Raw genomic sequence first — 110164 nt, 5'->3', positions numbered from 1 at the left:
GAGAGGCCACGCAGGAGGCACGGGCACTTCGGAGATGTGCGAGATGAAATGTTCATCGGACACGGCGCGCAGCGACTGCGCCATTGGCAGCGCCTGCATGCGATCAGGCGCCGAGGGCAGGTGCTGCGCCTGGCCCAGATGGCAGACGGCGCAATCGCCGAGCACGGCGTTGGGCTGGGTGCCGGGGCTCTTCTGTGCGTCGTCGGTGCGGGAGCTGCCCGCGCTGCGGTCCGGCTCATGCTCGTGATGACCCCAGTGGCTCGGCTGCGCATCGCGCTCGTGCTGGCAATAGGCGGCCGATGCCGCCCAGCTGAACTGGAACGGGAGCAGAAGCAGCAGGAAGATGAGGAGCCAGCGGCGCATGGACCAAAAAGTATATCGACGGCATGTGGCACGCTGGCCTGCAATGCCCCTGCGGTCTGCAGGTTGCGGCGCAATGTAAGTCAGGCGTGCGGGATCTTGCCCCTCGCCGTGATTACGAATTCGTAACCTCCGGCGCCCCCACCCCATCGTTAACATCCGTCGATGCGAATTCTGGTCATTGAAGACGAACCCAAGCTGGGCGACTACCTGAAGAAGGGCCTGGAGGAGAACGGCTATGTGGTCGACATCGCGCGCGACGGCATCGAAGGCCGCTACCTCGCCACCGAGGGCGACTACGCGCTGATCCTGCTCGACGTGATGCTTCCCGGCATCGACGGCTTCGCGGTGCTGCAAGCGATACGGCGCACCAGCAACGTGCCCGTGCTGGTGCTCACCGCCCGCGACAAGGTCGAAGACCGGGTCAACGGCCTGCAGCAAGGCGCCGACGACTACCTGGTCAAGCCCTTCTCCTTTTCCGAACTGCTGGCGCGTGTGCAGGCGCTGCTGCGCCGCGGCAAGCCGCAGGAGTCCACCATGCTCCGGCTGGCCGACCTGGAGCTCGACCTGGCCAGCCGCAAGTGCTTTCGCGACCGCAAGCGCCTGGACCTCACGGCCAAGGAGTTCACGTTGCTGGTGGTGCTGCTGCGCCGCCGCGGGCAGATACTTTCGCGCAGCACGCTCGCCGAGCAGGTGTGGGAGATGAACTTCGACAGCGACACCAACGTGGTCGAGGTGGCCATCCGCAGGCTGCGCAGCAAGATCGACGATCCATTCGACGTCAAGCTGCTGCACACGGTGCGCGGCATGGGCTACGTGCTCGAGGATCGTTCCTGGTCGTGAGCCCGACACGGCCGCATTCGATACGCAACCGGCTCACCTCCTGGTTCGCCGCGCAGGCCTTCTTCTGCCTCAGCGTGGCCTGCCTCGCGGTGTACCTGGTCACGGCATGGAGCTTCGGCGAGAAGCAGGACGGCGAACTCGACAACAAGGCGCAGCTGGTGCGGCACCTGCTGGAGGAAGGCGAGAAGGACGGCGATCTTTCCTTCCTGCGCCACAAGCTAGAAGACTTCTTCTCGCTGCAGGACGACGTGAGCCTGTCGATCGCGCGGCAGTCCGACGGCAGCGTTTTCTTTCGCTCGGCACCGGCCGCGGGCGGGCGCTGGGTCCAGCGCGACTTCGTGCACACGTGGGGCCGGGCAGGCGGCGGCACGCCGCTTTCGATCCGCATCGGCATCGACGTGGCAAGGGATGTGGTGCTGCTGCGCCGCCTTGCATGGACACTGCTGGCGGCCACCGTGCTGGGCACGCTGCTGGTGTCGCTGACCGGCGCGCAGCTGGTGCGGCGCGGGCTGCGGCCGCTGCAGGCACTGGCCGAGCGCACCGCCGCACTGACGCCGGACCACATCAACCAGCCCATCGACGCATCGGCGTTCGCGCGCGAACTGCATCCGTGGATCACGCAGTTCAATGCCCTGCTGCTGCGCGTGCAGAAGGCCTATGTGCAACTCGAATCGTTCAATGCCGACGTCGCGCACGAGCTGCGCACGCCGCTCGCCAACCTGATCGGCTCCACCGAACTTGCGCTGTCGCGCCCGCGGCCGAACGAAGAGCTGCAAGCCGTTCTGGCCTCCAACCTCGAAGAGGTCGGCAGGCTCTCTGGCATCGTCACCGACATGCTCTTTCTGTCGCAGGCCGAGCGCGGCGCACCGCTGCGCGTGAAGGCCGGTACCAGCCTGGCGGCGCAGGCGCGCGATGTGGTCGACTTTCACGACGCCATGCTCGAGGAAGCCGGGCTCGCGGCCACGCTCACCGGCGACGCCGTGGCCGATGTCGATGCTTCGCTTGTGCGGCGCGCGCTTTCCAACCTGCTGGGCAATGCCATCCGCTTCGCAGCGCCGGCATCCCGCATCGGCATAGAGATTTGCACGGGCCCGAACGAAGCCACGCTCACTGTCGTGAACCGCGGCGAACCGATCGCGGCCGAGACGCTGCCGCGCCTGTTCGAGCGTTTCTATCGCGCCGACGCCGCAAGGGACAGGTCGGCGCGCCACCACGGCCTGGGGCTCTCGATCGTCGAGGCCATTGCGCGCATGCATGGCGGCCGCGTGTTCGCCTCCAGCGCAGATGGCGAGACCCGCATCGGGTTCGCAGTGCCGCTCGCGCGCTGAGGTCCTACGGCTTGGCGCGCGCCTGCGCTTCGGCTTCGGCCTTCTCGGCTGCGGTGGAAACCTTTGCGCGCCCCATCACCAGGTTGATCAGCGGCCCCGTCATCGCGGTGGTGGCGAGCGCCATCACCAGCAGCATGGTGAACAGTTCGGGGCCGATCAGCCCGACGTCAAGCCCGATCTTGATCACGATCAGCTCCATGAGCCCGCGCGCATTCATCAGCGAACCGGTGGCCAGGCTGTCGCGCCAGCCGTAGCCGGCGATGCGTGCGCCGGCCGCGCCGCCGGCGATCTTGCCGACGGTGGCAACGCCCACGATCAGCAGCATCGCGCCCAGGCTCGCACTGGAGAAGGCATTCGCCGTGGTGCCCAGTCCGGCCAGCGCAAAGAACAGCGGCATCAGCACGACGATGGAGATCGGCTCGATGCGTTCGCTCAGCGAGCGCAGCAGCCGGTCGTCGCGCGGCAGGCAGGCGCCGAACAGGAAAGCGCCGAACACCGCGTGCAGGTGCAGCCATTCGGTCAACAGCGCGGTGACCAGCAGGCCGATCATGAGCGAGGCCATCACCGTGGTCGAAGGTTCGCCGTCGGGCGCCTTCACGCGCAGCAGCCAGGCAAAGGCCGGCTTCAGGCCGAAAAACAGCACCGCGAGCATCACGACCACGCCAACCGTGATCTTTATGAGGCCCGCGTAGCCCTCGCCCGCGCCCACCAGGGCCACCACGAAGGCCAGCAGGATCCAGGCGAACACGTCGACCACCGCGGCGGCGCTGAGCGAGAGCTGGCCGAAGGAGGTGCGCGTCATGCCGCGGTCCTTGAGGATGCGCGCCATGACCGGAAAGGCCGTGATGGAGAGCGCCGCCGCCATGAACAGCGCAAAGGGCCAGAAAGCGACGCCGGCCGGCGCCAGCGTGGGATACAGCGCCGGCGAGATCGCGAGGCCCAGCGCCAGCGGCACGACCACGCTGAGCACGCCTACCGCGCCGGCGGCCTTCAGCTGCGACCGCATGTTCCGCGAAGCCCGCAGTTCCAGGCCGACAACGAACATGAACAGCACCAGCCCCACCGTCGACAGCGACGAAAGGCCCTGCAGCTGGTCCCTGGAGAACAGCTGCGCGTGCAGCGACGGAAAGAGCGCGCCCATGACCGCCGGCCCGAGCATGAGCCCCGCGGCCATTTCGCCCACCACGCTGGGCTGGCCCACATGGCGAAGCACCCAGCCGCAGAGACGCGCGGTGGTGAGGATGACGACGAGCTGCAGCAGCAGTGAGGTGACGGACATGGACGAGACGGCGGTGACGGGTATCGCTCGATCTTAGTTTGCCCCGCCCGCGTCGAACCAGCGGGCGGCCCATTGATTCCTCAGCCGGCCTTCGGCGTGCGCATCAGCCGCAGCCCGTTGGCCACCACCAGCAGGCTCGCACCCATGTCGGCAAACACGGCCATCCACATGGTGGCGCTGCCGAACACCGCGAGCACGAAGAACACCGCCTTGATGCCGAGCGCCAGCGTGATGTTCTGCCACAGCACCGCGTGCGCGCGGCGCGACAGGCGGATGGTTTCGGGCAGGCGCCGCAGGTCGTCGTTCATGATGACCACGTCGGCCGCTTCCATGGCCGTGTCGGTGCCGGCGCCGCCCATCGCAAAGCCGATGTCGGCCTGCGCGAGCGCCGGCGCATCGTTGATGCCGTCGCCCGCCATGCCGGCCATGCCATGGCGCTGTTGCAGCGCCTTGATGGCAGCCAGCTTCTCCTCGGGCAGCAGGTTGCCGCGCACGTCGTCGATGCCCGCGTGCATGCCGATCGCCCGGGCCGTGGCGGCGTTGTCGCCGGTCAGCATCACGGGCGTGACGCCCAGCGCGCGCAGCTCGGCCATGGCCGCCTGCGACGAAGGCTTGATGGTGTCGGCCACCGCGAACAGCGCCAGCACGGACCGGCCGGAAGCCAGCAGCGTGACGGTGCGCCCGGCCTCTTCATGCTGCTTCAGCTGGGCTTCGAGCGCCGGACTGCAGAGGCCCTGCTCTTCGATCAGGCGGTGGTTACCAAGCACATAGCTGCGGCCTTCGTGCGTGGCCTGCACGCCGCGTCCGGGCAAGGCCCTGAAGTTGTCGACCGGCTGGGGCTGGCGCTTCAGGCCATCGGCAATGGCCTTCGACACGGGGTGGTCCGACCGGCCCGCAATGCTCGCTGCAATGGCAAAGACCGCATTCTCATCCGCCGCGCGGTCGAGCAGGCTCGATGCGACCAGCTTCGGCTTGCCTTCGGTGATGGTGCCGGTCTTGTCGAGCGCCACGGCCTTGAGCTTGCGCGCCTCTTCGAGGTAGGTGCCGCCCTTGATCAGGATGCCGCGCCGCGCGGCCGAGGCCAGCGCGCTCACCACCGTGACCGGCGTCGAGATGACGAGCGCGCACGGGCAGGCAATGACCAGCAGCACCAGCGCCTTGTAGAGGGCCTCGATCCATCCCCAGCCCATGAGCCAGGGCGTGAGCAGCGCCACGGCAATGGCCAGCACGAAGACCGCGGGCGTGTAGACGGCTGCGAACCGGTCGACGAAGCGCTGCGTGGGCGCGCGCGTGCCCTGCGCTTCTTCGACCGCATGAATGATGCGGGCGAGCGTGGTGTTGGCCGCCACGGCGGTGACGCGGAATTCGAGCGCAGCCGTCTGGTTGATGGTGCCCGCGAACACCGGGTCCCCGACCGATTTGTCGACCGGGATGCTCTCGCCCGTGACCGGTGCCTGGTCGATGGCGCTCGCCCCTTCGGTCACCACGCCGTCCAATGGCACGCGCTCGCCGGGCCGGATGCGCACGACGGCATCGAGTGCCACCGCATCGGCCTTGGCCGTCTTCCAGGTGCCGTCGGGCTGCCTGACCTCCGCCAGTTCGGGCGCCAGCGCCAGCAGGCCCTGGATGGCGTTGCGGGCGCGATCGACGGCGCGCGCCTCGATCAGCTCGGCAATCGCATAGAGCGCCATCACCATCGCGGCCTCGGGCCAGTGCCCGATCAGGAAGGCACCCGTGACCGCCACGGCCATCAGGGCGTTGATGTTGAGGCGCCCGCGCAGCAGCGCGGCAAAACCCTTCTTGTAGGTGTCGAGCCCGGCCAATGCGATGGCCGCAAGCGCGAGCCCCATTTCCGCCGCCATGGACCCGGCGCCGTCAGACGCGAGGAAGGAGACCGCCTCGGCCGCGATGGCCAGCACCAGCGCGGCCATGAGGCGCGCGAAGCCGGTGCTCATGCCCGCGATGCTCCCGGGAGCGGCCGCAGCCTGCGCGCCGGCAGCCGGGCTGCTTGCCGAATCGTTCAGCGCTTCGGGCTTGAAGCCGGCCTTGCGGATGGCATCGAGCGCGCCGGACAAGGCGCCTTCATCGGCCGTGATGGCCATCGTTCGTTCGCCGAGGCGAAAGCGCAGTCCCCGCACACCCGCGACCGGTTCGAGCGCGCGCCGGATCTCGGACTCTTCGACCGCGCAATCCATCGTCGGAATGCGGAACAGCAAGGCGCCCTTTGGGATGTCGGCAGTGTGGATGGAGGCCGCCGGCGATCCGCAGGCCGGGCTGCCGCAGCAGCTTGTTTCGGCCGCGGCTTGCGCATGCGGATGAAGGTGCGGCGCCACCGGTTTCAGGACATTCTGGTTCGTCATGAAGCCATTGGAAACCCTGAAGCAGGTGTAGAGTCAAACGCTGTAATTCCTCCACTTCAGCCCTGCCGCATCATGAAAATCGGAGAACTGGCCAAGGTCGCGAACACGCCGGTCGAAACCATCCGGTACTACGAGCGCGAGCAGCTGCTGCCCGAGCCGGCGCGCACCGAAGGCAACTACCGCATCTACGACGACGAGCATGCGCAGCGCCTGGGCTTCATCCGCCGCTGCCGCTCGCTGGACATGACGCTCGACGAAATCCGCAGCCTGCTCAGGTTCCGCGATGCGCCCGGAGAAGACTGCGGCGAGGTCAACCAGCTGCTGGACGACCACATCGGCCACGTGGCCGCGCGCATCCGCGAACTCAAGACACTGGAAAAGCAGCTGAAGGCGCTGCGCCAGCAATGCTGCGGGCCCGAATCAGCGCAGAACTGCGGCATCCTGCAGGAGCTCGACACGGCCGCACTCGCGACCGAACCCTTCGGGCAACACGCGGGGCATGTGCATGGGTCGCTGCACAACACGTCTGCGAAGCGTTCTACCTGAGGGTGAGTTATTCAGGGCGCGCTCCCGCCGACGGGAGCGTTGTTCAGAGCGGTTGTTGATCGCAAGATCAATGGCAGCGTGCCCAGGTGCACAGGGCATCGGGTGCTCCCCGCAGCGAAATCAAGGGGGAGGCCGAAGGCCGGAGGACATTCGCGGAGGGGAGTACCCGGTGGCCTGTGCACGCACCCTGAACAAGAGCACCCTGAACGTCACTTGCCGATCAGCTGCGTCAGCTTCTCCGCCTCGAAGCTCTCGTCGCGCGCCGCGTCGCAGGGCACGCAGTCCTTGGTGCCCGGTTGCGACGACAGCTTCTCGATGGCCTGCCACAGCAGCGCGATCTGATGCTCCTGGCTCGCGGCGTTGTCGACCAGGCCGCGCATCGCCTGGCTCAGCGGGTCGTCGTCCTGCGTGATGCCGTAGGCGGAGAACTTCTGCGGCGCGGCCACATCGGCGCTCTCGCCCGCCTTCGACGGGATGATGCGCGCGGGAATGCCCACCGCGGTCGCTCCTGCCGGCACCGGCTTGATGACCACCGCGTTGCTGCCGATCTTGGCGCCGTCGCCCACGAGAAATCCGCCCAGCACCTTGGCCCCCGCGCTCACCACCACATTGCGCCCCAGCGTCGGATGCCGCTTGGTGCCCTTGTAGAGCGAGGTGCCGCCCAGCGTCACGCCCTGGTAGATGGTGCAGCCGTCGCCGATCTCGGCGGTCTCGCCCACCACCACGCCCATGGCATGGTCGAAGAACACCCGCTCGCCGATCTTGGCGGCCGGGTGGATCTCGATGCCCGTGAGCCCGCGCGCCACGTGCGCGATGAAGCGGGCCGGCCACTTGAAGCCGTGCGTCCAACAGGCGTGCGCCCAGCGGTGCAGCACCACGGCATGGAAGCCGGGGTAGACCGTGATCACTTCCCAGGCGCTACGCGCGGCCGGGTCGCGTTCGAGGATGCACCGGATGTCGGCGCGCAGTCGAGGGAACATCGCTGCCTTTTGTCGTTATATCGTTATAGGAAGGGCAGTCTAAAGCCCGGCTTCTTCGCGTACGAACGTTGGGGTTTTAGTGGCTCTTGGGCGCCCGGGCCGCATCGGCCATCGCCTTGGCGATGCCGCGCAGGATGTGGATTTCTTCCGGCGTGGGCTGGGCGCGGTTGAACAGCTGCTGCAGCCGCGGCATCAGCTTCTTGGGTGCCGCCGGGTCGAGAAAGCCGATCTCCACCAGCGAACGCTCCCAGTGGTCGAGCATGCCGGCCACCGCCTTGGCATCGGCCGCCTCGATGGGCGCCGTGGCGTCGCGCACCTCGTAGCCGCCCAGCGCAAGCCGCCATTCGTAGGCCACCACCTGAATGGCGGCCCCGAGGTTGAGCGAGCCGAACTTCGGATCGGTCGGAATGCTCAGCGCCACGTTGCAGCGGTAGACGTCTTCGTTGCGCATGCCGAAGCGTTCGGAGCCGAACAGGAAGGCCACGTGCTGGTCGCCCTGCTTTGCGAGCGGCTCCAGGTGCTCGCGCGGGGTGCGCGTGGGCGGGCCGAAGTCGCGCGGGATCATGGCGGTGGCGCACAGATGCGTCACGCCGTCGAGCGCCTCGTCGAGCGTTTCGACGATGCGGGCGTTGGTCAGCACGTCGAGGGCGCCGCTCGCGCGCTGGATGGTTTCCTCGCGCCGCAGCACGTTGGCCCAGCGCGGCGCGACCAGTACCAGGTCGTCGAAACCCATGGTTTTCATGGCGCGGGCGGCGGCGCCCACATTGCCGGCGTGGCTGGTCTGGATCAGGATGAAACGGGTGCGCATGGCGGGTTGGGAGACACAAACGGGCGGAGCCGGTAAAATGCCTGATTCTCGCCGCCCGCATCGCCGGACCGCAGGGTCGCCTTCAGGGGACCTACCCCACCGTTCTTCTCACAATCCAGAATGTCGTCCCCCAACCTGCATCCCATGCTCAATGTGGCCGTCAAGGCCGCACGCGCCGCCGGCGCCATCATCAACCGCGCCGCCCTCGACGTCGAGGCCGTGCGCATCTCGCAAAAGCAGGTCAACGACTTCGTCACCGAAGTCGACCACGCCAGCGAGCAGGTCATCATCGAAACGCTGCTTGGCGCGTATCCGGGGCACGGCATCCTGGCCGAGGAATCGGGCACCGAGCACGGCGCCAAGGATTCGGACTACGTCTGGATCATCGATCCGCTCGACGGCACCACCAACTTCATCCATGGGTTCCCGGTCTACTGCGTGTCCATCGCGCTGTCGGTGCGCGGCAAGATCGAGCAGGCGGTCATCTACGACCCGAGCCGCAACGACCTGTTCACAGCCACCAAGGGCCGCGGCGCCTACATGAACGAGCGCCGCATCCGCGTGTCCAAGCGGGTCAAGCTCAGCGAGTGCCTGGTGTCCACGGGCTTTCCGTTCCGCAGCGGCGACAACTTCAAGCAGTACCTGGCCATCATGGCCGACATGATGCCCCGCATGGCGGGCCTGCGCCGCCCCGGCGCCGCGGCGCTCGACCTGGCCTATGTGGCGGCCGGCTTCACCGACGGCTTCTTCGAGACCGGATTGAATCCTTGGGACGTGGCCGCGGGTTCGCTGCTGGTCACCGAGGCCGGCGGCCTGATCGGCAACTTCACGGGCGAGCCCGACTTCCTGGAACAGCGCGAATGCCTGGCCGGCGCACCGCGCATCTACGGCCAGCTGGTGCCGCTGCTCGCCAAATACTCCAAGTTCGCGGGCATCGACGACAAGATGCGCGCCAGCGACCGCGTGCGCGCCGTGTCGGCCGCCGCGCGGCCCGGTGCCGACGAATCGGTGGACCTGTACGCCCGCAGCACCGTCACCGACCTGACGGCTGCGCCGCTCGACGGCGAGGCGCCCGCTCCCGCGGCTGCACCGGCAGCCCCCGTGCAGCGCAAGCTCACGCGCATCCGCCGCGACGCGCCCGCCAGCGGCGGCTCCTCCGAAGGCGACGCTTCCGCCAAGTGATGCAGGGGCCAGGTGCCGCCCTCCGGTTCCGTGCTGCGCTGCGCATTGCGCTGAGCCAGTACGTCGCCAGCGGCCTCACCGTCGCTCTCGGCCTGCTCGTCATCTCGGCCGGCGCGCACCTGTGGCTCGGCGCCATCGCGGCATCGGCAGCCGCGGTGGGCGTGATCGTCACGGCCCCGCCCGACCTGCCCGGCCCGCGCCGCGGCAAGTTCTTCCAGATGCTGCCGGCCCCGCTGATCGGGCTGCCGCTGTTCTTCTTCGTGCAGTTGCTGCACACCGCGCCGATCCGCCTGGGCCTGGTGCTGGTGCCCGCCACCTTCGTCGCCTTTTTGGCCATGGCCTGGGGCAAGCGGGGCATTCCCATTGCCATCGCGGTGATGTTCTCGATGATTTTCTCGATGGCCACGCCCGCGCCGAGCGGCATGGCCGAGGCGCTCGAGCGTACCTGGCACTTCGGGCTTGGCGCCGGGCTCTACGTGATCTGGGCCACGCTCGCCAACCATGCGCTGAATTGGCGCTTTCGCGTGCAGTCGGTCTCGGACGTGCTGTATTCGCTGGCCGCGCTGATGCGCACCGAGGCCAGCCAGTTCACGCCGCGCGACGACACCAGCGACATCCGCGAAACCCCCGCGCCTTTGCTGGGCCGGCTGCTGCGCGAACAGGCCGCGCTGGCCGACCAGCTGCAGGCCACGCGCGACATCGTGCTCGAATCGCCGCGCACGCCGCGCCGGCAGCGGCTGGCCGCCATGCTGGTGATCGTGCTCGAAATGCGCGACCAGCTGCTCGCAAGCGAGCTCGACCTGGACGCGCTCAAGAGCCATCCCGCGCATGCCGAGGCATTGATCGAAATGCGCCGCGTGCTCGAAGAACTGGCCGACGACACCACCGCGCTCGGCGACGCGCTGCTGATGGGCCGCCAGCCCGAGGCGGTGGCCGACCGGCGGCCGCGGCTCGCGTCGATTCATCTGTCGGGCGAAGACCATATAGCGAGCCACGGCCTGCCGGGCCCGAATGCCGCCATGCTCGCACGCGGCCTGGCCAGCCGCATCGGCCACATCAACGACGAGGTGCTGCGCCTGTCGGCCATGGCGCGCGGCGATGCCGAGCCCAATCTTGCGGTGGTGCGCGCCAACTGGCAGATGTTCGTGAGCCCGACCGACTGGTCGCTGCTGCCCTTCCTCACGCTGTGGCGCTGGGACGCGCCGCCCTTGCGCCACGCCATTCGCGCGGCGCTGGCCATTGCGGCCGGCTACACCATTGCGGTGTCGCTGCCCTGGGGCTCGCACGACTACTGGATCCTGCTGACCATCGTGGTGGTGCTGCGCGGGAGCCTTTCGCAGACGCTCGAGCGGCGCAACAGCCGCGTCGCCGGCACGCTGTTGGGCAGCGTGCTCGCGGTGGGCCTGCTCTCGGCGCATCCTTCGCCGCTCATGCTGCTGATCATCCTCACGGTGGCGCAGGCCATCGCGCACAGCTTCGCGGTGCGGCGCTACCTGATCACCGCCGTGGCGGCCACCGTGCTCGGCCTGGTGCAGGCGCACATGCTCAACGTGGGCGCCGCGCCCCTCTTCGCGCTGTTCGAGCGCATCGCCGACACGCTGATCGGCGCCGCGCTGGCCTGGGGCTTCTGCTACGTGCTGCCCTCCTGGGAGCGCGGGCAGATTCCGGCGCTGGTGGCGCGCACGCTCACCGCGCAGGCCCGCCATGCACGCCTGGCGCTCGGCCTGGGCCAGCTGCAGGCCGTCGACAGCAGTCCCGAGCTCGAATGGCGGCTCGCGCGCCGCGAGGCCTACGACAGCCTCTCGGCCCTGGTGCAGGCCACGCAGCGCTCGCTGTCGGAGCCGCGCGCGGTGCAGCCGCCGCTGGAGCCGCTCGAACACCTGCAGGCGCACAGCTACCAGCTGCTGGCGCAGCTCAGCGCCGTCAAATCGATGCTCGTACTGCGGCGCGACCGGCTCACGGCCGCCGAGATCGAAGGCCCGCTCGCGCGCACCGCGCAGCGCATCGAGGCCGCCATCGGCAGCGCACCGACCACCGGCCCGTCGCTGCCCGAAAGCCCCGGTTCCACCACCGTGGGGGGCCCGATTCCCCTGCCCGACCCGTTCGACAACGACATCAGCCCCTGGCTGCTGCGCCGGCTCGACCTGGCCACGGCACTTTCGACGCAGCTGCGCGACGACGCGGCGCGCATTCTTCAACATCTGAACGAGACAACAGAAGCAACGCCCACCACTGCCTGATGAACCAAGAGCTCCTTGCCCACCCCTGGTTCGGTACCTGGCTCGCAGCCCTGATCGCCGTTCCGCTCGCGCTGCTGATCCACCGCATCGGCGGCGTCGTGCTGAAACGGATCACCCGTCCCGCGCCTGCATTGCACGCGATGGTGCTCAACTGCAACGCACCGGCGCGGCTCGTGCTGCCGCTGGTGGCGCTGCTGCTCATCTTCCAGGCCGCGCCCGAGGATCTGCGCTTCCTCGGCAGCGTGCGGCATTTCAACGGCCTGCTGCTGATCGCCGCGACCACCTGGCTCGCGGTGCGGGCCATCAGCGGCTTTGCCGACGGCGTGCTCGCGCAGCATCCGTCCGACGTTGCCGACAACCTGCAGGCGCGCCGCGTGCTCACGCAGACGCGCGTGCTCGCGCGCACGGCCATGTCGGTGGTGCTGGTGGCCGGCGGCGCGATGATGCTCATGACCTTTCCGGGTGCGCGCCAGGTCGGCGCCAGCCTGCTGGCCTCCGCGGGCGTGATCGGCATCGTGGCCGGCCTGGCGGCCAAGCCGGTGTTCAGCAACCTGATCGCCGGGCTGCAGATTGCGCTGGCGCAGCCGATCCGCATCGACGACGTGCTGGTGGTCGAGGGCGAATGGGGCCGCGTCGAGGAGATCACGGGCACCTTCGTGGTGTTGAAGATCTGGGACGACCGGCGCCTGATCCTGCCGCTCAGCTACTTCATCGAGAAGCCGTTCCAGAACTGGACGCGCCACTCATCGCAACTGCTCGGCTCGGTCTTCGTCCATGCCGACTACGGCATGCCAATGGGGCCGCTGCGCGAAGAGGTCGAACGCATCGTGAAGGCGGCCCCCGAGTGGGACGGCCGCTTCTTCAACCTTCAGGTGACCGATGCCACCGAGCGAACCATGCAGGTTCGCGTGCTCTGCACCGCGGCCACGTCGAGCCTTGCGTTCGACCTGCGCTGCAAGGTGCGCGAAGGGCTCATCGGCTTCATGCGGCGGGAGTATCCGCAGTTCCTGCCGAGGATGCGCATCGAGAGCGAGGGCATGCAGGCTGCCCGCGCGGAAGGCCCGATGGTTCAGGAAGCCGCGCCACCGCACTGATCCGCGGGGCGGCGGCGCAGCGGCGGACGCTGGAGCTTGGTGAAGGCGCGCAGCAGCCACTCCGCCGGACCGTAGGCAAAGCGGCGCATCCACCACCGGCTCAGTACCACGTTGCCCGCGAAGATCGCGAACGCAACCGCAAATGTGGCTAGCGGCCCGATCATTCCGATCCACCGCAGCCTATAAGCGAGAAAGATCCACGCGCAGGCCAGCGATTGCAGCAGGTAGTTCGACAGTGCCATGCGGCCCGCCGGCGCCAGCAGCTGCACCAGCACGCGGCCCCGCGCGCTCTGGAACACGAGCAGCATGCCGGCCGCGTAGGCGGCAGACAAGAACGGCGCCGTCAGCAGGGTGATCGCAAGGCCCTGGATATCGCGCACCGCGTCGTTCAGCCGAAGGGTTGGAAGGGCATCGGCCAGCGCCCCGGGCAAGCCGATGGCGAGGCCCCACAGGAGCACCCGCCGCAACAGGGTGCGATGCACCTCGACATGCGCGAGGAGCCCGCGCCTGCCGGCAATGAACCCCGCAAAGAACATGGCCAGCGCCTCCGGCGCCTGCACCAGCCCGGTGATCCACCAGGTCTGTGAGATGTCGCGCAAGTGCTGCACGACCACCATGGCGGGCGTGGCGCGGTAGGCGGCCAGCGCCGCGGCGGCCTCGGCGTATGCCGCCTGCGTTGCCATCAGCATGTCCGCATGCGTGTACATCTGGCCGACGGCAGCCCACAGCAGCGAAGTGAGCAGCACCAGCGCGATCGCCGCACACGCCATGAACACGTCCCCGCGCCGCCGCAGCACGAGCAGCACCGCGCCCAGCACCGCATAGGTGGTGAGGATGTCGCCGTAGTAGAGCAGCGCGGCATGCACCACGCCGATGACCCACAGTCCCACGAGCCGCCGTGCCATGCGCGGCGCAAAGGCATTGCCCTCGCGCTCGGCCGCCCGCATCTGCAGCGTGAAGCTGTAGCCGAACAGGAACGAGAACAGCAGGTAGAACTTGTTCTCGAACACGAAGGCCCGGACGAACGAGGCACAGCGGTCGGCCAGCGAGACGCCCATTGGATCGGGAATGCCGATGCCGTAGTAAGTCGACGCGAAGCTCGCGATATTGACCACCAGGATGCCCAGCAGCGCGAAGCCGCGCAGCGCATCGACCATCTGCTGGCGTTCGTTCGAGGCGCCGTCCGGGTTCTGCGCGGAAGGGTTGGGGGGCGCCATGTCTTTTGGAGTACTGGTCATGCGGTATTCCCGAGTCTGGCACCGGCCAGGCCCCCGCGCGCCGTGGCCGCGACGATCCCGCGGATCACCTCGACCAGCAACCGCACGCCCTCGCCCACCTCGCCTGCCTCGCCGCCGCGGCGCACCGTGAAGCCCACCGGCCCTTCGGTGCTCGAAGTGTCGATGGCCAGGCGCTTCAACATGCCCTGTGCAATGAAGCCCTCCACAGCCCCCTGCGGCGCAAACCAGACCGCATCGGAGCGCTGCAGCAGCCCGACCACGAAGCTCGTGTCCGTTGCCTCGACCAGGCGGTTGGGCAGCGCCATGCCCCGCGCGATCAGGAAGGCATCGGCCGTGTGGCGGATCAGGGTGCCCGACACGGGCAGCACCAGCGGATGGGCGGCCAAAGCATCGAGCGTGGGCCTGCGGCGCGCGGCGAGCGGATGGCCGGGACGCACAACCAGCAGCAGCGGCTCGCTGTAGAGCTGCTCGAACGCCAGGTCGGCCATGGCCGAGGCCTGCGCCAGGCGGCCGAGCACGAGGTCGATCTCGCCCTGGCGCAGCTGCGTCATCAGCTGCGCATTGGTGCCGCTCACCACCCGCACGCGCAGCGCCGGGTGCAATGCGTTCAGCCGCGCGACGGCCTCGGGCAGCAGGTTGGCCGCCATGTTGGGCAAGGCGCCCACGGCCACGCGCAGCTGGTCGGCTTCAGGCTGGTCCATCGCCAGGCCCATGCCTTCGCGCAGTCCGCGCAGCGCGGAGACGGCATGGCGCACCAGCACCTCTGCCGCCGGCGTGAGCTCGACGCCACGGCGGCGGCGCAGCAGCAACTGGCGCCCGACGATCTCTTCCAGCTCGGCAATGGTCTTGGACACCGCGGGCTGGGTGAGCGACAGGGCCTTGCCCGCGCGCACGAGGTTGCGCTCTTGCGCCACCATCACGAGGCATTGCAGATGGCGCAGCTTGAGGCGCGCAAAGTTCATGGCTGACATGCTGGTCTTCCCTGTAGGGCGGCCGTTCAAATATAACCAGATGGAATAGCTGGCAGAAGAGCTTTCAGTTGTGCGGGCGTGGTCTCCCTTCTAGAGTGGCCCTCGATACGGAGACAAACAAAGACATGACCACCGGTTTCTTGAAAAAGAAGAACGCCCCGGGCGCATCGCGCCGCCTGGCCCTTGCCACCGCCGCCTGCGCCGCGCTTTCCCTCGCGCTCGGCAGCCCGGCCGCGCGGGCCGACGCGGCCTACCCCGCCAAGCCGGTGAAATTCATCACCAACTTCCCGGCCGGCGGCCCGCTCGACATCCTGGGCCGCGCACTCGGCGACGTGCTCCAGAAGGAGCTCAAGCAGCCCTTCGTGGTCGACAACCGGCCCGGCGCTGGCGGCAACATCGGCGCCGACCTCGTGGCCAAGAGCCCGGCCGACGGCTACACGGTGCTGCTGAGCATCGACAGCACCTTCACCATCAATCCGCACCTGTATGCGTCGATGCCCTTCGCGGCAAACGCCCTGAAGCCGCTGATGATCTTCAGCTCGTCGGGCCTGAGCTTCGGCGTGGCGCCGTCCGTGAAGGCCACGACGCTGCCGGATTTCATCGCGCAGGCCAAGACCGAGGCCGCCACCTTCAGTTCCGCCGGCAATGGCAGCCCGGGGCATCTTGCGGCCGGTATCTTCTCGACCGCGACCGGCGCGAAGATCACGCACGTGCCCTACAAGGGCAATGCGCCGGCCGTGATGGCGCTGATGAGCGGCGAGGTGCAGGCCGGCATCCTCGCCACGCCGGGCCTGTTGCCGCAGGTGCAGGCCGGCAAGCTGCGTGCACTGGCCGTGACCGGCCGCCAGCGCTCGCCGCTGCTGCCCGAGGTGCCCACGGTGGGCGAACTCGGCCTCAAGGATCTGGAGTTCGAGGTGCTCTACCTCGCAATGGTGCCGGCCGCCACGCCCGAGCCGGTGATGCAGACGCTGCGCCAGTCGCTGCAGAAGACGCTGGCGCTGCCCGAGCTCAAGTCGCGCCTGGCCTCGCTCGACATGGTGGCGCTCGGCGAGACCGGCGGCCCCGCGGTGGAGCACCTGGCAATCAACCAGGCGCGCTACGGCCGCATCGTCAAGGCCGACCGGGATGAAGGTGGACTGATGCCGCCCGCGCCGCGGCGCCCCCGGTCCGCCTTGGGCAGCACGGCCTCTTCCCTGCGCGCAGCAAGGCTTTGGCCTTGCAAGCGCGGGCAACGCCGCAGACGGCCCCTTGGCGAAGCAACCCGCAGGGAAGCTCGCCACAGCCCGCCCCTCGGCGTTGCGCTCCTTGTGCGTGCGGACGCACGCACGGCGTCACGCGCCTTGATGGGCGGGCTGTGGCGAGCTTCGCGACCCCTTGTATAGCGTTAACAGGCCCTGGTCCGGGGGATGGTTGATTAGATCAATCGACTGTAGCGTCTCTAAAGTCGTTCGACATCGAACGCCAACCCGACACCGACAAGATCCCGGAGACACCGCCCCATGCCCACACCCGCTCCCAGCTTCGACCGCCGCCGCGCACTCGCCGCCCTGGGCGGGCTGGCACTGGCGCCGCTCGCCCTCGATGTGCAGGCGCAGGCCTTCACGCCAGGCCAGCCCATCAAGGTGCTGATCGGCGTGCCCGCCGGCGGCACGCAGGACGTGCTGACGCGCGCCATCGCGCAGCAGGTGCGCGACTCGCTGGGCCCGCTCATCATCGACAACCGCGCGGGTGCGGCGGGCCGCATTGCGGCGGAAACCGTCAAGACGGCCGCGCCCGATGGCCACACGCTGCTGCTGGGCACGGCCAGCATGATGACCATGTTCCCGAGCGCGTACCGCAGCCTCCCGTACGACCCGGTCAAGGATTTCGTGCCGATCATCAACGCGGCGCGCTTCGAGCTGGCGCTTACCGTGCACAAGGACGTGCCCGCCAACACGCTGGCCGAGTTCATTGCCTGGGCCAGGGCGCAGGGCGACAAGCTGAGCTTCGGTTCCTACGGCGCGGGCACGCCATCGCACTTTCTGGGCGAGATGCTCAACCGCACGGCCGGGCTGAAGATGGTGCACGTGCCCTACCGCGGCTCCACGCCCGCGCGGCAGGACCTGATGGGCGGCACCGTGCCTGTCTACTTCGACACTGTCGGCGGCGCGCAGCAGATGCTGCCCACGGGCCGCGTGAAGGTGCTGGCCACCAGCGGCGAGAAGCGCTCGCCGCTCATGCCCAACCTGCCGTGCTTCGTCGAAGCCGGCTACAAGGACGTGGTGGCCACCGCATGGTTCGCCTACTATGCGCCGCTCAAGACGCCGCAGCCCGTCATCGACAAGCTGCGTGCCGAATTCACCCGGGCCGTCAATGCGCGCGAGGTGCGCCAGCTGCTGCTGCAGAACGGCATGTACCCGGTCGGCGACGGCAGCGAGGCGCTGCTGAAGACCATGCGCGAGGACACCGCACGCTGGGCGGGCATCATGAAGGCCGTGAATTTCCAGGCCAACGACTGAACAACCGAACGAACGAACGAACAACCGAACGAGGAGGAACCCCGACATGCCGACAACCACCCCCATCACCCGCCGCCTTGCCACGCTGCTTGCCGCAGCCGGCTTCATGGCATCCATCGCCGCCACGTCCACCATGGCGGGCGCGCAGGCGCTCGACAGCCCGCTGCACATCGTCGTCGGCTACGCCCCCGGCGGCGCCACCGACCGCGTGGCACGCATCGTCGGCGACAAGCTCAGCGCACGCCTGGGCGTGCCGGTCGTCGTCGACAACAAGCCCGGCGCGGGCGGCCGCCTTGCCGCGCAGCAGGTCAAGAACACGCCCGCCAGCCAGAACGTGCTGATGCTCGCCAATCCGGCCGTGATGGTGGTGGCGCCGCTCGTCTTCAAGGACAACAACTACGACGCCGAGCGCGACTTCGTGCCCGTGTCGCACGTCAACAGCTACGACTTCGCGCTGTCGGTGTCGCCCACGCTGCCGGTACGCGAACTGAACCACCTGCTGGCATGGATGCGCGCCAACCCCAACCAGGCCAACGTGGGCGTGCCGGCGACCGGCAGCCTGCCGCACTTCTTCGGCCTGATGGTGGGCGAGAAGGCCAAGGTGCAGACGCAGGTGATCGGCTACCGCGGCTCGGCCCCGCTGCTCAACGACCTGATCGGTGGCCAGGTGCCCATTTCCGTCGACACCGAAGACGTGGTGCTGCCGCAGCACAACGCCGGCAAGCTGCGCATCCTGGCGCTGTCGGGCGAAAAGCGCTCGCCCTTCGCGCCGAACATCCCGACCTTCAAGGAAGCCGGCCTCGACCTGGCCGCCACTGGCTGGAACACCTTCTTCGCGCCCGCGAGCATGCCCAAGGCCAAGGCCGAGCGCCTGGCCGCCACCATCCGCGAAGTCATGCAGGACCCGGATACGCAGCGCAAGTTCAAGGACGCCGGCATGACGCCGGTGGTGAGCACGCAGGCGCAGACGATGGCGATGCTCAAGGCCTACCGCGCGCAGTGGGCTCCGGTTGTCCAGAAGTCCGGCTACCAGCCCTGAACCTCCAAAGAGACATGACCAGACCCAACATCATCTTCATCGTGGCCGACGACCTCGGCTATGCCGACCTCGGCTGCTATGGCGGCCGAGATGCCGCATTCGGCCCCGTGTCGCTCGTGCTCGACGGCCTGGCGGCCAATGGCCTGAAGCTCACGCAGGGCTATTCGAATTCGCCCGTGTGCTCGCCCACGCGCTTCGCGATGATCACCGCGCGCTACCAATACCGGCTGCGCGGCGCGGCCGAGGAGCCCATCAACAGCAAGAGCCGCGGCAGCACCACGCTCGGCCTGCCGACCGACCACCCCACGCTGCCCTCGCTGCTGAAGGCCGGCGGCTACCAGACCGCGCTCATCGGCAAGTGGCACCTGGGCTACCCGCCCACCTTCGGGCCGCTGCGCTCGGGGTATGACGAATTCTTCGGGCCGATGTCGGGCGGCGTCGACTACTTCACCCACTGCGACTCCACCGGCCGCCACGACCTGTGGTCCGGCGAGGAAGACAAGAAGGAAGAGGGCTACCTCACCGACATCCTCTCGAAGCGCGCCGTGGACTACGTAGAGCGCATGTCCAAGCAGGACGCGCCCTTCTTCCTGAGCCTGCACTACACCGCGCCGCACTGGCCGTGGGAAACGCGCGACGACGCCGAGAAGGCGCCCACCGTGAAGGACAACCTGTTCGACCTGGCCGGCGGCAACATCCACGTGTACCGCCGCATGATCCATCACATGGACGAAGGCATCGGCTGGATCATGGCCGCGCTCGAGAAGCACGGCATGGCCGACAACACGCTGGTGGTGTTCACCAGCGACAACGGCGGCGAGCGCTTCTCCGACAACTGGCCGCTGGTGGGCGGCAAGATGGACCTGACCGAAGGCGGCATCCGCGTGCCATGGATCGCGCACTGGCCCGCGGTGATTGCCAAGGGCGGCGAGAGCAGGCAGTTGTGCATGACCATGGACTGGTCCGCCACCATGCTCGACGCGGCCGGCGTGAAGGCCGATGCGGCCTACCCGCTCGACGGCGTCTCGCTGATGCCCGTGCTGAAGGACGCGAAGCACAGCTTCCGCCGTCCGCTGCACTGGCGCATGAACCACCGCGGGCAGCAGGCCATGCGCGACGGCGACTGGAAGTACCTGAAGGTCGACGGCAACGAGTACCTGTTCAACATTCCGGCGGACGAGCGGGAGCGGGCGAACCTCGGGAAGAAGGAGCCGCAGCGGCTGGCGACCATGCGGGAAGACTGGCTGGCGTGGAATGCGACGATGCCGGCGATTCCGGAGGATGCGACTGTGAGCCTGGGGTATTCGGTCAAGGACATGCCGCAGCGCTGAGGGTTCGTAGGATTCTTGGTAGCTACTAAGGCCCTATCTCAGTTTTGCGGCCGGTAGCGCACAGACCAGCGAAATGGCCAGCAAAAAGACAAACGCCAGAATGAATCCCGCTTGTTCTGAATTGACTGTGCTGGTCTGCTTCCCGTATTGAAGCACTGCCAACACACCGGCAGTGCCGACCGACGCCCCAAGATTCGTCAATATCCGTGTGGCAGCGCTGGCGTCCGCAATACGTGAGCGATCGACATCACGATAAGCAGTTGACAACGCCAGGATCGTAAGCAGGCCGAGGCCTGCACCTCGCATCACCACGGATGCAGCCAATAGGACAATATGTGCCGCACCAGATGGCCAAAGGAAGGGAATGGTTCCTACGATCGCCACTGCAGCCGAGGCCACTGCCAATCCGCCTGTTCCAAATCGTTGAGGCAGCGCAGCCAAGTAGCGGCGCGACGCCATCGCACCGATTCCTTGAAACGCAAGCAGCACGCTCGTTTCGATCGTTCCGAACCCGCATCTCTGTAAAAAATACAGTGGCAATATCAGCAGCCCACCGTAAAACACCATGCTCGACAGAAACAGCAGCCATGCGGACGACCGGAACGACGGCATGCTGAACAAGCTGAGATCGATCAACGGGTGAGTCGCAAACTTCTTCACATAGAGAACGAAACCTGCGATCAAGGCGATGCCCGGGACCCCCAACATCCAGGCTGCTGCCAAGGCGCCGCCGCTGGCTTCCCCTAAAGCGGAAAATCCGTAAACGGTCAGAGCGATGCCCGGACACAAGAGCAGAAAACCGATGCCATCAAAGGGCGATTCTGTGTAGTCTTCGTCTGCTCGAAGATTGCGGAGTGCCAAGCAAATGCCGACAAGGCACAACGGAATATTGAGCAGGAATATATAGCGCCAACCACCAAAGTGCAGGGCAAGCCCACCCAACAGCGGACCAAGGATCGGGGCAATGACCGATGGAATGGCCATCGTGGCCAGCGCGATCTTGGCATTCTGTTGCCCGACCGATCTCACAAGGACGGTCTGCATGATTGGCATCAACAACCCTGCACCAATCCCTTGGAGTATCCGAAACGCCACGAGGCTGCTTGCGCTCCATGCAAGCGCGGACGAGATCGATCCAGCCAAAAAGATGCCCAAGCCAGCAATCCACATCCGCTTGGCGCCCAATCGATTTGCAGCCCAAGCTGACAAAGGAACAACTCCAGCCGCAGCAAGCGTGTAAGCCGTAGCTACCCACTGGAGCGATGCCAAAGAAGCGGCCAGTTCGATGCTAATTTGACCCAGCGCAATGTTTACGGCCGTGGCGTCCAGGAGCGGCAAGAAGACACCCACGATCAGAACAAGAATCACCCGCCGGTGTTCTTTGCCAAGTGCAGCGCCCGCGTGTCCTTCTTGAGATGCGACTGTCCTTTGGCCGTGGTCAGCTTGTATTTTCAGATTCACTCCCTGACTCCTTCTTTGTGTGTCCTGCAGTCCCGCAGGACCGCAAAGGATTTGTTGAGGCGCAGGGAGACTTTATTGACAAGTCCCGTGATGTAATTGCGATAGAAATTCAATTTCTATCGAATTTATGGCACGCCCTCGGACGCACCTTCAAGTCATTCAGCCGCTGGACTCGCAGCCGTTCACGCCCACCGCCCGGCAGCCTGTGCGGGTGAAGTCAAGGCTTTTGCGCGCCAACACCCACGTGCTTCCCCACCAGCATCACTGGGCGCAGATGGTCTTTTCGAGCGCGGGCGTTGCACGGGTCATGACTTCGGGTGCGGCTTTTGTGCTCCCACCGAAGCGAGCCGTCTGGATCCCCAGCAATGTGGAGCACGCTGCCACGGTTCTTGAGGATGCCGATTTGCACTCGGTGTATGTTCACCAACCGCGGGGAATCTCTGGCCCCACGACGTCGCGATCCACTGTGCATCCCATATGGAGTAGCTGCCGCGTGATCGAGGTGCGTCCGCTGCTCTTGGAACTCGTACGTCAGTTGGCGACCGAGGATTCCCAATCGACCGACCTCGAGCGCTATCGAAGCATGTGCGCGTTGGTGCTGAGCGAGATGCGCGCTGCGCAAACCTTGCCCTTGGGCATCGTCCTGCCCCTGGACAGGCGCTTGCGAGCATTTTGCGAATCGTTCTTGGCCGATCCAACTCGTGATCAATCGCTTGATCTGTTGGCGCGCGAAGCCGGCGCCAGCGCCAGCACGATCGCGCGACTGTTTCGCAGGGAAATCGGTACGAGCTTCGCCAGCTGGCGCCAGCAAGTCATGCTGGCTCGGGCTTTGACGCTGTCCGCCCAACGCATGCCCATGTCGCGCATCGCAACTGAACTTGGCTACTCAAGCGCGAGTGCGTTCTCCGGGATGGTCACACGCTTGGTGGGAATGCCTCCCAGCAAATTGTTGTCACTCTACGAAGTTGACGCTCGCCGGTAGGCCCACCAGTCCATCGGGCATAGACATAGCCCAGTTCCTGCTTGGCTGTTGCTGAAAGTCTGCAATCGGAACATAGCAACGGGCTCGATCCCCGAAGACATCAACATGTAACACTAAGGTTGCAGGACAATCCCGGCAGCGAAAAACTACAGCCCGAGATCACCATGACCCTGGACGAACTGTTTACCGACAGCCATTTGCTTCCCACGGTGCCCAAGGTGGTGTTCGATCTCATCGAGCTCCTTCGCAACGAAGACGCCGCGATTTCCGTGGTGGCACGCAAGATCGAGCTCGACCAGGTGCTGACCGCCCGGGTGCTGCGCATGGCCAATTCGCCGTATTTTGGGCTGCGCCGCAAGATCCTGTCGATCCAGGACGCAATCCAGCTGCTGGGTTTCTCCTCGATCCGCTCCCTGGTGGTGAGCTCGGGCCTGACCGGCACGTTCCGCAAGGTCGACGGCGTGCACCTGCCGGCCTTCTGGTCGCACAGCCTGCGCGTGGCCGCGGTGGCCCGCTACCTCGCAGGCAAGACCCGCCGCGTGGACCAGAGCCTGGCATTCACCGTCGGCAGCATGCACGCCATCGGCCACCTGATCATGGCCGGCGCAATGAAGCCGCAAATGGCGCTGCTCAACGCCGCGCATCCCTTCGACCGCATGGGGCGGCTCGAGGTCGAACGGCAGAAGTTCGGTTTCCACTACGGCGAGGTCGGCGCCCGGCTGGCTGCCCGCTGGGAATTCGCGCCCGAGTTCGTCAGCGCCCTCTCCTCGTTCGCCAACCCGATGGAGGCCGAGCAGGTCGACCCCCTGGCCAACGTGCTGCACCTCGCGGTCTGGCGCGTCGCGCTGGAGCGCGAAGGGCTGCGCATTGGTAACGCACAGCACGTCTGGCCAGCCCAGTCGGCGGACGCGATCGGCCTTTCCGAAGATGTGATGCAGGAAATGCCCACGCCGCGCGAGCTGGCATCCGACCTGGAATCGATGATCGCCTGATCGCCGGACGGGCGCCGGCCGCCCGTTTGCCCAGGCCTCGTCCAACTCGCCTTACCCGCAGAGGATGCGCCGCAGTGATGCGGCAGGCAGAGTCGTTTGACTTTTTTAGATATATCGAAAATAATTTCGATATACCTCGAGAGGACACCGATATGCGACATTTCCACTTCAGCCACCACCATCCCCACTGCCACGCCCCCCGTGGCGAGCACGAAGACGGCCTCTCGGGCGGCCACGGCGGCGAAGAGCGCATGCATGGAGGCCGCGGCGGACGCGGCGGCGGGCGAGTGTTCGGCCACGGTGGCCTGCGCTTCGTGCTGCTGCAGCTCATCGCCGACAAGCCGGCCCACGGCTACGAGCTCATCAAGGCCATCGAAGACCGCCTCGGCGGCAGCTACGCGCCAAGCCCCGGGGTGGTCTACCCCACCCTCACGCTGCTCGAAGAAATGGGCTACCTGAGCGTGGAAACGGCCGACACCGGCGGGCGCAAGCGCTACAGCATCACCGCGAGCGGCCAGGAATTCCTGGCTGCCAACCGCGACACGGCCGACGCCATGATGGCCCGCATGAACGGCGGCGTCGACGGCGCCGGCCCGCGCGGCGGGCGCCCGCCGCAGGTCACGCGCGCCATCGAAAACCTGAAGCTCGCGATGCGCATGCGCCTCTCGGGCGCTCCCCTCACCGAACAACAAGCCCACGATTTCGCCGCGGTGCTCGACAGCGCCGCACAACAGCTGGAACGCATCTGAACTTCCTCTTTTGAAATGACCGACTTCACAACCACTGCTTCCTCGAATACGCCGGACCGCACGCCCGCGCCGCGTGCGCCACGAGCTTCGCTTTCGCCAGCTCACGGTCAAGACCGTGCAGCGCGTGACGCCGCACATGATCCGCATCACGCTCACGGGCGACGACCTCGAAGGCTTCGCGAGCCCGGGCTTCGACGACCACGCAAAGATCTTTTTCCCCGATGCCACGACGGGCAAGCTCACGCTACCAACCGTGGGGTCCGACGGCCCGGTGTGGCCCGCGAGCGGCCGGCCGACCATGCGCGACTACACGCCGCGCCGCCATGACGCCAGCGTCAACACGCTGGAACTCGACTTCGCGCTGCACGACGCCGGCCCCGCCACGCAATGGGCCGAGCAGGCCAAGCCCGGCGACGTGCTTGGCGTGGGCGGCCCGCGCGGCTCGTTCATCGTGCCTACGGCGTTCGACTGGCACCTGCTGATCGGCGACGACACCGCCCTGCCCGCCATCGCGCGCCGCCTGGCCGAGTTGCCGGCTGGTGCGCGCGTGGTGGTGCTGGCCGAGGTCGACAGCGAAGCCGACCAGGTTCCGTTCGAGACGCAGGCGGAGCTCACGCTGCACTGGGTGCACCGCAACGGCGCGGAGCCAGGCCTGAGCCCGGTGCTGCTCGATGCGCTCAAGGCGATGAAGCTGCCGGCCGGCGACTTCCACGCATGGGTGGGTTGCGAATCGGCGATTGCGAAGGCGCTGCGCGCGCACCTCGTGGGCGAGCGCGGCGCCAACCCGAAGTGGATTCGCGCCTCGGGCTACTGGCGGCGCGGCGCCGCGGCCACGCACGACACGCACGACGAGTGACCCCGCTTTGCTCCTTCCCCTTCCGGGGGAAGGTTGGGATGGGGGCACGCGGCATTTGCAAGGCCGCTGGTGCTCGATGCGCCGCGAGCCCCCACCCCTGCCCTCCCCCGGGAGGGGAGGGAGAAAGAAAAACTCAGAGCCAGCCCGCGCGCCTGAACCGGTAGTAGAGATAGCCGCAGCTGGCCGCAATCAGCCCCAGCGCCACCGCATAGCCATAGCGGAATTTCAGCTCCGGCATGTGCTCGAAGTTCATGCCCCAGATGCCCGCGAACGCGGTGCACACCGCAAAGATGCTGGCCCAGGCCGCCAGCCGCTTGGTGACTTCGCTCTCCTCGATGGTGACCATCGAGAGGTTCACCGAAATGGCCGTGCCGATGGTGTCGCGCATGGCGTCGATGGAGCCGTTGATGCGGCCCAGGTGGTCGGCCACGTCGCGAAAGTATTCCTGCGAGGTCACGCAGATCTGCGGCACCCGCCCGCCGTGCAGCTTGCCCGCCGCCTCGACCAGCGGCGCCACGGCGCGCTTGAGGACCATGCTGCGCCGCTTCAGGTCATAGAGCTGCTTGATCTTGTCGCGCGCCGCGCCGCCCTGCGTGAAGATCTGCTGCTCGATGGATTCGAGCTCCACCTCGAGCGCATCGATGACGGGAAAATAGCGGTCGACCACCGCATCCATCAGCGCATACAGCACAAAGCCCGCGCCGTTGCGCAGCAGTTCGGGCTCGCGCTCGCAGCGCTCGCGCACACCCAGGAAGCCCTGCTGGCTGCGGTTGCGCACCGAGAGCACGTAGTTGCGGCCGACGAACACGTCGACCTCGCCCACGTTCACGCAATGCTCGCCCTCGGGCGAGGGCTCGACGAGATGCATCACCACAAAGAGTGAATCGCCGTATTCCTCGACCTTGGGACGCTGGTGGCCGTGGTGGGCGTCTTCCACCGCCAGCGGGTGCAGGTTGAATTCGTCCTGCATCTGGGCCAGCTCTTCCGGCGTGGCGTCGCTCAGCGCCACCCAGACGAAGCACCCGGGCCGGGAGATGTACTCGCTGATGTCCTCGACCGGAATGTCGGCGAGCTTGGCGCCGTTCTCGTAGGCCACGCAGTTGATCAGCATCGGTGCTCGTCCCTGTTCGAACTTGCAGGAGGCGGGTCAGCCCGCCGCATCCGGACTCGAAGCCGCGGCCAATTGGGCGGTCTCGGCCAGCGCGGCCTCGATGGCCTGCGTCTCGCTCCTGAGCAGGGCGAGGCCTCTTTCAGCGAACGCAGAGTGGCTTGCAACATCGGCCCACAGGCTTGCGGCGGCTTCGGCGCATGTCAGTGACGTGAAGCGGATGCGGCCCTTCGCCAACTCCTTGAAGCGTTTCTCGCGCAGGGGGTCCGCCCGATCCCAGGCGCCGCCGATGAGCACGCGCTTGCCGCGCTTGATGCGGGGTTCGCGCTCGGCAAAGAACGGCAGCTTGGCGGACACCCAGCCTGGCATGCCGGAGTTCAGCGCGCCGTCGAAGGCGGAGGGAGCGGCGTGCGCCTTCGCAAACTCGCGCAGGGTGCCGAGCTTGTAGAGCACCGGGTCCTTGGGGCCCGCCGGGCCGCCTTCCACGGGTTTGATGATGGAGGGGCCGTTGCCCGCGCGCCCCTCGGGCCGTTTCGACTTGCGCAGGTCGGCGAGCTGGGCCGGCGAGATGCAGAGGTACAGCGCGGCGAGTTCCGCGGGCAAGGTGGCGGTGTCGGGCAGCGCGTCCGCTTCAGGGCCTTTGATTTCGTCCGGATGGGCCATGGGCGCCTTGTTTGTTCTTCACGCTGGGTTCGCGCTGGCGGATTTTAAAGCGGCGGGCTGTCCGCCGGCCGAGCCGTCCGCCGTCCCCGATAATCGTCCGAGTGAATACGACGACTGCGCAACCCTCCCCCTCGATCAGCGACTTCTCCGGGCACACGCCCATGATGTCGCAGTACCTGGGCCTCAAGGCGAACCATCCGGACACCCTGCTGTTCTACCGGATGGGCGATTTCTACGAGCTGTTCTGGGCCGACGCCGAAAAGGCCGCGCGCCTGCTCGACATCACGCTCACGCAGCGCGGCCAGTCGGCCGGCCAGCCGGTGGTGATGTGCGGCGTGCCCTTCCACGCGGTCGACACCTATTTGGCGCGGCTCATCAAGCTGGGCGAATCGGTGGCCATCTGCGAGCAGGTGGGCGAAGTCGGTGCCAGCAAGGGACCGGTCGAACGCAAGGTGGTGCGGGTGGTCACGCCCGGCACGCTGACCGACTCCGAACTGCTCAACGACAAGAGCGAATCGCTGCTGCTCGCGGTGCATGCGGGCACGCGCAACTTCTGCGGACTGGCCTGGCTCAGCGTGACCGGCGCCGAGCTGCGGCTGGCCGAATGCCCGGCCGACGCACTCGAAGCCTGGATCGCGCGCATCGCGCCGAGCGAGCTGCTCTACAGCGCCGAGGTGACGCCGGCCTTCGAGCAACGCCTGAAGGCCGCGCGCGCGGCCACGCCTTTCACGCTCTCGATCCGCCCTGCGTGGCAGTTCGATGGCGGCCTGGGCGAGCGCAAGCTCAGCGAGCAGATGGGCAGCAACAGCCTGGCCGCCTGGAACGCCGAATCGCTCGCCAACGCGCATGCCGCCGCGGCTGCGCTGCTGGGCTACGCCGAGCACACGCAGGGCCGCGCGCTCTCGCACGTGCAGCGCCTTTCGGTGGAGCGCGACGGCGACCTGATCGAGCTGCCGCCCACCACGCGGCGCAATCTCGAACTGGTGCAGACGCTGCGCGGCGAAGATTCGCCCACCCTGTTCTCGCTGCTCGACACCTGCATGACGGGCATGGGCAGCCGCCTCGTGAAGCGCTGGTTGCTGTCGCCGCGGCGCGACCGCAGCGAGGCGCAGGCCCGGCTCGAAGCCATTGCCGGGCTCCAGTCCACGGTGCTGGGCGGCACGGCTGCGCCCTGGCGCACCTTGCGCGAGCAGCTCAAGAACACCAGCGACGTGGAACGCATCGCGGCGCGCATCGCGCTCAGGCAAGTGCGCCCGCGCGAGCTGCTGGCACTGCGCCTCGCGCTCGCAAAGGCCGAGCAGCTGGCGCCGGCGCTTCCGGCGTCCGGCGAGCTGCTGGGCCGCATCATCGAACGGCTCGCGCCGCCCCCGGGCTGCGCCGATCTGCTGGTGAGCGCGATCAAGCCCGACCCCGCGGCGCTGGTGCGCGACGGCGGCGTGATTGCCACCGGCCACGACGCCGAGCTCGACGAACTGCGCGCCATCAGCGACAACTGCGACGACTTCCTGCTGAAACTCGAAGTCAGCGAACGCGAGCGCACCGGCATCAGCAATCTGCGCGTGCAGTTCAATCGCGTGCACGGCTTCTACATCGAGGTGACGCAAAGCGCGCTCTCGAAGGTGCCCGACAACTACCGCCGCCGCCAGACGCTGAAGAACGCCGAGCGCTTCATCACGCCGGAACTGAAAGCCTTCGAGGACAAGGCGCTGAGTGCGCAAGACCGGGCCCTCGCACGCGAGAAGTGGCTCTACGAGCAATTGCTCGACGCGCTGCAGCCCTCGGTGCCCGCGCTCACGCAGCTGGCCGGCGCCATTGCCACGCTCGACGCGCTGTGCGCGCTGGCCGAGCGCTCGCACACGCTGCACTGGCGCGCGCCGAGCTTCGTCTCGCACCCCTGCATCGAGATCCAGCAGGGCCGCCATCCGGTGGTGGAAGCGCGGCTGGCCGAAAAGTCATCGGGCGGCTTCATCGCCAACGACACGCAGCTGGGGCCGCAGCAGCGCATGCAGGTGATCACCGGCCCCAACATGGGCGGCAAGTCGACCTACATGCGGCAGGTGGCGATCATCGTGCTGCTGGCCTCCGTCGGCTCGCACGTGCCGGCGGCGGCCTGCCGGCTCGGGCCGATCGACGCGATTCACACCCGCATCGGCGCCGCGGACGACCTGGCCAACGCGCAGTCGACCTTCATGCTCGAGATGACCGAGGCCGCGCAAATTTTGCACAGCGCCACCGCCCAGTCGCTGGTGCTGATGGACGAAATCGGCCGCGGCACCAGCACCTTCGACGGGTTGGCGCTGGCCGCCGGCATCGCGGCCCAGCTGCACGACCGCAGCAAGGCCTTCACGCTGTTTGCCACCCACTACTTCGAGCTGACCGAATTCCCGGCCACGCACCACTGCGCCGTGAACATGCACGTGAGCGCCACCGAAGCAGGCCGCGACATCGTGTTCCTGCACGAAATGCAGCCCGGCCCGGCCAGCAAGAGCTACGGCATCCAGGTGGCGCGGCTCGCCGGCATGCCGGCCGCGGTGGTCAACCATGCGCGGCAGGCGCTCGAGGCGCTGGAGTCGCAGCACGCCCAGACGCGTGCGCAGGTCGACCTGTTCGCCCCGCCGCCGGTGGCCGAAACGCCCATGGCCAGCGCCGTAGAATCCGCCCTGGCCGCGCTCGACCCCGATGCGATGACGCCACGGGAGGCGCTCGACGCGCTCTATGCCTTACAAAAACTGAACACACGCGAACGCGGCGCCGCGTAGCAGGCATCCTTCGTGCGAGATGAAAAAATGACTTATTGCGTAGGCATCAAACTCAACGCCGGCCTGGTGTTTCTTTCCGACTCGCGCACCAATGCGGGCGTGGACCACATCAGCACCTTCCGCAAGATGATCGTCTATGAGCAGCCGGGCGACCGCGTCATGGTGCTGCTGTCCTCGGGCAACCTGAGCATCTCGCAGTCGGTGCGTGAAATCCTGCAGATCGAGGAACTGCGCGAAACGCGCGAAGACGGATCGCAGGGCGACCCCATCACCATCTGGAACGCCAAGAGCATGTTCGATGCCGCGCGCGTGCTCGGCTCCGCCGTGCGCCACGTGTACGACCGCGATGCCGAGGCGCTCAAGCACGCGGGGCTGGACTTCAACGTGTCCTTCATCTTCGGCGGGCAGGTCAAGGGCGAAGGCATGCGCCTGTTCCTGGTCTACGCGGCCGGCAACTTCATCGAGGCCACCACCGAGACGCCCTACTTCCAGGTCGGCGAATCGAAGTACGGCAAGCCGGTGCTCGACCGCGTGCTCACGCCCGAAACCCCGCTCGACGAAGCCGCCAAGTGCGCGCTGGTGTCGATGGACTCGACCATGAAGTCGAACCTCTCGGTGGGCCTGCCGCTCGACCTGGTGGTGTACGAGGCCAACAAGCTCGAGACCGACCGCGTGATCTGCATCGACGCCGACAACCCCTACTACCGCATGATGCACAACAGCTGGGGCCAGAAGCTGCGCGAGGTGTTCGACAGCATCGAGGACCCGGTGTGGGACGACTCCGCCACCGAGCACCCGCTGAAGATGCCGGCCACGCGGCACAGCGCGCTGCGCAAGATCTCGACACCCGACGAAAAGCTCATCTGAAGCCGACCGCGGCCATGCCGATGCCCCCGGTCGTCTTCTCGCACGGCAACAGCTTTCCTGCGAGCACCTACCGCGTCGTTCTCGACAGCCTGCGCAACCGCGGCTTCGAGGTCGATGCGATCGAGAAATTCGGGCACGACCCGAAGTACCCCGTCACCGACAACTGGCCGCACCTGGTGCAGCAGCTGGCCGACTTCGCGCAGCAGCAGGCCGATCGCGCGGGCGGCCCGGTGTTCCTGGTCGGCCATTCGCTTGGCGGATTCCTGAGCCTGATGTGCGCCGCGCTGCATCCGGCGCTCGCACGCGGCGTGGTGCTGCTCGATTCGCCGATCCTCGGCGGTTGGCGCGCGAACACGCTGAACATCGTGAAGCGCACTCCGTTGATGAAGACCGTGTCGCCCGGCGCCATCAGCCGCAAGCGCAAGAACAGCTGGGCGCACCGGGAAGCGGTGTTCGAGCACTTCCGCAGCAAGAAGGCCTTTGCCAGGTGGGACGAGCAGGTGCTGCACGACTACATCGACCACGGCACCTTCGCGAGCGAAGACACGCGCGCGCTGAGTTTCGACCGCGACGTGGAAACGGCCATCTACAACACCCTGCCCCACAACCTGGGCGCCCTGCTGCGCCGCCATCCGCTCAAGTGCAAGGCGGCCTTCATTGGCGGGCGGCAGTCCGCGGAGATGAAGCAGGTGGGCATGGCAATGACCGAGCAGGTCACCAAGGGCCGCATCGCCATGCTCGACGGCACGCACCTGTTTCCCATGGAAAAGCCGCTGGCCACCGCGGCGGCCGTCGAGGCGGCGCTGCGCAACCTGATGGGCTGAATCGGCAAAACAACCTGCCGGCCCTGCCTCCGATCAGAATGAGAATGCCGACCACATGTCCATTTCTCCATCCGAAGCCATCGAAGCCGTTTTCCTGAATCCCTCGCTGGTGGTCGAAGACGACCCGGCGATGCGCGAGCGCCTGGGCCGCGTGCTGTCCACGCTCGGCGGCGGCGAGCCGCAGATCGCCTGGGCCGACAGCATTGCCACGGCCAAGGAGCTGCTCGACGCTCGGAGCTTTGGCATCGCACTGGTCGACATCGGCCTGCCGGACGGCAGCGGGGTCGAGCTGATCGACTGGATGCAGACACTGCATCCCAAGGTGCCCGCGGTGGTGATCTCGGCCTGGCGGACCGAGGAAACCATCTTCGCGGCGCTGCGCGCCGGCGCCATCGGCTACCTGCTGAAGGAACGCGACGATCTCGAACTGGGCATTGCGCTGCGCAGCATCGAGCAAGGGGGCTCGCCGATCGATCCGGCCATCGCGCGCCACATCCTTGGTTGGCTTGCAGCGCAGCGGCCGTTGCTACCCGCAGTGTCGGTGGCCGATGCACCCGCCCCGCTGCCCGTCGCCCTCACCCCGCGAGAGCGCAAGATCCTCGAGCTCGTGGCGCAGGGGCTGAGCAACCGCGACATGGCCGAATCGCTGTCGATCTCCAGGCTGACCGTGGAATGCCACACCAAGAACATCTACCGCAAGCTGGCCGTCAGCTCTCGCACCGAGGCCGTCTATCAGGCCCGGAGGCACGGCTTGCTGCACTGATCGGCGACTGCCCGCGTTCTTTCTGCGCGCCTCACCATGCATAGCCCGCCTGCAGGCGAGCGGCAATGCGGTTGCTGCTGCCGCTGCTGGTTGCAGTGGAGACACCCAGGCCCAGGTTCAGGTTGTCGTTGACCTGGTAGCCGAAAGCGAAGCCGATGGCCGATGCGCCGGCGTAGTTGCCCACGGCGGCACCCATCCATTTCCTGCCCGCCGGCAGGGCCGGCATCGACGGCATGGCCAGTGCCGCTGCCACGCCTTTTGCGGCAAAGGCGTTTGCCTGGCTGGTCGCGTTGCTCACCGCCTGCTGCAGTTGGTTGACGTTGACGGCATCGGTGCCCAGCAGGCCCGGAGCGACATTCGCAATGCCGCGCAACTGCCCGGTGGCCGCGTTGCCCACCGACACGGTGTTGTCGCGATCCGCCACCGAACCCTGGCCCAGCGCGACCGCATTGCTGCCCGTGGCCAGCGTGTTGGCACCCAGCGCCACGGCGTTGTTGCCGGTGGCCACCGCGTTGTTGCCCACGGCGGTGGTGGGATCGGCCAGGGCCTTGGCGCCTGCGCCGATGGCCACCGAGCCGGCATGGCGGGCCTCGGCGCCGCTGCCCACGGCGGTGGTGCCCTCCCCGTCGGCAATGGCATTGGTACCCATCGCCGTGGCACCCGCACCGGTGGCCTTGCTGCCCGTGCCGCAGGTCACGCTGCCCCCGCTGAAGCTGCACAGGCCGTTGGCAAGGGCCTGGTTCATGACGCTCTGCAGTGCGGTCACTTGCTGCATCGTGAAGCTGTTGGAGGCCGTGACAGCGCCCTGTTCCGCCTGCCGGACCTGCCCGACGTTGGCGGCATCCGTCGCGGCCGTGCCGGCACGCACGTTGTTGAGCGTGGTTCCCGCGCCGTCGTTGGCATTCAGGCTGACGCTCGTACCGCCCGGACCATACTGAACCGAATTGTTCGCCACGCCCAGGGCGGTGTTCGCCGTGCCCTGGGCTGCCACCGCCGCCGTCTGGGCAAGAACCGCCGTGCCCGTTGCGGCGCTGGCAGTTGCTTGAGCCACGTCTGCAGCGTTGGACGCAGCGTTGGCGGCTTGTTGCACGGAGTACAACTGGCCGCCGTTGACGGCGTCGGTGCTCGTGGCCGTCACCGATCCGGCACTGACGTTGACCAGGCCACGCGTCTGTCCGACGGAGCCGAAGGAAACCGTGTTGGCTGCCGTGGCGACGGAATTTCCGCCGATGGCCACGCTGCCGCTCGCGCCGCTCGCGACCTGGCTGCCGGACCCGATCGCCACGCTGCCGGTCGCCAGCGCAGCCGCTCCCGAAGCACCGTTGCCTGCGCCGCCGATCGCGGTGCTGCCATTCCCGGATGCCACGGCGCCGGCCCTGGTGCCGGAGGCGCTCCCGATAGCGATCGCGGCCTCCCCCGTGGCCTGCGCGCCGTTGCCACCTTGCTGCTGGACGCTCCCACAGCAGCCCTCACCGCCCGTGCCACCTGCACCGAGGGCGATGGCGCCTCCAGCCGAAGCCTGGGCGCCGCGCCCTCCGGCACCACCCGTGCCGCCCGCACTACCCTCGCCACCGCCACCTCCGCTGCCAATGGCTGTGGCGCCTGCTGCGGTTGCGCCTGCCCCGGTACCGCCCGCGCCCCCTATGCCACTTGCAAGACCTGCCCCGCCGCTGCCGCCACCGCCAATGCCTGTCGCGCCGCCTGCGGTTGCGCGGGCTCCTGCCCCGCCCGCGCCGCCGGTGCCGCCAGCAGCGCCCCCGCCGCCATCACCGCCCGCACCGAGTGCGGCAGCCCCGTCTCCCGAGACAACGGCCGCGGCGCCGCCGGCCCCTCCGGTCCCACCGGAATTCGCCGGGCCGACGCCGCCCGCGACACCATCGGCAAACCCCGCCGCGTAAGCGCTTCCCCCGACCAGCAGCGCAACCACCGGCAGATGCCGGAAGGCGCGCGCCAGCCGCTCTTTTCTGGTGGATGCCTTGTGCGCACTTCCGCGGACGCCGTGCGCATGGATTCGTGGGGGCATGGACTTCTTTCTTGAAAGCAAATAAAACAAGTAAGACTAAGTGTGTCTTTCCCGTCCCGACCAAGCCATCCCCGAAAGCTGGTAAATGCCATACGAAGAATCTCCGCCGCAGGCTGGCCGCCGACTCGCGCGCCCTGGCCTCGCGGCATGGCTTGCTGCACGGATCGGCGCCTGCTTCCTCTTTCTTGCTCTGCTCGTCGCGGCCGGCATGGCGCAGGCGCAGCCCGCCCCTGAATTCCATGTCGAAGCCGTGCGCGGCACCGGCTGGGACGAGGCCACCCCGCCGGCCGATGGCTGGACGCCCGTCGCCCTGCCCGACAGCTGGGCCGCGCGCTGGCCCGGCTTCGACGGCGTGGTCTGGTACCGGCTGACCTGGGACCAGCCCGCGCAGGTCACCGAGGTCGGCTTGCTGCTGCACTACCTCAACATGGCCGGCGCGGTGTCGCTCAACGGCACCCCCATCTGGCGCGACGAGAGCCTGGTCGAACCGCTGACACGCGCCTGGAACAGCCCGCGCTACTGGCTGCTGGCGCCGCCGCTGCTGCAGGCGGGCCGCAACACGCTGCTGATACGCGTCGCGGGCCTGTCCGCCTACCAGGCCGGCCTCGGTCCGGTCAGCCTCGGCGCACCCGCGGCGATGCAGGCGGACTACGAGCAGGAGCGGCTCTTGCGCCGCGATCTTCAGATGCTTGGCCTCGCGGTGAGCGCCGCGGTTTCGGCTTTCTTCGCCGCGCTGTGGGCCATGCGCCGGCGCGAGACGGCGTATGGCTGGTTCGCGCTGATGTCGGTGCTGTGGCTCCTGTTCGGCTACAACCAGATCGCAACCAGCCCCTGGCCGTTTGCGAGCAACCACAGCTGGCAGGCATTGAACACCTCACTGCTGCTGCTCTTCAGCGTGTCCTACGTCGTCTTCGCGCTGCGCTTCTGCGAGCGGCGCATGCCGCGCCTGGAAGGCATTGCGCTGCTGATCGCGGTGGCCGGCGTGCTCGACCTGTGGCTCGCCGCCTCCGCGGACCTGCTCGCTCACCGCGCACTCTGGACGCTGGTGGGCGGCCTCACGATCATTGCCGTGAACAGCGCCGCGCTGATTCACGCCTTGCGCCATCGAAACAGCCCGATGCGTTCCCTTGCGCCCTTCATGGCCCTGTCGGCGGTGACCGGCGCGCACGACCTGCTGGTGTTCACCCAGGTGATCGACAGCAACATCTACTACACGACGATGTCATCGTACGGCTTGCTGCTCGGCATGGCGCTGACCCAGGCCGGACGCTTCGTGCAAAGCCTGAAACGCATCGAGAACTTCAACACCGAGCTGATCGAGGAAGTGAACGCCGCCAAGGCCGAACTGGCCGCCACGCTCGCGCAGCAGCATGCGCTCGAGCTCACGCATGCGCGCATCGCCGAGCGCGTCAACCTCGCAAGCGACCTGCACGACGGGTTGGGCGGCATGCTGGTCGGCAGCATCGCAACGCTCGAACGCAAGCCCGAGAACCTCTGCGCCCCCGAACTGCTTGCCATGCTCAAGCGCCTGCGCGACGACCTGCGGCTGATCATCGAGGCCACGGGCCGCCACGACGGCGTCCGGACATTCGGCGAACTGCTCGCGCCTCTGCGGCACCGCACCTCCCAGTTGCTCGACGCCAATGGCATCGACTGCCGCTGGCAGGTGTCGAACATCGAGACGCTCGAACTCACCGCCTCGCAGAGCCTGGACCTGCTGCGTTTTCTGCAGGAAGCACTGACCAATGTGCTCAAGCACAGCGCAAGCCGCCGCGTGGATGTGGCGGTGACGCGCGCCGGCGCCGAATTGCTGCTCAGCGTGCGCGACGACGGCCGCGGCTTTGCGGTGGATGGTGCCGACAAGGGTGCCGGCGCGGGCTTGCGCAGCCTGCGCGCGCGTGCGCGCCGCCTGGAGGCCGACCTGCAACTGCATTCGCGGCCCGGCCAGACACAACTGGCGCTGCGGATGCCGCTGGCATCCGCGGCCTGAGCGCCCGCCTCTTGGTCCTGGGGTTCGCCGGACCGGCGGCGCCACCCGCGCCAGGCCAGCGATGCAAGGCCCTGACCAAGGCATGGGCAAACCGGAGAACACGAATATGAATTGCGACAACATTCGTAGAAAATAAGTCGAAACGTCCCAGTATTTCGGCCACAGCCCCAGAATGCCATCCAAATGTTCTCTCCGGAACCCGTCGAAGCCGTCTGCCTGAGCCCGGCGCTCGTGGTCGAAAACGACACGGCGATACAGGAACGTTTGCGCTACATCCTGTCGACCCTCGGATGCGACGAGCCGCAAATCGCCTGGGCAGGCGATGGCGAGATGGCCATGCAATTGCTCGAGAGGCCGAGCTTCGGCGTCGTGCTGGTGGACATCGGCTTGCCTGGCGACAGCGGCATCGAGTTCATCGAGTGGCTGCAGTCGCATCACCCGCAGGTGCCGGCCGTGGCCATTTCCGCCTCCCGCAGCGAAGATGCGATTTTTTCAGCGCTTCGCGCAGGCGCGGTGGCCTATCTCCTGAAGGAGCGCGACGACCTCGAACTGAGCATCGGCCTGCGCAGCATCGAGCAGGGCGGCGCACCGATCGATCCGGCCATTGCACGGCGTGTGCTCGCATGGCATGCGGGGCACGCGGCCGATTCATCGTCGATTCCCGACGCGGCGCTGACGCCGCAAGAACGCAAGATGCTCGAACTCGTGGTGCAGGGGCTCGGCCACCGCGGCATCGCCGAAGCACTTGCCATGCCCCGGCTGGCGGTCGAATGCCGCATCAAGGGCATCTACAGAAAGCTGGCGCTCGGCTCGCGCAGCGAGGCGGCGCACATGGCCAGCGGGCCCATGTTGCTGCGCTGAAAGCCGGCGCCGGCCGAATCAAGTGCCTCGCGTGTTCGCAGCAGCGGCAGCCTGAACTGCCTGCCTGCCTGCCTGCCGTGCAGCTGCGCTTACTCCGCCCAGACCACCGTGCCGGTCCACGCCGTGGCCAGCACCACGATGCCGAAGGCGATGCGGTACCAGGCAAACGGAATGAAGTCATGCGTGCTGATGTACTTCAGCAGCCAGCGCACGCAGAGCCAGGCGCTGATGAAGGAAAACACCAGCCCCACGGAGAACAGCGGAATGTCGGCCACCGACAGCAGCGCGCGCTCCTTGTAGAGGCTGTAGGCACCGGCGCCGATCAGTGTCGGAATGGCCAGGAAGAACGAGAAGTCGGTGGCCGCCTGGCGCGACAGGCCCAGCAGCATGCCGCCGATGATGGTCGAGCCGCTGCGGCTGGTGCCCGGGATCATCGCGAAGCACTGCACCAGGCCGACCTTGAGGGCGTCCCACATCGTCATGTCGTCGACATGCTCGATGCGCACCGAGCCCGGCGGCCGCTTCTCGGCCCAGAGGATGATGAAGCCGCCGATGATGAAGGTGCTTGCCACGACCACCGGGGTGAACAGGTGCGCCTTGATCATCTTGCCGAACACGAGGCCCAGCACCACGGCGGGGATGAATCCGAGCACCACGTTGATGGCAAGGCGCCTTGCCTTGGGCTGCCTCGGCAGCGCCACCACGGTGGCGTGGATCTTCTGCCAATACACCAGGATCACCGCGAAGATCGCTCCTGTCTGGATGGCAATGTCGAACACCTTGGCCTTGTCGTCGTCGAAACCGAGCAGCGAGCCCGCAAGAATCAGATGCCCTGTCGACGAGATCGGCAGAAACTCGGTCAGCCCCTCGACGATGCCCATGACGGCGGCCTTCACCAGCAAAACGATGTCCACGCTTACTCCTTTAAAGAGCACCAATTATGGCGAGGCATCGAGTCAGGCCGGGTTCAGCTGTCCCCTGGCGTTCGCGGGCTTTATCGCGGCGCTTGATCCGTGCGCCTCCGCAACGCGCGCACCGCGCTGTCGACGGTGGTGAGAATCGGCAGGCCGCTGGCCGCTTCGCAGGCGGCGCGCGCGCGCGCCATGCTGAACTGCGCGAGCGCAATGCGCGTGCAGCCGCGCTCGCGCAGCGCCGCCGCCTGGGCGGCGATCAGCGCGTCGTGGCGCTGCGTGTCGCCGGCGTTCAGCGCGTCGAGCGCGCCTTCGGCCAGCACGGGTTCGAGCGCGATGCCGGGCGGAAACTCCGGCGGCATCGACACCAGCGTGGCCGCGAACGTTGCGATGAGCCCGAGCCGGCCCTGTCCTTGTGCCGCCTCGGCCACCATGGCCTCGTTGGGCTTGAGCACCGCAATGCCCGCATGCCGCCGCGCCACGGCCTCGATGCATGGGCCGAAGGCCGAGCAGGTGAAGAGGATGCCCTCTGCACCCGTGTCGACCGCGTACTGAGCGAGCCGCTGAAAGCGCTCGTGCATGGCCGCGTCGAGCCCGCGGCCGCCGCGCGCCAGGTCGGCCGAGAGGCTGTCGTCCAGCAGGTTCATGCGCACCGCCTCGGGCCAGTCGCGCTCGAAGGCGGCGTTGATGGGCGCGACCGAGTGCGAGAGCGCGTGGATCAATGCGATGCGGGTCATGCGGGAACGATGGTCAGATGCCCTTGGACGACGGGTTGGCAAAGGCCTCCTTCGTCTCGGCGTTGAGCGGATAGTTGATGTTGATGCCCTTGGGCGGAATCGGCGACATGAACCACTTGTTGTAGAGCTTCTCCATCTCGCCCGACTTCATCATGCCCGACACCACGCGGTCCACCAGCGCCTTGAAGGCCGGGTCGTCCTTGCGGAACATGAGCGACTGGTTCTCGGTGCGCAGGCTCTCGCCGGTGATGATGAAATCTTTCGGATTACGCGCGTTCGCGATCTGGCCGGCCAGCAGGATGTCGTCGAGCACAAAGGCCTGCGCACGGCCGCTTTCCACCAGCAGGAAGGAGTCGCTGTGGTCCTTGCCGCCCAGGTTGTTGACCTCGAGGTTGCGGCCCTTGTCGGCCTCGCGCAGCAGGCGGAACGAGGTGGTGCCGGTGGTGGTGACCACCGTCTTTCCCTGCAGGTCGGCAATGCTCCTGATGCCCGAATCGGCCTTCACCAGCATGCGCACGTTGTAGCGGAAGATGTCGGGCGAGAACGCCACCTGCTTCTGGCGCTCGACCAGGTTGGTGGTGGAGCCGCACTCGATGTCGACCGTGCCGTTCTGCACCAGCGGAATGCGGTTGGCCGAGGTCACGGCCTGGTACTTGATCTCGACCGCCGGCAGCTTGAGCTCGGTCTTCACCGCCTCGACGATGCGGTTGCAGATCTCGATGCTGTAGCCCACCGGCTTCAGGTTGCCGTCGAGGTAGGAGAAGCCGAACGACGACTCGCGGTAGCCGAAGGTGATGGCGCCGCTCGCCTTGATCTTGGCGAGTGTGTCGCTCTCCTGGGCCTGCGCAGCCACGTGCGGCAACAGGATGGCGAAGGCCACCGCGAGAGCGGCAGCACCGAAAGGGATCGGCAGACGAAGCTTGGGCATGAAGCGCTCCTCGGAACGGCGGTTGAAGAAAACAGCGAAAGAAAACTGAGAGCGGTCAGCGCGCGGCGGCGCTCGTCACCGCGTCGATGGAAGCCGCGAGGCGGGCCACGATTTCCTGCAAGTCCTGCCGCGTGGCAATGAAGGGGGGTGCGAGCAGCACGTGGTCGCCCTGCCGGCCATCGACCGTGCCGCCAAAGGGATAGCACAGCAGGCCGCGCGCCATGGCGTCCTTCTTGATGAGTGCGTTGACCTTCAGCGCGGGATCGAACGGCGCCTTGCTCGCGCGGTCGGCCACCAGCTCGATGCCCCAGAAGAATCCGCGGCCGCGGATGTCGCCCACATGCGCATGGCCGCCGAGCGCCTCGGCCAGCATGGCGCCAAAGGCGGCCCCGTCTTCGCGCACCTTGGAAACCAGGCCGTCGCGCCGGATCACCTGCTGCACCGCGAGTGCCGCCGCGCAGGCCATCGGATGGCCGAGGTAGGTGTGGCCATGCTGGAAGAAGCCGCTGCCTTTCGACATGGCCTCGACGACGCGGCCCTGCGCCAGCACCGCGCCGATCGGCTGGTAGCCGCCGCCCAGGCCCTTGGCGATGGTGATCAGGTCGGGCACCACGCCCTCCTGCTCGCAGGCGTGCAGCGTGCCGGTGCGGCCCATGCCGCACATCACCTCGTCGAGGATCAGCAGCACGCCGTACTTGTCGCACACCGCGCGCACCGCCTTGAAGTAGCCCGGCACCGGCGTGAGCACGCCGGCCGTGGCGCCGCCCACCGTTTCGGCCACGAAGGCGATCACTCGATCGGCACCCTGCGCGACGATGGCCGCTTCGAGCTCGGCCGCCAGGCGCAGGCCGTACTGCTCGGCGCTTTCATCAGCATGCTGCTCGCGGTACGGATAGCACGGCGCCACATGCGTGGCCGGCACCAGGATGGGCGCGAACGGCTCGCGCCGCCATGCGTTTCCGCCCACGGCCAGTGCACCCAGCGTGTTGCCGTGGTAGCTCTGGCGGCGCGCGATGAAGTGCGTGCGCTGCGGCTGGCCGATCTCGACGAAGTATTGCCGCGCCATCTTGAGCGCCGCCTCCACCGCCTCGGAGCCGCCGCTCACCAGGTACACATGGCTCATGCCCTCAGGCGCGGAAGCAATCAGCTCGTCGGCCAGCTGTTCGGCCGCTTCGCTGGTGAAGAAACTGGTGTGCGCATACGCCAGCCGGTCGAGCTGCGCATGCATGGCGGCCAGCACCTCGGGGTGCGCATGGCCGAGCGACGACACGGCGGCGCCGCCCGAGGCATCGAGGTATTCGCGCCCTTGCGCGTCGCGGATGAACATGCCCGCGGAGCCGGCGGCAACGGGCGGAGTCTGGCGAAGGTGGCGGTGGAAGACGTGCGTCATGGCGATCGGCGATGGAGACGGGTTTGGAACTAACGTTTCCGATGGATTATTATTTGGAACATTTGTTCCGTCAACTGTTCCACCGTTCCATGTCCGGTACATTCGTTCCAACGACCGCCAGAAGAGAGACCCCGCCATGGGCGCCAGAGACCAGATCCGCCAGCGTTTCAACGAACTGAGCCCCGCCCTGCAGCAGGTGGCGCGCTATGTGCTCGACCATCCCAACGAAGTGGTGACCGCGTCGATGCGCAACGTCGGCACGCGCGCACACAGCACGCCGGCCACGCTGGTGCGCTTTGCGCAGCAGCTGGGCTACGCGGGCTGGCCGCAGCTCAAGGAAGCCTTTGCCGGCGACATGGGCCTGGGCAGCGAAACCTACGGCGGACGTGCCAAGCAGCTCATCGGCCGCGCGCAGGACCGAAGCCTCACGGCCGAGATGTTCGAGGTGCAGCGCCGCAACCTTGAGGCCACGCACCAGCAAAGCGAGCAGGCGCTGCAAAAGGCCTGCGCGCTGATCGAGAAGGCGCCGGCCGTGCATGCGGCGGGTTTCAGGGCCTGCTTTCCGATCGCGTTCTCGTTCGTCTACGTGTACCGGCTCTTTCGCGCCAGCGTGCATCTGGTCGACGGCCAGGGCGGCTCGCTCGAGATGCAGCAGCGCGCCTTCGCCAAGGGCGACGCGCTGGTGGTGGCCAGCTTCATGCCCTACTCGCGCGAGGCGCTGCAGGTCGCGGAAGCCGCCAAGGCCGCCGGCTGCCGCATCGTGGCCATCACCGACAGCGTGGCCTCGCCGCTGTCACTGCTGGCGGACGAAACGCTGCTTTTCACGATCAACAGCCCCTCGTTCTTTCCGTCGGTGGCGGCCGGCGTGGCGGTGACCGAAGCGCTGGTCGAACTGCTCGCGAGCCGCGCGGGAAAACCGGTGATCCGGCGCATCGACCAGGCCGAGGCGCAATTGTTCGAGTCGGGCGCCTATCTGGTGGCGCCGGTGGCGCGCGGGGGCTAGGCGCAGATCGGATCCGATCTCATGCTGCAGTGCCGCATCGCGGAACCCTGCCGAATCGGCGCGGTCCAACCGCTGTCGCGGTTTTGTGTCGCGACAGGAGGTAATGACCATGAAGCAAGTGAAGCATTGGCAAGATCCGGTCAACGTCGCCCTGGGCGCGTGGCTGATCATCTCGCCTTGGGTCCTGGGCTTCCAGGGCGTCACAGCCGCAATGTGGAGCGCAGTGGCGACAGGTGTCTTGCTGGGCGCCGTGGCGCTGGGGGCGACCCTGGTACCGCGTGCATGGGAAGAATGGACCGAAGGCGCGCTCGCCATCTGGCTGGCCGTGTCGCCCTGGGTGCTCGGCTTTGCCACGGTCGAGAAGGCGATGGTCAACGCAGTGCTCGTGGCTGCGGCCATCCTGGTGCTCGCCCTGTGGGTACTCGTCACCGACAAGGACTACCTGGGCGGCAGCATGGACAGCCACGCGCATTGACCGCGCAGGCGACGATCGCGTCGTGAAAAGCGGCCCCGCGCGCAACACGCAGCGGGGCTGAGGGGATGGGCAGCCGCCCATTCCCGTATGGCAACGACTTCACTCCGCTTGGCGGAGGGAGACAGGCTGTGCCGTCGCTGGCGGCGTCTCACCTGCCCAGGCGGCTTGCCAACCGCCGCCCAGGGCCTGGATCAGCGCCACCGCGGCGCTTTGGCGATTCACCTGCAGCTGCACCAGCGTGCGTCGCGCGCTGAGGGCGGCGGCCTGCGCCGTGACCACCTCGGTATAGCTCACCTGGGCCGCGCGATAGCGGTTGAGCAACTGCTGCTCGGTCTTGTCGGCCGCCGCCGAGGCTTCGCGCCGCAGGCCCTCCTGCTGCGCCAGCGCGGCGCCGGCAGTGAGCTGGTCTTCCACCGCCTGGAAGGCGGTGAGCACGGTTTGCCGATAGCGCGCCACGCTGGCTTCGTGCGCCGCCTTGGCCGAGTCGACCGTGGCGCCGATGGCACCCGCATCGAACACCACCTGCGCGACCGACAGGCCCAGCGCCCAGAGCGTGTTGGACGCGTTGAACAGGTCTTTCACCCGGCTCGCGCTGCTGCCCACCGAAGCGCTGAGCCCGAAGTTGGGAAAGTACGCCGAACGCGCAATGCCGATCTGCGCATTGGCCGCGGCCACCGCGCGCTCGGCCGCCGCGATGTCGGGCCGGCGCTGCAGCAGCGTGGAAGGCACGCCCGTGGGAATGCCCGGCACCGTCGGCGTCCACTGGGCCGCGGGCAGGCTGAAGTCGGCGGGCGCCACGCCCACGAGCATGGCAATGGCATGCTCCAGCGTCGTTCGTGTGCGCTGCAGGCCCACGCGCTCCGCCTGCGCGTTCACGAGTTGGGTCTGCGCCTGCAGCACGTCGGTCTGGGCGGCGATGCCGGCCTTGTAGCGGTTGCTCGTGATCTCGAAGGCGCGCTGGTAGCCCTCGATGGTCTGGTCGAGCAGCACGATCTCGGCATCGGCTTCGCGCAGCGAAAAATAGTTGATCGCCAGGTCGCCGACAGCCGACAGGCGCGCCGACGCCAGGTCGGCCTCGCTGGCCTGCGCATTGGCCTGCGCGCTGCTCACGGCCTGCCGCAGGCGCCCCCACACATCGGGCGCCCAGTCGACGCCCAGCGTCGCCGAAAATGCATTGGCCGCATTGCTGGTGCCGCCGACGTTGCCGCTGCGCCGGCCGCTGCCGTCGAGCGAAACCGTGGGGAACAGCGCGGCGCGCTCGCCCCGCACCAGCGCCTGGGCCTGCGCATAGTTGGCCACGGCCGCGGCGATGTTCTGGTTCGACACCTGCACGCGGGCGGCCAGCTCGTCGAGCGTGGCGTCGCCGAAGAGCTTCCACCATTCGCCGCGGTCGAGCGCATCGGCCGGCGCCGCGGGCAGCCAGCCCTCGGCGGTCTTTTGTTCCTTCCATCCCGCGGGCATGGCCGCGGTGGGCACCTGGTAGGCAGGGCCCACGGCGCAGCCGGCCAGCACGGCGGCCAATGCCAGGGCGGACAGCCTGCCGGGCAGATGCGAAAGGATGCGTTGTCGTTGTGTCATGGCGGCTTCGTTCATTCTTCTGGGTCTTTCACCACGCTATCGCTTCGCCCACGGCGGCTGAAACCGCGCAGTTCCAGGCCAGGAACACCGCGGAACCGGCTTTGCCGGGCCGCCGGTGTTGCCCCTCGAGGGGGGAGTCGAGCTACACGAAGTGAGCGAGGGACGGGGGTGGGTCATATACTCGCGGCGCGGCTCAGGTGCCGCTCGTTGCCCGAGCGCCGGCGCAGCTTGTCGAGCAGCACGTAGACCACCGGCGTCGTCAGCAGCGTGAGCAGCTGGCTCGCCACCAGGCCGCCGATGATCGCCACGCCCAGCGGCTGGCGCAGCTCGGCGCCCTGGCCGAAGCCGATGGCCAGCGGCAGCGCGCCCAGCGCGGCGGCCAGCGTGGTCATGAGGATCGGACGGAAGCGCAGCATGCAGGCCTCGCGCACCGCTTCCACGGCCGAGATGCCGCGCGCGCGCTCGGCCTCGAGCGCAAAGTCGATGATCAGGATCGCATTCTTCTTCACGATGCCGATCAAGAGGAAGAGCCCGATCAGCGCAATGATCGAGAACTCCATGCGGAACAGCAGCAGCGCCAGCACCGCGCCCACGCCCGCCGAAGGCAGCGTGGTCAGCACCGTGATCGGATGGATCAGGCTTTCATAGAGCACGCCGAGCACGATGTAGATCACCACGATCGCCGCCAGGATGAGCGCCAGCTGCTGCCCCTGCGACTGCTGCGCCGCCAGCGCCGTGCCCTGGAAGCTGCCGCGCACGTTGACGGGCATCGCGATGTCGGCCTCGGCCTGCGCTACGACGCGGCGCGCGTCCTGCAGCGTCGCGCCCTCTGCCAGGTTGAAAGAGACGGTGCTTGCAAGCTCCGTGTCCTGGTGATCGATGGAGCTCGGCACCGCGCGCTCGCTCACCTTGGCAATGGCCGAGAGCGGCACCATGAGCGTGGTGTTGGCCGCCAGCGCCTGGCCGGTGGAAGCGGTGCGCAGGCCCGGGTTGGCCGACGTGGTGGTCGAGGTGCCGGTGCTCGCGTCGGTGGTGTTGGCCAGCGAACTCACGGTGGTGGCGCCGGTGGCGGTGGTGCTGGTGGTGAGCGTCGAAGGCACGTACAGGTCTTTCAGCACCACGGGCGCGCGCTGGTAGCGCGGGGCCCACTCCATGATCACGGAATACTGGTTGAGCTCGTCGTAGATGGTGGCGACCGAGCGCTGGCCGTAGGCGTTGTAGAGCGCGTTGTCGACCGCGCCCGAGGTCACGCCAAGGCGCGCGGCGCTTTCGCGGTCGACATCGACATAAGTCTCCACGCCGTTGTCGGCCTGGTCGCTGTCGACGTCGGTCAGCGCGGTTTCCTGCCGCAGCCGGTCGGCCAGCCTGGCGGTCCAGGTGCGCAGGTCGGCCAGGTTGTCGCCCTTGAGCGTGTACTGGTAGGTGGAGTTGCTCGAACGCCCGCCCATGCGCAGGTCCTGCACCGGGCTCAGGAACACGCGCAGGCCGGTGAGCTGGTTGAGCTGCGGCCGCAGCCGGTTGATGACGGCGGCGGTTTTCTCGGTGCGCTGAGACAGCGGCTTCAGGTTGACGAACATGAAGCCGCCGCCCGAGCGGCTGCCGCCCGCGAAGCCCACCACGGTATCGACCGCCGGGTCCTTGTGGATGATGTCGACCGCCTGGCGCAGCTTCTCGCTCAGCGCCACCGACGAAATGCTCTGGTCCGCGCGCAGGCCCGCGTTGAGCTGGCCGTTGTCCTGCTCGGGGAAGTAGCCCTTGGGAATGGCGGAGAACAGGTACACGTTGAGGCCCACCACCGCCAGCAGCACCACCATGACCACGGCCTTGCTCGCAAGCGCCCAGTCCAGGCTGTGGGCATAGGTGCGCAGGCTCCACTGGTACACGCTCTCCGACATGCGCGCCAGGCGCCCCGGCGGCTTGGCGCCGGGCTCCTCGGCCCGCAGCAGCACGGCGCACAGCATGGGCGTGGTGGTGAGCGAGATCACCAGCGAGATCAGCACCGCCACCGACAGCGTGACCGCGAATTCGCGGAACAGCCGGCCGATCTGCCCGTCCATGAACAGCAGCGGAATGAACACCGCCACCAGCGACAGGCTGATCGACATCACGGTGAAGCCCACCTCGCGCGCGCCGCGCAGGGCCGCCTCGATGCGGTCCATGCCGGCCTCGATGTGGCGGCTGGTGTTCTCGAGCACCACGATGGCGTCGTCCACCACGAAGCCCGTGGCCACCGTGAGCGCCATCAGGCTCAGGTTGTTGAGGCTGTAGCCCAGCAGGTGCATCGCGCCGAAGGTGCCGAGCAGCGACACCACCGTGGCCACCGCGGGAATGATGGTGGCGCGCGCTCGGCGCAGGAACAGGCCGACCACCAGCACCACCAGCGCAATCGAGATCATGAGCGTGGCCTCGATCTCGCGCAGCGACGCACGGATGGAGTTGGTGCGGTCGGAGGCCACCTGCACCTCGATGTCCTGCGGCAATTGCGCGCGCAGCTCGGGCAGCAGTTCGCGCACGCCGTCCACGGTCTCGATGATGTTGGCGCCCGGCTCCTGCGTGACCAGCACGACCACCGCGGGCTGGCCGTTGAAGAGGCCGAGGGTGCGCGTGTTCTCCACGCTGTCGATCACCCGCGCCACGTCGCCCAGCCGCACGGCCGCACCGTTGCGCCAGGCGATCACCATGTCGCGGTACTCCACGGCGTGGCGGCCCGGCGAGGGCGTGTAGATCTGCAGCCGGCGCTCGTCGTTCTCGATCGCGCCCTTGGGCCGGTTGGCGTTGTTGGCCTGGATGGCGGCGCGCACGTCCTCGCTGCTGATGCCGAAGCGGTTGAGCGAGAAAGGCTCCAGCTCCACCCGCACCGCCGGCAGCGAGCCGCCGCCGATCTCGACCTCGCCCACGCCCTCCACCTGCGAGAGCTTCTGGCTCACGATGTTGGACACGGCTTCGTAGATCTGGCCCGGCGTGCGCGTCTTGGAAGTGAGCGCCAGGATCGCAATGGGTGCCGCGGTCGGGTTGCGCTTGCGATAGATGGGGTTGCTGCGCAGCGTGGCCGGCAGGTCGGCCCGCGCCGCGTTGATGGCCGCCTGGACCTCGCGTGCGGCGCTGTCGATGTTGCGCTTGAGGTCGAACTGCAAGCTGATGCGGGTCGAGCCGTTGGAGCTGGTCGAGGTCAGTTCGTTGACGCCCGCGATCACCCCGAGCCGGCGCTCCAGCGGCGTTGCCACGCTCGACGCCATGGTGCTCGGGCTCGCACCCGAAAGGCTCGCGGTGACGGAGATGGCCGGATAGTCGACCTGCGGCAGCGGCGACACAGGCAGCACGAAGAACGCCGCAATCCCGGCCAGGGCAATGCCGATGGTCAACAGGACCGTCGCAATCGGGCGCTCGACGAAGGGCCTGGACAGGTTCATGCGGTTGCGGCCTCCCGCTTGGGCCCGAAGCGGCGGCCCAGTCGGTCGAACGCCAGGTAGACAACCGGTGTGGTGAACAGCGTGAGCACCTGGCTCACCACCAGCCCGCCGAAGATGGCCAGGCCCAGCGGCCGGCGCAGCTCGGCGCCTTCGCCCCAGCCGAACATCAGCGGCAGCGCCGCGAACAGCGCCGCCAGCGTGGTCATCAAAATGGGCCGGAAGCGCAGCAGCGCCGCCTGGTGGATGGCTTCCTGCGGCGACTTGCCCTCGCGCCGCTCGGCGTCGATGGCAAAGTCGATCATCATGATCGCGTTCTTCTTGACGATGCCGATCAGCAGGATGATGCCGATGATGCCGATCACGCCCAGGTCGTTGCCCGTGACCATCAAGGCCAGCAGCGCGCCCACGCCGGCCGAGGGCAGCGTCGAGAGAATCGTCAGCGGATGGATGTAGCTCTCATACAGCACGCCCAGCACGATATACACGCACACCACCGCCGCGAGGATGAGCCAGAGCTGGTTGGACAGCGACTTCTCGTAGGCTCCCGCCGCACCCAGGAAGCTCATGGTCATGCTCGCCGGCATGCCAATTTCCTTGGCCGCCGCGCGAATGGCCGCCACGGATTTACCGAGTGCCACGTTCTCGGCCGTATCGAAGCCCACCGTAGCGGCAGGGTACTGCGCCACGTGCGTCACCTGCAGTGGCGCGGCCTGCTCGCGCACGGTGGCAATCGACGACAGCGTGGTTGCGCTGCCGCCGCCGGTGCGCAATTGAAGGTTGCCCAGCAGCTGCGGCGAGGCCAGGGCCTCGCGCTGCGCCTCCAGGATCACGCGGTACTGGTTGGTCTCCGTGAAGATGGTCGAGACGATGCGCTGGCCGAATGCGCTGTAGAGCGTGTCGTCCACCGAACTGGCCGTGACCGAGAGGCGCGAGGCCGTGTTGCGGTCGATGTCCACGTACGCGGCCAGGCCCTTCGCGCCGGCGTTGGTGGTGGGGTTGCGCACCAGCGGCTCCGTGCGCAGGCGCTCCACCAGCTTCTGCGCCCAGGCATCGACGGTGTTGGTGTCCACCCCTTCGAGCGAGACGCGGAATTCGGTCGGGCCGGTTTCGGCGTCGATGGTCAGGTCCTGCGTGGGCTGCAGGTACAGCGTCACGCCGGCCACCGCACGCACCCGCTCGCGCAGGCGCTGCATCGTGTCTTCCTGGTTGCCGCGGTCGGCGCGCATGTTGATGAGCATGCTGCCGGTGTTCAGCGCCGTGTTGTTGGCCGCGTCCACGCCCACCACCGAGCTCACGCTCGCCACCTCGGGGTCGGCCAGGATCGCATTGGCGGCCTGCTGCTGCAGCTCGGCCATGCGCGTGTACGACACATCCTGCGCGGCCTCGATGCGCGCCTGCAGCTGCCCCGTGTCCTGCGTCGGGAACAGCCCCTTCGGAATCACCACGTAGAGCAGCACCGTGAGCGCCAGCGTCGCCACCGCCACGATGAGCGTCAGCGGCTGGTGGCGCAGCACCCATTGCAGCCACACGTCGTAGCGTGCGATCACGCGCTCGAAGAAGCGCTGCACGCTGGCACCGAAGCGCCCGCCCTCCTCGGCCTGCGGCTTGAGCCAGCGCGCCGACATCATCGGCACCAGCGTGAGCGAGACGATGGCGGAGATCAGGATGGTGATGGCCAGCGTCACGGCGAACTCGCGGAACAGCCGCCCCACCACATCGCCCATGAACAGCAGCGGAATCAGCACCGCGATGAGCGACACCGTCAGCGAGATGATGGTGAAGCCGATCTGCGTGGCTCCCTTGAGCGCGGCCTTGAACGGTGGATCGCCCTCCTCCAGGTAGCGCGCGATGTTCTCGATCATCACGATCGCGTCGTCCACCACGAAGCCGGTGGCAATGGTCAGCGCCATCAGGCTCAGGTTGTTGAGGCTGTAGCCCAGCAGGTACATCAGCCCGCAAGTGCCCACGAGCGAGATCGGCACCGCCAGGCTGGCAATGACCGTGGCGCGCACGCTGTGCAGGAAGAAGAAGATCACCAGCACCACCATCACCACGGCCAGGCCGAGCTCGAGCTGCACGTGCGAGACCGAGGCGCGGATGCCGGTGGTGCGGTCGCTCAGCACCTCCACCTTGAGCGAGCCCGGCAGCGAGGCCTGCAGCTCGGGCAGCTGCTTCCTGATGGCATCGACCGTGCCGATCACGTTGGCGCCCGGCTGCCGCTGCACGTTGAGGATGATCGCGGGATAGAGCGTGGCCGGCTGCTCGCCGGCGCGCAGCGCGGCCCAGGCGCCCAGCTGCGTGTTCTCGGCGCCGTCGACCACGCGCGCCACGTCGGTCATGCGCACCGGCGCGCCGTTCCTCCACGCGACGATCAGGTTCTTGTAGTCGTCCGCCGTCACGAGCTGGTCGTTGGCGTTGATGGTGTAGGCCCGCCGCGGTCCGTCGAAGCTGCCCTTGGCGCTGTTGGCGTTGGCCGCGGTGATGGCGCTGCGCAGCGTGTCCAGCCCGATGCCCACCGACGCGAGCGCGTTGGTGTCGGCCTGGATGCGCACGGCCGGCCGCTGCCCGCCCGAGAGCGACACCAGCCCCACGCCGCCGACCTGGCTGATCTTCTGCGCGAGCCGCGTGTTGACGAGGTTCTGCACCTCGGTGAGCGGCATGGTCTGGGAGCTCACGGCCAGCGTGAGGATGGGCGCATCGGCCGGGTTCACCTTGGCGTACACGGGCGGCGCCGGCAGGTCGGCCGGCAGCAGCGAACCGCCGGCGTTGATGGCGGCCTGCACCTGCTGCTCGGCCACGTCCAGGGTCTGGTCGAGCGCGAACTGCAGCGTGACGATCGACACGCCCGCCGAGCTCACCGAGCTCATGCGGTTCAGGCCCGCCATCTGGCCGAACTGGCGCTCGAGCGGGGCCGTGACGGTGCGGCTCATGACCTCGGGGCTGGCGCCGGGGTAGAGGGTCTGCACCTGGATGGTCGGGTAGTCGACCTGCGGCAGCGCGGCCAGCGGCAAGAGCCGCAGGCCCACCAGGCCGGCCAGCACGATGGCCACCATCAGCAGCGCCGTGGCCACCGGCCGTTCGATGAAGGGGCGGGAAGGGCTCATCGCGAACGCGCTCGCTGGTTCCGTGGGTTGTGGGTGGTGCTCGTCATTGCGGCGGGCGCTGGCGCCGCCGCTCTCCACCGCCTTCGCCGCGCTGCCCGCGCGGGCCCGAAGCCGCGCCGCGCGGCCCGGAAGCGCCGCCGCGCGGGCCTGCCGCGGGCCGGTCGCCCTGCAGCTGCACGACCGCGCCGTCCTTGATGCGGTCGCCGCCCTCGGTCACGACGTTCTCGCCGGCCCGCAGGCCCGAGGTGATGGCCACCACCTCGGCATTGGCCTCGCCGCGCTTCACCGCGCGCATCGACACCGTGCGGTCTTCGTTGATCACATACACGTAGTCGCCGTTGGGGCCGGTGCGCACCGCCGTCACCGGCACCACCACCGCGCGCACCTTGCGCAGCAGCATCTGCACATTGACGAACTGGCTCGGGAACAGCGTGGTCTGCGCATTGCCGAAGCGCGCCTTGGCCTTCACCGTGCCGGTGGTGGTGTCGACCACGTTGTCGAGCGTCGAGAAGGTGCCGGTGTCGAGCGTCGCCGCGCGGGTGCGGTCGAAGGCGGTAACGGGCAGCGGCTCGCCCTTGGCAAGCTGCGCCTGGATGTCGGGCACGCGGTCTTGCGGCACCGAGAACTGCACGTCGATCGGGTTCATCTGCGTGATGACCGCGATGCCCGTGGTCGCGTTGGCCGTCACGGTGTTGCCCGCATCCACGGCGCGCAGGCCGATGCGGCCGGCCACCGGCGAGGTGATGCGGGTGTAGTCGAGGTTCAGCTTGGCGGCGGCCTCGGCCGCCAGGTCGGTGGTGACCGTGCCTTCGAGCTGGCGGACCAGCGCGGCCTGGGTGTCGACGTCCTGCCGCGCGATGGAGTCCTGCCCCAGCAGCGTGCGGTAGCGCCCGAGCGTGACGCGCGCGGCCTCGAGCTGCGCCTCGTCGCGCTGGCGCGTGCCGCGGGCCTGCATCAGCGCCTGCTCGTAGGGCCGCGGGTCGATGCGCGCGAGCAACTGGTTCTTTGCCACCGTCTGTCCTTCGGTGAACAGCACCTCGGTCAGCACGCCGCCGACCTGCGCCTTGAGCGTGATGGTCGCGAGCGGCGTGACGGTGCCGAGCGCATCGATGGTCACCGGCAGCTCGATTTCGCGCGCCGCCGCATTGCCCACCGTGACGGTCGCGCCACCGAAGCCCGGCCCGCCGGCGGAGCTGCCCTTGCGGTTGATGAGATACCAGGCGCCCCCTCCCAGCACCAGCAGCAGCACCAGGGCAATCAGACTGCCGAGCCAGAGCCTGCGGCGCGAGGGCGGCCGCGCAGGCGGAGACGAAGAAGGAGGAGGGGTTGCCGGTCGGACAGCAGGCGAATCGCCGGGAGAAGGCTCGGAGTTCGGAGATTCCATGGGGTGTGGCAGTGCGCAAGTACAGCCGCTAGTGAAGCGCCGGATCGTAGCGCGCCTGTCTTATGAACCGTAAAGCGCCGGTAAAGCTGCGGGGAACGGCTGCATTTCGCGCCGGCTCGCTGCAGCTGGCGCCGCCGGCTTGCATTTCGTCGCAGGCCCGTGGCGGCGGCGCAGGGGCACCGGCACAGTCCGGCCCATCGAATCGTCTTTCAACCGGAGAAACGCCATGCTGCTGCAGATCATTCTTCACACCCCCAAGTGGGTCTTCGCCATTTTCGCCCTCCTGCTGTGGCTGGGCTGCAAGCAGCTGCTGTCCGGTAGCGTGAGCCTCGCCAAGGTCACGGTGATGCCGATTGCCATGACCGGCCTTTCGCTGGCCGGCGTGATCTCGGCCTTCGGCGATTCGCCCGGCGCCCTGCTCGGCTGGGCCGTGGCGGTGGCCGCGCTGGTGCTGCTGGTGCTCCAGAACCCCCTGCCCGCCAGCACGCGCTACGACCGTGCGGCGCGCGAGTTCCATGTGGCCGGCAGCGCAATGCCGCTGGTGCTGATGATGGGCATCTTCTTCACCAAGTACGTGGTGGGCGCGTCGCTCGCCATGCACCCCGAACTGCGCCAGCAGGCCGGCTTCGCGGTCGCGGTTCCGATGCTGTACGGGGCTTTCAGCGGCATCTTCGCGGCGCGCGCCGTGCGGCTGTGGAAGCTGGCCATTGCCACCGACGCCGTGGCCGCAGACGCCCGCGCGGCCTAAGATCGCCGGCTGTTTCATCGACTGCCTCCAACCATTCGTCCATCGGAAAACCGTCATGAACTCCACACAAGCCAACATCTCCGTTCCCGACATCGAAAAGCGCGCCCGCCGCCGCGCCGGCGCCAAGATGGGCTGGTACATCCATGCCTTCGTCTACGTGCTGGTCAACCTCGGGCTCGTGGTGCTCTCCGCATCGCGCGGCCATACCTGGGCCGTGTATCCGCTCATGGGCTGGGGCCTGGGCCTGCTGGTGCATGGCGCCGTGGTCTGGTTCATTGCGCCCGGCGGCAGTTTTTATGACCGGCTGGTGGAGCGCGAACGGCGGGCGCTGCGCTCCGGGGAGCGCGGATGAGTGTTGAAGCGCTCCCTCGTTTCCGCGCGGAGAACGTCCGCGGCATGCTCCGGCATGGCCTGGTCACCGTCGTGTTCTGCTGCTTCATTGCCGCGGCGCTGACGATCACGCAGCACGGGGAATGGGGCGCGCAGATGGTGTATTCGCTCTCGATCGGGCTGATCAGCTGGCTCTTCATCGACATGGGCCGGCTGCTGATCAGCGGCCACAAGGAGATTCTCTGGCCCTCCGGCCCCTGGGGCTACCTGCTGGTGGCGGGCGGCGTGACGGTCGGCTTCCTGGGAGGCAATGCCATCGGCGACGCCTGGACCCATCAGCCGGTACTCGACTTCCACAGCTTCACCGGGCCCAGGCTCGCGACCACCATCATCATCACGGTGACGGCCACCGTCTGCATGTGCTTCTTTTTCTACAGCCTGGGCCGGAGCAAGCACATGCGCAGCCAGATCGAACTGGCCCAGCGCAATGCGACCGAGGCGCGCCTCAAGCTGCTCGAAACCCAACTCGAACCGCACATGCTGTTCAACACGCTGGCCAACCTGCGCGCCCTGATCACGGCCGATCCGCCGCGCGCCGTGGCCATGCTCGACCGCCTCAACAACTATTTGCGCATGACGCTCAGCGGCTCGCGCGCCCTGGCGCATCCGCTGTCGGCCGAGTTCGAACGGCTGGCCGACTACCTCGAGCTGATGTCCGTGCGCATGGGCGAGCGCCTGTGCTACACGCTCGATCTGCCCGATGAATTGCGCAACACGCCGGTGCCGCCGCTGCTGCTGCAGCCGCTGGTGGAAAACAGCATCCGCCACGGGCTGGAGCCCAAGGTCGAGGGCGGCAGGATCGCGGTGCGCGCGCGGCAGCTCGACGGCCGACTCATCATCGAAGTGAGCGACACCGGCATCGGCCTCGACGCGGCGCCGCCTTCCGAAGGCAGCGGCTTCGGGCTCGAGCAGGTGCGCGAACGGCTTGCCACCGTGTATGGCGACCAGGGCCGCATGAGCCTGGCCGCCGAGCCTTCGGGCGGTACCCGGACCACACTCAGTTTTCCCTTGCCGCCACGCCCATGAATCCCACCGCCCTCATCGCCGAAGACGAGCCGCTGCTCGCGCAGGCCCTCAAGGCCGAACTCGCCGCCGCATGGCCCGAGCTGCAAGTGCTCGCCACCGCGGGCGATGGCCGCGGCGCCGTGCGCGAGGCGCTGCGCCTGCTGCCGCAGGTGCTGTTCTTCGACATCCGCATGCCGGGCCTCGACGGCCTGGGTGCGGCCGCCGAGCTGGCCGACAGCTGGCCGGTCGACGCGGCGCCCATGCCGCAGCTGGTCTTCGTGACCGCCTATGACGAATACGCCGCCCGCGCCTTCGAGGCCCAGGCCATCGACTACGTGCTCAAGCCAGTGCAGCCCGAGCGCCTGCGCAAGACCGTGCTGCGGCTGCAGCAGGTGCTGGGCGCGCGCCAGCAGCCGCCGAGATCGGCCCCGGCCGCAGCCGACGAGGCGCTCGAGCGAACCCTTGCGCAGTGGCGCCAGCTGCTGGCCGCCGCAGCCGGCAACGGCTCAGTGCCGCCGCCCGCCTCCACCGCGCCGCTGAAGATGATTGCCGCCAGCGAAGCCGGCGGCAGCACCGTGCGCATGGTCCCGATCGACGAGGTGCTGTATTTCGAAGCCGCCGACAAATACATCCGCGTCCTGACCGCCACGCACGAGTACCTCATCCGCACGCCGCTCAAGCAGCTGCTGGCCCAGCTCGACCCTGACACTTTCTGGCAGGTGCACCGCGCCGTGGTGGTGCGCAGTTCGGCCGTCGAGGCGGTGCACCGCGACGAGGCCGGCAAGCTGCACCTCGACTTGCGCGGCCGGCCGGAGAAGATCCCGGTCAGCCGGCTTTACGCGCATCTGTTTCGCGCCATGTGAAATCGACAGGCACAACGCCCATGAAAAAAGCCGATCCGTGGGGATCGGCTTTTCTGGTGGGCGGATGCCCCGCAGGGCACCGCTCAGCGCCAGTGGCGATGGCCGTGGTAGTAGCCGCGCGGGCCGTAGTAGCGCGGCGGGCCGTAGTAGGCAGGCGGCGCGTAGTACACCGGGGCCGGACGGTAGTAGACCGGCGGCGGCGGACGGTAGTACACCGGGGGCGGTGCGTCGTAGTACACCGGCGCAGGGGCCGCGTAGACCGGGGCCGGGTAGTAAGCCGGAGCACCCACGCCCACGGCAACACCTGGCAGACCCACCCCGACCGACCAGCTCACGTCGCCGCGGGCACTGGCCGAAGTGGCCGCAAACAATGCACCGGCTGCCACGACACCCGCGGCGGCCCATTTGAAGAAGGTTGAACGTGTGAGGCTCATGATCTTGGACTCCTTGTTGGGGCGTTTCCCGCCCATGTAGGTATTGAACGCGCCAAATGCAAAGCGGTTGCCCGCCGCAATGTGAAGAACGTTGCCAAAGGTAACCGGCAGGGGGTGCGCTCTAGAATGCCGCAATGACCTCCCCGACCGACAAAGACAGCGCAAAAACAGCCGCTGCACCGAGTAATTTCCTGCGCCACGTGATCGAAAACGACTTGGCGCAGGGTGCCTATTCTGGCCGCAAATGGGGCGGCTCGCCCGGCGATGCCGTCCATCACGCCCAGGGCATGGCCGACCCCGCCAAGGTGCGCATGCGCTTTCCGCCCGAACCCAACGGCTACCTGCACATCGGCCACGCCAAGAGCATCTGGCTGAATTTCGAGCTCGCCAGGGAATACGGCGGCGTGTGCCACCTGCGCTTCGACGACACCAACCCGGAGAAGGAAGAGCAGGAATACGTCGATTCCATCCGCGACGCCGTCCGGTGGCTCGGCTACGAAACCCGCCTGGCCGACCGCCCCAGCGCGCCGGGCACCCTGCAGCCGCACGAATACTTCGCGAGCGACTACTTCGACTTCATGTACCGCGCCGCCGAATACCTGATCGGCGCCGGCCTGGCCTACGTGGACGAGCAAAGCGCCGAGGAAATCCGCGCCAACCGCGGCGACTTCAACACGCCCGGCACCGACAGCCCGTTCCGCAGCCGCAGCCCGGAAGAAAACCTCGCCCGCTTTCGCGCCATGCGCGATGGCCAGCTGCCCGACGGCGCCGCCATCCTGCGCGCCAAGATCGACATGGCGAGCCCCAACATCAACATGCGCGACCCCGCGCTCTACCGCATCCGCCGGGCCACCCACCACAACACCGGCGACAAGTGGTGCATCTACCCGATGTACACCTTTGCGCACCCCATCGAAGACGCGCTCGAGCAGATCACCCATTCCATCTGCACGCTCGAATTCGAAGACCAGCGCCCCTTCTACGACTGGCTGCTCGACCGCCTGGCCGAAGGCGGCCTCGTCGCCAGCCCGCATCCGCGCCAGTATGAATTCGCGCGGCTCAACGTCACCCACGTGCTTACCAGCAAGCGCAAGCTGCGCCAGCTGGTCGAAGAAAAGCATGTCGACGGCTGGGACGACCCCCGCATGCCCACCCTGGCCGGCCTGCGCCGCCGCGGCTACACGCCCGAGGCGCTGCGCCTGTTCTGCGAGCGCAGCGGCACCACCAAGTCCGGCGGCTGGATCGACTACGCAAGCCTGGAAGCCGCGCTGCGCGACACCCTCGACCCGATTGCCCCCCGCGCCATGGCCGTGCTCGATCCGGTCAAGCTCGTCATCACCAACTGGGGCGAACTGATGGGCGGCGACGGCGTGCTCGACGACTGCTCCGCTCCCGTGCACCCGCACCACCCTGAAATGGGCAAGCGCGAATTCAAGCTCGGCCGCGAGGTATGGATCGAACGCACCGACTACGAGGAAGTGCAGCCCAAGGGCTTCTTCCGCCTGTTCCCGGGCAATAAGGTGCGGCTCAAGTACGGCCACGTCATCGAATGCACCGGCGGCACCAAGGACGCGGACGGCAAGCTCCTCGAAGTGCAGGCCACGCTGGTGCCCGACACCAAGAGCGGCACGCCCGGCGCCGACGCCATCAAGGTGAAGGGCAACATCACCTGGGTGGCCGCGGCCGATGCCGTGCAGGCCGAAGTGCGGCTGTACGAGCGGCTGTTCGCGGCGGCGAATCCGGGCAGCGGAGAACTGCTCGACGAGCTGAACAAGCAGAGCCTGGAGATTTGCTCGGCGTTCGTGGAACCTTCGCTGGCCAAGGCCGAAGGCGCAGCGGCGTTCCAGTTCGAGCGGCACGGGTACTTCGTGCTCGACGCGAAGGCGAGTGCTGCCGATGGCAAGCGCGTGTTCAATCGCGCGGCGGGCATGCGGGACAGCTGGGGCAAGTAGCCGCACGATATCCTGCGGGAGCCATGAATCCCCCGAGTTCCTCCCAGCTGATCCGCTTTAACAAACCCTACGGCGTGCTCAGCCAGTTCACGCCCGAGGGCCGCTGGCGCGGCCTGAAAGACTTCATCGACATTCCCGATGTCTACGTCGCCGGCCGGCTCGATGCCGACAGCGAGGGCCTGCTGCTGCTCACCAACGACGGCCAGCTCCAGGCGCGCATCGCCGATCCGCGCTTCAAGATGGAAAAGACCTATTGGGTGCAGGTGGAAGGCGTGCCCACCGACGCGGCGCTTGCCGCGTTGCGCGGCGGCGTGCAACTCAACGACGGCCTCACGCGCCCGGCCCGCGCGCGCCTGCTCGACCCGCCGCCCGAGGTGTGGGAGCGGCAACCGCCCATTCGCGAACGCAAGAGCATCCCCACCGCTTGGATCGAGCTCGCGATCAGCGAAGGCCGCAACCGCCAGGTCCGGCGCATGACCGCCGCCGTGGGGCTGCCCACCCTGCGCCTGATCCGCGCTGCCATCGGGCCGTACACGCTCGATGGATTGGCGCCCGGCGCCTGGCTGGAGTGACGCTGGCGCGCGGCCGCTTCATTTTTTTCGATCTCTGTATGCACACCCGATTTCGTTCCCCCGACGACCTTCCCTTGCCCGCCCTGAGCCGCCGCTGCGCATTGCTGCTCGGCACACTGAGCATGCTGGCGCTCCCCGCAACCCGGGCCAGCGCCGCGCGCCCGGCGAAGCCGAAGCGGCAACACCCCGATGTCTGGCCGCACGCCTCCCAGGTGCCGGGCGGCGTCGCACGCCTGTCGCTCGGCCCTGGCGCCAAGCGCCCGGAAGCCTTTGCAGGCGACCTGCCCTTGCTCGTGCCGGGCGACGCCATCGAGTGGACGGCGCTGGTCGGCATTCCGCTCGCAGCCACGCCAGGCGAGGCCAGCATTGCGGTGCGCACCGGGAGCGGCAGCGAAAGACAGATCGCCTACACGATCGCGCCCAAGCAGTACCGCGAGCAGCGCCTCTCGGTGCCGCCGCGCACCGTCGATCTGTCGCCCGAAGACGAGGCGCGCTATGAGCGCGAACGCGCGCATCTGGCCACCGTGATGGCCACGTTCACCGACCTGCGGCCCGACGCCTCGCTGCAGATGCGCGTCCCCGTGCCGGGCCGCCGCTCCAGTTCGTTCGGCCTGCGCCGCGTGTTCAACGGGCAGTCGCGCAATCCGCACAGCGGCATGGACATCGCCGCCGGCACCGGCACGCCCGTGCTGGCGCCGCTGCCGGGACGGGTGATCGACACCGGCGACTACTTCTTCAACGGCGGCACCGTGTGGCTCGACCATGGAGGCGGACTGCTGACGATGTATTGCCACCTGAGCCGGGTCGATGTGAAGGTCGGTGATGTGCTGAAGACCGGCGAGCAGCTGGCAGCCGTGGGCGCCACCGGGCGCGTGACCGGGCCGCATCTGCATTGGTCCGTGATGCTCAATCGGGCGATGGTGGATCCGGCGTTGTTCATTGCAGCTTGAGACGGGCCCGACGCCGGCGTCGCATCGAGCCATCAAGATCGTCGCCCCCGGATTTTCCTCTGCGGCAGCCTGCCGATCTGATGGCCGACCTCAAATCGGCTTCGTCAAATACACCGCCTCGCGCCCCACGATCACCCGCTGCGCGGGCATGAAGATCGTGCACTCGTCGCACGGCGCGCGGATCTCGTCCGGGCCGTTGGTGGCGATGAGCTCGCCCTTGGCAAAGGTCTCGAAGCCGATCAGCGGGCGCACGAAGGCAAAGTCTTCCGACTTGATGACGTGCGTCTGCAGCAGCTCGAAGCGGCGCTGCGGACCGGGCACCGGCACGGCCGGGTCCTTGTCGATGAGCCCGAAATGCGCCAGGAAGTCGAGCGAGATGGCGGTGGCCAGCTCGGACGCGGAGCGCAGGAAGTGCTGGCCGCATTCGGCCACCAGCGCCACGCCCTTGCCATCGGGCAGGCCGTGGCGGCCATGCTGGATCAGCGGCGTGCCGGAGCCCAGGCCATCGGGCATCACCAGGTGCACCGACGGGCGGCCGATGGCCAGCGCCGCCTCCGCATTGCGGTCGAACGCGGGATACACCCAGAACGGGATCACCGGCTGGCTGGTGGAGTGGATGTCCAGGATGTGGTCGGCCGCGCTCACCACCGGCCGCAGCGCGCGGGCGCGGCGCAGCTCGGGGCTGTCTTCGGTGCCGTCGAGCCATTCGGGCGACCAGATGCGGTTGAGGTTGTGCACCAGCTGGCGGCTGTCGAAAGGCAGCGCCTGGTCGAAGGACTCGTAGGCCTCCACGTTGGCAAAGCTCACGGTGAGCGTGCCGATCTTCGGGCGCACCTGGGTGTCGAGCAGGTGCGTGGCGGCGGTCATGCCGCAGATTTCGTTGCCGTGCGTCAGCGCATTGATCAGCACATGCGGGCCGGGCTTGCCGGACTCGAAGCGGTGCACGTAGTCGATGCCGATGTTGCCCTTGCGGTAGGCAGAGAGGTCGCGGGGGAGGACTTCGAGGGCGGGTGGGGATTGCGTCATGGGGGCCGTTGGAATGGATCGGTGCGGTCGAGCGAGTTTGCTACAGGCCGGGCATTCGCGCTTTGCGCCGCGTTACCGGCCCATTCCACTCAGCCGTTCAGCGCACCTGCTGGTAATCCACCGGCACCCACACGTAGCCCTTGCCTTCGGCCCGCACGTGCCCCAGCCCCGGGAACGGCAGATGCGCGCTGCCCACCAGGTAGCGGCCCTTGGCCGCATCGGCATAGGCCTTCTTGCGCTCCACCGCGGCGGGCTTCGAATCGACGTCGAACGAGATCGTCACCTGCGGCTGCTCGAACTGCACGGCCGCCACGTGCATCAGGTCGCCCCACAGCACGAGCTTCTGGCCCTTGGACTCGACCAGGTAGATGTTGTGGCCCGGCGTGTGGCCGTGGGCAGGCACGGCCTTGATGCCGGGCAGCAGGTCGGTGTTGCCCTTCAGAGGCTTGAACTTGCCGGCCTCGACGTAGGGGTTCATCGAAACCATCGCGCCCTGGAAAAAGCCCTTCATTTCGGCAGAGGCCTTCTCGAGGTTGGCCTTGCTGAGCCAGAAATCGGCGTCTTCCTGGCCGGCGTGGATCGTGGCGTTGGGAAAGGCCAGCTTGCCGTCGGCGACGAGGCCGCCAACGTGGTCGCCGTGCATGTGGGTGATGAGCACGTCATCGACCTGCTCCGGCTTGTAGCCGGCGGCCTGGAGGTTGGCGCGCAGGTTGCCGACGGTCGGACCGAAGAGCGCGCCCGCGCCGGTGTCGACGAGCACCAGCTTGTCGCCGGTGTTGATGAGGTAGCCGTTCACCGATGTCTGCACCATGTCCTTTTCGAAGGAGCGGTCGAGCAGCTTGCCGACCTGGGCCTGCGTGGTGTTGGTGAGCAGCTTCTTGGGCTCGAGGTCGATGGTGCCGTCGAACAGCGCGGTGACCTCGAAGTCGCCGAGCATCATGCGGTAGAAGCCCGGCGCCTGGGTCTTGACCTGCGGGGCGCCGGCGTGGGCTGCAAACGAAAGCATCAGCATGCTGCCGGCCATTGCGGCAAGGCTGCGGCGCAGCCAGCGGGTGGATGTTGTCATGGGCTCTTCTCCTCGGGCGGTTGTAAGGGGCGCCGAGAATAGCCCACGCGCGCGAATCGTGCAGGCGTGCGGCCGCCCGGGTTGCCTATCGGCCACCGTCGCGTCGCGCGACGCAGGCTGCCAGCGCCTCGACGCCGAGCTGGTAGCACCCTTGCTGTCGGTGCACCGCAAAGCCCAGTTGCCGATTGATCGCAAGGATCGGCGCGTTGACTTCTGCGTTGTACGTGACCACGGTGCGCAGTTCGGGATGTCGCATGCATACGCATTCGAGCATGGCCGCCTTCACCCCTTTCGCGAGCGACTGGCCGCGCCAGGCACGTGCCACGGCCGTCAGGCGCTGGTGCAGGCGATCGGAAAAACGCGGATCCCACTGGGCCTCGCACATCGCGACAAGCTCGTCGTTGCCATCGACCAGCAGCACCAGGAAATGCTCGCCTCCGCTGCGGTCGAGTTCAGCGTACCAGTCTGCGTAGCCCTCCAGTTCGTAGCGCGCGGGCGGCAGTTCCAGCGCGCCGAGCGGGATGTCGTTGAACAGCGCCGAGAAAGGCGCCATCAAGCTCGCGAGCCGCGCCATCGGCGTGCGGCCCGCGTGAATCTCCCAACGCAGGCCGCTGCGAGCAGCACCTTCGGTGGCCTGCGCCTTCCAGCGGGCGAGCGTGTCCCACTCGAGGTTGTCGATCCGCATGCGGTTCTCGACCACTCGATGCTTCAGCACCGCGCCTGTCGCGGCGAGAAAGGCATGGCCTTCCGCCAGATGCGTGTTCATCGTTGCAAGGGTCTTGCCGCGTTCGCGCATGAAGGACAAGAGCGACCGCAGCATTCGGCTCGCAATACCGCGGCGGCGGTACGCGGCCAATACGCCGAGCCAGACGTCGAGGTGCGGGGCGAAGTCTTCGCTGCCTGGCGTGCCCGGGCGCCGCGCCCAGACCATCAGGTTGCCCGCGAGTTCGCCGTCGTCGAGTGCAACGAAGCGCCAGGCATCATGAAAAGGCATGCGCCGGCGCGCGGCGTGCTCGAAGTCTGCGTCGTTGGCCTGGGGCTCCCCAGGGTGGAGTTCTTCGTCGCGAATGCGCCGGTAGCGCTGAAAGCGCGCCCATTCCGAAGCGCTGGCGGTGTGGACATCGAAGCCCTGGATTTCGATCATTGCAGCCTTCTCCCTGTGTCTCGCTTCCTCCACTACGGTCGAAAACGGAGCGCGATTGTGCGGGGCGAAAGCTTCGGCAATGCCAAAGGGCAAACCGGAAGCGCATGCGAGGAGGCCATTGGCTGCGGCCTCGCCCGCCTCACCAGTTCGCTTCGCGCTCCGGCGTCGCCGAAATGTGGTGAATCGACAGGTCGGCGCCGTCGTATTCCTCTTCCTGCGTGAGCCGCAGCCCCATCGTCGCCTTGAGCGCGCCGTACACCGCCGCTCCCGCCAGCGCAGCCCACACCACGCCGATCAAAGTGCCGATGAGTTGCGCCCACACGCTCACGCCGCCGATGCCGCCCAGTGCCTGCGTGCCGAAGATGCCGGCCGCAATGCCGCCCCAGGTGCCGCACAGGCCGTGCAGCGGCCACACGCCGAGCACGTCGTCGATCTTCCATTTGTTCTGCGTGAGCGTGAACATGAAGACGAAGATGGCACCGGCCACGCCGCCGACCACCAGCGCACCCAGCGGATGCATCAGGTCGGAACCCGCGCACACGGCCACCAGCCCGGCGAGAGGCCCGTTGTAGACAAAGCCGGGGTCGTTCTTGCCCAGGGCCAGCGCCACCAGCGTGCCGCCGACCATCGCCATCAGCGAATTGACCGCCACGAGGCCGGAGATCTTGTCGATGCTCTGTGCGCTCATCACGTTGAAGCCGAACCAGCCCACGCAGAGCACCCAGGCACCGAGCGCCAGAAAAGGAATGTTCGACGGCGGATGCGCGCTCAGCGAGCCGTCGCCACGGTAGCGGTTGCGGCGCGCGCCCAGCAGCAGCACGGCCGGCAGCGCCAGCCAGCCGCCCACCGCATGCACCACCACCGAGCCGGCGAAGTCATGGAACTCGCTGCCCGTGGCCGAGGCGATCCACGCCTGGATGCCGAAGGCCTTGTTCCAGGCAATGCCCTCGTACAGCGGATAGACGAAGCCGACGATGACCGCCGTAGCGATCAGTTGCGGCCAGAACTTGGCGCGCTCCGCAATGCCGCCCGAGATGATGGCCGGAATGGCCGCCGCAAAAGTCAGCAGGAAGAAGAACTTCACGAGCTCGTAGCCGCTCCTGGCCGCAAGCTCGGTCGCGCCCACGAAGAAGTGGGTGCCGTAGGCCACGCCATAGCCCACGAGAAAGTAAACGATGGTCGAGACCGAGAAGTCGACCAGGATCTTGACCAGCGCATTGACCTGGTTCTTCTTGCGCACGGTGCCCAGTTCCAGAAAGGCGAAACCGGCATGCATGGCCAGCACCATGATCGCGCCGAGAAGGATGAACAGCGCGTCTGCGCCCTGTTTGAGTGCGTCCATTGGAGCTTCTTGCAGTTTTTGGTTTGAATTGGTGCATGCACCCGAATTGCTCGGGGCAGCGCCGCAAGAAAGCAAAAATGGTGCCTGAAGGCTCTTCTATGGTGCGCAACGATCCATTAAGGGGCCAAAGGACGCCCCAAAAGGTGCGCCCTCGGCAGGTCAGCTCGCCCCAGCGCGCAAGGCCTCGCGGTAGCGCCGGCTGCAGGGCACCGTGGTGCCATCGTGCATGTGCAGCCGGGCATCGCCGCCGTCGAGCGGCTCGATTTCCTTGATGCGGCCGAGATTGACCGCGTGGCTCCGGTGCACGCGCACGAAGTGGGCGGGGTCGAGCTGCGCCAGAAAATCGGTGAGCGTGGCGCGCAGCAGGTAGTCGTGGCCGTTGACGTGCAGGCCGACATAGTTGCCTTCGGCCTGGAGCCAATCGATGTCGCTCGCGGCAATCAGGAATTCGCGCCGCAGCTTGCGCACCAGGAAGCGCTCGGGGCGCGCGGGCGGTGCGGCCTGAGGGGTTTCAGCGGGCTCGGCGGGCGCTGCCGCCGCCTCGGGTGGGTCGAGCACGCGCGCCTCGCCCTGCAGCCGCAGCATGAACACCCCGTAGGCCCAGATGCCGAACACCATCGACAGATAGGCGCGCACGTCCTTCAGGTATTCGTAGCCCCAGCGGCCGGTCCAGCCCGCGAAGTCGTAGCGCTCGCCGACCGCCGCGTAGACCATCGCGCGCAGCGCGAACATCGCCGCCACGTGCACCACGCTGAAGACGACGCTGGCGGCCAGGTGCCACCCCAGGTAGCGCAGCAGATGGCTGTGCGCCAGCGGCGACAGCCGGCGCTGGATGGCCACCACGGCCGGCACCAGCGCCAGCAGCACGAGATGGCTCGACACCTCCCAGGTGACGATTTCCCACGCGGCGCGGGGCACCGCGCGGTCGTGCGCGTCGACCAGCGCCACGGTGGTGTTGAACACCGCCTGCAGCGCCATGAAGACGATCCAGAAGCCCACTTCCACGCGGCGGCGGATGGGTTCGTAGCGCTCGTACAGGTTCTTTCGGGAATCTCCCATGCCGGGGATTCTCGCGATCCTCGCGCCGGGTGGGCGAATTTCGTCCCCGGAGGGCACCGCTCGTCACAAAAGGCCCGCGATCCGTCCCTTGGGCGAGCCACGCGCCACGCACGAACGCAACCATCGCGCCTTCTTCTCTGGTGATTTCGAGGAGCGACCGATGAGCACAACCCCCGCCACCCTGCCCGACCGCCGCCACGACATCGACGCGCTGCGCGCGTTGGCTTTCCTGCTGGTCATCCTGTACCACGTGGCGATGTACTACGTGGCCGACTGGCCCTGGCACCTCAAGAGCCCGCATGCGGCCGAATGGCTGCAATGGCCGATGCGCGTGCTCAACCTCTGGCGCATGGACCTGGTGTTCCTGGTCTCGGGCGTGTCGCTGGGCTTCCTGAGCCGCAACCAGGGCACCTGGGGTCTGCTGCGCAGCCGCGGCGTGCGCCTGATGCTGCCGCTGGCCTTCGGCATGGCGGTGATCGTGCCCTACCAGGCCTATGCGCAGGGCGTGGCCAACGGGCTGGTCGCGCCGGGCTTCGGCGCGTTTGTGCTGCGCTATCTCTCGATGGGCGATCCGTGGCCGAAGAAAGCATTCGACGGCGCGGAGTTCGGCATCACCTGGAACCACCTCTGGTACCTGCCCTATCTGTTCAGCTACACGGCGCTCGTCGCGCTGACGCTGCCGCTGTGGAAATCGCCGGCCGGCCAGTGGATGCGCCACCGCTTCAACGGGCTGCGCGGCTGGAAGCTGCTGTTGCTGCCGGCGCTTCCGCTGCTGGTCTGGACGATGCTGCTGGCCCGGCACTTTCCGCCCACGCACAATCTGGTCCGCGACTTTCACCTGCACAGTATCTACTTCACCGTGTTCCTGTACGGCTACTGGATGGGCGTGGACACGGGCGTGTGGCGCGAACTGGAGCGCCTGCGGCGGGTGTCGCTGGCGCTGGCCGCGGCGGCGATCACCGCCTTCATCGTGCTGCGGCTCGGCGCCAAGGGTCCGCCCTCCGGCGTGCTGATGGACAGCTTGCGCATGCTCTACCTGTGGCTGGCGGTCGCCACCATCCTGGGCCACGGCCACCGCCACCTGAATCGGCCATGGCCGTGGCTGCGCTGGGCCAACGAGTCGGTGTACCCGTGGTACGTGCTGCACCAGACGCTGATCGTCGCGGGCATTGCACTGCTCGCCCCCTTTGCATTGGGCCCGGTGCTGGAGCCGGCCTTGCTGGTGGTGCTGACCATCGTCGGCTGCTGGCTGCTCACCGACGGGCCGATCCGCCGCTTCAACTGGCTGCGGCCGCTGTTCGGGCTCAAGCCCCGGCACGCCGGCGGCAAGGCCGCAGTCACTTTGCCGGCACAGCCTCTTCCACCGGAACCAGGATGGCACTCCCCGTCGCCACGAGCTTGAGGCTGTCGCCATCGCCCTGGCCATAGAGCTCGGCGGTCGCAAACACCTGCTTGCGCCCGGCCTTCACCACCTTGCCGCGCGCAATGAAGGCACGGCCCAGCGCGGGCGACAAACAGTTCACCGAAAAATGCGAGGCCAGCACCCGGCCCGCCACCGTGGCCGCCGCGAAGCCGCAGGCCGTGTCGAGCATGGCGCCGATCAGCCCCGCATGCAGGAAGCCGGCGTACTGGCCCATGTCTTCCTCGCGCCAGTCCATGCGCAGTTCGGCTTCGCCGGCGGCGGCGCGGGTGACTTCGAAGCCGGCCCAGCGATTGAAGGCGGCGGTCTTGTTGATGGCCTGGATGGTGTCGAGCATGGAATGTCTCCTTGAAGCGGAAATGCCGTGGCATGGCAGACGAACCACTCTACGAAGCACAGCCGCCATGCGTCGTCGCGCGCGTGACCGGCGGCGCCGCTGCGGTTGCGTTGGCGACAGCAATGCCGTGTCAAAAAAATTTCGCAATGGTTCAACCCCGTTGGACGAGCCCGGCCGTATGAGTGGAGACAAGCAATCCATCCACTTCCGAAGGCTATCCATGAAAGCACCCTCCGCCGCCTTTCTTTTCCGCGCCACCTTTGCCGCCACCGCCTGGCTGTCGGCCAGCGCCGGCGTCCACGCACAGGCCGCATCCGACAACTCGCGTATCACCCAGGTCAAGGTCTACCCCGGCAGCGCCACGGTGGAGCGCGTGGCGCGGGTTGCGGCCGGCAGCCGATCGGTCACCTTCGCCTGCCTGCCCGCGGGACTCGACGTGCAGAGCCTGCAGGTGTCGGCCGGCGCGTCGGTGCGCGTGGGCGACACCTCGGTGCTCAGCGAGGCGCGCGAACTTTCCTCGCGCTGCGCCACCAGCGCGCTGGACGGCCGCATCCGCGAACTCGAGGACCGGAAGGCCGCGCTGCAGGCCGAGAACGATGCGCTGGGCATGGTGACCGGCTATCTGAAAGGCCTCTCTGGCGGCAGCGGCGAATCAGCCCAGGGCGCCCGCGCGCCGATGGATGCGCGCAACCTCGCCGCCATGGCCGAGGCAATGCGCCGCACCGGGCAGGATTCGTTGCTGAAGCAGCACCAGATCCAGCGCAGCCAGGCCGACATCGACCGCCAGCTCAACCCGCTGCTGGCCGAACGCAAGCGCTCGCAAGGCGGCCATGGCGCGCAGGTGACGGCCGTGACCGTGACACTGGCCGCCAGCGCCGATGCCGACGTGAAGCTGAGCTACCAGGTCAACGGCCCCGGTTGGACGCCCAGCTACCGCGCGCTGCTCGACACCGCCACAAGCAAGGTCCGCATCGAACGCCAGGCGCTGGTGGCGCAGGCCACGGGCGAAGACTGGCGCGGCGTGAAGCTGGTGCTCTCCACCGGCCAGCCGCGCCGCGAAACCGCGGGCCGCACGCCCACCGCGTGGCGCATCGGCATCGAGCCGCCGCCGCGCGCTCAGGCGAGCAAGAGAGCTGAGCAGGCCGGCATGGCCGCCATGATGGCGGCGCCGGCGCCCGCTGCATCCGCCGATCGGCAGGCCATGGCCGAAGCGGCTGAGCCGGTCTTCGACGTGAACGTATTCGACAACAGCTTTGCCACCGAATTCGCGGTGCCGCAAAGCATCGACGTGCCCTCCAGCGGCCAGCGCGTGACGCTGGCGCTGGGCCAGCACGAAGACACGGCGAAGCTCGCCGCGCGCACCAGCCCGCGAACGGATGCCAGCGCCTTCCTGGTGGCCGAACTCGCGCAGCCGGCGGGCGTCTGGCCGGCCGGGCCGCTGCAGCTCTACCGCGACGGCAACTTCGTCGGCAGCGGCCGATGGAGCGCACCGAGCGACGCGAAGCTCACGCTCTCCTTCGGCCGCGATGAGCTGGTGCGCGTGCAGGCCGAGCCCGAGAACGACAGCCAGGGCACGGGCGGTTTTGCCGGCTCGCGCGCCGAGCGCAAGGTGCAGCGCGCCTACGTGGTGGAGAACCGCCACCGTACGCCCATCGCGGTGCAGGTGATCGAGGCTGCCCCGGTTTCGGCCGACGAACAGGTGCGCGTGGCCGCGCAGTTCTCGCCGCAGCCCGCTGAGCTGGCCTGGAACAAGCAGCCCGGGCTCGCGATGTGGCGCTTCGACCTGGAGGCCGGCAAGACCGCGCGCGTCGCGGCCGACTACACCATCGGCTATCCGAAGGACGCGCGCCTGCAGATGCGCTGAAGCGGCAGCTTCAGTGGGCCTTCGGCGCTCGCGCCTTGCGGCCGGCACCGGCGCAGGCCGCGCACACGCCGTGCAGCGTCACTTCGTGGCTCTTCACCTGGAAGCCCTTGGGCACAAGATCGGTCATCGGCCCCGGGCATGCATGCAGCATGAAAACCTGCCCGCAGCTGCTGCAGTGAAAGTAGTGATGGTGGTGGTCGGCCTCCTGGCCGTCGTGCTTCGAATGGCGATGCGCATCGGACTTGCAGGCCACTTCGTAGCGCGCCGGTTCGCCCGGCAGCTCGACCTTGGCGATCTCGCCGTCGGCCAGCAGCACGGAGACCTGGCGGTACACGGTGGAGAGGCTGATCTCGGGCACGATGGCGCGGGCGCGCTCGAGGATTTCCGGCGCGGTCAGCACCAGGCCGGCGTCGCTGAAGGCGGAGAAGACAGCGTTGCGTTGGCGCGTGAGGCGTTGCATGTTTCGATGATAGTGGGCGGCCGGATTCTGGCCGGGTCGGCCTTGATCAGTCCGGCCGGGACCCCTCGCCTTCGGCAGGCTCGGCGTCCGGTTTGCGCTTCTTGCCGCGCGCGGCCTTCTTCGCTGCACGCTCGGCATCGACGCGCAGTCCCTCGGCGAGCCACTGCGCAAACTCCTCGGGCGTCTCGAGCGTGACGCGCCCGAGGCTGCCCGCGCGGAACTCGTGCATCACGATCTCGGCCGCCTTCTGCAGATTGACGCGGCCCTTGCCCAGCAGCGCGCCGCGCTTGCGGCCGATGGCGTCGAGCACTTCCTCGTCCTTCATGGCGGCGATGGCGGCGGCATCGTGCTCGGCCAGCTTGAAGCGCGCCGTGATGCCCGCGGCGTAGTGCGTCTTCAGGTAGTTGAGCAGTTCCAGCGCCACCTCTTCCTCGTCGAAGGCATTGCGTCCCACGGCGCCGCTGGCCGCCAGGTTGTAGCCGCTCTTGGGCACCACGATGCGCGGCCACAGCATGCCGGGCGTGTCCCACAGGTAGAAGTCGTCGGCCAGCGTGATGCGCTGCTCCAGCTTGGTGATGCCGGCCTCGTCGCCGGTCTTGGCCTTGCGGCTGCCGGTGAGGGTATTGATGAGCGTCGACTTGCCGACGTTCGGAATGCCGCAGATCAGCACGCGCATCGGCTTGGCCATGCCGCCGCGGTTGGGCGAGAGCTCGTGGCAGGCGCGCACGATGGCCTGTGCGGGCGTGGTCAGGCTCGCATCGAGCGCAATGGCGCGCGTGGCCGGCAGCGCGTTGTAGTGCGCAAGCCAGAGCGCAGTGCGCGCCGGGTCGGCCAGGTCCTGCTTGTTGAGCACCTTGAGCGTGGGCCGGCCGGACGTGAGTTCGGCCAGCATCGGGTTGGCGCTGGAGGCGGGCAGGCGCGCGTCGAGCAGCTCGATGACCACGTCGATGTCCTTCACCCGCTCGGTGATGGCCTTCTGGGTCGTGTGCATGTGCCCGGGGAACCACTGGATCGCCATCGATGGATGTTCTTTCTTTCTCTCTGTCGGGGGAGGGTTGGCCCGGAGGGCCGTAAGGGCCCATTTTGCCTGCGCTCCGGCGCCGGGGCCGCGCTCTAGAATCCGCGCGCTGCATCCGCAGCCACTTTCAATAAATACCGAGGGAAATCCATGCTCAAGCGCCTTGCCGCTGCCGCCCTGCTGGCAGCCACCGTCGTTCCCGCGACCGTCGTCCATGCCCAGCGTCCCTCGCCGCCGCCGGGCCCGCTGCTCAGCGGCTACCTGTGCTGCAACATGCGCACTTACGGCAACTCGATCAGCGACATCAACTACGACGAGCAAGGCACCAGCATCGTGGCCGTGGGCACGCCGGCGCGCATCACGGGCTACGACTTCCGCTGGTTCAACCTCGATCTCGCGGGCAAGCCCCAGCGCATCAAGAACGATTACAGCCGCAACATCACCTTGATCGACTTCGCGAAGCGTTACGTGGTGACCGAAGACCCGAAGCAGAAGATGGCCGCCTTCCCGCCCGCCGTGCGCGACGCCATCGTCGCCGGAAAGGTGGGGCCCGGCATGACGCGCGAACAGGTGCTGATGGCCATCGGCTACCCGGTGGCCAGCGAGAACCCCAGCCTCGAAGCGCCCACCTGGCGCTACTGGCGCGACAGCTGGTCGGAGTACCAGGTGAGCTTCGACGAGAAGGGCCTGGTCAAGACCGTGGTGGGCGATCCGGTGGCGCTCAGCCGCGTGCTCGCACCAACACCTTAGTTCGCTTCAACGTGCGTGTCGGCGCGACGCGCGCAATCTCCTGGAGGTTTTTGCATCGCGGGGGGCGGTTCCACCGCCTATCGCCCCTATCATTTGACCGAGTGCGGCGCATGGACGCGTCGGTCGAAGCCAAACTTTTTGATGGAGTTACCGCGATGAAACCCGTCTCCGAACTGCTCAAGCGCCACGATTCCGCGGCCTGGCGCACCTCGCCCGACACCAGCGTGTTCGATGCGCTGGCCACCCTGGCGCGCTTCGAGGTCGGCGCGCTGATGGTGATGGAGGGCGACAGGCTGGTGGGCTTCCTGTCCGAGCGCGACTACACCCGCAAGGTGGCGCTGCAGGGCAAGAACTCCAAGGAGGTCAAGGTCTCCGAGATCATGACGCCCGATGTGATGACCGTCACCCCGCAGACCCGCACACGCGCCTGCATGGCGCTGATGAGCCAGCGCAAGTTCCGCCACCTGCCGGTGGTGGACGGCAGCAAGGTGGTGGGAATGATCTCCATCCAGGACCTGATGGACGACATCATTGCCGACCACGAGGAAACCATCGCGCAGCTCACGACCTATATCCAGAGTTGACCCCGCCTGCCCCAAGGTGGGGAACATGCCTACGCGCGGCGGACCCGTTCAGGGCGCACAGTAGAGACTCATTCATACATCATCAGGGACAAGGCATGCAGATCCAGGTCAACACGAGCAACGGTATCAACAACAAGGACGCGCTGGAGCGCTGGGCCGATGCGGAAATCAAGCAGCAGCTGGGCCGTTTCGTCGACGACGTCACCCGCGTCGAGGTGCATCTGAGCGACGAGAACCACGACAAGGCCGGCGCAGGAGACAAGTGCTGCGTGATGGAAGCACGCCTTGCCCACCATCAGCCGCTGGCCGTCACCCAGCACGCCACCAGCCTCGACGAGGCCTTTCGCGGCGCGGCCGACAAGCTCAAGCGCCTGCTGGACAACACGCTGGGCCGCCTGAACAACCATCGCGACCGCGATTCGATCCGCAAGGACACGGGCTTCATCGCGGAGTAGCCAGGCGCGGCCCGGCGCCGCTCACCGAGGTTTTCGCCTGGGCGGCGGGACGCGGGGCGTTTCGGCGGGGATGAGGGGCGGCCGATGGCCGCTCTCCATCCAGTCGTCATAGAAATCGATCTTGCGCTCGACCAGCGACAGCGCCTGGTTCCAATCGGCGATGGTCTCGGCCACGCGCGCGCGGTGCGCGGCGAGCAGGTCGCGGCGCTGGCGCAGCGTGGCCTTGCCCTGCAGCGCCAGCGCGGTGTATTCGCGCATCTCGGCAATCGACATGCCGGTACGGCGCAGCCGGTCCATGAGGTCGAGCCAGCCGACGTGCAGCTCGCCGTACAGGCGCCGTCCGCCTTCGTCGCGCGCAACGCCCGGCACGAGGCCCTGCGTTTCGTACCAGCGAATGGCGTGCACGGTGCGGCCGGTGCGCAGGGCCAGCTCGCCGATGTGGAAGGGCGTCCTGTTGTCAGCCGGCATGGGCATGGAATGCAGCGGGCGGCGCCTCGAGCGCCTGCTGGACCAGTGCGGTGTCGAAGTACTCGGTCAGCTCTTTCACCTTGCCTCCTTCGATGCGATAGATGTAGCAGTAGCGGTTGTTGTAGCGCTTGCCGGCCCGGGTGGGCACGTCGCCGCTGAACAGCACCACCACCCGGTCGCCCTCGGCAATGATGCGCTCGGTCTGGCTCACATAGGGCCCGGCAAACTGCGCGAACAGCGGCTTGAGCAGGTCTTCGCGGATCGCGGCCTTGCCCGCGTAGGTGCGCGACCACGGCGTGCTGCCTTCCAGCGTCCAGCTGGCGTCGTCGGCCAGGCTGTCGATGAAGAGCTGGCCGTTGCCCTTGTCCAGTTCGGAATGAATGCGCTGCACCAGCGCCTTGTTGTCGTCTGTCGTGTCCATGGCTGCTTTCCTCGGATGGGTGAATGAACCGGAAGCCCCGGTGAATCCATTGGAAATGCTCGAGTGCACTCGAGGTCAAGCGGCCGTGAACGAAGTCGCAGGGGTTATTAGCCTTTCCCGGCGTTCGCCATCGCCTTGCCGACCTCGTTGCTGCCCTGGGCCGTACCGCTCTGCGGCACGATCTCGCCCTCGCGCGACGTCACCTCGGCAAGCCGCGCGGCCAGCTGCTCGGGCGTGTCCGCGCCGATGCCGAGCCAGGCACCCTGCGTCAGGGTGATGTGCGCGGCCTCGAAGGCGCCGGCGCCCGCGCAGAGGATCGTGCGGTTCGGTGCGTCCTCGGCGGCCAGCACCAGCATGGCGGGCACCACGGCCTCGGGCTTGAGCGCGTCCAGCACTTCCTGCGGCATCAATCCCTCGGTCATCCGGGTGGCCGCGGTCGGCGCCAGGCAATTGACGCGGATGTCGTTCTTTGCGCCTTCGATGCTCAGCGTCTGCATGAGCCCCACCAGTGCCAGCTTGGCGGCGCCGTAGTTGCTCTGGCCGAAGTTCCCGTAGAGGCCGGAAGACGAGGTGGTCATGACGATGCGGCCGTACTTCTGCTCGTTCATGAGCGCCCAGACGGCCTTGGTGCAGTTCACCGCGCCCATCAGATGCACGTCGACCACCAGCCTGAAGTCGGCGAGCTCCATCTTGGCAAAGCTCTTGTCGCGCAGGATGCCGGCGTTGTTGACCAGGATGTCGACCCGGCCCCAGGCGTCGACCGCCTGCTTCACCATGGCCTGCACCGCTTCGAAGTCGGTGACCGAGGCGCCGTTGGCCATGGCCTGGCCGCCCGCGGCCTCGATCTCGTCCACCACGGCCTGCGCCGCGCTCACCGAGGCACCCGAGCCGTCGCCGGCGCCGCCCAGGTCGTTGACCACCACCCTGGCGCCGCGCGCCGCCAGGGCCAGCGCATGCTGGCGGCCCAGGCCGCCGCCCGCGCCGGTGACGATGGCCACTCGGCCCTTGAAGTCGATGGTGCTGTTGCTCATGTGCTGGTCTCGCTGCTTTCCTTGGGGATTGGGGGTGTGCCGATGGCCGCCACGGCGGCCGCGTGGCGTTTTTACCCCAGAAAGGCGCGCCGGCCGGGCCGGCCGGGCGCAAGCTCAGTCGCGCGCGTGACGCAGCGTTTCGCAGTAGGCCACCAGCTGGTCGAGTTCGGCCGACTTGTCGAAGAAGGCATCGGCGCCCAGTTGCGCGGAGCGCTGGCGCATGTCGGAAGTGGCGTAGTTGCTCAGCACCACCACCTTTTGCCTGGCCGCGCGGTGGCGGCAGGCCCTGACCACGCCCAGGCCGTTGCCGCGCTCCAGGAAAAGATCCACGATGGCCAGGTCCCAGTCGTCGCGGTGATGATTCAGCCACTGCACGGCCTCTTCCTCGCTGCTGGCGCAGGCCACCACGTCCGCATCGGCCACGTCGTGGAGGAATCCGACGAGGTTTTCACGGATGAGGGCACTGTCCTCGACAAGGTAGGCCTTGAAAGTCATGCCGGAATTTCCGGCCGAGGCGTGGGCCGGAACAAAGATCGGGAGCTTGCGGGATGCATGCCGCCCATGGTCGCCCTGACAGCGGCGCGCACGGTGAGCCATGCCGGCCAATGCCTGTAGGCCATTGCCCCTCGCACCTGTCGTCAGGCGGGCAGTGTGGCAGTGCGAACCGGAGGACAGTCAGGCCGCGACGGCCATGCGCCCGCGGCCGATCCCCAGGCGCGCGGGAGACACGTATTGCTCGCGGTAGATCTCGAAGGGCATGGTGTCGGCGGCCTCGATGCGCTTCTGCTCCTGGATCGATGCCTCGGTCATGCGCTCGAATTCGGCCTGCTGCCCGGCCGAGAACGGCAGGGCCAGCAGCGTGGCGCGGGTCTGCTCGGACTGCGCGCGCACAAAGCCGATGAAAGAGTTGCCATGGCGCTCTTCCACTGCAGCCAGTACGCGCGCCGAAGGCAGGCTGTCGGGGTTCTGCAGCGCGGCCAGCGCGGCGTGCACCGCGCCGGCATGCTGGGTGCCGCCGCTCGAGGCGTCAAGCGCGGCGGCAATGGGCCGGCATTGCTCGACCAGTTCGATGCCCCAGTCGGCCAGCCCCACCTCGCGCCCGCCGCGCAAGAGCTGCAGGCCCGGTTCGCGTCCGCGCGCCGCCGTGAGGTGCTGGTTGTGGGCCAGTTCGGCGATTTCCTGCGGCGTGTCGGCCGGGCTGTCGCTCAAGAGGCACTGCAGCAGGAACACATCGAGAAAGCGCATGGTCTGGGCGTCGATGCCCACCGGCTCGAAGGGGTCGAGATCCATCAGCCGCACCTCGACGTACTCGACGCCGCGCTCGCGCAGCGCATGCAGCGGGCGCTCGCCGGGGTTGATCACGCGCTTCGGCCGGATCGTGCCGTAGAACTCGTTCTCGATCTGCAGCAGGCTGGTGGCCAGCTGGTTGTAGTCGCCGCCGAGATTGCGGATGCCGATCGCCTCGTAGGCCGGCCAGGGCCGCGTGAGCGCGTCCTGCAGCGAAGCGCCGTAGCCCTCAAGGCTGTTGTAGCTCACGGCCAGCGAGGCCTGGGCGTCGCTCTGGTAGCCCAGGCGCCCCATGCGCAGCGAAGTGCCGTGCGGCATGAACATGCTGCCGTCGCCCAGCGGCTGCAACTCGTGCGGACGCCCCGCGACAAAGCTGGAGCACAGCGCGGGCGAAGCGCCGAACAGGTACAGCAGCAGGAAGGCATGGCGCCGGAAGTTGCGGATGAGCGCGAAATACTGCTCGCTCGACACATCGGGCAGCGACCAGTTGTAGTGGATGCCCGAGATGGTCTGCATGCGCCGCCCGTAGCGGTGGCTCAGGCCCATGCGGTAGACGCTCTTGGCGCGCCCCACGTTCGAGGAGCCGTAGCGCCCGATGGGAATGGTTTCGTCGGTCGGCAGGCCGCAGGGCATGCTCGACACCCAGAGCCGCTCGTCGCCGAGCGAAGCCAGCACGCGGTAGGTGAACTGGTGCACGCGCGTGAGCTCCTCCAGCGCCGACTCGGTGCTGGCATGCACGCCGGTGATGAGCTCGAGCTGCGATTCGCTGAAGTCGGTGGTGATGTGCGGATGGGTCAGCGCCGATCCAAGGGCCAGCGGATGCGGCGTGAGCGCGAGCTTGCCGTCCGGCAGCGCGCGCAGGCTTTCCTTCTCGATGCCGCGCCGCATGCCCTTCAACCGCGCGGCTGAGAGCGCACCCAGCCTCTCCTGCAATCTGCTGCTCATATTGTTATGACCCGTCTATCTCTGAGGGGCTGGAAGGTAGCACGGCCGCGCAGGCACTGCTCGTGCAGGGAATCCCGGCATCCGCTATGCTGCGCGGCGCTATTGTTTTGATAGCTGGGTTCATGTGATTCGCAGCTCCGAAGGCTGAGGGGCGCCCGGAATCAGGCGCGCGCCACCGCCAGATCGATCTCGTCACACTCATAGACGGAGATCTGCGGCATGCCGTCGGCCATGGCGGCCAGCGCCTTGCCGAAGGCGCGCGATGCCTCGACACTGAAATGCGCCTTCAGCGCCGCCATGTCGCTCCAGCGCTCCACGAAGCTGAGCCGCAGCGGCTGCTGCACATCGGCACTGACCTCGTGCGAGATGCAGCCAGGCTCGGTGCGCGAGCGCAGCACATGCTCCACGCTGATGGCCAGCATCGCCTGCAGGGTTTCGGGCTTCGCCATGGCGTGTCCGATGACGAGGATCATTGTGTCGTCTCCTTCGTTTTTCGCGGTTGGCGTGAAGGCGCTGAAAGTGGTCAGCGGGCCAGCACGCGCAGAAGAAACCGGTTCAGGTCGGCAATTTCGTCCATGCAGACCGAGTGCGCCATCGCGTACTCATGCCATTCGACGGGATGGCCCAGCGCGGTGAGCGCATCGCGCGACAGCAAGGCCCGGTCGAGCGGCACCACCGGGTCCTGCCGGCCGTGGGCCAGGAACACCGGGGTGTCGTGGTTGGCCGCATGCCGCTCGGCCGCGGTGGTGGCGGCGATCGGCAGATAGCCCGAGAGGCCGACGATGCCGGCCAGCCGCTCGGTGTGGCGCAGCCCGGTCAGGAGCGCCATGGCGCAGCCTTGCGAGAAACCGGCCACCACGATGCGGCTGGCCGCGATGCCGCGGGTTTTCTCGTGGGCGATCAGCACCTCGATGGCGGCCTGCGAGCGGCGCAGCCCTGCCTCGTCCTCGCGCGCCGCCAGGTCGGCCTCGGCAATGTCGTACCAGGCCGGCATGCGGTAGCCGCCGTTGATGGTGACGGGGATGACCGGCGCATTGGGAAACACGAAGCGCACCGGGCCCACGCTCGACAGGTCGAGTTCATTGGCAATCGGCACGAAATCGTTTCCGTCGGCGCCCAGGCCGTGCATCACGATCACCGTGGCGGTGGGATGGGGAGCGGTTTCGATTTCGATCGGGGAACTGGACATGGCGGTAGAAGGTATTCAAAAAACGCGAAAAACCAGACCTTAGCGCATTCGGGCGGCCCGGGGCGCGGGCTCACGGAATGCAACACAATGTCGGTTCCACGGAACCCTCATGAGCCCGCATCCGAAGCCCCCCCTTGCCGCCACGGCGCCCGACAGCGAAACCCTGCTGCGCAGCAGCGGGCTGCGCGTGACGCGCGCCGCGCAAACCGTGCTCGAACTGCTGGAACACGCCTCCCAGCCGCTCACGCACGACGACGTGGTGGCCGCCTACACCACTGCCACCGGAGAAGCGCCCGACCGCGTCACCGTGTACCGCGTGCTCGACCGCCTGGTCGACGCCGGCCTGTGCGACCGCCGCGTGGGCGCGGACCGCGTCAACCGCTTCTCGCGCCATGTGGAAGCCGCTTCGGGCAACACCTTCGAATGCGACCAGTGCCACAAGGTGCTCGCGCTGCCCTCCGATCCCGAGCTGCCCAAGGTGATGAGCCGGCTCGGCCGCGAGCTGCGCAAGCAGGGCATCGACACCCGCCACACCGCGCTCACGCTGCATGGCACCTGCGGGGAATGCAGGGGCTGAGGCCCGGGGGCCAGCTACAGGTTCCAGGACGGAAAAGGATCGGGCAGCTTCGCCCACGATGCCGCGCCGCCGCGCATTTCGCTTTCGGTCAGCAGGCAGGCATCGAGCCGCGCGCGCAGCGCCGCCTCGTCCATGCCGATGCCGATCAGCACCAGCTCCTGGCGGGCGTCGCCGGTGGCCGGGTCCCAGTTGTTGCGGATGGCTGCCAGCGCTTCCTCGTCGGCAGGCCAATGTTCGCGCGGCACGGCGGCCCACCACAAACCCGCCACGCCGTAGCGGCAGGCGCCGCCCGCCTGCGACCATGAACCCGCCCGTGTGGCGCGGCTCGCAAGCCAGAAGAATCCCTTGGAACGCACCACGCCCTCCCACTCGCTTTGCACCAGCGCCCAGAAGCGCTGGGGATGAAACGGCAGGCGCGCGCGGTAGACGAAGCTGCGGATGCCGTAGGCCTCGCTCTCGGGCTGGTGCTCGCCGCGCAGTTCGGCCAGCCAGCCGGGCGCGCGTTCGGCCTGCTCGAAGTCGAACAGGCCGGTGTCGAGCACGCGGTCGAGCGCGACGCGGCCGAACGCCGCAATTTCGATGCGTGCGCGCGGATTGAGGCTGCGCAGCATGGCCACCAGGCGCTCGCGCTCCTCGGCGGTCACGAGGTCGGTCTTGTTGACCACCAGCACGTCGCAGAACTCGATCTGCTCGATCAGCAGGTCGACCACGGTGCGCGTGTCCTCGTCGCCCAGCGACTCGCCGCGCTGGCCCAGGCTGTCGGGCGAGCCGTAGTCGCGCAGGAAGTTGAAGGCATCGACCACGGTCACCATGGTGTCCAGGCGCGCCACGTCGGCCAGGCTCTGGCCGTCCTCGCCGGCGAAGGTGAAGGTTTCGGCCACCGGCAGCGGCTCCGAGATGCCGGTCGACTCGATCACGAGCTGGTCGAAGCGCCCTTCCCTCGCGAGCCGGCCCACTTCGAGCAACAGGTCTTCGCGCAGCGTGCAGCAGATGCAGCCGTTGCTCATCTCGACCAGCTTCTCGTCGGTGCGCGAGAGCTCGGCACCGCCGTTTCGCACCAGGGCCGCGTCGATGTTGACCTCGCTCATGTCGTTGACGATGACCGCCACGCGGCGGCCCTCGCGGTTGTGCAGGATGTGATTGAGCAGCGTGGTCTTGCCGGCGCCGAGAAAGCCGGACAGCACGGTGACGGGAAGGCGGTCGATCATGGGGATGGCCCTATATGCAACAGAATTGCATTATATGAACCAACGCAACTCAGTTGCATTTGAGTGCCAGCGGGGTTTCGCCGCTGCGGCCGCGCGCATAGACTCTTGCGCTCGATGCAAGACCCTCGCCTTCCCGTCCTCTACAGCTTTCGCCGCTGCCCCTACGCGATGCGCGCCCGGCTGGCATTGGCCGCCAGCGGCCGGCACTGCGAGCTGCGCGAAGTGGTGCTGAAGAACAAGCCGCCCGACATGCTCGCCGCCTCGCCCAAGGGCACGGTGCCGGTGCTGCTGCTGCCCGATGCCACCGTGCTGGAGCAGAGCCTCGACATCATGCTGTGGGCGCTGCGCCGTAATGATCCTTTGCACTGGCTGGCGCCCGGCGCGGGCACGCTCGACGACATGCTCGGGCTCGTGGCCGCGTGCGACAACGGCTTCAAGCCGCAGCTGGACCGCTACAAGTACCCGGGCCGGTACGCGGACGCATCCGCCGGCGCGCGCGAGCTGGGCGCGCAATTCCTGCTGGAGCTGGAAGCGCGGCTCGCCAGTGGCTCCGGACAACAACTCTTCGGCGCGCGGGCGGCGCTGGCCGATGCCGCCGTCATGCCCTTCGTGCGGCAGTTCGCCATGGTCGATTCCGCGTGGTTCGAAAGCCAGCCCTGGCCCCTGCTGCGTGCCTGGCGGGCGGACTGGACCGCCTCGCCGCTGTTCGAGCGCGCGATGCGCAAGTACCCACCCTGGACCCCGGGCGAAGCGGGCGCCGCCTACCCGCCGGCCTGATCAGGCATTCATCGCAGCCGAGGAAGCGCGCTGAATGCACTCCACGAAGTGCTGCGCGGCCGGCGTCAGCAACTGGCCGCGCCGGCGTATCACGCACACGCTGAGCGTGGGCAGCGGCTCCTCCACCTCGACCCGGCGGATGCCGTGGCGCTTGAAGGCCAGCCGCACCAGCGGCTCCACGAACATGCCGATCAGGTCCATGGTGCCCACCAGTGCCAGCGCCACGGTGACCGACTGTCCCTGGATCACGCGCGCCGGCGGCGGCAGGCCAAGCGGCAGCAGCGGCGAGATCGTGTCGCGGCCGCTGAAGTGGTCGCCGTCGCCAGGCAGTATCCATTCGGCCGTGTACAGCTCGCGCAGCGACCGGCTCGCGCGCAGCGGATGCCGCTCGCGCATGCCGATCACCAGCTGCACCGGAAAGAGCTCGAGCGCCTCGAACTCCGCGTCGAGCGTGCCGGGCACCACATGCGCGACCGCGAAATCCAGGTAGCCCTCGCGCAGCCGCGACAGCATCATCGGCAGCACGGCCTCGCTGAATTGCACCTGGACCGCGGGCAGGCGGGTGTGGAAATCCTTGAACGCCACCGGCAGTACCGTGAGCGCGAACGAGGCGCTCACGGCCATCGACACCGTGCCCTTGACGCCGTCGCGGATCTGCGCGATCTCGTCGCGTGCGCGCCGCATGTCGGCCAGGAGCAGCCGCGCGCGCGGCGCAAAGGCCTCGCCGTACTCGGTGAGCCGCACGCCCTTGACGCTGCGCTCCACCAGCGGCGCGCCCACCTCGCGCTCCAGTTCGCGAACGATCTTGGTCACCGCGGGCTGAGAAAGCCCCAGCACGCGCGCCGCAGCGCGGATGCTCATCTGCTCGACCACCGCCACGAAGGCATGCAACTGATTGGGTTTCATGGGAAAGAATGACAACCAAAAGTTATCGTCATCGCCCAATTATTGTCTTTTCAGCAGCGCACCCACTCTTTAGCATCCGACGCCGATCGGGCTTCTTTCCGGCGGCCTGCCACTGCAACAAGACACTGGAGAGACATGAGCGCCCTTTTCCCCGCGACCCCCGCGACCCCCGCGAACCCCGCGAGCTCCGCCATCCCCGCTGCCACGCGCGCCAGCCGGCGCCGCACCATCGTCGCCACCACCATCGGCAACGGCCTGGAGTTCTTCGATTTCACCGTCTACGGCTTTCTCGCGCTGGTGATCGGCAAGCTGTTCTTTCCGACCTTCGATTCCTACGGCCAGCTGCTGCTCACGGTGGCGAGCTTCGGCGTGGGTTTCATCATGCGGCCGCTGGGCGGCATCGTGATCGGCGCGTATGCCGACCGCGCGGGCCGCAAGAAGGCGATGACGCTCACCATTTTCCTGATGGCGCTGGGCTGCGCACTGATCGCTTTCACGCCCACCTATGCGGCCATCGGCGTGGCCGCGCCCATCGTCATCGTGCTGGCGCGGCTGATCCAGGGCTTCTCGGCCGGCGGCGAGGTGGGCGCCTCGACCACCTTGCTGGTCGAGCACGCCACGCCGGCCAACCGCGGCTACATGGCCAGCTGGCAGTTCGCGAGCCAGGGCCTGGGCGTGATGCTCGGCGCCGTGGTGGTGGGCGGCCTGAGCTTCTCGCTCACGCCAGAGGCCATGCAGAGCTGGGGCTGGCGCGTGCCCTTCGTGCTGGGCATGCTGATCGCGCCCGTGGGCATGTACATCCGCCGCCACCTGGAGGAGTCGCTGCACATCTCGCCGGAGGCCGCCGCCGCGCCGCGCGAAAGCAGCCTGAAGATCGTCTGCACGCAGCACGGCCGGACGGTGCTGGCGGCCATTCTCTCGCTGGTCGGCGGCACCACGGCGGCCTACGTGGTGACCTTCTACATGCCAACCTATGCCGTGCGCGAACTCGGGCTCACGCCCTCGGTGGCGCTGTTCGGCGCAGCGCTCACGGGCCTGATCTCGTTCGCGCTGGCGCCGTTCGTGGGCAGGCTGTCGGACGTGGTCGGACGCAAGCCGCTGATCCTCTGGAGCCGCATTGCGCTGGCCGTGCTGATCTACCCCGGCTTCCTGTGGCTCAATGCCTCGCCGACGCCCGCCGTGCTGTTCACCGTGCTCGGGGCCTTGAGCATCGGCCTGGTGGCCCAGACGGTGCCGGGCATCACGATGCTGCCCGAGATGTTCCCGAAGGCGGTGCGTGCGAGCGGCATGTCGCTGGTCTACAGCGTGGGCGTGGCACTGTTCGGCGGCTTTGCACCCTTCATCAGCACCTGGCTGCTCAACGCCACCGGCAGCAAGCTCGCGCCGGCCTGGTACCTTGTGGCAATGACGGTGGTGTCGCTGCTCGGCCTCGTCTGGCTGCGCGACCACACGGGCCGCGACATCGATGCGGCCGGCGCGCACGCGGCAGCCGCCTGACGAACAACACCCACGACATCCACGCACGGAAGCCCCCACCCATGCACACCCCATCCACGGCCGCCACCCGCTGCTTCTCGGGCACGTACGCCGAAGCCCGCGCCAAGTTCCTCGATGCCGCGGCAATGCGCGGCGCCGCGGTCGAATCCTTCGTGCTGCCGACGCACCGCGGCGCGCTCGGCGAGGAACTGGCCACCGACGCGGCGCTGATCGGCGCCAGGGACGCGAAGAAGCTGTTGCTCGTCACCTCGGGCACGCACGGCCCCGAGGGCTTCTGCGGTTCGGGCGCGCAGCTTGCCACGCTCCACGACGCCGACCTGCTGGGCCGGCTCGAGCAGGCAGGCGTGGCGCTGCTGCTGGTGCATGCGGTCAATCCGCACGGCTTTTCGCACCTGCACCGCACCAACGAAGACAACATCGACCTGAACCGCAACCACATCGACTTCGGCGCGCCGCTGCCGGTGAATGCGGAGTACGCCGAAGTCGAGCCGCTGGTACTGCCCGCCGCCTGGCCGCCGACGCCCGCCGACGAAGCCGCCATGGCCGCCTATGTCGAGAAACACGGCATGCGCGCTTTCCGCACAGCCGTCACCCGGGGCCAGTACAGCTCGCCCGACGGTCTCTTCTACGGCGGCACCGCGCCCTCGTGGAGCAACCGCACGATGCGCGCCATTCTCCGCAGCTACGCCGCGTCGGCCACGCACATCGGATGGATCGACATCCACACCGGCCTCGGCCCCTACGGCCATGGCGAGAAGATCTACCCGGGCCGCAACGCGCCGGCCGATCTTGCGCAGGCGCACGCCTGGTGGGGTGCCGACGTGTTCGCGCCCTTTGCCGGCGACTCGGCCTCGGCCGACGTGTCGGGGCCGGTGGTTTCCATTGCCTATGACGAATGCCCCAACGCAAGCGTCGCGCCCATGGGCCTGGAATTCGGCACCCTGCCCGACAGCAAGGTGCTGACCTGCCTGCGCGCCGACACCTGGCTGCGCCGCCACCCCGAGGCGCCCGAGGCGCAGAAGCGCGAGATCCGCCAGCAACTGCGCGACGCGTTCTACTGCGACAACGACGAGTGGAAGGGCATGGTGCTGGGGCAGACGCGCGTGGTGCTGCTGCAGACGCTGCAGGGCCTGAAGAAGGCCTGATTCGGCGGGCCGGGCTTCAGCCGAAGTTCGGCGCGCGCCGCTCGCGCAGCGAGGCCACGCCCTCGCGCACGTCGGCGCCCGCGAAGCCCATGAACTCGAGCGCCAGCGAGGCGTCGAAGGCCGGGCCGGCCTGGCGCAGCCAGTTGTTGAGCGCGTATTTGGTCAGGCGGATCGCGCTCTGGCTGCCAGCCGCGAGCCGGTCGGCCACTTCGTAGGCACGCGGCAGCAGATCGGCCTCGTCCACCGCAAGCGACACCAGGCCGATGCGCTCGGCCTCTTCGCCGCTCACCGGCTCGCACAGCAGCAGGTGGTACTTGGCCTTGGCCATGCCGCACAGGAGCGGCCAGACGATGGCCGCATGGTCGCCCGCCGCCACTCCGAGGCGCGTGTGGCCGTCGACGATCTTCGCGCCCTTCGCGGCAATCGAAATATCGGCCAGCAGCCCCGCCACCAGACCGGCGCCCACGGCCGGGCCATGCATCGCGCTCACGATGGGCTTGTCGCAGTTGATGATGTTGTAGACGAGGTCGCGCGCCTCTTTCCAGACCCGCTGGCGCACCGCATCGTCGGTGGTCATGTCCTGCACCATTGCCAGGTCGCCGCCGCCCGAGAAGCCCAGCCCTTCGCCCCTCAGCACCGCGCAGCGCACCGTGTCGTCGGCCGACACGTCGCGCCAGATTTCGGCGAGTTCGCGGTGGCCATCATGGCCTGCCGTCGGCAGCTTGCCGTTGGTGGCGCGCATCTGGATGTCGAGCACCGCATCGTTGATGCCGCGGCGCGTGATGGCAAGGGTCTGGTAGCGCGTGTAGTCCATGGCGTGTCTCCGCCCCGCATCGCCTGCGGGGACTTTCTTTTTCGTCGAAAGACGGGACGCCTATTTTCGCGCCGCCACCTCGCGGCAGCGCTGCACATTCGCCTCGAAGCGCGGCGCCAGCCCGGGCTCGCACCCATCGCTCGCGGGATTGAGCCTGCACATGCCGACGACCACATAGTCCATCACCGCCTCGGTGCACATCGGGTACTTGGCGAGATCGGGGTTGGCCCTGCGCCTTGAAGCCCCAGCGCTCGGAAAACTGCACCGTGCGGGCCACTGCGCCTTGGAAAAAGCTGCGGTCCCGGGCCGCGATGGCAGCTTCCATGCGCGGCAGTTCCTCGTTCAGGTAGCCGACCGAATCCAGCGGAAACGACGAGGGGTCCTGCTGGGCGGCTGCGAGGGAGGCAGCCAGTACGAACGGCACGGCGGCAAGAGTACGCAGCAGCGAAGAAGGCGCGAAGCGGAAAGATGGACGGTGTGGTTGCATGGCTTGGGATTCTGCAACGTTTGGAAGCATCTTTGAATGGCAGGCGATGCGTACGCGCGACGCCAAGCGCAGCTACCTGCCCTTTTTTTGCTTGTCGAACTTGCGCCAGTACTGGAATTCGTCTTCATGCACTTCGAGGTCGACCTCCGAGATGCGCGATTGCAGCCGCTCCTGCACGTCGGCCACGGCCTTGTTGTAGACGACGGGGCCGACCTCTTCGAGAAAGAAACCGAGCAGAGCGCCGGCCGCGATGTTGCCGATTTTCTCTTCCATGTTCTCGATGAAATAGCGCTCGATCGACGCGATCGCCTGCTGGCGGGCTTCCTTGGAGATTTCGATGGTCATGCGGACTGCTCTGGGTGGATGTCGGGCCGATCGATTGTGCCGCTACCATGCGCTGCGGGCGCGCGCGGCCCGCCGCACCAAGACCTACTACAACACGGAGACCGCCTCATGAAGTTCCACCCGGCCGCATTGGCCGCCCTTGCCTTGGCTGCCCTCGCGGGCTGCACCTCCCTGACCCCCACCGTGCCGCAGCGCCAGCTGATGCTGGTCGCCAACGACGAAAAGCAGTCATGGAGCGACGCCGGCGCGGTGATCCTCGCGCCGATGGGGCGCGACACGGTGCAGGTGCTCGACATCGGCACCGACCCGCTCGCACCGAGGCTCGTCGGCACGCTGCAGCTGGACAACACCATCGCCGGCCCGCCAACCAACCTCGCGATCACGCCCGGCGAAACGCTGGCGCTGGTGGCCAACTCGCTCAACGTGGTCGAAGAGAACGGCGTGCGCAAGCAGGTGCCGGACAACCGCCTCTTCGTCATCGACCTGAGCACCACGCCGCCCAGGCTGATCGACACACTCACCGTGGGCAAGCAGCCTTCGGGCCTGTCGATCAACCGCGCGGGCAACCTTGCGCTGGTGGCCAACCGCGCCGACAACTCGGTCAGCGTGCTGCGCATCGCGGGCAAGCAGGTGACGCTGATCGACACCGTCGCCATGGGCGATTCCGTGGCACACGTGCGCTTCACGCCCGACGGCAAGCGCGCGTTGGCGGCCAAGTTCACCAGCCACAAGATCGCGCTGCTCGAGGTGAACGGCGAGAAGGTCAGCTACAACAAGGTCGATCTCGCGGCTGGCCTCTGGCCCTACAACGTCGACGTGACGCCCGACGGCAAGCTCGCGCTCACGGCCGACAACGGCAACTCGGGCGCATCCGACGGGCAGATCGACACAGTGAGCGTGATCGATCTCGAAGCGACACCGCCGCGCGTGGTCGACAAGGTGGTGGTGGGCGACGGCCCCGAAGGCCTGGCCGTGAGCCCGACCGGCAAGCACGCCGTGGCCGTGATCCTGCGCGGCAGCAACGCGTCGAAGAGCGCCTACTTCTACAACCGCAACGGCTCGGTGGTGCTGCTGAAGATCGATGGCAAGAAGGTGACGCGCGCCAACGAGGTGGTGGTGCGCGGACTGCCCGAAGGCGCGGTGTGGAGCGCCGACGGCAAGTACCTCTACGTGGGCAACTTCATCGACCAGGACATCACGATCCTGCGCGTCGACGGCGATACGCTGGTGCCGACGGGCCAGTCGTTTCCGCTGCAGGGGCATCCGGCCGCAATGCGCGGGACAATGACGCACTGACGCAACCCACTACCCCGACGAAGAAGCCATGGCGCAACCCAAAAGACAACTCCGCACGCTCGAACGCGGCATCCTCTGCCTGGTGATCGGCGCCGCCGTTCTGCTGGCGCCGCGCTTCCTGCAGGGCACGCGCTGGTTCGACATGGTGGCCGGCGCCTACCTGGTCGGCTGGTTCGCGCTGGTGCTGGGTGCGGCGCTGGTCGGCGTTGGCCTGTTCCAGCGCGGCAAGTCGCGCCAGTGAAAGCTGGCGCCTGGCGGCATCGAGAGGCTCAGCCCTTCTTGCCGCGCAGCTTGACTACAAGTTCCACAGCCGCCAGCACGATGGCGCCGGCGACAAGGCCCACCCCGGCATTCACGCCCATCGAACCGAGCGCACCGAACACGCCGCCGGTGGCCGCGGTCCAGTCCTCGATGGCGTGGCCGAAGGCCGGCACGCCGTGCACCAGGATGCCGCCGCCCACCAGGAACATGGCCGCGGTGCCCGCGATCGACAGCCCCTTCATGAGCCAGGGCGCCGCCGCGAGAATGCCGCGCCCCAGGGCCTGCGCGGCCTTGCCCGCCTGCCGGCTCAGGTAGAGACCCGCGTCGTCGAGCTTCACGATGCCGGCCACCAGGCCGTAGACGCCGATGGTCATGATCAGCGCAATGCCTGCGAGCACGGTGAGCTGCGTGACAAAGGACTGGCCCTGCACGGTGCCCAGCGTGATGGCGATGATCTCGGCCGAAAGAATGAAGTCGGTGCGCACCGCGCCCTTGATCTTGTCCTTTTCGACCGCGACCACGTCGACGGCCTCGTCGGCCACGGCGCGTTCGTGGCGCGCGGTGTCGGCTTCATGTTCCTGCTTGTGCAGGAACTTGTGAGCCAGCTTCTCGAAGCCCTCGAAGCAAAGAAAGGCGCCGCCAACCATCAGCAGCGGCGTGACCAGCCAGGGCAGCCAGGTGCCGATGGCCAGCGCCGCGGGCACCAGGATGAGCTTGTTGATGAACGAGCCCTTGCACACCGCCCAGACCACCGGCAGTTCGCGGTCGGCCTTGACGCCGGAGACCTGCTGCGCGTTGAGCGCCAGATCGTCGCCGAGCACGCCGGCCGTCTTCTTGGCGGGCGACCTTGGTGAGGACCGAGACGTCGTCCAGGACGGTTGCAATGTCGTCGAGCAGCAGGAGCAGGCTGGTGGCCATGGCAGAGGTCGGTCTGAAAAAGAAAGCGGCGAGCTTAGCCGCAAGCGCGGGGCCCGCCAGCAATACCCGTACGCGTCAGGCGACGCTGCGCTTGAGCCGGATCTCCTCGACCCGCACGGTGCCCAGCGCGGTGGTCTTGGCGGTCTTCATTTCGCGCTTGAAGCCGGCGAGCTCGAAGAAACGCATGGCGCGGTCGTTGCGAATGGGCACCCATGCGGTGACCGTGGTGCAGCCCTCTTCCTCGAGGCCTTCGCGCGCGGCATCCCAGAGGGCCACGCCGATGCCCTTGCCCCAATGCTCGGGCTTGACGTAAAGGGCCCAGATCTCGCCCGTGGTGGACGGCGTCTTGGGGTCGCGCGAGCGGTCGAAGCCGACGAAGCCGACGATTTCGCCGTCCTGCACCGCCACCTGCACCTGCGGTTCGCTGAATTCGATGGCTTCGCGCCACTTGGCTTCGCGCGAAGCGGGCGCCAGCAGGCGCAGCTCTTCTTCGGGCAGGATGCCTTCGTAGGCGGCCTTGGCGGCCAGGGCATGGACTTCGGCGACGGCCTTGGCGTCGCGCATGGTGGCGGGGCGAACTTCGTAATCTGACATGGATGCGGGGGAAATCAAAAGGAACTGCGTATTGTCGCCGCACCGCTAAACTGCCCGCTACCACGCCGCATACACAGCATCAAAAGGAGTCGATATGGCCAAGGGTCAACAGCGCGCAAACAAGGAAGCCAAGAAACCGAAGAAGGACACTTCGCCGCCCAAGCCGGTGGGCACCGGCGGCATCGAACCCGTCCGCACGATCACCACGGCGGTGATCCCGCGCGGCAAGCTCAAGAACAAGTGACCAGCGAATCGCCGGCCCCGGCACCCGCCAAGCCGGTCCAGCCCCGCAACCCGCTGCACGGGCTCACGCTGGAGGCCATCGTCACGGCGCTGGCCGATTACTACGGATGGGAGCAGCTCGGCGAACTCGTTCCCATCCGCTGCTTCGCGATCGACCCGAGCGTGGGCTCCAGCCTCAAGTTCCTGCGCAAGACGCCCTGGGCGCGCGAGAAGGTCGAAAGCCTCTATCTTTTCATGCTGCGCGAACAGCGCCGCGAGCAGCAGCAACAGCAGCCCCCACAGCGATGAGGGTCCGGCTCGAACCGTCGGGCCTCGGCTTCGACGCCGAGGCCGGCACCACGCTGCTGAAATCGGCCGAGGCGGCCGGCATCGAGATGCCGAGCTCCTGCCGCAACGGCACCTGCCGCACCTGCATCTGCCAGCTGGTGTCGGGCTCCATCCGCCACGTCATCGAATGGCCCGGCCTGAGTGCCGAGGAAAAGGCCGAGGGCTGGATCCTGCCCTGCGTGGCCGAGGCGCAAGGCGACCTGACGATCGACGCGCCCCAGGCGTTTTCGGTCTTCTGAAGGCCGCGGCGTTTCGCCCTACTTGGCCGCCGCCGGCATCGCAAGCACCAGCCGGTCGCGCTGCGCCAGAGACGGAAACAGCTTGAACCAGCCCAGCGCCACCATCATGGTTCCCACGCCGCCCACCACCACCGAGCCCACCGGTCCGAGCAGCGCCGCCGTGGCCCCCGATTCGAACTCGCCCAGTTGGTTGCTGGCGCCGATGAAGATCGAATTGACCGCGCTCACCCGGCCGCGCATCGCATCGGGCGTCTCGAGCTGGACCAGGGTCTGGCGGATCACCACGTTGACCATGTCGGCGCCGCCGGACACCGCCAGCGCAATCAACGAGACGATGAAGCTGCGCGAAATGCCGAACACCACCATGCAGAGCCCGAAGAGGCCGACGGCCATCAGCAGCGTGCGGCCGATGTTGCGCTCGATGGGCCGGCGCGTAAGGGCGATCGACATCACGAGTGCGCCCACGGCGGGCGCGCCGCGCAGCAGCCCGAGCCCCCAGGGCCCTGTGTGCAGGATGTCCTTGGCGTAGATGGGCAGCAGCGCCACCGCGCCGCCCAGCAGCACCGCGAAGAGATCGAGCGAGACGGCGCCGAGCACCGGCTTGCGCTTCCAGATGAAATCGACGCCCGCGAACACCGTGGCCAGCGTGACCGGCTCGCGCGCAGCCGGCGTGTAGGCATAGCGCAGCCGCAGCACGAGCGCGCAGGCCACTGCGAAGCACAGCACGCTGGCGCCGTACACCACCGCCATGCCCGCCACGAACAGCAGCCCGCCGAGCGCCGGCCCGCCGATGATCGCGCCCTGCATGCCGGCCGAGCTGAAAGCCATGGCGCGCGGCAGCATGATGGGCGGCACCAGCAACGGCGTGAGCGCCTGCTGCGCCGGCATCTGGAAGGCCCGCACCGCGCCCAGCACCAGCGACAAGCCCAGCAGCAGGCCGCGCGTGTCGAAGCGCTGCACCACCGCGAGCAGCAGCACCAGCGCCACCAGCCCCTGCACCGCAAAGCAGGCCGCCACGATGCGGCCGCGATGGCGGCGGTCGACCACATGGCCGGCCAGCAGCGCAAGCAGCAAGGCGGGCACGAACTGGTAGAGGCCCACGAGCCCGAGGTCCCAGGCGCTGCCGGTGAGCTCGTACATGTGCCAGCCGATGGCCACCAGCAGCATCTGCGAAGCCGCGGTGCCGAAGAGCCGCGCCACCCACATCTGCATGAACGGGCGCTCGCGCCGGAGTTCGGTAAAGCTCGGGGGCGGGGGAACGGAGGCGGAAACGGAGGCTGGGGAGACGGGGCCGGACATTCGCTCGAGGATAGCCGAGGCTGCATGAGCCGCGCATGAGCGCGGGCTCTGGTCCCCCTGCTCCTCTCTACACTTCCGCCTACCCATGCCGGACATCGACCTCATCCACGAAGACGCCCACCTGCTGGTGCTGAACAAGCCCGCCGGCCTGCTCTGCGTGCCCGGCCGCGGCGAAGACAAGCAGGACTGCCTGAGCGCGCGCGCCATGCGGCGATGGCCCGACGCGCTGGTCGTTCACCGGCTCGACATGGCCACCAGCGGCCTGGTGCTGATGGCACGCGGCGCCGCCATGCAGCGGGCGCTCGGCGACGCCTTTGCCGAGCGCCGGGTGCACAAGCGCTACGAGGCCATCGTGGACGGCGCGCTGCCGGTGCAGGACGAATGGTCGGTCATCGATGCGCCGCTCGCGGCCGACTGGCCGAACCGTCCGCTGCAGAAGGTGGACCCGGCCGGCAAGCCCAGCCTCACGCGCTGTCGTGCGCTGTCTTCAGCGTCGATCGGAGATGCCGAGGCCACGCACCTGCTGCTGGAGCCGCTCACGGGGCGCTCGCATCAATTGCGCGTGCATCTGCTGTCGATCGGCCATCCGATCCTGGGAGATGCGCTCTACGGCAATGCCGATGTCCAGGCGCGTGCGCCGCGCCTGCTGCTGCATGCCGCCGAGCTGGGTTTCGTGCATCCGGTAACGCAGCAGGCCCTTTGCTTGCAGAGCCCGCCGGACTTCCTGGGCAGCTCTTTTTTTACAGCCCGCCCTTGACCACGAGCACCGGCATCGGCGCATCCTGCAGCACGCGCTGCGTGACACTGCCCAGCAGCAGCTTCTCGATGCCGCTGCGCCCGTGCGAGCCCATCACGATCAGGTCGGCCGCAATGGCAATGGCGGTATCGACGATGCCTTCGTGCACCACGTGGCCGTCGATCACGCGCTGGTCGCTGTGCAGGCCCTCGGCGGCGAGCGCCGCCACGCCGCGCGCGAGCGCCGCATTCGCACTCGCGGTGGCCGCGGCCAGGTATTCGTTCTGGCCCAGCGCATAGTCCGCACCCACGCCGATGAAGGGATAGTTGTCGATCACGTGGATCAACGTGATGCGGCTTCCGAATGCCAGCGCCAGGCCGCTGGCCTTGCTGACCGCGAGCATGGAAGTTTCGGAGCCGTCGATCGGAACCAGGATGTGATTGAACATGGCGGACCTCACTTTTCGTTCGCAGACAGGCGCGGCTCGCAACCGAGCCGGGCCCCCAATTTAACCTCTGCGCCGGGGAGTGGCTGTAGGACTCAAGCCAGCGGGATCAATCCCCCTGGAAACTCCCGGCGCGGCAGGTGACGACCAGCGTGTCGCGCCAGCCGGCGCCGCCCTCCTCGAGCGGCTGGATCGGCGTGGACTCGTGGATCACGCGCGCGTCGTCGAGCAGCAGCAGCGTCCAGGGCTCGGTCATGGTGAAGCGCTCGCCGCGGCGCCCGTCGGCTTCGAACACGCGCGTTTCGCCGCCCTTGATGCCGTGGCGTCCGAGCAGTGCCACCGCCACCAGGTCGACGCCGTCGCGGTGTGCGCCTTCGGGTGTCGGCCGGCCGATGCCGCCCGCGGTGTCGATGCGGAACTGGTGCGCCTCGACGAACCACGGCTGCGCCGCCGTGCCGCGCATGCCGCTCGCGGCTTCGCCCAGGCGCTGCAGCAGGCGCTGCCAGGCCGGCTGCGCCGCGGTAGCTTCATGCATGGGCGCGAACCAGCGTTGCATGCCGCCATGCAGCGCGTTGTATTCGACCGGCTGCCAGTGCGCGCGATGCGGCGCCTGCGCGATCGAATCGCCCTCGACCGTGAAGCAGGCGTGGCGCCGCGTGCGATAGCGGCCGCCGTCCTTCAGGTATTCGTCGGGCGGGAGATCGTTCCAGTCGGCATGCAGCGCTTCGAGCTGCGCGAGCGGCACGCCCAGCCAGTCGCTCACGCCTTGCGGGCTCAATACCGCATAGCCTTGTTCACGCAGGGCAGCCTGCAGTTCGGCGGGCGGGATGAATGGCGGGGCGAATGCGGCCGTGGTCACGACGCGGTGACTTTCACGTCCTTCCAGAACGCAACGCGGTCGCGGATTTCTTCGGCTTCGGGCTTCGGGTCGGCGTAGTACCAGGCAGCGTCGGTATGGAGCTCGCCGTTGACCAGCAGCGAGTAGTAGCTGGCCGTGCCCTTCCAGGCACAGGTGGTCTTGTGGTTGCTGAAGGTCACGTGGTCGCGATTGAGCGAGCTCATCGGGAAATAGTGGTTGCCTTCGACGAGCACGGTGTCGTCGCTTTCGGCGATGGTGACGCCGTTCCAGGTTGCTTTCATGTCTTTCACTCCAAGGGGGAGGTGGTGCGGGCGCAGTTGGCGGGGTGCGCTGCCGCACGGGGAAGGATATTGTGCACGTTGCTTTTGGCGGGGTTCGGGGGCCGGGTCTCGCCCCGGCGGGCGAGCTACTTTCTTTTGCTTCGCCAAAAGAAAGTAGCCAAAGAAAAGGCGACCCCACTGTCTGCGACCCCTTCGCTGCGCTACGGGGCAACCTGCGGTGCTCGCGTTTCGCGGGGTCCGCAGAACTCGCTTCGCTCAAACAGCTGCGGCCCTGATCCGCGAAACGCTCCGCTCCTCGGCGCATACAGAGGGGGTTGGATACCGAACGGGCCTTTGCTTCGCTCGGCCACCAAGCCACCGCGGCGCTGCGCGCCGCGGTGGTTGGGATTGGCTGTTGGGATTGGGTTTGGGTTTGGGTTTGGTACTTGGGGCCGAGCGAAGCGATGGCCTGTCTTCTCCCCACCCCTTCTGGCTGCGCCGAGGAGCGCAGATGGAGGCGGGATCAGGGCCGCAGCTGTCTGAGCGGAACGCAGTGGAGCGAGTTCTGCGGACCCCCGCCGGAATCGAGCACCGCAGGTTGCCCGCAGCGAAGCGGAGGGACGCAGACAGCAGGGTCGCCTTTTCTTTGCTTACTTTCTTTTGGCGAAGCAAAAGAAAGTGAGTCGCCCGCCGGGGCGAGACCCGGCCCCGGAACAAAAATCAAGCCCCCAACCAATGCACGCTGAAGAGCCTCTCCGGATCCGTCCACACAGCCCCAGGCCGAAACCCCGCCTTCACAGCCAGCGCCCGCAGCCCCTCCACGGTGAACTTGTGCGAGTACTCGGTATGAATCGTCTCCCCTTCCTCGAACGCAAACCGCTCGCCGTTCAGTGACACGATCTGGGCTCGACGGCTCACCAGATGCATCTCGATGCGCTGCTTCGGCGCGTTGTAGAACGCCGCATGTGCAAAGCCATCGAGGTCGAAATTCGCATCGAGCTCGGCATTGGCGCGCCGCAGCAGGTTGAGGTTGAATGCCGCGGTCACGCCCTGCGCGTCGTTGTAGGCCGCATGCAGGCGGCCCGGGTCCTTCACCAGGTCGACGCCGATCAACAGCCCGCCGCCGCGCAGCATGCGTGCCGCGAGCTGCAAAAAGGCCAGTGCCTCGTCGGGCTCGAAGTTGCCGATCGTCGAGCCGGGGAAGAACCCCACGCGCTTGCCCGCACCAGGCAAGGGCGCCGGCAGCACCAGCGGCATCGTGTAGTCGGCCGCAATCGGCTGCACCACCAGTTCGGGGTAGTCGGCCCTGAGCCGCTCGGCGGCGGCGGCCAGGTGCTCGCCGGAGATGTCGATCGGCAGGTAGCGCCTGGGCGCGTCGAGCGCATCGAGCAGCAGCCGCACCTTGGTGAGCGAGCCGGCGCCGAACTCGACGATCTCGGCGCCGGGCCCCACCTGCGCGGCGATCTCGCCCGCGCATTCGCCAAGGATGCGCAGCTCGGTGCGCGTGGGGTAGTACTCGGGCAATTCGCAGATGCGGTCGAACAGCTGCGAGCCCGCCGCGTCGTAGAAATATTTGGGCGAAATGCTGCGCGGCTTGCGCGCAAGGCCGGCCTGCACCTCGCGGCCGAACTCCGAGAGCAGCGGCGCGCCCTCCAGGGCGGCGGGCGCCACGGGCTGGCGCTGCTGTGGGGCGGCGGCAAACGAAAAGGAGGACGAGGATGTTGGATTGCGCATGATTCAAATGTCTTTCGCGAGCCGCAGCCCCGAGAACTGCCAGCGCGCCGCCGGCGGAAAGAAATTGCGGTAGCTGGGCCGCGTGTGCCCGGCCGGGGTGGCCACGCTGCCACCACGCAACACCAGCTGGCCCACCATGAACTTGCCGTTGTATTCGGCCGCGATGCCGGGCATGGGCCTGAACCCGGGGTATGGGTCGTAGGAGGAGCGCGTCCACTGCCAGACGTGGCCGGCCATCTGCGAGATGCCGGGCGCATCGAAGGCAGCTTCCCATTCGAATTCGGTGGGCAGGCGCGCACCGGCCCATTCGGCATAAGCGGCGGCCTCGTAGAAGCTCAGCTGCGACACCGGCGCGTCGGCCTCCATCGGCCGCACGCCATGCAGGCCGAACACCTGCCAGCCGCCCTGCGGCTGCTGGGCTTCCAGGCGGGGATCGTCGGCGGCCAGCCAATAGGCCGGATGCCGCCAGCCCTGCGCCTGCACCGCCGCCCAGCCGTCGGAAAGCCAGAGCTCGGGGCGTTGGTAGCCGCCATCGGCAATGAACTGCGCATAGTCGCCGCAGCTCACCAGCCGGTCGGCAATGGCATAGGGCTGCAGCAGGGCCGCGTGGCGCGGCGTTTCGTTGTCGAAGGCAAAGCCCTGCTGCGGCCCCTCGTGGCCCACCTGCACCATGCCGCCCGGCTGCGCCAGCCAGCGCATTGCCGGCGGCACGGCGGCCAGCCGCAGCGCGGGTCCTGGCGCCGGCTTGTAGGCGGGCAGCAGCGGGTTGCACGAGAAGGCATGGAGGATGTCGGTGAGCAGCAGTTCCTGGTGCTGCTGTTCATGGTGCAGCCCGAGCGTGACGATGGGCTCGATGGCGGCCCAGTCGATCTCGCCGGCGCTGTTGTCGAGCAATGCAAGCACCGCCTCGTCGACATGGCTGCGGTAGGCCTGCACCTCGTCCACGGACGGGCGCGTGAGCAATCCGCGCTGCGGGCGCGGATGGCGCGGCCCGAGCGCTTCGTAGTACGAGTTGAAGAGGTAGTGGAACCGCTCGTCGAACGGCCGGTAGCCCGCGGCATGCGGCTGGAGCAGCACGGTCTCGAAGAACCAGGTCGTGTGCGCGAGGTGCCATTTGGTCGGGCTCGCGTCGGGCATCGACTGGATGCACTGGTCTTCGGCGGAGAGCGGCGCGGCGAGTGCCAGGCTGGCGGCCCGCACTTCGCGGAACTTGCCGCGCAGTGCGCTCGCCGCCTGGGTGATCGGCCGGGAAAGCGTCATGAAGTCTCCAGTCGGGTCAACCGCAATTTGTAGCCGATGGCCGTTGCCGCAGCGCGTAGGACAAGTTCGCGCCGTTGAGGCGCCGTGCCATGCCGCGCCAAGGGGCCGCAGCCATCGGTGGGGGAGCCACTTTGGCACAAGATCGGCCGGCTTGCAGGGCGGCGGCGTATCGGCTGCGTATCATCTGTTCGATGCAAACGACCAACGCCCCCGCCCGCCCCCATGTCGTGATCGTCGGCTGCGGATTCGGCGGGCTCGAAGCCGCCCGCAGGCTCGAAAGAGCCGACGTGGACGTGACGGTGATCGAAAAGACCAACCACCACCTGTTCCAGCCCCTGCTCTACCAGGTGGCGACCGCCGGGCTCGCCGCGCCGTCGATCGCGGCGCCGGTGCGCGCCCTGTTCCGCCAGCAACCGCGCATCACCACCCTGCTCGGCGAAGTGAGCGCCATCGATCCGGCCGCACGGGCGGTCCGGCTGGCCAACGGCAGCTTCGTGAGCTACGACCACCTGGTCGTCGCGGCCGGCGCGGCCCACAGCTATTTCGGCCACGACGAATGGGCGGCCGTCGCGCCGGGCCTCAAGACGCTGTCGGATGCCTTCGAGATCCGCCGCCGCGTGCTGATGTCGTACGAAGCGGCCGAAACGGCGACCGACCCGCAACGCCGCCGCGCCCTGCTGACCTTCGTGGTGATCGGCGCCGGTCCGACGGGCGTCGAGATGGCCGGCACGCTGGCCGAGATTGCCAGGCACACGCTGTGCGGCGAGTTCCGCCGCATCGATCCCGGGAGTGCCCAGGTGCTGCTCGTCGAAGGCGGGCCGCGCGTGCTGCAGGCGATGCCCGAGAGCCTGAGCCAGAAGGCGCTGGAGCAGCTCGAAAGGCTCGGCGTCGAGGTGCGGCTCAATGCGCGCGTGACCGCCATCGACGCCGGCGGGCTCGAAGTGGAGGCGGGTGGCGGCGCTGACGGCGCCCCTGCCGCCAGCTACCGGATCGACAGCAGCTGCGTGGTGTGGGCCGCGGGCGTGGCGGCGTCGCCCCTGGGGCGCATGCTGGGCGAGGCGACCGGTGCCGAATGCGACCGCGCGGGCCGCATCAAGGTCGAGCCCGACCTGAGCCTGGCCGGCCATCCCGAGATCAGCGTGGTGGGCGACCTGGCGGCAGCCCTGAGCTACGCGCCCGGCAAGCCGCCGAAGCCGGTGCCCGGCGTGTCGCCCGGCGCCAAGCAGATGGGCCGCGCGGCGGCCGCGAACATTCTTCGCCGCATCGCGGGCGAGCCGACCGTGCCCTTCCGCTACCGGGACTACGGCAACCTGGCCACCATCGGCCGCAATTCGGCGGTGGTGGACCTGGAAACGCCCTTGGGGCCGCTGCGCTTCAGCGGCCGTCTGGCATGGCTGTTCTGGCTGTTCGCGCACGCATACTTCCTGATCGGCTTTCGCAACCGCATCGTCGTGATGATGGACTGGGCCAGCGCCTACTGGAGCTTCCAGCGCAATGCGCGCGTGGTGGCGGACGTGCAGGGCAAGAGCGAGTCGTAGCGGCGGATCCACGGACACCCGCGGAGGCGCCGCGCCGGCGCATTCGCGCGGCTCAACTCAGCTCAGCTCAGTTCAGAACAGGAAGCCGTCCCAATGGTTTTCGCGCTGGCGCCGCCGCCATTCCCAGGGCGGCGTCGGCCTGGCGCCGGCCCACAGTCCCAGGCGCCGCGCCCGCGCGCTGTCCTGCAGCCTGAACAACTCACCGCCGCGCCGCGTGGCGATGCCATTGAAGTCGTACACCCACGCCCAGCCTTCGGCCACCATCCGGGTGCCCGCGTCCTCGCCGTTGCAGCGCACGTCGGCCACGGTGCGGCCATAGCGGTCGGTGTCGCGCTCGGTGATGACCGCCTGCTCGAAATAGCAGATGCGGCTCAGGGCCTGCCTGCTGCGCTGGCCGTAAGGCTGCGTTCTTTCGGGCGCATCGATGGCGGCAATGCGCACCTTGACCTCCTCGTAGGCACCGATGTGCCCGCATCGGGCAGTAAGCGTGTCACCGTCGCTGATGCCGACCACCAGGCAGGTTCGAGAAGAAGCGGCCTGCGACAGCAGCGGCAGAAGAAGCGCAAGACAGGCGGCGGGCAGGAAGCGCAAGCGCATGGATGGAGAAACCTTGGCGGTCGAAGCCATGGATTCTCGGTGCGAAATGCCCCGGTCCCGGGGCATGAACCCGCTGTTACCGGGCCCCGTTCTCGTCTTCCTGCAGCAGCCGCCACATCACCTTGCCGCTGCCGCTCTTGGGCAGCGCGTCGACGAACTGCACCTTGCGCGGGATCTTGTAGACCGCCATATTCTCGCGGCACCAGTCGATGATCTGCTGCTCCGTGGTGTCCTTGTGCGTGGCGCGCAGCACCACCACGGCCTTGACCGATTCACCGCGGTAGTCGTCCCTGGTGGAAATGACGCAGGCCTCCTGGATGGCGGGATGGCGGAACATCAGCAGCTCGACCTCGGCAGGCCACACCTTGAAGCCGCTCGCATTGATCATGCGCTTCAGGCGATCGGTCATGAAGAAGTAGCCGTCCTCGTCCATCCGGCCCATGTCGCCCGAGCGGAAGAAGCGCTTGCCCTCGAACTCGACGAAAGCGGCCCGGGTGGCGTCGGGACGCTTCCAGTAGCCCTCAAACACCTCGGGGCCGTGGATGATGATCTCGCCCGATTCGCCGATGGGCATTTCGGCCAGCGTGTCGGGGTCGACCACGCGGGCGTCGGTGCTCATGAACGGGATGCCCAGGCACTGCTGCTTGGGGTTCTCCGACGGGTTGGTGTGCGAGGGCGCGGCAGTTTCGGTGAGGCCGTAGCCTTCCTGGTACTTGAGGCCGTACTGCTCGAACAGGCGCTGCGCCACGGCCTGCGGCATGGCGGCGCCGCCGCCGCCGATGTGCGTGAGGCTCGACAGGTCGTAGCTCGCGAAGTTCGGGCTCGCCATGAGGTCGATCACCATGGTGGGGATGTTGGTCCAGCTCGTGACCTTCCAGCGCGAGATGAGCCGGCCCGCCACCTCGCGGTCCCAGCGCGGCATGATGACCAGCGTGCCGCCCGCGAGGATGGAGGTGTGCATCATGCTCACCACGCCGGTGATGTGGAACATGGGCACCACGGCCAGCACCACCGCTTCCGACGTGGCCTGGCCCCAGAGCTGGCTGGCCACCGCGTTGTGCATGAGGCTCGAATGATGGTGCACGCAGCCCTTGGGCAGGCCGGTGGTGCCGCTGGTGTAGGGCAGCAGCGCCATGTCGTTGGCGCCCACCAGGTGCTCGGGTGCCGGATGGCCGGCCGCGAGCGCGTCGGTCCAGGCCATGGCCTTGCCGCCCGTCAGTTCGGGGAGCGGATGGCGCGTGGCGAGCCACTCTTTCCATGCCGGCGCCGGGGCGTCGTCGCCGTTCGCGTCGGCGTCGAAGGCGTCGGTGAACTGGGTCACGATCATGTGGGCCAGTTGCTGCTCAGGCGGCAGCGCGTTGCTGGCCTTTGCCAGCTCGCCGGCCAGGTCGCCGGTGGTGATGGCCACCTTGGCGTCCGGGTCGACGATGTAGTGCTTGAGCTCCTCGGACCGGTTCATCGGGTTGACCGGCACCACCACCGCATTGGCGCGCAGGATCGCGAAATGCGCGATCACGAGCTGCGGGCAGTTCTGCATGTTCAGCACCACGCGGTCGCCGCGCTTCACGCCCAATGCATGCAGCATGCCGGCCAGGCGCTCGGCCTGGGCCGCAAAGTCGCGGTAGCTCAGCACCCGGCCGAAGAAGACCAGCGCGGCCTTGTCCGGATAGCGCGCCGCCGACGTCGCGAGGTTGTGCCACAGCGAGGTGGCGGGAACGGTGATCGAATGCGGAAGGCGCTTGGGCCAGAACTTGTGGTGCGGGCGTGGTTGCATGGTCAAGGCAGGCGAACGGAGGAGAGAGAAGGAAGACAGGCCGCAGCCTAAGCCGAGCCGTGCGCCGCTCCCATCGGGGAAGCCCCCGGGAGCGTCACCTTGGCGACGCCCTTCTTCTTCTTGCCTCTCCTCGCCTCTCCTCCCGATTTCGCGATCTTCACCGCATGCGCCCTGCGACTACAGACAAGCCCGGCGTTCCGCGCGATACCTGCGTCTCCCATCACCATCATCCGAATGAAGGAGAGTTTTCATGGCAGCAGACAAGCACGCAAGCGTTCACTGGGAAGGCGCCGGCAAGACCGGCAAGGGCCTCGTCAGCACCGAGACCGGCGCCCTCAAGGACTACCCCTACGGCTTCGCCAGCCGCTTCGAGGACGACAAGCGCGGCACCAACCCCGAGGAAATCGTCGGCGCGGCCCATGCGGCCTGCCTCACGATGGCCTTTGCCTTCGCGCTGGAGAAAGAAGGCTTCACCGCCACGAAGATCGACACCCGGGCTGCCGTGCGGCTGGCCAAGGACGGCGAAGGCTTCAAGATCGACCGCATTGCGCTCGAACTCGATGCCGCCGTGCCAAAGCTCGAAGAAGCGAAGTTCCAGCAGATCGCGGCCGCCGCCAAGGCCGGCTGCCCACTGTCGAAGGCGCTGGCCAGCGTGCCGGAAATCACGCTGAAGGCCACGCTCGCCGGCTGAACCGCTGCTTATGATCGTCTCCACTTGAAAAAAGAGGAGACGATCCATGGCTCATCCGGTCCGCGCCGCCATCCTGGCGGCTTTGTTTTCAATCGCCTCGTTCGGCATCGGTGGCGCCGCCCTGGCCGCCTACCCCGACAAGCCGATCAAGCTCGTCATCGGCTTCCCGGCCGGCGGCCCCCTCGACCAGCATGCGCGCCTCTTGACGGACAAGCTGCAGGCGGTGCTGGGCCAGCCGCTGATCGTCGACTACAAGCCCGGCGCGGGCGGTTCGGTGGGCGCCGATGCGGTCGCCAAGAGTCCGGCCGACGGCTACACGCTGATGCTGGCCAACACCGGCGTGGCGGTGATCAATGGCGCCCTCTACAGCAAGCTGCCCTACAACACGCAGCGCGACTTCGTGCCGATTGCGCGCACCGCGATGCAGCCGCTGGCCCTGCTGGTCACGCCCAAGCTGCCGGTGCAGAATCTGCGGCAGTTCGTCGACTACGCCAAGGCGCGGCCCGGCCAGGTCAACTACGGCTCGGCCGGCAACGGCGGCATCAGCCACCTGGTGCCAGAGATGTTCAAGACCGCGACCGGCATCTTCATGGTGCACATCCCCTATCGCGGCAGCGCTCCGGCCTTCACGGACCTGATGGGCGGGCAGGTGCAGTTCATGGCCGAGTCGATTCCGCAGGCGGCCAACTATCACAAGCAGGGCAAGGTGCGTGCGCTGGCCGTGACCAGCCGCGAGCGCAACCCGGCGCTGCCGGACGTACCGACGGTGATCGAATCGGGTATCAAGGGCTTCGAAGTGGTGGGCTTTTACGGCTTCTTCGCGCCAAAGGACACGCCCGGGGATGTGGTCGCCAGGCTGAGCGATGCGTTCAAGCAGGTGCTGACCAGCCCAGAAGTGCGCGAACGCATGGTGAGCCAGGGCGCGGACCCGGCCTACCTGGGCAGCGAGGACTTCGCGCGCTTTCTTGCCACCGAGACGCCGCGCTGGGACAAGGCGGTGAAGGCTTCGGGCGCGCGGATGGATTGATCGCTGGCGGTTGGGGGCGCTGTTTTCCAGGGCGCTGTTTTCCAGGGCGCGTGCACAGGACACCGGGTACTCCCCTCCGCGAATGTCCCCCGGCCTTCGGCCTCCTCCTTTATTTCGCTGCGGGGAGCACCCGATGCCCTGTGCACCAGGGCACGCTGCTGGTGAACGGCTGATCAACGACTGCTGCGCATAACGCTCCCGTCGATGGGGTGCCTTGCGCAGCGAAATAAAGGAGGAGGCCGCAGGCCGGGGGACATTCGCGGAGCAAGGTACCCCGTCGGCGGGAGCGCGCCCTGAACAGCAGCGCCCGGAACAACGCCCTGAACCGAGCGCCATGCACCGCCGGCACGCAGCGCCAGCCCATTTCGGTGCACATAGCTTGCATACCAGTTGGCACAGAAGCTGCTGGTATGCATGCCAATGTCTACATCCGCATCCGAAATCAGTGCACGCATCGTCGAGGCGGTGATGGCGCAGAAGCTCGCGCCGGGCTCGCGCCTGGGCGAACAGCCGCTGGCCATGCTGTTCGACTGCAGCCGCACCATCGTGCGGGAGGCGCTCACCCGGCTGGCGGCGCGCGGCATCGTCACGGTGAGCGCGCGGCGCGGCTGGTTCGTGATCGAGCCGTCGCAGGACGAGGCGCGCGAAGCCTTCGAGGCGCGCCGCGTCATCGAGTTGGGCCTGATCCGTAGTACGGGCAGCACCGGCAAGATCGACAAGGCCGCGCTGCGCCAACTGAAGGCGCACCTGCAGCGTGAAAAGGCCGCACTGAAAGAGAGCGACGTCGGCAACCGCAGCTTCCTGCTCGGCGATTTCCATGTGTGCCTGGCCGAATGCCTGGGCAACACGCTGCTGGCCGACACCTTGCGCGACTTCACGGCGCGCACCACGCTGATCGCCATGCTCTACCAGTCCACGCACGACGCCGTGCAATCGTGCGAGGACCACGTTCAGATTGTCGCCGCGCTCGAACGGGGCGACCACGCCGCCGCCGAGGCGCTGATGGCCGCGCACATCGGTACGGTGCAATCAGCGCTGCGCGTGCAGGCGCCCACCGATCCGCTCGCGCAGCTGCGCGATGCGCTGGCGCCGCTGCAACAGAAGAAGACCACCGCGGCCAGGCCGAGGCGGCGCAAGGCCACCACGCCTTCCCCCGACGACACCGATTCATCGACTTACCTAGGAGCCCTGCTATGACCCACCCATCGTTCTCTTCGTCCAAACGCCACCTCACGCTCGCGCTTGCTTCCGTCGCCATGCTGGCCGCGGCCGGCACCGCCCAGGCCCAGAACGCCCTGGACAACGTGCTCAAGGCCAAGACCATCAAGATCGCGGTGCCCACCGACTACCCGCCGTACGGCTCGGTGGACAAGAACATGAAGCCCCAGGGCCTCGACGTGGAAATGGCCGAGCTGATCGGCGCCAAGCTGGGCGTCAAGGTCGAGCTGGTGCCCGTGACCAGCGCCAACCGCATTCCCTATCTGCAGACCCGCAAGGCCGACCTCGTGATCTCCACGCTCGGCAAGAACGCCGAGCGCGAGAAGGTGATCGACTTCTCCGCCGCCTACGCGCCCTTCTTCCAGGCCGTGTATGCGGCCAAGAGCATGAAGCTCACCAGCTTTGCCGACATGGCCGGCAAGACCGTCGCCGTGACACGCGGCGCGATGGAAGACCAGGAACTGAACAAGGTGGCGCCGCCGAACGTCGACTACCGCCGCTTCGAGGACAACAACGCGACCATCGCGGCCTTCGTGGCCGGCCAGACGCAGACCCTGGCGACCAGCGCGGCAGTCGCCGGCGACATGCTCGCCAAGAATCCGAAGGTGAGTGCCGAATTCAAGCTGCTGCTCAAGGACAGCCCCTGCTTCGTGGGCGTGGCCAAGGGCGAAACCGCATTGAAGACCAAGGTCAACGAGATCATTGCCGCCGCCAAGAAGGACGGCACGCTGGACGCCATGTCGAAGAAGTGGCTTGGCAAGGCCGCCGGCGACCTGCCGGTCTGAGCGTCGCCGAACCTCGAACAAAGGCGCGGCCATGGAATTCGACTTCGGTGCAGTTCTTGTCGACTGGCGGCTGCTCGCCAAGGGCGTGGCGTGGACGGTCGGCCTGACGGCCATCGCCACCGTCATCGGCATGGCCGTGGGCGTGGCCTGCGCCTGGGCGCGCGCCAGCGGACCCGCGTGGCTTCGCTGGGTGGTCGGCAGCTATGTGGAGCTGATCCGCAACACGCCTTTCATCGTGCAGCTGTTCTTCATCTTCTTCGGGCTGCCCGCGGCGGGCATCAAGCTCACACCGGAAACGGCATCGATCATTGCAATGGTGATGAACCTCGGGGCCTATTCCACCGAGATCATCCGCGCCGGCATCGAGGCCACGCCCAAGGGGCAGATCGAGGCGGCCGTGAGCCTGGCACTCGACAAGGTGCAGGTGTTCACCCGCGTGGTGCTGCCGCCGGCGCTCAAGAAGGTGTGGCCCGCCATGGTGAGCCAGATCATCATCGTGATGCTGGGCTCGGCCGTGTGCGGACAGATCTCCACCGAGGAGCTGAGCTACGCGGCCAACCTCATCCAGAGCCGCAACTTCCGCGCCTTCGAGGCCTTCATCGTCGCCACGCTGCTCTACCTGGCGCTGGCCGTTGCGCTGCGCAGGCTGCTCAACTGGGTCGGGCCGAGATTCTTCTTCGGCCGCTGAACGCAGGACGCCACCACCATGGTCGATTTTTCTCTCTGGGACATCCTGCGCAACCTGCTGATGGCGCTGCGCTGGACCGTCGTGCTGTCGCTCATCGCCTTTGTCGGGGGCGGGCTGGTGGGCGCCCTGCTGCTGTTCCTGCGGCTGCGCGGCGGCAGCGCCATGGGCCGCGCCGTCGGCCTCTACGTGCAGCTGTTCCAGGGCACGCCGCTCCTGATGCAGTTGTTTCTCGCCTACTTCGGCATTGCGCTGTTCGGCATCGACGTGTCGGCCTGGACCGCGGCCAGCGTGGCGCTCACGCTCTACACCAGCGCCTTTCTCACCGAGATCTGGCGCGGCTGCGTGGCCTCCATTCCCAAGGGCCAGTGGGAAGCGTCGGGCAGCCTGGCGCTGAGCTTCAGCGAGCAGATGCGCCATGTGATCCTGCCGCAGGCCGTGAAGATCGCCATCGCGCCGACGGTGGGCTTCCTGGTGCAGGTGATCAAGGGCACGGCGCTCGCCTCGGTGATCGGCTTTGTCGAACTCACCAAGGCCGGCAGCATGATTTCGAACGCCACCTTCAAGCCCTTCGTGGTGTTCAGCTGCGTGGCGCTGCTTTATTTCGTGCTGTGCTTCCCGGTGAGCCTGTACGCCAAGAATCTCGAGAGGAAATCCCATGGCCGCCGTGCTTGAATCCCACCAGACCTTTGCCGCGCCCATCGTGCGCGTGACCGCGCTGCGCAAGTCGTATGGCACGAACGAGGTGCTCAAGGGCATCGACCTGGACGTGAAACGCGGCGAGGTCATCGCCATCATCGGCAAGAGCGGCTCGGGCAAGAGCACGCTGCTGCGCTGCATCAACGGGCTCGAGGTGTTCCAGGAAGGCTCGCTCACGGTCGACGGCAAGCCCCTGCTGCACGAGAGCGCCATGGCCATGCGCGAACTGCGCCAGCGCGTGGGCATGATCTTCCAGAGCTTCAACCTGTTCCCGCATCTCACGGTCGGCAAGAACGTGATGCTCGCGCCCACGCTGGTCAAGAAGCGCAGCGGCATGGAGGCGGCCTCGCAGGCGCGCAAGCTGCTCGAGCGCGTGGGCCTGGCCGAGAAATTCGACGCCATGCCCGAGCAACTCTCGGGCGGCCAGCAGCAGCGCGTGGCCATCGCCCGCGCGCTGGCCATGGAGCCGGCCGTGCTGCTGTGCGACGAGATCACCTCGGCGCTCGACCCTGAACTGGTGGGCGAGGTGCTGCGCGTGGTGGAGTCGCTGGCCGACGAAGGCATCACGCTGCTGATGGTCACGCACGAGATGAGCTTTGCGCGCAAGGTGAGCGACCGCGTCATCTTCATGCACCAGGGCCGCGTGCACGAGATGGGGCCGCCGGCGGACATATTCGGCAATCCGCAGACGGCCGAACTCAAGCAGTTTCTCTCGTCGCTGCACGACTGAGACGGTACGCAGAGCCGCGCTACTTCTTGCCTGCCCGCGCACGCGCGGGCTTTCGCATGGCCATGCCGGGCGGCGGCTCGAAGCTGTCGTCCGCCCCCAGGCCGGTGGCCACGCCGAGCCGCGCCGCCAGGTGCGCGGCGTCGTAGGGCGCGTGCACCTTGACGTCGTTGTCGAAGTAGCAGAACACGTCGCGCCCCTTGCGCCCGGACAGCCGGCGCGAGGGCACGGCCAGCCTCGCGTCCTTCACCTGGCGTCCATGGCGCCAGGCGTCGATGCGCTCGGCCCAGCGGTCGAGCGCGGCATCGTCGTAGCCGCTCGCGTAGAGCTCCTTGTCGCCATGCAGCCGCATGTAGACGAAGTCGGCGCACAAGTCTTCGAGCAGGGGCCAGCGCCCCGCGGTGTCGGCAACCACCAGCGCAACGCCGTGCCGGCGCAGCATCGCAATGAAGTCCGGATTCGCGAAGCTCGCATGCCGCACTTCCATCGCATGCCGGATGCGCAGCTTTGCGGGCGCCTTCAGCAGCGCGCGGTCGTCGGCAAGCTTCTCGTTGTGCTGCCGTGCCAGCCTGAGGGCGGACCGGCCGTCCCGGGGCAGGAGCGACAAAAATTCCTCGAGGCGTGCGGCGTCGTAGGCAAACGATGGCGGCAGCTGCCAAAGAATCGGCCCCAGCTTGGAACCCAGCGCGAACACGCCCGACGCAAAGAAGTTGGCCAGCGCACTGCGCGGCTCTCTGAGCCGCAGGTTGTGAGTGATGTAGCGCGGACCCTTCACCGCAAACACGAAATCGTCCGGCGTCGCGTCGTGCCACGCCTGCCAGGACGCGGGGCGCTGCAGCGAATAGAACGAGCCGTTGATCTCGACGGTGGGCAGCATGCGCGAGGCAAAGTCGAGTTCGAGGCGCTGCGCCAGCCCCTTCGGGTAGAAGCGGCCCCGCCATGGCGCATAGCGCCAGCCGGAAATTCCGATTCGCGTGGTGCCCTGCATCGTTCGTCTTTTTCTTGCCGAAGACCCGAACGTGGCCTGCCCGGCGGTGCCGTGGCGTAGGAAATTTTCCTGTTCGCGTAGCAGCCATGGGGAGCCTGCAGGGCCCTTCGGCCCAGCGTGGCCGGAACCATGCGGGCTGTGGCAAGCTCCGAGGAGTATGCAAATCCGCCCCATGCCTTTCACCTCCCGCCGCTCGATGCTGCGCGCGCTATTGGGCGCCGCGGCCCTGCCATTGCCGCTGTCGGCCCTGGCCGGCTTCAACTTCTTCACCAGCGAATACACCGCCACGCGCGATGAGCTGCAGGCGCAGATCGCCAAGCGATTTCCGGTGGCCGAGCGCTATGCCGAGATCTTCATGGTCGGGCTGCGCGACCCGCAACTGAGCCTCGACGCACGCAGCAACCGCGCGGGCATCACGGCCACGCTGACCATTGCCAGCCCCTTGCTGGCCGCCTCGCCGGTGCAGGGCGTGGTCTCGGTCAGCAGCGCGCTGCGCTACGACGCCGCCACGCGCGCGCTGCGGCTCGACCAGCCCAAGGCCGAACGCCTCGAACTGCAGGGCGTGCAGGGCCGCGATGCGGAGCGCCTGCAGAAGATCGGTGCGCTCGTGGCGCAGGAACTGCTGCAGGGGCAGGTGCTGCGCAGCTTCACGGCCGAGGAGCTCACCGTCGGGCGCAAGACCTACGAGATCGGCGACATCACGGTGCAGGACGACGGCATCAAGGTACAGCTCAAATGACCTCTCCCCTGCTTCGCGCGTATCGCCCAGCCTTGGCCACCCTGGCGGCCTGCATCGCCGGCGCCTTGCTCATCGCGGGCTGCGCGGCCATCCTGCCCAGGGCCAAGCAGCACTTCGACCTGCAGGCACACCGCGGCGGACGGGGGCTCGCGCCCGAGAACACGCTGGCGGCGTTCTCGAATGCCATCGACCTGGGCGTGAACACGCTCGAACTCGACATCGGGCTCACGGCCGACGGCGTGGTCGTGATCTCGCACGACACCGCGCTCAACCCCGACCACACGCGCGATGCGGACGGCGCCTGGCTGCCGCCGAAGACCGGCGCCACCGTGCGCTCGCTCACGCTGGCGCAACTGCAGCGCTACGACGTCGGCCGCCTGAACCCCGTAAGCAACTACGGCAAGCAGTTCGCGCTGCAACAGCCGCGCGACGGCGAGCGCATTCCCACGCTGGCCGCGCTGTTCGATCACGTGCGCGCACGCGGCGCTGCGGCTGCCACGGTGCGCTTCAACATCGAAACCAAGATCGACCCCACCAAGCCCGACGAGACCGCCGCGCCCGAGCCGGTGGTGCGCGCCCTGCTCGCCGAAATCGACAAGGCGCAAATGGGCAGTCGCGTGACCATCCAGAGCTTCGACTGGCGCACGCTCGCGCTGGTCGGCCAGTTCGCGCCGCAGTTGCCGCGCGCCTACCTGAGCTCCGCGCGCACGCTCAAGGACAGCCGCTGGACGGCCGGGCTCGACGCCTCTCAGTTCGCATCGACGCCGCAGTTGGTCAAGGCCGCGGCGGGCGCGGCGGGCGGGCCTGTCATCTGGTCGCCGGCCTACAACGACCTCACACCGGCTGCCATCAAGGAAGCGCAAGGACTCGGCCTCAAGGTGCTGCCCTGGACCGTGAACCAGCGCGCCGACATGCTGCGGCTGATGGACTGGGGCGTGGACGGCCTCATCACCGACTACCCCGACGTGCTGCGCGACCTGGTGCGCGAGCGCGGCCTGTCGCTGCCGCCACCGGGAAAGGCTTCATCATGAGCATCGCCGCACGACAACTCGAAACCATCGGCGGCCACATCGCGGCACTGCAAGGCGGCGGCGGATCGGCCGTTGTGCTGTCGAACGAGGCCCGCGCCAGCACAGACCTGCTGAGCGCCCTCCCGCCGCGCTATGGCGAGGTGCTGCTGAGCCTGCTCGACCGCCTCGAATCGAGCGCGCTGTTCAGCGAGGAGAGCTGTTCCTTCAGCCAGAAAAACCTGCTCGACAACCTGCAGGTGTGGGTCGACAAGGCCCGCGCGCAATTGGAGTCCTGAGGAGAACCCACATGCAAAGACGCACCCTTCTTCTGCGCGCCGCCCCGCTGCTCGCGCTTGTATCCACGGCGGCATGGCCGCTGGCCGCATCGGCCGCCGCGCCGATGGTCGAGATCTGGAAAGACCCGAACTGCGGCTGCTGCCAGGACTGGGTCAGGCATCTCAACGCGAACGGCTTCGCCACCCGCGTGCACGACGATGGCAACAACGCCGCGCGCACCCGGCTCGGCGTTCCCGCCAAGCTGGGCTCGTGCCACACCGGACTGATCGGCGGCTATGCGCTCGAAGGCCATGTGCCCGCGCGCGAGGTGCACAGGCTGCTGCGCGAAAAGCCCAAGGCCATCGGCCTTGCGGTGCCCGGCATGCCGGTGGGATCGCCAGGCATGGACGGCGCCACGTACGGCGATCGGCGCGACCCTTACGACGTGCTGCTCGTGCTGGCCGATGGCGGCAGCCGCGTCTACCAGAGCTACCGCTGAGAAAGATCGAGCCTTCCGTCAGCTGAAGCGGGCGGGATCGAACGGGGCCAGCGCCGTCTCGGGCGTGGTGCCCGCGAGCAATTGCGCCGCGAGCCTGCCGGTGCGCGCCGAGCCGCACAGGCCGACGTGCCCATGCCCGAAGGCCAGCACGATGTCCGCGCTGGCCGCGGCCGCGCCGATGCAGGGCAGCCCGTCGGGCAGGCTGGGCCGGTGGCCGAGCCAGTGCTTCACGGCCGCCGCCTGCGGCGCCTCCATGGCAAGCGCCGGAAACATCGACAGCAGATGCCGGTGCAGGATCTCGGCGCGCCGCCAGTCGGGCGCGGCCTCGAGCCCGCCGATCTCGACCTGGCCGGCCGCGCGCAGGCCGCCGTCCATCCAGTGCGCGATGAGCTTGCCGTCGGCCACCATGGTCGGCGTGCGCGGCCCCACCGAAGCCCCTTCGACGACCACGTGGTAGCCGCGTTCCGATTCGAGCGGCACCGCCGATCCGGCCGCCGCGGCCAGCGGGCCCGAGCGCGCGCCGGCGCAGATGGCGGCGGCGTCGCAGGCGATCTCGCCGGCCTCGGTGCGCACCGCGCGCAATCGCCCGCCTTCGATGCGAAAGCCGGTGGCGCGCGCCGCCACGCGCTGCGCGCCGGCCTCCTGCGCATGCCGCGCCAGCGCCGCCACGTAGGCCCCCGGATTGCGGCAGTGCCCGGCCTCGGGCACGAAGATGCCGAGCGTGTAGCGCGCATCGAGGTCGGGTTCGCGCTGCCGCAGTTCCGGCTCCGCCCATTCCTCCCATTGCACGCCGGTGTGCCGGCGCACGCGCCAGCCGAGCGCGTCGCCCTCGAACTCCTCACGCGAGCGGTACGCATGCAGCAGCCCGCGCTGCTCGATGAGCTGCGGCACCCCGGCCTCGGCGGCGAGCCGGGCGTGCAGCGCCGGTGCGTCGGCCAGCAGCGTGCGCAGCGCGTCGGCCGTGCGCTGCACGCGCGCCTCGGTCCAGCCCGAGGCCAGGTAGCGCAGCAGCCAGGGCAGGGCCCGCGGCAGATAGCGCCAACGCAGCGCAAGCGGCCCCAGCGGATCGGCCAGCCAGCCGGGCACCTTGCGCCACGCACCGGGCAGCGCGGGCGGCACCACGGAATGCGACGACAGCCAACCCGCATTGCCGTAGCTCGTGGCCTGCGGGCCCGCCCGGCTCGCCGGGCTCCACCACCGTCACGCGCAGGCCGGCGCGCAAGGCCTCGATGGCGGTCGCGCTGCCCACGGCGCCCGCGCCGATCACGACCACGTGGCGTCCCGCGCCTTGCGCAGAGAAACTTCTTGCAACTGTCATGGGGGCCTATCGTAGAGGGCGCGGTCCCATAATCGGCCGCCATGCCTGCTCCGTCATCCGTTTCCTCTTCCCTTGCTTCGTCTTCCGGCGCCATCACCGATGTGGCCGGCATCGAAGTCGGCCATTTTTCCGACACGCGCCGGCCCACCGGTTGCACCGTGGTCCTCGCCCGCGAAGGGGCGGTTGCCGGCGTCGATGTGCGCGGCGCCGCGCCGGGCACGCGCGAAACCGACCTGCTCTCGCCCGGCAACCTGGTACAGCAGGTGCACGGCATCATGCTGGCCGGTGGCAGCGCCTGGGGCCTGGCCGCGGCCGACGGGGCGATGCGCTGGCTCGAGGAGCGCAACATCGGCATGGACGTGCGCTTTGGCACCCTGCCCATCGTGCCGGCCGCCGTGCTGTTCGACCTGCCCATGGGCGACGCGCGCATCCGCCCCGATGCCGCGGCCGGCTATGCGGCCTGCGAGGCGGCCACCCGCAATGCGCCGGAAGAAGGCAACGTGGGCGCCGGCAGCGGCGCGCTCGTGGGCAAGCTCTTCGGTGTGCACCGCGCGATGAAGGGCGGCATCGGCACGGCCTCGGTCACGGTGGGTGGCGTGACGGTGGGCGCGCTCATCGCGGTCAACGCGCTGGGCGACGTGATCGATCCCGACACCGCGCGGCCGGTGGCC

The 110164-nt window shown here is 67.9% G+C and carries 106 protein-coding genes and 3 pseudogenes (2 of these 109 cut by a window edge); 57 read left to right on the top strand and 52 right to left on the bottom strand.

Going from position 1 to position 110164, the window contains the following annotated elements:
- Positions 1-363, bottom strand: partial view of a cation efflux protein, CzcI family gene (gene czcI / locus QFZ47_RS21700; RefSeq protein ID WP_307657595.1) — the 5' portion only. The gene continues 9 nt to the left of window position 1, outside the view; the window shows 363 of its 372 coding nt (coding positions 1-363); its start codon is at positions 361-363; the stop codon falls past the left edge of the window.
- 162 nt (positions 364-525) lie between these two features.
- Between czcI and QFZ47_RS21695 the strand changes: the two genes are divergently transcribed.
- Entirely contained in the window at positions 526-1203 is a 678-nt protein-coding gene (locus tag QFZ47_RS21695; protein ID WP_307657594.1) for a heavy metal response regulator transcription factor, read from the top strand.
- Positions 1200-2531, top strand: coding sequence for a heavy metal sensor histidine kinase (locus QFZ47_RS21690; protein WP_307657593.1), 1332 nt, complete (start codon positions 1200-1202; stop codon positions 2529-2531). The genes QFZ47_RS21695 and QFZ47_RS21690 overlap by 4 nt, the downstream gene beginning before the upstream one ends.
- A gap of 4 nt (positions 2532-2535) precedes the next feature.
- On the opposite strand, the gene QFZ47_RS21685 is transcribed toward QFZ47_RS21690, so the two are convergent.
- Both QFZ47_RS21685 and QFZ47_RS21680 read right to left on the bottom strand, forming a co-directional pair.
- Positions 2536-3810, bottom strand: coding sequence for a cation:proton antiporter (locus QFZ47_RS21685; protein WP_307657592.1), 1275 nt, complete (start codon positions 3808-3810; stop codon positions 2536-2538).
- 80 nt (positions 3811-3890) lie between these two features.
- Positions 3891-6170 carry a heavy metal translocating P-type ATPase gene (locus tag QFZ47_RS21680; protein WP_307657591.1) on the bottom strand — a complete coding sequence of 760 codons (2280 nt, stop codon included), beginning with the start codon at positions 6168-6170 and terminating at the stop codon, positions 3891-3893.
- Between the two features lie 72 nt (positions 6171-6242).
- Between QFZ47_RS21680 and cadR the strand changes: the two genes are divergently transcribed.
- On the top strand, positions 6243-6716 hold the full coding sequence (cadR, locus tag QFZ47_RS21675) for a Cd(II)/Pb(II)-responsive transcriptional regulator (protein ID WP_307657590.1): 474 nt from the start codon (positions 6243-6245) through the stop codon (positions 6714-6716).
- A gap of 209 nt (positions 6717-6925) precedes the next feature.
- Here cadR and cysE read toward each other — a convergent pair whose 3' ends face one another.
- A complete protein-coding gene (gene cysE / locus QFZ47_RS21670) occupies positions 6926-7696 on the bottom strand; it encodes a serine O-acetyltransferase (protein WP_307657589.1) in 771 nt (256 codons plus the stop codon).
- Between the two features lie 76 nt (positions 7697-7772).
- Positions 7773-8504: an RNA methyltransferase gene (locus QFZ47_RS21665; protein WP_307657588.1), complete on the bottom strand. Its 732-nt coding sequence runs from the start codon at positions 8502-8504 to the stop codon at positions 7773-7775.
- A 120-nt stretch (positions 8505-8624) separates the two neighbouring features.
- On the opposite strand from QFZ47_RS21665, the gene QFZ47_RS21660 reads away from it, so the two are divergent.
- Genes QFZ47_RS21660 through QFZ47_RS21650 form a run of 3 tightly spaced genes read left to right on the top strand, consistent with a single transcriptional unit; the run spans position 8625 to position 13020 of the window.
- A complete protein-coding gene (locus QFZ47_RS21660; RefSeq protein ID WP_307657587.1) occupies positions 8625-9686 on the top strand; it encodes an inositol monophosphatase family protein in 1062 nt (353 codons plus the stop codon).
- A complete protein-coding gene (locus QFZ47_RS21655) occupies positions 9686-11926 on the top strand; it encodes an FUSC family protein (protein ID WP_307657586.1) in 2241 nt (746 codons plus the stop codon). The genes QFZ47_RS21660 and QFZ47_RS21655 overlap by 1 nt, the downstream gene beginning before the upstream one ends.
- Entirely contained in the window at positions 11926-13020 is a 1095-nt protein-coding gene (locus QFZ47_RS21650) for a mechanosensitive ion channel family protein (RefSeq protein ID WP_307657585.1), read from the top strand. Before QFZ47_RS21655 ends, QFZ47_RS21650 begins: the two co-directional genes overlap by 1 nt.
- On the opposite strand, the gene QFZ47_RS21645 is transcribed toward QFZ47_RS21650, so the two are convergent.
- The gene (locus QFZ47_RS21645) at positions 12996-14258 is read right to left on the bottom strand and encodes a DUF418 domain-containing protein (protein ID WP_370880603.1); all 1263 of its coding nucleotides are present in this window, start codon (positions 14256-14258) and stop codon (positions 12996-12998) included. The genes QFZ47_RS21650 and QFZ47_RS21645 overlap by 25 nt on opposite strands.
- Positions 14255-15229 (bottom strand): LysR substrate-binding domain-containing protein, encoded by a 975-nt coding sequence (locus tag QFZ47_RS21640; protein ID WP_307657584.1) that lies wholly within the window; start codon positions 15227-15229, stop codon positions 14255-14257. Before QFZ47_RS21640 ends, QFZ47_RS21645 begins: the two co-directional genes overlap by 4 nt.
- Positions 15230-15354: 125 nt before the next feature.
- On the opposite strand from QFZ47_RS21640, the gene QFZ47_RS21635 reads away from it, so the two are divergent.
- The 4 genes from QFZ47_RS21635 to QFZ47_RS21620 all read left to right on the top strand — a co-directional run bounded on the left by QFZ47_RS21635 (position 15355) and on the right by QFZ47_RS21620 (position 20097).
- Complete coding sequence (locus tag QFZ47_RS21635; protein WP_307657583.1) at positions 15355-16611, top strand: tripartite tricarboxylate transporter substrate binding protein; 1257 nt, start codon at positions 15355-15357, stop codon at positions 16609-16611.
- Between the two features lie 117 nt (positions 16612-16728).
- Positions 16729-17727, top strand: coding sequence for a Bug family tripartite tricarboxylate transporter substrate binding protein (locus QFZ47_RS21630; RefSeq protein WP_307657582.1), 999 nt, complete (start codon positions 16729-16731; stop codon positions 17725-17727).
- Between the two features lie 46 nt (positions 17728-17773).
- Positions 17774-18766 (top strand): Bug family tripartite tricarboxylate transporter substrate binding protein, encoded by a 993-nt coding sequence (locus tag QFZ47_RS21625; RefSeq protein ID WP_370880602.1) that lies wholly within the window; start codon positions 17774-17776, stop codon positions 18764-18766.
- 14 nt (positions 18767-18780) lie between these two features.
- Positions 18781-20097: a sulfatase family protein gene (locus tag QFZ47_RS21620; protein ID WP_307657581.1), complete on the top strand. Its 1317-nt coding sequence runs from the start codon at positions 18781-18783 to the stop codon at positions 20095-20097.
- Positions 20098-20130: 33 nt separating this feature from the next.
- Here QFZ47_RS21620 and QFZ47_RS21615 read toward each other — a convergent pair whose 3' ends face one another.
- On the bottom strand, positions 20131-21558 hold the full coding sequence (locus QFZ47_RS21615) for an MFS transporter (protein ID WP_307657580.1): 1428 nt from the start codon (positions 21556-21558) through the stop codon (positions 20131-20133).
- Positions 21559-21685: 127 nt separating this feature from the next.
- Here QFZ47_RS21615 and QFZ47_RS21610 point away from each other — a divergent pair, with 127 nt between their 5' ends.
- From QFZ47_RS21610 to QFZ47_RS21595, 4 genes and pseudogenes are all read left to right on the top strand, one after another.
- Positions 21686-22540, top strand: a complete 855-nt coding sequence (locus tag QFZ47_RS21610) for an AraC family transcriptional regulator (protein ID WP_307657579.1) — start codon at positions 21686-21688, stop codon at positions 22538-22540.
- A 164-nt stretch (positions 22541-22704) separates the two neighbouring features.
- Positions 22705-23532, top strand: a complete 828-nt coding sequence (locus tag QFZ47_RS21605; RefSeq protein ID WP_307657578.1) for an HDOD domain-containing protein — start codon at positions 22705-22707, stop codon at positions 23530-23532.
- 152 nt (positions 23533-23684) lie between these two features.
- On the top strand, positions 23685-24281 hold the full coding sequence (locus QFZ47_RS21600; RefSeq protein ID WP_307657577.1) for a PadR family transcriptional regulator: 597 nt from the start codon (positions 23685-23687) through the stop codon (positions 24279-24281).
- A gap of 15 nt (positions 24282-24296) precedes the next feature.
- Positions 24297-25137, top strand: a pseudogene (locus tag QFZ47_RS21595) (siderophore-interacting protein).
- Between the two features lie 133 nt (positions 25138-25270).
- Here the strand turns inward: QFZ47_RS21595 and QFZ47_RS21590 are convergent.
- The gene (locus QFZ47_RS21590; RefSeq protein WP_307657576.1) at positions 25271-26248 is read right to left on the bottom strand and encodes a magnesium and cobalt transport protein CorA; all 978 of its coding nucleotides are present in this window, start codon (positions 26246-26248) and stop codon (positions 25271-25273) included.
- Between the two features lie 36 nt (positions 26249-26284).
- A complete protein-coding gene (locus QFZ47_RS21585) occupies positions 26285-26908 on the bottom strand; it encodes a hypothetical protein (protein WP_307657575.1) in 624 nt (207 codons plus the stop codon).
- 101 nt (positions 26909-27009) lie between these two features.
- On the opposite strand from QFZ47_RS21585, the gene mutS reads away from it, so the two are divergent.
- From mutS to QFZ47_RS21565, 4 genes are read left to right on the top strand one after another with little or no spacing between them, the layout of a single operon-like run.
- A complete protein-coding gene (gene mutS / locus QFZ47_RS21580; protein ID WP_307657574.1) occupies positions 27010-29667 on the top strand; it encodes a DNA mismatch repair protein MutS in 2658 nt (885 codons plus the stop codon).
- A gap of 27 nt (positions 29668-29694) precedes the next feature.
- Entirely contained in the window at positions 29695-30534 is an 840-nt protein-coding gene (locus QFZ47_RS21575; RefSeq protein ID WP_307657573.1) for a proteasome-type protease, read from the top strand.
- Between the two features lie 14 nt (positions 30535-30548).
- Complete coding sequence (locus QFZ47_RS21570) at positions 30549-31358, top strand: alpha/beta fold hydrolase (protein ID WP_307657572.1); 810 nt, start codon at positions 30549-30551, stop codon at positions 31356-31358.
- A 55-nt stretch (positions 31359-31413) separates the two neighbouring features.
- The gene (locus tag QFZ47_RS21565; protein WP_307657571.1) at positions 31414-32121 is read left to right on the top strand and encodes a response regulator transcription factor; all 708 of its coding nucleotides are present in this window, start codon (positions 31414-31416) and stop codon (positions 32119-32121) included.
- 31 nt (positions 32122-32152) lie between these two features.
- Here the strand turns inward: QFZ47_RS21565 and QFZ47_RS21560 are convergent, their stop codons facing one another.
- Positions 32153-33487, bottom strand: coding sequence for a YadA family autotransporter adhesin (locus QFZ47_RS21560; protein ID WP_307657570.1), 1335 nt, complete (start codon positions 33485-33487; stop codon positions 32153-32155).
- A 742-nt stretch (positions 33488-34229) separates the two neighbouring features.
- Here QFZ47_RS21560 and QFZ47_RS21555 point away from each other — a divergent pair.
- Both QFZ47_RS21555 and QFZ47_RS21550 read left to right on the top strand, forming a co-directional pair.
- A complete protein-coding gene (locus QFZ47_RS21555; protein ID WP_307657569.1) occupies positions 34230-36134 on the top strand; it encodes a sensor histidine kinase in 1905 nt (634 codons plus the stop codon).
- A gap of 183 nt (positions 36135-36317) precedes the next feature.
- The gene (locus QFZ47_RS21550; protein WP_307657568.1) at positions 36318-36995 is read left to right on the top strand and encodes a response regulator transcription factor; all 678 of its coding nucleotides are present in this window, start codon (positions 36318-36320) and stop codon (positions 36993-36995) included.
- Positions 36996-37084: 89 nt separating this feature from the next.
- Here the strand turns inward: QFZ47_RS21550 and QFZ47_RS21545 are convergent, their stop codons facing one another.
- From QFZ47_RS21545 to QFZ47_RS21530, 4 genes are all read right to left on the bottom strand, one after another.
- Positions 37085-37909 carry an undecaprenyl-diphosphate phosphatase gene (locus QFZ47_RS21545; protein ID WP_307657567.1) on the bottom strand — a complete coding sequence of 275 codons (825 nt, stop codon included), beginning with the start codon at positions 37907-37909 and terminating at the stop codon, positions 37085-37087.
- 80 nt (positions 37910-37989) lie between these two features.
- On the bottom strand, positions 37990-38643 hold the full coding sequence (locus QFZ47_RS21540; RefSeq protein ID WP_307657566.1) for an aspartate/glutamate racemase family protein: 654 nt from the start codon (positions 38641-38643) through the stop codon (positions 37990-37992).
- Positions 38644-38656: 13 nt separating this feature from the next.
- The gene (locus QFZ47_RS21535; protein ID WP_307657565.1) at positions 38657-39571 is read right to left on the bottom strand and encodes an amino acid ABC transporter substrate-binding protein; all 915 of its coding nucleotides are present in this window, start codon (positions 39569-39571) and stop codon (positions 38657-38659) included.
- Positions 39572-39626: 55 nt separating this feature from the next.
- Positions 39627-40961 carry an aspartate aminotransferase family protein gene (locus QFZ47_RS21530; RefSeq protein ID WP_307657564.1) on the bottom strand — a complete coding sequence of 445 codons (1335 nt, stop codon included), beginning with the start codon at positions 40959-40961 and terminating at the stop codon, positions 39627-39629.
- Between the two features lie 136 nt (positions 40962-41097).
- Here QFZ47_RS21530 and QFZ47_RS21525 point away from each other — a divergent pair, with 136 nt between their 5' ends.
- Both QFZ47_RS21525 and QFZ47_RS21520 read left to right on the top strand, forming a co-directional pair.
- On the top strand, positions 41098-41964 hold the full coding sequence (locus QFZ47_RS21525; protein WP_307657563.1) for a MurR/RpiR family transcriptional regulator: 867 nt from the start codon (positions 41098-41100) through the stop codon (positions 41962-41964).
- A 109-nt stretch (positions 41965-42073) separates the two neighbouring features.
- On the top strand, positions 42074-42439 hold the full coding sequence (locus tag QFZ47_RS21520) for an SPW repeat protein (protein ID WP_307657562.1): 366 nt from the start codon (positions 42074-42076) through the stop codon (positions 42437-42439).
- A gap of 99 nt (positions 42440-42538) precedes the next feature.
- Here QFZ47_RS21520 and QFZ47_RS21515 read toward each other — a convergent pair whose 3' ends face one another.
- The 4 genes from QFZ47_RS21515 to QFZ47_RS21500 form a co-directional block, all read right to left on the bottom strand.
- Positions 42539-44032, bottom strand: coding sequence for an efflux transporter outer membrane subunit (locus tag QFZ47_RS21515; protein WP_370880601.1), 1494 nt, complete (start codon positions 44030-44032; stop codon positions 42539-42541).
- 158 nt (positions 44033-44190) lie between these two features.
- Positions 44191-47427 (bottom strand): efflux RND transporter permease subunit, encoded by a 3237-nt coding sequence (locus tag QFZ47_RS21510; protein ID WP_307657560.1) that lies wholly within the window; start codon positions 47425-47427, stop codon positions 44191-44193.
- A complete protein-coding gene (locus QFZ47_RS21505; protein WP_307657559.1) occupies positions 47424-50531 on the bottom strand; it encodes an efflux RND transporter permease subunit in 3108 nt (1035 codons plus the stop codon). The genes QFZ47_RS21510 and QFZ47_RS21505 overlap by 4 nt, the downstream gene beginning before the upstream one ends.
- Before the next feature lie 43 nt (positions 50532-50574).
- Entirely contained in the window at positions 50575-51915 is a 1341-nt protein-coding gene (locus QFZ47_RS21500) for an efflux RND transporter periplasmic adaptor subunit (protein ID WP_307657558.1), read from the bottom strand.
- A gap of 226 nt (positions 51916-52141) precedes the next feature.
- On the opposite strand from QFZ47_RS21500, the gene QFZ47_RS21495 reads away from it, so the two are divergent.
- From QFZ47_RS21495 to QFZ47_RS21480, 4 genes are read left to right on the top strand one after another with little or no spacing between them, the layout of a single operon-like run.
- Positions 52142-52663, top strand: a complete 522-nt coding sequence (locus QFZ47_RS21495) for a DUF6622 family protein (protein ID WP_307657557.1) — start codon at positions 52142-52144, stop codon at positions 52661-52663.
- A 55-nt stretch (positions 52664-52718) separates the two neighbouring features.
- A complete protein-coding gene (locus tag QFZ47_RS21490) occupies positions 52719-53015 on the top strand; it encodes a 2TM domain-containing protein (RefSeq protein WP_307657556.1) in 297 nt (98 codons plus the stop codon).
- The gene (locus QFZ47_RS21485) at positions 53012-54079 is read left to right on the top strand and encodes a sensor histidine kinase (RefSeq protein WP_307657555.1); all 1068 of its coding nucleotides are present in this window, start codon (positions 53012-53014) and stop codon (positions 54077-54079) included. Before QFZ47_RS21490 ends, QFZ47_RS21485 begins: the two co-directional genes overlap by 4 nt.
- The gene (locus QFZ47_RS21480) at positions 54076-54921 is read left to right on the top strand and encodes a LytR/AlgR family response regulator transcription factor (protein ID WP_307657553.1); all 846 of its coding nucleotides are present in this window, start codon (positions 54076-54078) and stop codon (positions 54919-54921) included. Before QFZ47_RS21485 ends, QFZ47_RS21480 begins: the two co-directional genes overlap by 4 nt.
- Before the next feature lie 83 nt (positions 54922-55004).
- On the opposite strand, the gene QFZ47_RS21475 is transcribed toward QFZ47_RS21480, so the two are convergent.
- On the bottom strand, positions 55005-55355 hold the full coding sequence (locus QFZ47_RS21475) for a hypothetical protein (protein ID WP_307657552.1): 351 nt from the start codon (positions 55353-55355) through the stop codon (positions 55005-55007).
- 134 nt (positions 55356-55489) lie between these two features.
- On the opposite strand from QFZ47_RS21475, the gene QFZ47_RS21470 reads away from it, so the two are divergent.
- Genes QFZ47_RS21470 through QFZ47_RS21460 form a run of 3 tightly spaced genes read left to right on the top strand, consistent with a single transcriptional unit; the run spans position 55490 to position 58829 of the window.
- Positions 55490-57307 carry a glutamine--tRNA ligase/YqeY domain fusion protein gene (locus QFZ47_RS21470; protein WP_307657551.1) on the top strand — a complete coding sequence of 606 codons (1818 nt, stop codon included), beginning with the start codon at positions 55490-55492 and terminating at the stop codon, positions 57305-57307.
- Between the two features lie 23 nt (positions 57308-57330).
- On the top strand, positions 57331-57879 hold the full coding sequence (locus tag QFZ47_RS21465; protein WP_307657550.1) for an rRNA large subunit pseudouridine synthase E: 549 nt from the start codon (positions 57331-57333) through the stop codon (positions 57877-57879).
- A 38-nt stretch (positions 57880-57917) separates the two neighbouring features.
- A complete protein-coding gene (locus tag QFZ47_RS21460) occupies positions 57918-58829 on the top strand; it encodes a M23 family metallopeptidase (protein ID WP_307657549.1) in 912 nt (303 codons plus the stop codon).
- A 90-nt stretch (positions 58830-58919) separates the two neighbouring features.
- On the opposite strand, the gene QFZ47_RS21455 is transcribed toward QFZ47_RS21460, so the two are convergent.
- From QFZ47_RS21455 to QFZ47_RS21435, 5 genes are all read right to left on the bottom strand, one after another.
- Positions 58920-59855 (bottom strand): M14 family metallopeptidase, encoded by a 936-nt coding sequence (locus tag QFZ47_RS21455; protein ID WP_307657548.1) that lies wholly within the window; start codon positions 59853-59855, stop codon positions 58920-58922.
- Between the two features lie 97 nt (positions 59856-59952).
- Entirely contained in the window at positions 59953-60921 is a 969-nt protein-coding gene (locus QFZ47_RS21450; RefSeq protein ID WP_307657547.1) for an MBL fold metallo-hydrolase, read from the bottom strand.
- An 85-nt stretch (positions 60922-61006) separates the two neighbouring features.
- Positions 61007-62158, bottom strand: coding sequence for a GNAT family N-acetyltransferase (locus QFZ47_RS21445; RefSeq protein WP_307657546.1), 1152 nt, complete (start codon positions 62156-62158; stop codon positions 61007-61009).
- Positions 62159-62204: 46 nt separating this feature from the next.
- Entirely contained in the window at positions 62205-63407 is a 1203-nt protein-coding gene (locus QFZ47_RS21440; protein ID WP_307657545.1) for an ammonium transporter, read from the bottom strand.
- Positions 63408-63566: 159 nt separating this feature from the next.
- On the bottom strand, positions 63567-64466 hold the full coding sequence (locus QFZ47_RS21435; RefSeq protein ID WP_307657544.1) for a LytTR family DNA-binding domain-containing protein: 900 nt from the start codon (positions 64464-64466) through the stop codon (positions 63567-63569).
- A 160-nt stretch (positions 64467-64626) separates the two neighbouring features.
- Between QFZ47_RS21435 and QFZ47_RS21430 the strand changes: the two genes are divergently transcribed.
- The gene (locus QFZ47_RS21430) at positions 64627-65868 is read left to right on the top strand and encodes an acyltransferase family protein (RefSeq protein WP_307657543.1); all 1242 of its coding nucleotides are present in this window, start codon (positions 64627-64629) and stop codon (positions 65866-65868) included.
- Here the strand turns inward: QFZ47_RS21430 and QFZ47_RS21425 are convergent.
- Entirely contained in the window at positions 65804-66223 is a 420-nt protein-coding gene (locus QFZ47_RS21425; protein ID WP_307657542.1) for a PaaI family thioesterase, read from the bottom strand. The genes QFZ47_RS21430 and QFZ47_RS21425 overlap by 65 nt on opposite strands.
- Positions 66224-66443: 220 nt before the next feature.
- On the opposite strand from QFZ47_RS21425, the gene QFZ47_RS21420 reads away from it, so the two are divergent.
- The gene (locus QFZ47_RS21420; protein ID WP_307657541.1) at positions 66444-68087 is read left to right on the top strand and encodes a DUF4139 domain-containing protein; all 1644 of its coding nucleotides are present in this window, start codon (positions 66444-66446) and stop codon (positions 68085-68087) included.
- 10 nt (positions 68088-68097) lie between these two features.
- On the opposite strand, the gene QFZ47_RS21415 is transcribed toward QFZ47_RS21420, so the two are convergent.
- The gene (locus tag QFZ47_RS21415; protein ID WP_307657539.1) at positions 68098-68547 is read right to left on the bottom strand and encodes a Fur family transcriptional regulator; all 450 of its coding nucleotides are present in this window, start codon (positions 68545-68547) and stop codon (positions 68098-68100) included.
- A 46-nt stretch (positions 68548-68593) separates the two neighbouring features.
- Positions 68594-69565, bottom strand: a complete 972-nt coding sequence (gene ylqF, locus QFZ47_RS21410; protein WP_307657538.1) for a ribosome biogenesis GTPase YlqF — start codon at positions 69563-69565, stop codon at positions 68594-68596.
- Between the two features lie 150 nt (positions 69566-69715).
- Between ylqF and bamE the strand changes: the two genes are divergently transcribed.
- The 3 genes from bamE (at position 69716) to QFZ47_RS21395 (ending at position 71354) form a co-directional block, all read left to right on the top strand.
- Positions 69716-70315, top strand: coding sequence for an outer membrane protein assembly factor BamE domain-containing protein (gene bamE / locus QFZ47_RS21405; protein ID WP_307657537.1), 600 nt, complete (start codon positions 69716-69718; stop codon positions 70313-70315).
- A 155-nt stretch (positions 70316-70470) separates the two neighbouring features.
- The gene (locus QFZ47_RS21400; protein WP_307657536.1) at positions 70471-70899 is read left to right on the top strand and encodes a CBS domain-containing protein; all 429 of its coding nucleotides are present in this window, start codon (positions 70471-70473) and stop codon (positions 70897-70899) included.
- A gap of 95 nt (positions 70900-70994) precedes the next feature.
- Positions 70995-71354 (top strand): HPF/RaiA family ribosome-associated protein, encoded by a 360-nt coding sequence (locus tag QFZ47_RS21395; protein ID WP_307657535.1) that lies wholly within the window; start codon positions 70995-70997, stop codon positions 71352-71354.
- A gap of 21 nt (positions 71355-71375) precedes the next feature.
- Here the strand turns inward: QFZ47_RS21395 and QFZ47_RS21390 are convergent, their stop codons facing one another.
- The 7 genes from QFZ47_RS21390 to QFZ47_RS21360 form a co-directional block, all read right to left on the bottom strand.
- Entirely contained in the window at positions 71376-71822 is a 447-nt protein-coding gene (locus tag QFZ47_RS21390) for a MerR family transcriptional regulator (RefSeq protein ID WP_307658987.1), read from the bottom strand.
- Complete coding sequence (locus tag QFZ47_RS21385; protein ID WP_307657534.1) at positions 71812-72243, bottom strand: nuclear transport factor 2 family protein; 432 nt, start codon at positions 72241-72243, stop codon at positions 71812-71814. Before QFZ47_RS21385 ends, QFZ47_RS21390 begins: the two co-directional genes overlap by 11 nt.
- Positions 72244-72350: 107 nt before the next feature.
- Entirely contained in the window at positions 72351-73274 is a 924-nt protein-coding gene (locus QFZ47_RS21380) for an SDR family NAD(P)-dependent oxidoreductase (RefSeq protein ID WP_307657533.1), read from the bottom strand.
- Between the two features lie 114 nt (positions 73275-73388).
- Positions 73389-73769 (bottom strand): response regulator transcription factor, encoded by a 381-nt coding sequence (locus QFZ47_RS21375; protein WP_307657532.1) that lies wholly within the window; start codon positions 73767-73769, stop codon positions 73389-73391.
- 180 nt (positions 73770-73949) lie between these two features.
- Positions 73950-75506 carry a glutamate--cysteine ligase gene (gene gshA / locus QFZ47_RS21370; RefSeq protein WP_307657531.1) on the bottom strand — a complete coding sequence of 519 codons (1557 nt, stop codon included), beginning with the start codon at positions 75504-75506 and terminating at the stop codon, positions 73950-73952.
- 161 nt (positions 75507-75667) lie between these two features.
- Positions 75668-75979, bottom strand: a complete 312-nt coding sequence (locus QFZ47_RS21365; RefSeq protein ID WP_307657530.1) for a putative quinol monooxygenase — start codon at positions 75977-75979, stop codon at positions 75668-75670.
- A gap of 50 nt (positions 75980-76029) precedes the next feature.
- A complete protein-coding gene (locus QFZ47_RS21360) occupies positions 76030-76695 on the bottom strand; it encodes an alpha/beta hydrolase (RefSeq protein WP_307657529.1) in 666 nt (221 codons plus the stop codon).
- Between the two features lie 109 nt (positions 76696-76804).
- On the opposite strand from QFZ47_RS21360, the gene QFZ47_RS21355 reads away from it, so the two are divergent.
- On the top strand, positions 76805-77272 hold the full coding sequence (locus QFZ47_RS21355; RefSeq protein ID WP_307657528.1) for a Fur family transcriptional regulator: 468 nt from the start codon (positions 76805-76807) through the stop codon (positions 77270-77272).
- Positions 77273-77286: 14 nt separating this feature from the next.
- Here QFZ47_RS21355 and zigA read toward each other — a convergent pair whose 3' ends face one another.
- Complete coding sequence (zigA, locus tag QFZ47_RS21350) at positions 77287-78480, bottom strand: zinc metallochaperone GTPase ZigA (protein WP_307657527.1); 1194 nt, start codon at positions 78478-78480, stop codon at positions 77287-77289.
- Positions 78481-78594: 114 nt separating this feature from the next.
- Between zigA and QFZ47_RS21345 the strand changes: the two genes are divergently transcribed.
- Positions 78595-79257 carry a glutathione S-transferase N-terminal domain-containing protein gene (locus QFZ47_RS21345; RefSeq protein WP_307657526.1) on the top strand — a complete coding sequence of 221 codons (663 nt, stop codon included), beginning with the start codon at positions 78595-78597 and terminating at the stop codon, positions 79255-79257.
- Here the strand turns inward: QFZ47_RS21345 and QFZ47_RS21340 are convergent, their stop codons facing one another.
- Positions 79258-80163 carry a LysR substrate-binding domain-containing protein gene (locus QFZ47_RS21340; protein ID WP_307657525.1) on the bottom strand — a complete coding sequence of 302 codons (906 nt, stop codon included), beginning with the start codon at positions 80161-80163 and terminating at the stop codon, positions 79258-79260.
- Positions 80164-80298: 135 nt separating this feature from the next.
- Between QFZ47_RS21340 and QFZ47_RS21335 the strand changes: the two genes are divergently transcribed.
- Both QFZ47_RS21335 and QFZ47_RS21330 read left to right on the top strand, forming a co-directional pair.
- Positions 80299-81660: an MFS transporter gene (locus QFZ47_RS21335; protein ID WP_307657524.1), complete on the top strand. Its 1362-nt coding sequence runs from the start codon at positions 80299-80301 to the stop codon at positions 81658-81660.
- Between the two features lie 41 nt (positions 81661-81701).
- Positions 81702-82805, top strand: coding sequence for a M14 family metallopeptidase (locus QFZ47_RS21330; RefSeq protein WP_307657523.1), 1104 nt, complete (start codon positions 81702-81704; stop codon positions 82803-82805).
- 16 nt (positions 82806-82821) lie between these two features.
- Here the strand turns inward: QFZ47_RS21330 and QFZ47_RS21325 are convergent, their stop codons facing one another.
- The 3 genes from QFZ47_RS21325 to QFZ47_RS21315 form a co-directional block, all read right to left on the bottom strand.
- Entirely contained in the window at positions 82822-83619 is a 798-nt protein-coding gene (locus QFZ47_RS21325) for an enoyl-CoA hydratase/isomerase family protein (RefSeq protein WP_307657522.1), read from the bottom strand.
- Positions 83620-83679: 60 nt separating this feature from the next.
- A complete protein-coding gene (locus QFZ47_RS21320; RefSeq protein WP_307657521.1) occupies positions 83680-83820 on the bottom strand; it encodes a hypothetical protein in 141 nt (46 codons plus the stop codon).
- A gap of 358 nt (positions 83821-84178) precedes the next feature.
- A complete protein-coding gene (locus QFZ47_RS21315; RefSeq protein WP_307657520.1) occupies positions 84179-84451 on the bottom strand; it encodes a DUF2164 domain-containing protein in 273 nt (90 codons plus the stop codon).
- A 108-nt stretch (positions 84452-84559) separates the two neighbouring features.
- On the opposite strand from QFZ47_RS21315, the gene QFZ47_RS21310 reads away from it, so the two are divergent.
- Complete coding sequence (locus QFZ47_RS21310; protein ID WP_307657519.1) at positions 84560-85747, top strand: YncE family protein; 1188 nt, start codon at positions 84560-84562, stop codon at positions 85745-85747.
- A 28-nt stretch (positions 85748-85775) separates the two neighbouring features.
- A complete protein-coding gene (locus QFZ47_RS21305; RefSeq protein WP_307657518.1) occupies positions 85776-85988 on the top strand; it encodes a hypothetical protein in 213 nt (70 codons plus the stop codon).
- A 28-nt stretch (positions 85989-86016) separates the two neighbouring features.
- Here QFZ47_RS21305 and QFZ47_RS21300 read toward each other — a convergent pair.
- A pseudogene (locus QFZ47_RS21300) lies at positions 86017-86926 on the bottom strand (DUF808 domain-containing protein).
- A 75-nt stretch (positions 86927-87001) separates the two neighbouring features.
- Positions 87002-87520: a GNAT family N-acetyltransferase gene (locus QFZ47_RS21295; RefSeq protein WP_307657517.1), complete on the bottom strand. Its 519-nt coding sequence runs from the start codon at positions 87518-87520 to the stop codon at positions 87002-87004.
- A 94-nt stretch (positions 87521-87614) separates the two neighbouring features.
- Between QFZ47_RS21295 and QFZ47_RS21290 the strand changes: the two genes are divergently transcribed.
- The 3 genes from QFZ47_RS21290 to QFZ47_RS21280 are packed head-to-tail and all read left to right on the top strand — an operon-like array spanning position 87615 to position 88329.
- Entirely contained in the window at positions 87615-87764 is a 150-nt protein-coding gene (locus tag QFZ47_RS21290; protein WP_015866429.1) for a hypothetical protein, read from the top strand.
- A complete protein-coding gene (locus QFZ47_RS21285; RefSeq protein ID WP_307657516.1) occupies positions 87761-88051 on the top strand; it encodes a VF530 family protein in 291 nt (96 codons plus the stop codon). Before QFZ47_RS21290 ends, QFZ47_RS21285 begins: the two co-directional genes overlap by 4 nt.
- Positions 88048-88329, top strand: coding sequence for a 2Fe-2S iron-sulfur cluster-binding protein (locus QFZ47_RS21280; RefSeq protein WP_307657515.1), 282 nt, complete (start codon positions 88048-88050; stop codon positions 88327-88329). The genes QFZ47_RS21285 and QFZ47_RS21280 overlap by 4 nt, the downstream gene beginning before the upstream one ends.
- 18 nt (positions 88330-88347) lie before the next feature.
- On the opposite strand, the gene QFZ47_RS21275 is transcribed toward QFZ47_RS21280, so the two are convergent.
- The gene (locus QFZ47_RS21275; RefSeq protein WP_307658986.1) at positions 88348-89541 is read right to left on the bottom strand and encodes an MFS transporter; all 1194 of its coding nucleotides are present in this window, start codon (positions 89539-89541) and stop codon (positions 88348-88350) included.
- Positions 89542-89713: 172 nt separating this feature from the next.
- Between QFZ47_RS21275 and QFZ47_RS21270 the strand changes: the two genes are divergently transcribed.
- Positions 89714-90385 carry an RluA family pseudouridine synthase gene (locus tag QFZ47_RS21270; RefSeq protein WP_307657514.1) on the top strand — a complete coding sequence of 224 codons (672 nt, stop codon included), beginning with the start codon at positions 89714-89716 and terminating at the stop codon, positions 90383-90385.
- On the opposite strand, the gene QFZ47_RS21265 is transcribed toward QFZ47_RS21270, so the two are convergent.
- From QFZ47_RS21265 to egtB, 5 genes are all read right to left on the bottom strand, one after another.
- Positions 90369-90812 (bottom strand): universal stress protein, encoded by a 444-nt coding sequence (locus tag QFZ47_RS21265; RefSeq protein ID WP_015866434.1) that lies wholly within the window; start codon positions 90810-90812, stop codon positions 90369-90371. The two genes, QFZ47_RS21270 and QFZ47_RS21265, sit on opposite strands and share 17 nt — an antisense overlap.
- A 106-nt stretch (positions 90813-90918) precedes the next feature.
- Positions 90919-91668 (bottom strand): 2OG-Fe dioxygenase family protein, encoded by a 750-nt coding sequence (locus tag QFZ47_RS21260; protein WP_307657513.1) that lies wholly within the window; start codon positions 91666-91668, stop codon positions 90919-90921.
- Entirely contained in the window at positions 91665-91949 is a 285-nt protein-coding gene (locus QFZ47_RS21255; protein ID WP_145746146.1) for a DUF427 domain-containing protein, read from the bottom strand. The genes QFZ47_RS21260 and QFZ47_RS21255 overlap by 4 nt, the downstream gene beginning before the upstream one ends.
- Before the next feature lie 699 nt (positions 91950-92648).
- Positions 92649-93662, bottom strand: coding sequence for an L-histidine N(alpha)-methyltransferase (egtD, locus tag QFZ47_RS21250; RefSeq protein WP_307657512.1), 1014 nt, complete (start codon positions 93660-93662; stop codon positions 92649-92651).
- Between the two features lie 3 nt (positions 93663-93665).
- Positions 93666-94922 (bottom strand): ergothioneine biosynthesis protein EgtB, encoded by a 1257-nt coding sequence (gene egtB, locus QFZ47_RS21245; protein WP_307657511.1) that lies wholly within the window; start codon positions 94920-94922, stop codon positions 93666-93668.
- Positions 94923-95113: 191 nt separating this feature from the next.
- Here egtB and QFZ47_RS21240 point away from each other — a divergent pair, with 191 nt between their 5' ends.
- Positions 95114-96460 carry an NAD(P)/FAD-dependent oxidoreductase gene (locus QFZ47_RS21240; RefSeq protein WP_307657510.1) on the top strand — a complete coding sequence of 449 codons (1347 nt, stop codon included), beginning with the start codon at positions 95114-95116 and terminating at the stop codon, positions 96458-96460.
- A gap of 72 nt (positions 96461-96532) precedes the next feature.
- Here the strand turns inward: QFZ47_RS21240 and QFZ47_RS21235 are convergent, their stop codons facing one another.
- Both QFZ47_RS21235 and QFZ47_RS21230 read right to left on the bottom strand, forming a co-directional pair.
- Positions 96533-97057, bottom strand: coding sequence for a thermonuclease family protein (locus QFZ47_RS21235; protein ID WP_307658985.1), 525 nt, complete (start codon positions 97055-97057; stop codon positions 96533-96535).
- A 76-nt stretch (positions 97058-97133) separates the two neighbouring features.
- Positions 97134-98831 carry a long-chain fatty acid--CoA ligase gene (locus tag QFZ47_RS21230; protein ID WP_307657509.1) on the bottom strand — a complete coding sequence of 566 codons (1698 nt, stop codon included), beginning with the start codon at positions 98829-98831 and terminating at the stop codon, positions 97134-97136.
- A 250-nt stretch (positions 98832-99081) separates the two neighbouring features.
- Between QFZ47_RS21230 and QFZ47_RS21225 the strand changes: the two genes are divergently transcribed.
- The 7 genes from QFZ47_RS21225 (at position 99082) to QFZ47_RS21195 (ending at position 104666) form a co-directional block, all read left to right on the top strand.
- Positions 99082-99522, top strand: a complete 441-nt coding sequence (locus tag QFZ47_RS21225; protein ID WP_307657508.1) for an OsmC family protein — start codon at positions 99082-99084, stop codon at positions 99520-99522.
- A gap of 46 nt (positions 99523-99568) precedes the next feature.
- Positions 99569-100549, top strand: coding sequence for a Bug family tripartite tricarboxylate transporter substrate binding protein (locus QFZ47_RS21220; RefSeq protein ID WP_307657507.1), 981 nt, complete (start codon positions 99569-99571; stop codon positions 100547-100549).
- Between the two features lie 420 nt (positions 100550-100969).
- Positions 100970-101746, top strand: coding sequence for a GntR family transcriptional regulator (locus QFZ47_RS21215; protein WP_307657506.1), 777 nt, complete (start codon positions 100970-100972; stop codon positions 101744-101746).
- A complete protein-coding gene (locus tag QFZ47_RS21210) occupies positions 101743-102552 on the top strand; it encodes a transporter substrate-binding domain-containing protein (protein WP_307657505.1) in 810 nt (269 codons plus the stop codon). The genes QFZ47_RS21215 and QFZ47_RS21210 overlap by 4 nt, the downstream gene beginning before the upstream one ends.
- A 31-nt stretch (positions 102553-102583) precedes the next feature.
- The gene (locus tag QFZ47_RS21205; RefSeq protein WP_307657504.1) at positions 102584-103240 is read left to right on the top strand and encodes an amino acid ABC transporter permease; all 657 of its coding nucleotides are present in this window, start codon (positions 102584-102586) and stop codon (positions 103238-103240) included.
- A gap of 18 nt (positions 103241-103258) precedes the next feature.
- Entirely contained in the window at positions 103259-103912 is a 654-nt protein-coding gene (locus QFZ47_RS21200) for an amino acid ABC transporter permease (RefSeq protein WP_307657503.1), read from the top strand.
- Positions 103896-104666: an amino acid ABC transporter ATP-binding protein gene (locus QFZ47_RS21195; protein ID WP_307657502.1), complete on the top strand. Its 771-nt coding sequence runs from the start codon at positions 103896-103898 to the stop codon at positions 104664-104666. The genes QFZ47_RS21200 and QFZ47_RS21195 overlap by 17 nt, the downstream gene beginning before the upstream one ends.
- A gap of 19 nt (positions 104667-104685) precedes the next feature.
- Here the strand turns inward: QFZ47_RS21195 and QFZ47_RS21190 are convergent, their stop codons facing one another.
- Positions 104686-105651 (bottom strand): DUF72 domain-containing protein, encoded by a 966-nt coding sequence (locus QFZ47_RS21190; RefSeq protein WP_307657501.1) that lies wholly within the window; start codon positions 105649-105651, stop codon positions 104686-104688.
- Positions 105652-105823: 172 nt separating this feature from the next.
- Between QFZ47_RS21190 and QFZ47_RS21185 the strand changes: the two genes are divergently transcribed.
- The 4 genes from QFZ47_RS21185 to QFZ47_RS21170 are packed head-to-tail and all read left to right on the top strand — an operon-like array spanning position 105824 to position 108175.
- A complete protein-coding gene (locus QFZ47_RS21185) occupies positions 105824-106390 on the top strand; it encodes a YceB family lipoprotein (RefSeq protein ID WP_307657500.1) in 567 nt (188 codons plus the stop codon).
- Complete coding sequence (locus tag QFZ47_RS21180) at positions 106387-107421, top strand: glycerophosphodiester phosphodiesterase (RefSeq protein WP_307657499.1); 1035 nt, start codon at positions 106387-106389, stop codon at positions 107419-107421. Before QFZ47_RS21185 ends, QFZ47_RS21180 begins: the two co-directional genes overlap by 4 nt.
- The gene (locus tag QFZ47_RS21175) at positions 107418-107696 is read left to right on the top strand and encodes a hypothetical protein (RefSeq protein ID WP_307657498.1); all 279 of its coding nucleotides are present in this window, start codon (positions 107418-107420) and stop codon (positions 107694-107696) included. Before QFZ47_RS21180 ends, QFZ47_RS21175 begins: the two co-directional genes overlap by 4 nt.
- Before the next feature lie 11 nt (positions 107697-107707).
- Positions 107708-108175, top strand: coding sequence for a DUF411 domain-containing protein (locus tag QFZ47_RS21170; protein WP_307657497.1), 468 nt, complete (start codon positions 107708-107710; stop codon positions 108173-108175).
- An 18-nt stretch (positions 108176-108193) separates the two neighbouring features.
- Here the strand turns inward: QFZ47_RS21170 and QFZ47_RS21165 are convergent.
- Positions 108194-109493 (bottom strand): annotated as a pseudogene (locus QFZ47_RS21165) (NAD(P)/FAD-dependent oxidoreductase).
- Between the two features lie 41 nt (positions 109494-109534).
- Here QFZ47_RS21165 and QFZ47_RS21160 point away from each other — a divergent pair.
- Positions 109535-110164, top strand: partial view of a P1 family peptidase gene (locus QFZ47_RS21160; RefSeq protein ID WP_307657496.1) — the 5' portion only. It continues 420 nt past the right edge of the window; the window shows 630 of its 1050 coding nt (coding positions 1-630); the start codon lies at positions 109535-109537; its stop codon lies off the right edge, out of view.

Origin of the sequence: Variovorax paradoxus (assembly GCF_030815975.1) — a bacterium.
Classification (GTDB): Bacteria; Pseudomonadota; Gammaproteobacteria; order Burkholderiales; family Burkholderiaceae_C; genus Variovorax; species Variovorax paradoxus_N.
The sequence above is the reverse complement of the archived record's forward strand: the minus strand, read 5'-3'. Positions and strand labels throughout refer to the sequence as shown.

What these genes read in the sequence shown, in the direction of transcription:
- QFZ47_RS21590 (WP_307657576.1), bottom strand. Translation starts at nt 26,248, where the DNA reads ATGCTGATCAACTGCGTGGCCTACGAGAACGGCGCCAAGCTCGCCGAC.
- QFZ47_RS21225 (WP_307657508.1), top strand. Translation starts at nt 99,082, where the DNA reads ATGGCAGCAGACAAGCACGCAAGCGTTCACTGGGAAGGCGCCGGCAAG.
- QFZ47_RS21435 (WP_307657544.1), bottom strand. Translation starts at nt 64,466, where the DNA reads ATGGGAGATTCCCGAAAGAACCTGTACGAGCGCTACGAACCCATCCGC.
- QFZ47_RS21290 (WP_015866429.1), top strand. Translation starts at nt 87,615, where the DNA reads ATGGCCAAGGGTCAACAGCGCGCAAACAAGGAAGCCAAGAAACCGAAG.
- QFZ47_RS21550 (WP_307657568.1), top strand. Translation starts at nt 36,318, where the DNA reads ATGTTCTCTCCGGAACCCGTCGAAGCCGTCTGCCTGAGCCCGGCGCTC.
- QFZ47_RS21665 (WP_307657588.1), bottom strand. Translation starts at nt 8,504, where the DNA reads ATGCGCACCCGTTTCATCCTGATCCAGACCAGCCACGCCGGCAATGTG.
- QFZ47_RS21440 (WP_307657545.1), bottom strand. Translation starts at nt 63,407, where the DNA reads ATGGACGCACTCAAACAGGGCGCAGACGCGCTGTTCATCCTTCTCGGC.
- QFZ47_RS21315 (WP_307657520.1), bottom strand. Translation starts at nt 84,451, where the DNA reads ATGACCATCGAAATCTCCAAGGAAGCCCGCCAGCAGGCGATCGCGTCG.
- QFZ47_RS21415 (WP_307657539.1), bottom strand. Translation starts at nt 68,547, where the DNA reads ATGCAACGCCTCACGCGCCAACGCAACGCTGTCTTCTCCGCCTTCAGC.
- ylqF (WP_307657538.1), bottom strand. Translation starts at nt 69,565, where the DNA reads ATGGCGATCCAGTGGTTCCCCGGGCACATGCACACGACCCAGAAGGCC.
- QFZ47_RS21175 (WP_307657498.1), top strand. Translation starts at nt 107,418, where the DNA reads ATGAGCATCGCCGCACGACAACTCGAAACCATCGGCGGCCACATCGCG.
- QFZ47_RS21585 (WP_307657575.1), bottom strand. Translation starts at nt 26,908, where the DNA reads ATGGCCCATCCGGACGAAATCAAAGGCCCTGAAGCGGACGCGCTGCCC.
- QFZ47_RS21360 (WP_307657529.1), bottom strand. Translation starts at nt 76,695, where the DNA reads ATGTCCAGTTCCCCGATCGAAATCGAAACCGCTCCCCATCCCACCGCC.
- QFZ47_RS21365 (WP_307657530.1), bottom strand. Translation starts at nt 75,979, where the DNA reads ATGATCCTCGTCATCGGACACGCCATGGCGAAGCCCGAAACCCTGCAG.
- QFZ47_RS21200 (WP_307657503.1), top strand. Translation starts at nt 103,259, where the DNA reads ATGGTCGATTTTTCTCTCTGGGACATCCTGCGCAACCTGCTGATGGCG.
- QFZ47_RS21375 (WP_307657532.1), bottom strand. Translation starts at nt 73,769, where the DNA reads ATGACTTTCAAGGCCTACCTTGTCGAGGACAGTGCCCTCATCCGTGAA.
- QFZ47_RS21465 (WP_307657550.1), top strand. Translation starts at nt 57,331, where the DNA reads ATGAATCCCCCGAGTTCCTCCCAGCTGATCCGCTTTAACAAACCCTAC.
- QFZ47_RS21680 (WP_307657591.1), bottom strand. Translation starts at nt 6,170, where the DNA reads ATGACGAACCAGAATGTCCTGAAACCGGTGGCGCCGCACCTTCATCCG.
- QFZ47_RS21185 (WP_307657500.1), top strand. Translation starts at nt 105,824, where the DNA reads ATGCCTTTCACCTCCCGCCGCTCGATGCTGCGCGCGCTATTGGGCGCC.
- QFZ47_RS21475 (WP_307657552.1), bottom strand. Translation starts at nt 55,355, where the DNA reads ATGAGCCTCACACGTTCAACCTTCTTCAAATGGGCCGCCGCGGGTGTC.
- QFZ47_RS21500 (WP_307657558.1), bottom strand. Translation starts at nt 51,915, where the DNA reads ATGGAATCTCCGAACTCCGAGCCTTCTCCCGGCGATTCGCCTGCTGTC.
- zigA (WP_307657527.1), bottom strand. Translation starts at nt 78,480, where the DNA reads ATGATCGACCGCCTTCCCGTCACCGTGCTGTCCGGCTTTCTCGGCGCC.
- QFZ47_RS21575 (WP_307657573.1), top strand. Translation starts at nt 29,695, where the DNA reads ATGACTTATTGCGTAGGCATCAAACTCAACGCCGGCCTGGTGTTTCTT.
- QFZ47_RS21630 (WP_307657582.1), top strand. Translation starts at nt 16,729, where the DNA reads ATGCCCACACCCGCTCCCAGCTTCGACCGCCGCCGCGCACTCGCCGCC.
- QFZ47_RS21650 (WP_307657585.1), top strand. Translation starts at nt 11,926, where the DNA reads ATGAACCAAGAGCTCCTTGCCCACCCCTGGTTCGGTACCTGGCTCGCA.
- QFZ47_RS21490 (WP_307657556.1), top strand. Translation starts at nt 52,719, where the DNA reads ATGAACTCCACACAAGCCAACATCTCCGTTCCCGACATCGAAAAGCGC.
- QFZ47_RS21235 (WP_307658985.1), bottom strand. Translation starts at nt 97,057, where the DNA reads ATGCGCTTGCGCTTCCTGCCCGCCGCCTGTCTTGCGCTTCTTCTGCCG.
- QFZ47_RS21655 (WP_307657586.1), top strand. Translation starts at nt 9,686, where the DNA reads ATGCAGGGGCCAGGTGCCGCCCTCCGGTTCCGTGCTGCGCTGCGCATT.
- QFZ47_RS21485 (WP_307657555.1), top strand. Translation starts at nt 53,012, where the DNA reads ATGAGTGTTGAAGCGCTCCCTCGTTTCCGCGCGGAGAACGTCCGCGGC.
- QFZ47_RS21195 (WP_307657502.1), top strand. Translation starts at nt 103,896, where the DNA reads ATGGCCGCCGTGCTTGAATCCCACCAGACCTTTGCCGCGCCCATCGTG.
- QFZ47_RS21610 (WP_307657579.1), top strand. Translation starts at nt 21,686, where the DNA reads ATGGCACGCCCTCGGACGCACCTTCAAGTCATTCAGCCGCTGGACTCG.
- QFZ47_RS21390 (WP_307658987.1), bottom strand. Translation starts at nt 71,822, where the DNA reads ATGCCGGCTGACAACAGGACGCCCTTCCACATCGGCGAGCTGGCCCTG.
- gshA (WP_307657531.1), bottom strand. Translation starts at nt 75,506, where the DNA reads ATGAGCAGCAGATTGCAGGAGAGGCTGGGTGCGCTCTCAGCCGCGCGG.
- QFZ47_RS21330 (WP_307657523.1), top strand. Translation starts at nt 81,702, where the DNA reads ATGCACACCCCATCCACGGCCGCCACCCGCTGCTTCTCGGGCACGTAC.
- egtD (WP_307657512.1), bottom strand. Translation starts at nt 93,662, where the DNA reads ATGCGCAATCCAACATCCTCGTCCTCCTTTTCGTTTGCCGCCGCCCCA.
- QFZ47_RS21455 (WP_307657548.1), bottom strand. Translation starts at nt 59,855, where the DNA reads ATGACGCAATCCCCACCCGCCCTCGAAGTCCTCCCCCGCGACCTCTCT.
- QFZ47_RS21425 (WP_307657542.1), bottom strand. Translation starts at nt 66,223, where the DNA reads ATGCTCGACACCATCCAGGCCATCAACAAGACCGCCGCCTTCAATCGC.
- QFZ47_RS21230 (WP_307657509.1), bottom strand. Translation starts at nt 98,831, where the DNA reads ATGCAACCACGCCCGCACCACAAGTTCTGGCCCAAGCGCCTTCCGCAT.
- QFZ47_RS21420 (WP_307657541.1), top strand. Translation starts at nt 66,444, where the DNA reads ATGAAAGCACCCTCCGCCGCCTTTCTTTTCCGCGCCACCTTTGCCGCC.
- QFZ47_RS21215 (WP_307657506.1), top strand. Translation starts at nt 100,970, where the DNA reads ATGTCTACATCCGCATCCGAAATCAGTGCACGCATCGTCGAGGCGGTG.
- QFZ47_RS21345 (WP_307657526.1), top strand. Translation starts at nt 78,595, where the DNA reads ATGCAAGACCCTCGCCTTCCCGTCCTCTACAGCTTTCGCCGCTGCCCC.
- QFZ47_RS21275 (WP_307658986.1), bottom strand. Translation starts at nt 89,541, where the DNA reads ATGCAGATGTGGGTGGCGCGGCTCTTCGGCACCGCGGCTTCGCAGATG.
- QFZ47_RS21605 (WP_307657578.1), top strand. Translation starts at nt 22,705, where the DNA reads ATGACCCTGGACGAACTGTTTACCGACAGCCATTTGCTTCCCACGGTG.
- QFZ47_RS21570 (WP_307657572.1), top strand. Translation starts at nt 30,549, where the DNA reads ATGCCGATGCCCCCGGTCGTCTTCTCGCACGGCAACAGCTTTCCTGCG.
- QFZ47_RS21380 (WP_307657533.1), bottom strand. Translation starts at nt 73,274, where the DNA reads ATGAGCAACAGCACCATCGACTTCAAGGGCCGAGTGGCCATCGTCACC.
- bamE (WP_307657537.1), top strand. Translation starts at nt 69,716, where the DNA reads ATGCTCAAGCGCCTTGCCGCTGCCGCCCTGCTGGCAGCCACCGTCGTT.
- QFZ47_RS21325 (WP_307657522.1), bottom strand. Translation starts at nt 83,619, where the DNA reads ATGGACTACACGCGCTACCAGACCCTTGCCATCACGCGCCGCGGCATC.
- QFZ47_RS21525 (WP_307657563.1), top strand. Translation starts at nt 41,098, where the DNA reads ATGGGCGCCAGAGACCAGATCCGCCAGCGTTTCAACGAACTGAGCCCC.
- QFZ47_RS21210 (WP_307657505.1), top strand. Translation starts at nt 101,743, where the DNA reads ATGACCCACCCATCGTTCTCTTCGTCCAAACGCCACCTCACGCTCGCG.
- QFZ47_RS21460 (WP_307657549.1), top strand. Translation starts at nt 57,918, where the DNA reads ATGCACACCCGATTTCGTTCCCCCGACGACCTTCCCTTGCCCGCCCTG.
- QFZ47_RS21240 (WP_307657510.1), top strand. Translation starts at nt 95,114, where the DNA reads ATGCAAACGACCAACGCCCCCGCCCGCCCCCATGTCGTGATCGTCGGC.
- QFZ47_RS21535 (WP_307657565.1), bottom strand. Translation starts at nt 39,571, where the DNA reads ATGCCCAAGCTTCGTCTGCCGATCCCTTTCGGTGCTGCCGCTCTCGCG.
- QFZ47_RS21170 (WP_307657497.1), top strand. Translation starts at nt 107,708, where the DNA reads ATGCAAAGACGCACCCTTCTTCTGCGCGCCGCCCCGCTGCTCGCGCTT.
- QFZ47_RS21310 (WP_307657519.1), top strand. Translation starts at nt 84,560, where the DNA reads ATGAAGTTCCACCCGGCCGCATTGGCCGCCCTTGCCTTGGCTGCCCTC.
- QFZ47_RS21335 (WP_307657524.1), top strand. Translation starts at nt 80,299, where the DNA reads ATGAGCGCCCTTTTCCCCGCGACCCCCGCGACCCCCGCGAACCCCGCG.
- QFZ47_RS21190 (WP_307657501.1), bottom strand. Translation starts at nt 105,651, where the DNA reads ATGCAGGGCACCACGCGAATCGGAATTTCCGGCTGGCGCTATGCGCCA.
- QFZ47_RS21340 (WP_307657525.1), bottom strand. Translation starts at nt 80,163, where the DNA reads ATGAAACCCAATCAGTTGCATGCCTTCGTGGCGGTGGTCGAGCAGATG.
- QFZ47_RS21515 (WP_370880601.1), bottom strand. Translation starts at nt 44,032, where the DNA reads ATGAACGAAGCCGCCATGACACAACGACAACGCATCCTTTCGCATCTG.
- QFZ47_RS21205 (WP_307657504.1), top strand. Translation starts at nt 102,584, where the DNA reads ATGGAATTCGACTTCGGTGCAGTTCTTGTCGACTGGCGGCTGCTCGCC.
- QFZ47_RS21305 (WP_307657518.1), top strand. Translation starts at nt 85,776, where the DNA reads ATGGCGCAACCCAAAAGACAACTCCGCACGCTCGAACGCGGCATCCTC.
- QFZ47_RS21220 (WP_307657507.1), top strand. Translation starts at nt 99,569, where the DNA reads ATGGCTCATCCGGTCCGCGCCGCCATCCTGGCGGCTTTGTTTTCAATC.
- QFZ47_RS21520 (WP_307657562.1), top strand. Translation starts at nt 42,074, where the DNA reads ATGAAGCAAGTGAAGCATTGGCAAGATCCGGTCAACGTCGCCCTGGGC.
- QFZ47_RS21395 (WP_307657535.1), top strand. Translation starts at nt 70,995, where the DNA reads ATGCAGATCCAGGTCAACACGAGCAACGGTATCAACAACAAGGACGCG.
- cadR (WP_307657590.1), top strand. Translation starts at nt 6,243, where the DNA reads ATGAAAATCGGAGAACTGGCCAAGGTCGCGAACACGCCGGTCGAAACC.
- QFZ47_RS21555 (WP_307657569.1), top strand. Translation starts at nt 34,230, where the DNA reads ATGCCATACGAAGAATCTCCGCCGCAGGCTGGCCGCCGACTCGCGCGC.
- QFZ47_RS21265 (WP_015866434.1), bottom strand. Translation starts at nt 90,812, where the DNA reads ATGTTCAATCACATCCTGGTTCCGATCGACGGCTCCGAAACTTCCATG.
- QFZ47_RS21565 (WP_307657571.1), top strand. Translation starts at nt 31,414, where the DNA reads ATGTCCATTTCTCCATCCGAAGCCATCGAAGCCGTTTTCCTGAATCCC.
- QFZ47_RS21180 (WP_307657499.1), top strand. Translation starts at nt 106,387, where the DNA reads ATGACCTCTCCCCTGCTTCGCGCGTATCGCCCAGCCTTGGCCACCCTG.
- QFZ47_RS21510 (WP_307657560.1), bottom strand. Translation starts at nt 47,427, where the DNA reads ATGAACCTGTCCAGGCCCTTCGTCGAGCGCCCGATTGCGACGGTCCTG.
- QFZ47_RS21635 (WP_307657583.1), top strand. Translation starts at nt 15,355, where the DNA reads ATGACCACCGGTTTCTTGAAAAAGAAGAACGCCCCGGGCGCATCGCGC.
- QFZ47_RS21625 (WP_370880602.1), top strand. Translation starts at nt 17,774, where the DNA reads ATGCCGACAACCACCCCCATCACCCGCCGCCTTGCCACGCTGCTTGCC.
- QFZ47_RS21400 (WP_307657536.1), top strand. Translation starts at nt 70,471, where the DNA reads ATGAAACCCGTCTCCGAACTGCTCAAGCGCCACGATTCCGCGGCCTGG.
- QFZ47_RS21640 (WP_307657584.1), bottom strand. Translation starts at nt 15,229, where the DNA reads ATGTCAGCCATGAACTTTGCGCGCCTCAAGCTGCGCCATCTGCAATGC.
- QFZ47_RS21695 (WP_307657594.1), top strand. Translation starts at nt 526, where the DNA reads ATGCGAATTCTGGTCATTGAAGACGAACCCAAGCTGGGCGACTACCTG.
- cysE (WP_307657589.1), bottom strand. Translation starts at nt 7,696, where the DNA reads ATGTTCCCTCGACTGCGCGCCGACATCCGGTGCATCCTCGAACGCGAC.
- QFZ47_RS21355 (WP_307657528.1), top strand. Translation starts at nt 76,805, where the DNA reads ATGAGCCCGCATCCGAAGCCCCCCCTTGCCGCCACGGCGCCCGACAGC.
- QFZ47_RS21320 (WP_307657521.1), bottom strand. Translation starts at nt 83,820, where the DNA reads ATGTGCACCGAGGCGGTGATGGACTATGTGGTCGTCGGCATGTGCAGG.
- QFZ47_RS21505 (WP_307657559.1), bottom strand. Translation starts at nt 50,531, where the DNA reads ATGAGCCCTTCCCGCCCCTTCATCGAACGGCCGGTGGCCACGGCGCTG.
- QFZ47_RS21685 (WP_307657592.1), bottom strand. Translation starts at nt 3,810, where the DNA reads ATGTCCGTCACCTCACTGCTGCTGCAGCTCGTCGTCATCCTCACCACC.
- QFZ47_RS21645 (WP_370880603.1), bottom strand. Translation starts at nt 14,258, where the DNA reads ATGACCAGTACTCCAAAAGACATGGCGCCCCCCAACCCTTCCGCGCAG.
- QFZ47_RS21495 (WP_307657557.1), top strand. Translation starts at nt 52,142, where the DNA reads ATGCTGCTGCAGATCATTCTTCACACCCCCAAGTGGGTCTTCGCCATT.
- QFZ47_RS21450 (WP_307657547.1), bottom strand. Translation starts at nt 60,921, where the DNA reads ATGACAACATCCACCCGCTGGCTGCGCCGCAGCCTTGCCGCAATGGCC.
- QFZ47_RS21270 (WP_307657514.1), top strand. Translation starts at nt 89,714, where the DNA reads ATGCCGGACATCGACCTCATCCACGAAGACGCCCACCTGCTGGTGCTG.
- QFZ47_RS21255 (WP_145746146.1), bottom strand. Translation starts at nt 91,949, where the DNA reads ATGAAAGCAACCTGGAACGGCGTCACCATCGCCGAAAGCGACGACACC.
- QFZ47_RS21530 (WP_307657564.1), bottom strand. Translation starts at nt 40,961, where the DNA reads ATGACGCACGTCTTCCACCGCCACCTTCGCCAGACTCCGCCCGTTGCC.
- QFZ47_RS21430 (WP_307657543.1), top strand. Translation starts at nt 64,627, where the DNA reads ATGAGCACAACCCCCGCCACCCTGCCCGACCGCCGCCACGACATCGAC.
- QFZ47_RS21385 (WP_307657534.1), bottom strand. Translation starts at nt 72,243, where the DNA reads ATGGACACGACAGACGACAACAAGGCGCTGGTGCAGCGCATTCATTCC.
- egtB (WP_307657511.1), bottom strand. Translation starts at nt 94,922, where the DNA reads ATGACGCTTTCCCGGCCGATCACCCAGGCGGCGAGCGCACTGCGCGGC.
- QFZ47_RS21470 (WP_307657551.1), top strand. Translation starts at nt 55,490, where the DNA reads ATGACCTCCCCGACCGACAAAGACAGCGCAAAAACAGCCGCTGCACCG.
- QFZ47_RS21540 (WP_307657566.1), bottom strand. Translation starts at nt 38,643, where the DNA reads ATGACCCGCATCGCATTGATCCACGCGCTCTCGCACTCGGTCGCGCCC.
- QFZ47_RS21480 (WP_307657553.1), top strand. Translation starts at nt 54,076, where the DNA reads ATGAATCCCACCGCCCTCATCGCCGAAGACGAGCCGCTGCTCGCGCAG.
- QFZ47_RS21660 (WP_307657587.1), top strand. Translation starts at nt 8,625, where the DNA reads ATGTCGTCCCCCAACCTGCATCCCATGCTCAATGTGGCCGTCAAGGCC.
- QFZ47_RS21620 (WP_307657581.1), top strand. Translation starts at nt 18,781, where the DNA reads ATGACCAGACCCAACATCATCTTCATCGTGGCCGACGACCTCGGCTAT.
- QFZ47_RS21600 (WP_307657577.1), top strand. Translation starts at nt 23,685, where the DNA reads ATGCGACATTTCCACTTCAGCCACCACCATCCCCACTGCCACGCCCCC.
- QFZ47_RS21295 (WP_307657517.1), bottom strand. Translation starts at nt 87,520, where the DNA reads ATGTCAGATTACGAAGTTCGCCCCGCCACCATGCGCGACGCCAAGGCC.
- QFZ47_RS21280 (WP_307657515.1), top strand. Translation starts at nt 88,048, where the DNA reads ATGAGGGTCCGGCTCGAACCGTCGGGCCTCGGCTTCGACGCCGAGGCC.